This is a genomic window from Alistipes indistinctus YIT 12060 (assembly GCF_025144995.1).
Taxonomy (GTDB): Bacteria; Bacteroidota; Bacteroidia; order Bacteroidales; family Rikenellaceae; genus Alistipes_A; species Alistipes_A indistinctus.
In genome coordinates, this window is the sequence record NZ_CP102250.1 from 2,302,827 (window position 1) to 2,418,169 (window position 115,343).

Sequence of the window (115,343 nt, forward strand, 5' to 3'; positions counted from 1 at the left end):
TGTGGGAAACATCGCCAGCATACGGCCCGCCAGCAGGCCGTACAGGATATTGACCTTCTCATCGGCCTTGAGCAGCTCTTTGTCCCGCTTGTCGCGTGCCCCGGGAGCTTTTGCATAGGCCTTTTCGACTGCACCTGCGAGCCGGTACCCGCCCTGCGGATCGAAAAAATCATGCAGTGCGGCGTATTTGCCTGCGGCGGGCTGCGATGTCCGGCCCGTGGCAGATCCCGGGTCCAGGTGAGCCCCGTCCGTTCGGGGGGCTTGTGCCCCGGCAAGCAGCGTGCGGACGCTTTTATCCGGCAGGTAGATGAACGGTTCGCGGCTCCAGCGGTCCGGATCGGCGAGCACCCCGAGCAGCCACTCCGTAGCCGTCAGCCGTCCGTAGTGATCGCGGTGGTGCAGCTTGCGGAGCAATTCGGAGGCATATGTGTCTACCGGTTCGATACGTCCCTGCGGCGTTTGGACCAGCAGTCGCCCGAAGCACGAAACTTCGCCGTCGGAAATGGCCGTGTTCTCCCCGCCAGGCAGGCGGTTTGCGGGACCATCCGTGCTGTTTATCCGGGGAATGGCTGTGTCTGCAAGATTTTCCGGGTTCGGGGCGTTTTGTGCCGTGTGCTGTGCCGCACCCTGAAATACAGTACAAAGGGAGAGTATCAATCCTGTTAACAGGCAACGGACCGCGGACGAGAACCCCGGGACGAACCGGCGTTTGAATCCGGCTTCGGAGGCTGGTCCGGATCCCGTGCCGGACGCTGTTCGAGGGGCGGATACGGGTTTGGAGGCGGTGGCGGAAACAGGCTGCGGATCGGGTTTCATGGGCGCGTATGGCATGCAGGGCACGGGTGTCGGGTCCGGTGGTCGGGGTTGGATTCGGATATGCAGTCCGGAAGATACAACGTTCCGCAACGGGGAGACGTGACCGGATGATGTAAAAATAATGAAAATAATGGTCTCCGCAAAAGGGTCTGGGCCAATAGACGGTACGTTGTAATGGAGCCGGTGCGGTCGTGGCAGAACGTGCCGAAGTATAGTTGTCATAAAAAAGGCCGGAACCATTCGATTCCGGCCTTTTTTATCGGCGCAGGTCAGGCCGCCAGCACGCTGCGGCCTTTCCGCGTAAGGCGTTTCGTTATTTCTTGATGTCGGTCGATTGGAAGACGACGATCTCGTTTTTCTTCTTATCCGGGTCGTTGATCGTTACGTTCTCCAGGTCGCCGCCGTGTACGTCGTCGAGCACGATCGCCGGACGGTAGTCGGGTTTCTCGGCCGTGAGGGTCACGTTATCGAAGGTGATGCCTTTCGCGTGGCGGATATAGAAGCCCCATGCGGGCAGCTCCTTGAACTGGGAGAATTCCGGATAGGCTTTCGGCATTTCGGGGATCGCATTCAGCGATTTCGCGTCGGTGCCCACTTTCGCGTAGTTGGGGTTGCCGCCGCCCGGATAGACGATCGTGATGTTTTTCAGCGTCACGTTGGTTACGTACTGTCCCGGAAGGCCGGTGATGCTGGCCGGGGAGATGTTGCGCGGCAGGTCTTCCACCGGGCCTTCGTACTCGTAACCCGCATCGGGTTTGCCGGCGGGAACTTCGGCATACACGTTCGAGATAGTCACGTTGTTGAGTTTAGCCTTCTCTCCTTCGTAGCGCTCGCCGATACGCAGGAAGATCACGTTGGCCGTGTTGTAGGAGTGCAGGCTGTCGATGGTGATGTTCTCGACCAGGCCTCCGTCTACGGCCTGGATCGCGATGGCCGAACGGTACGTGTCATAAACCTTGATGTTGGTCATCTTGATGTTGCGGAATCCGCCGCGCGATGCGGTGCCGAATTTGATACCGCTCGCGCTCGAACGGGCCACGCAGTTGCTCACCTCGATGTTCTGGCAGATGCTTTTCGGATCGTGCGACTTGAGGCAGATCGCGTCGTCGGTCGCATCGAAGAACGAGTTGGTCAGCTTCACGCCGTTGCAGTCGACGATGTCGATGCCGTCGTTGTTCCAGAAAGCTTTGCTGTCCACGGTGATGCGGTCGATGTTGAGGTTCTCGCACTGGTCGTAGATCTGCACCCAGAAGGCCGAGTTTTTCCACGTTACGTTGTTGATCTCCACGTTTTTGCACTCGCGCAGGAAGATCAGCGTCGGACGCGAAGCGGGACGGTCGTATTTCAGCTCGTCCTTGATCACGCCTTTCTGGATCTGGTCGATGTAGTTGTACGAGGTTTCTCGGCCCTGGCCGTCGATCACGCCCCGGCCCGTAACGCCGATGTTCTCGGCTTTGTTGGCGAGGATCAGGCCCAGCCATGTGCCGGGAATTTGGCGGTAGTCGTACGGGTTGGTCGAGCCCAGCAGCACGGCGCCTTCGTTGAGGTGGATCGTCACGTTGCTTTTCAGTTCGATCGAACCGGTCAGGTAACGGCCCACGTAGAAGACGAGGCGGCCGCCGCCCTGTTCGTGGATGTAGTCGATCGCTTTCTGGATCGCGGTGGTGTTCATCGTCGTACCGTTCGATTTGATGCCGAACAGCGACGCATTGTAGTCCTTGGCCTGGGCTCCGCCGAAGCATACGAGCAGCAGGAGCGAGAGAATCAGGGCTTTTGTTTTTTTCATGTCGATAGTCGTTTTATTTGTAAGTGTTTTGTTAAGCATTATGTGTTTGGAAAAGTGTAGCTTGCAGCGGGGACGGCCGGTCGGCGCTCCGGGGCTTTTTCGGGCCCGGGCCGGAGTCTGCTTCTCGGCTCTTTTTCGGAACTTTCCGCCGGAAAAGTTTCCGGGGCAACCGCTCCGTGCGCGATCGCCGGGGTATTATTCCCGGTACAGGGTTACCGGGCCCGCCATGCCCATCGACTGAACCGGCTGCGGGCGGCCGGGACGGTTCGTCCATTGCTGCGCGAGCTTGTTGTCGGTCCAGGTCTGCAGGTAGTTGCCCATCGTCGTGGTGACGGTCACCTCGATCCGGTTCCAGCCTTTGTGCAGCACATCCGAGAGGTCGTAGATGCGCCGTCCGTACCAGCTGACACCCAGGTCACGGCCGTTCACCTTCACCTCGGCGATGCCGTACACCTTGCCCAGGTTGAGGATCATGCCCTGCGGATCGTCCACTTCCACGTCGTTGCGGTACACCACCCGTCCCGTGAAGGCTTTCCACTCGGTATCCTTCAGGTCCCTCAGCGTATCCATCGTCGCGGTTTTGATCCAGTGCTGGAGACTGTGGTGGAATTCGACGCCCCAATTCGTCAGCGTGCGGCTGTCGGTACCGGTCGTGGGCAGCGGACTCCACACCGGAGCCTTCTTGTTGTTGTCGTGGTCGAAGACGATCATGCGCGAGTCGGCCGGACCGAGGTCGAGCACGAAAGCACCCTCTTTGTCCAGCGGCAGGCGGTAACGTTCGCCGTTGTCGAGATCCCACACCCACGCATTCTTGCGGGTCGCCTCCTTCGGGAAAACCAGCCGCGTCGAATGGCTGTTGTGCAGGTGCGCATTGGTGAAGAAGTAGATCTCCGAACCGTCGTCACGCGTGAAGAGGTTGGCCATTACGAACGGATCGGGGCTTTCGATCTGTACCGACGGGGTGAGGCCGTACTGCTTCTGGATCGCGGGATACCACGCCATGAAATTGTCGTCGGCGGGTTTTTCCAGGTGGATGAAGTTGTCGGGCATCGCCTCGAGTTTCTTTACCCACTCCTGCACCTCGGCGTCGCGCTGTTCGTGGTTGTTCCAGCCGAGCGATTTGCAGGGTACCGTCTCGATGCAGAAGATGCGGCCGCCCTGCCGGGCGAAGTCGTACAGTTTCGCGAGCGTTGCGGGTTCCATGCGCTCGACGCCCACCAGGAAGAGATCCTTGTAGCTGCGTTTGCCGTAGCACAGTTGGCCGCTGCGGATCTCCGCGTCGCGGATGATCGGTTCGGAAACGTAGTCGGTGCCGTTGCCGTTCTTGTTCAGCGCCTCCCAGACGAGGGTCTGGTACGGGCGGTTGATCGACGAGGGGAACGGTTCGTTCTGCATGCCCATGGTCGTCCACATGTCGGCCACCGGCATCAGGATCGCGATGTCGGCGTACATGTCGGCGTTCTGCAACTGGGACGAAACGCGTGCGCGGTACGTGTTCAGGTAGTTGAAATAGGGCCACCAGTTGTTCTTTTCGTTGTAGAACGACCCGTAGCGCACCCAGCCGGGGAACTCCGTTTCGGCGGGCGAGTAGTTGAAGCCGTGCCATACCGAATGCGTCACGCCCACCTGGGCATTCTGGTCGCAGCCGATCTTGAGGAACTCGGGCGTCGCGTTGAAGACGCGGTAGGTGTTGGTCATCTCTTCGGCACTGATCAGGCGTTTGCCGGTAAGGTGGGCAGCCGAAGTGATGTACTTGTTGATCATCGTGTAGGCGCGTCCGGCACGATACTCGTCGTTGCGCATCTCTTCGCCGATGCGGTGCTGGAGCCAGTTGGTCGTCCACGACTCGCCCTCGGGAATGTCGTAGTACATGCCGCTCTCCAGCGGGAAGAAGCCGCGGCCGTAGGCCTGTGCGCGCGACAGCACGCCGAGCTTCTTGCACCATTCGGTGTAGGGGATCGTGAAACGGTCGCGGAACATTTCGGCTTTCGTCAGCTCGACGTCGTAGCGCATGCGGTCGATCATCTCCTTGAACTCGGGGGTCATCTCCGCGGCGTAGTTGTAGTCGGTGACGTTGCCCATGCCGCCGGTCTTGAACATCGTGTACTGCAGGTAGGGCATGATGTCGTAGCCGCGCCGCTTTTTGAATTCGGCGGCGAAATCGCCCGTCCAGTTCGCACCCTCGAGTTCCATCGAGTCGGTGAACAGCGAACGGATGTAGTTGCGCAGCGGGCCGAGCTGATCCTGGATCGCATCGGACATGTGGTTCAGGTACTTTTCGACGGCCGCCTGGTCGAGGTGGTTCAGCGTCGGCCCCTGTGCGCCGGGGGCGCCGCAGATCACCGCGCCGAACGAGTCGATGCGCACCAGCGAGTAGAGTGCGTATTTGCCTTTGGGGATATCGATCGTGAAGGCCCCCTTTTCGTCGATCTTGTCGCTCAGGTCGATCACCTGGTCGAGGCTGCCGAGCGGTTCGGGAACCAGTTGCAGCGAGAGCAGGTGCGGCACGCGTCCTTTATAGGCCTTGCTGATGGCCGGGTCGGCCTCCTTGAGCAGCGAGAAGACCGATGTGGTGTACTCTTGCGGTCCTTCGAGCTTTTCGACGCCGACGACCATCACCTGGCCGCGTTCGTCTCCTTTGAGGAACTCGCCGCCGAAAGGCCAGCCCGAGCCTACGATCAGGTCGCAGGTCATGTCGAGTTTCTCGGCCTGGTCGAAAGCCACGGCGAGCATGTCGATCCACTCCTTGCTCAGCCACGACAGCGGCTTCGCCCCGAGGTCGTCGGCTCCGCGCGGGAACTCGACGGGGTTGATCTCCACGCCGCCGATACCGGCATCCTTGAGCAGGTACAGCTCGCGGCGCAGCTCGTCGGCGTTCACCTTGTCGCCGTTCCACCACCACCGCACGAAGGGGCGGTACTTGGGATCGGGATTGCGGAACTGCTGGTAGTAAGCGTTGCCGTTTGCGCCGCCCGTATCGCTTTTGGCCGCTGCAGCCGGAGCCGCCTGTAGGGTGGCTGCCGCTGCGAACAGGCCTGCCAGGGAGAGCAGCATGTTGCGTATGGGTCTGTTTGTGAGGTTCATCGCTATGGGGATTCAGGTTGTCGGATTACTGGTTGACGGTCACTTCGGTCGACTGGTACGGGAAGAGCTGTTGCTTCTTCTCTGCGCCCGGTTCCGTGTAGGTCACGTTGTCGAATTTGATCCCGTGTACGTCGTCGAGCACGATCGCCGGGCGGTAGTCGGGTTTCTGTGCGATCAGCTGCACGTTGTCCATCGTGATGTTCTTCGCGTGGCGGATGTAGAAGCCCCAGGCCGGCAGTTCGCGGAACTGCGAGAATTCGGGATAGCTTTTCCTCGCTTCGGGAATGCTGTCCAGCTCGGCGGGAGTCAGGCCGCGGTAGGCGAAGAACGGATTTCCGCCGCCCGGGTAGATGATCTTGATATTGCGGAGCGTTACGTTCGTGATGTCGTGGTCGGAGAGGCCGACGATGCCGCAAGGCGAAATGTTGCGCGGCATATGGTGCTGCGGACCCTCGTAGTCGTAGCCTTTGTCGGGCTTGCCGGCCGGAACTTCGGCGTATACGTTCTGGATCGTAATGTTGCTCATCGAGGGCTGCCTGCCGCTGCTCCAGCGGTCGCCGATCCGCAGGTAGATCACGTTGCCGGTATGGATCGCATAGAGCGAATCGACGAAGATGTTGTCGACCTTGGCGCCGTCGACGGCCTGGATCGTAATGGCCGAACGGTAGGTGTCGTATACTTTGTTGTTAATGATTCTGATGTCTTTGAATCCCCCGGCCGATACGGTGCCGAACTTGATGCCGCTGGCTCCCGAGCGCGCCACGTTGTCGCGGATCAGGATATTCCGGCACATATGGGCGCCGCTGTGCGATTTGAGGCAGATCGCGTCGTCCGAAGCGTCGAAATAGGAGTTCGTCACGGTGACGTTCTCGCAGTCGACGATGTCGAGGCCGTCGTTGTTCCAGTAGGCATTGCTCTCGACGTTGATGCGGTCGATCTTGAGGTTTTTGCACTGATCGTAGGTCTGCACCCAGCTGGCCGAGTTTTTCAGGCTGATGCCTTCGACCGTTACGCCGTCGCATTCGCGGAAGTAGAAGATCATCGGGCGGATGCTTTCGTTCGGGCGGTCGAGTCCCAGCCGGTCGTCGACCAGTCCGCGGTGGATCAGGTCCACGAGGTTATAGGCGGTCTGGCGGCCGCGGCAGTCGATCAGCCCTTCGCCCGTCACGCCGATGTTTTTCTGACCCCTGGCCAGCAGGAACGCGGTGTTCAGTCCCGGTTCGCGGTCGTAGTCGTAGGGGTTGTTCGAGCCGAGCAGCACGGCGCCGCTCTCCAGGTGCAACGTTACGCCCGAGAGCAGGTGCAGCGTCCCGGAGACGTAGCGGCCCAGCGGGAAAATCAGCTTGCCGCCTCCTTCTTCATGGATGACGTCAATCGCACGTTGGAGCGCACGCGTGTTGAGGGTGGTTCCGTCGGCCACGGCCCCGAAGTCCGAAACCCGGTAATCTTTGGCCCACAATTGTACGGAACTGAGCAGGGAGAGCGTCAGCGTGAGGATTGTTGTTTTTCTCATCATTTTGTCTGTTTTGCTATGTTGTTTGGTCGTAAATGCGTTGTTTCATTTTCTGTGTTCCGTTCGTGCCGCACCGGGTCCCGTCCGGCACTTCTTGCGGCAGTCGTTTCCGGGGGCGGCCTGTTCCCGGGCCGCACGCCGGATTATGCCCGGTTGCGGTAGACCGTTACCGGACCCAGCAGGCCCATCGACTGCTGCGGCTGTTCCTTGCTTTTGCGGTTCGTCCACTTTTGCGCGATCTTATTGTCGGTGAGCGTCTTCATGTAATTGCCCATCGTCGTGGTCACGCGCACTTCGAGTTCGTTTTCACCCGGTTCCAAGGCCCCCGATAGGTCGTACAGGCGCCGTCCGTACCACTGTACCCCCAGCTCCTTGCCGTTGAGGCGCACGTCCGACACCCCGGCCACTTCGCCGAGGTTCAGTACGGTGCCCCGCAACTCGTCCGCGTCGAACCTCTTGCGGTAAACGGCCGTGCCCATGAAACTCGTGAATTCCGTGTCGCGCAGGTCGAGCAAGGTCTGCATGCGCGTGGATTTGGTCCATCCCTCGCGGCCGTGGCGCAGTTCCACGTCCCAGCCTTCGAGCCGCTGGGCATTCGCTCCGGCGGCGGGCAGCGGCCGCCACGGTTCGCCGTTTTTCTGCTTGTCGAACACCACGACATACGAGTCGCACGGGCCGAATTCCAGCGTGAAAGTGCCACCCTCTGAAGGAATGCGCCAACGCTCGCCGCTCTGCGTGTCGAGCAGCCACGGGTAGCGGCCTCCCGCCACTTCCGGCCCGACGCGCACTTCGGTCCGGTGCGGTTCGCGGCGGTTCGCATAGGCGAAGAAAAGTATTTCGGTGCCGTCGTCGGTGCGGTAACGGTTTTGCATCAGGTAACGGTCGGGCGACGAGAAGCCGAGGTAGTGCGGGATGCGGTACTTTTCGCACATGGCCGGATACCATGCGTAGAAATCGTCGCCTTCGGGCCGTTCAAGCAGGATGAAACGCTCCGGGTAGCCTTTGAGCTTTTCGACCCAGTCGCGCACCTCCCTGTCGCGCCGTTCGTAATCGACGAAGCCGAGCGATTTGGACGGGTAACGTTCGATGCAGAAGATGCGGCCGCCCTGCTGTACGAACGTATGGAGCTTTTCGAGCGTAGCCGGCTCGATGCCTTCGATACCCACCAGGAAGAGGGTGCCGTACTGTTTCGGGCCGTAGCACAGCTTGCCGTTTTCGACCGTCGAGCCGGCGATCACGCGTTCCGACGTGTAATCGCATCCGCCGCCGTGTTTATGGATCGCTTCCCACACCAGCGAGGTGTAGGGCACCGCCAGCGGTCCGGGGCCGGGGAACGGTTCGGTCTGTACGCCGTAGCGCGTCCACAGGTCGGGAATCGGCGTGAGCAGCGCGATGTCGGTGTACATGTCCGCGTTTTGCAACAACGTGGCCAGGCGCGCCTTGTAGGTGTTGAAGTATTTGAAGTACGGCCACCACGGGTTGTTCTCGTTGTAGTAGGAGCCGTAGCGGATCCAGCCGGGGAACGGAGCCGCGGGCGGCGAGTAGTTGAAACCGTGGTAGATCGACTGCGTGATGCCGGAGATGATGCTCTGGTCCGAACCTACTTTCAGCAGTTCGAGCGTTGCGTTGAAGACGTGGTAGGTGTTGGTCATCTCCTCGCAGCTCACGACCCGTTTGCCGGTCAGGTGCGCCGCCGAAGAGACGTATTTGTTGATCATCACGTAGCCGCGGCCCCGGCGGTAGTCGTCGTTGGGCATCTCTTCGCCGAGGCGGTGCTTGAGGTAGTTGGTCGTCCAGGCCTCCCCCTCGGGAATGTCGTAGTGCAGGCTGCTCTCGAGCGGGAAGAAGCCGCGGCCGTAGGCCTGGCCTTTCGATTTCGCTCCCTGGTCGTTGCACCATTTGCAGTAGGTCTGCGTGTAGCACTCGTCGAGCATTTCGGCCTTCAGCGTCTCGAAATCGTAGCGCACGCGGTCGATCGCCTCCTGCAGCTCGGGCGATTTCTGTGCCCCGTAGCTGTACTCCCACACGTCGCCGAGGCGGTGGGTCTTCCACAGCATCAGCGGCAGGTAGGGCATCAGGTCGTATCCGTAACGCTCCTTGAACCGGTCGGCCATAGAATCCGTCCAGTTCGACCCTTCGAGCTCCATCGAATCGGTGAGGAACGAACGGATGCGGCCCGCGAGCGGCCCGATCCGTTTTTGGATCGTGTCGGACATGTGGTCGAGGTATTTCTGCACCACATCTTTTTTCATGTGGTCGATGAACGGGCCGTCGCCTCCCGGGGCGCCGTTGATCACCCCGGCGAAATCGTGCACCTTGACCAACGCATAGAAATAGTGGTCGCCTGCTGGAACGTCGACGCGGATCAGGTCGTTGTCTTTTTGGCCGGAGAGGTCCCTGACCCGGTCGAGCGAGGAGAGCGGGTCGGGGACCAGCGAGAGCGACAGCAACTCGAACGTGCGGCTGTCGGCGGGCGTCGTCGCTTCCGGGTCGGCTCGTTTGAAAATGCTGTAGGCCGAGGTTTCGTACACGGTGGGGCCGGTGAGTTTCACCGCATCGACCACCACCACCTGCGCCCGGTCTTCGTGCGGCACGAAATCGCCGCCGTAGGGCCAGCCGGTGCCGACCATCAGATCGCAGGTCATGCCGAGCCGGTCCGCTTCGTCGAGGGTCACCTTCACCATGTCGATCCACTCGTCGCTGAGCCACTTGAGCGTCGGGATACCCGCGTCGTCGGTATCCTCCGGAAGCCCGACGGGGTAGATCTCCACGCCGCCGATGTTCGCCTCTTTCAACAGACGCAGTTCGCGCACCAGCTCGTGCGCTTCCACCTTGTTGCCGTTCCACCACCACCGTGCGAAGGGGCGGTAGCGGATGTCCGGGTTGCGGAACTGGCTGTAGATGTCGCTGTCGAAGCTGAACTGACCGCCGGCCGCCTTTGCGGCCCCGGCTGCCGCAGCCGCCTTCGCGGCGGTTTCGGCCAACGCCGGCGAGGCCGCGGAGACGAAGCCTCCGGCGGCCAGCAAGGCACTGCGTATTAAAAAGTCGCGTCTGTTCATCGGGAGAGAGGTTCGGTTGGGGTGGTTAGGTAGTGGTTTGGTTCGTATGGTTTGTGCGTCAGTTTTGGTTTCGGTGTGTCCGGTGTGTTTTCCTTGTTATTTTTCCGGACTTCCCGTTGGTATTTTTGGCGTTCGCATCCGGAAGTCCGTGCAGTCCGTGTGCGGGCGGGTAAAGGCCTGTGCGCCTATTCCGGAATGCGCACAGGCTCGGTACCTATTTTCCGGCGGAGTATAACGTCACCGGACCCTGCAGGCCCATCGACTGGGTCGGCTGTTCCTTGTTCTTGCGGTTCGTCCACTTCTGGGCCGTCGGGTTGTCGGTGAGCGTCTTCATGTAGTTGCCCATCGTGGTGACCACCTTCACTTCGATCTCGTTCTCACCCGGTTGCAGGGCGTCGGAGAGGTCGTAGACGCGGCGGCCATACCAGCGTACGCCCTGATCCTTGCCGTTGACCTTCAGTTCGGCCACGCCATACACTTTGCCCAGGTTCAGCAGCATCTTGCCGGGTTTGCTGCCCGCGTCGACGGTGGTGCGGTAGGTGACCGTGCCGGTAAAGTCCACCCACGGCGTATCTTTCAGGTCGGTCGGCTGCTCCATGCGGTCGGTCTTGGTCCATCCTTCGCGGCTGTGGTGCAACTCCACGTCCCAGCCCGTGAGCGTCCGGCTTTGCGGGCCTTCGTAGGGCAGCGGGTTCCACGCCGGCCCTTTCTTGTTCTTGTCGAAGACGATTACCAGCGAGTCGGCCGGACCCATGTCGAGCGTGTAGCCGCCCTCCTTGTCCAGTTCGATGCGCCAGCGCTTGCCGTTTTCCATGTCCCACACCCACGGGTAGCGCCCGGCGGTGATCTCGTCGGTGAAGACGATCCGGCCGCGGTAGGGATTGTGCAGGTGCGAGTTGGCCAGGAAGAAGAGCTCTTCGCCGTTGTCGCCCTGGTAGCGGTTCTGCGTGAAGAAGGGATCGGGGTTTTCGACCTTCACGTAGGGTTCGATGCCGTACTGCCGTTGTACGTCGGCGTACCATTTGATGAAATCGTTGTCGGCCGGTTTTTCGAGCAATACGAAGCGGTCGGGGAACTGTTTCAGCTTACCGATCCACTCCTGAACCTTCGCGTCGTTCTGTTTGTAGTCGTGGTAACCGAGCGACTGGTGCGGAATTTTCTCGATGCAGAAGACGCGTCCTCCCTGGCTTACGAAATCATAAAGCTTCGCGAGCGTTTCGGGCCGGATGCTGTCCAGTCCCAGCAGGAAGAGTGTGCCGTACTGTTTCGGACCGTAGCACAGCTTGCCGTTTTTGACGGTCGAGTCGCCGAGCACGATCTCCGAGGTGTAGTCGCATCCGCCGCCGTTCTTGTGGATCGCCTCCCAGACGAGGGTCATGTAGGGCACGTTCAGCCGGTCGGGGAACGGCTCGGTCTTGACGCCCACTTCGCTCCACATGTCGGGATAAGCCGGCAGCAGCGCGATGTCGGTGTACATGTCGGTGTTTTGCAGCGCTGCCGAAACGCGGGCCCGGTAGCCGGTGAAGTAGGGCATGTAGGGCCACCAGTTGTTGTGCTCGCTGAAGTAGGCGCCGTAACGCACCCAACCCGGGAACGGAATGTCGGGAGGGGAGACGTTCACGCCGATCAGCACCGAGTGGGTGATACCCGAGAGGATGCTCATGTCGGATCCCAGTTTCAGAAACTCGAGCGTCGCATTGAATACCTGGTAGGTATTGGTCATCTCTTCGCAGCTCACGACCCGTTTGCCGGTCAGGTGCGCCGCCGAAGAGACGAATTTGTTGATCATCGTATAGCCCCGGCCCCGGCGGTAGTCCTCGTTACCCATCTCTTCGCCGAGACGGTGTTTGAGCCAGTTGGTCGTCCACGACTCGCCCTCGGGAATGTCGTATCCGATGCTGCTTTCCAGCGGGAAAAAGCCGCGGCCGTAAGCCTGCGCACGCGAAAGCACGCCGAGTTCTTTGCACCAGTCGAGGTAGGTGCGGTTAAAGCGTTCGCGCAGCAATTCGGCTTTGGTCAGTTCGAAGTCGTAGCGCATCCGGCGGATTTCTGCGGCGAATTCGGGGGTTTTGGCGGCGCCGTAATTGTAGTCCGAAACGTCGCCCAGGCGGCCCACCTTGAACATCATGAAGGGCAGGTAGGGGAAGATGTCGTACCCGCGCCGCTTTTTGAACTCTTCGAGGATATCGGTGGCCCAGTTGCATCCTTCGAGCTCCATCGAGTCGGTGAACATCGAGCGGATGTGCGCGCTCAACGGCCCGGTTTTCGCCTGGATCGTGTCGGACATGTGGTGCAGGTATTTGTTCACGGCCTGCTTGTCCATGTGGTTGAGGATCGGTCCTGCGGCGCCGGGTGCGCCGTTGATCACGCTCGCGAAGGCATTGACCTTCACCAGTGCGTAGAATACGTATTTTCCGTCGGGAACATTTACCGAGATTACCTCGTTGCCGAGTTGGTCGGACAGGTCGATCACCCCTTCGAGGCCGTCCATCGGGTCGGGTACCAGCTTGAGGGCCAGCAGTTCGAACGTGCGGCCCGGGAAGGGCACCGTGACGCCCGGATCGACCGTGCTGAAGATCGCGAAGCGCGAGATTTCGAACGTGGTCGGGCCTTCGAGCTTCTGCGCGTCGATCAGTACCACCTGCGCTCGCTCGTCCCCTTTGAGGAATTCGCCGCCGAAGGGCCAGCCCGAACCGACGATCAGGTCGCAGGTCATGTCGAGTTTCTTCGCTTCGTCGAAAGTGGCTTCCAGCGCTTCGATCCACTCGTCGCTGAGCCATGTGAGCGAACGCTTGCCCATGTCGTTGTCCACCTCGGCGATACCGATCGGGTTGATCTCGACGCCGCCGATACCGGCGGCTTTCATGACGCGCAGCTCGCGGCGCAACTCTTCGGGTTCGACTTTGTCGCCGTTCCACCACCAGCGTACGAACGGACGGTAGACTGAATCGGGGTTGGCGAAGCGGTGGTAGAGTTCGGCGTCGAAACGTAACGAGCCGTCACCGGCCGCTTTTGCGGCCGCTTCGGCCATTTCGGCGGCTTCGGTGACACCCGGCAGCATCGTGACGGCGAGGCCGCCTGCTGCGAGCATGGCACTGCGGATAAGGAAAGTTCTGCGATCCATGGAAGTTTTAGATTGGGAAAATATCGGTTGGTTAGGTTTTTATTTCTGAGTCGGAGTTGCTGTCTGTATCTGTATTGGGAGTACCGGTTGTCCTATTTTATACCTGTATCTGTTTTAATATTTGTATCTGTCCGGGGCGTGCCGAGAGCTATCCGCTTGACCGGTCCGTCGGTTTTTCGGGCGGTTCCGTTTGTTTCCCGCGTCGGAACTCGGGGGCGGGAAAACGGAACGGTTGCCGGGACGGACTGTAGCCGGTTTCGGTACGGTTCCCCGATTAGGACCCTGCGTCCGGGTCAGCGGACGCAGGGCAAAGGTTCGCTTATTTGCGCGGCGAGATTTTTTTGCCGTTGGGGGTGATGCTGTTGGTTACCGAAACGCCTTTCGACGCGGCGCCTTTGGTCTGCAATGCAGCGGCGGGTACGTCGATGAACGATTCATTCAGCTTCACGTTCGTGCAGCCCTCCAACACGACGCCGGCCGTGGCGGGGTTCAGCTTGCTGTCGACGGTGATGCCGGTAACGGTCACGTCGGTGCAGTTGTTGAAAATGGCCACGTCCTCGGCCGAGTTGTTCAGCAGGATACCTTCGACGGTCACGCCGGTGCAACCGTTCATGTAGATCAGCGCGGGCACCGTGTTCTTACCGGCGGCGAGGTTGCCCTGGGCTGCCTGCGTGTTGTAGTGGCCGGTTACGAGGGTTCCCTGTCCGTCGATCAGGCCTTTGCCGGTGATGCCGATGTTTTTGGCTGTATCGGCGACGATCAGTGCGGCGGTGCCGTTCACATAGTCGTAGTCATAAGGCGACGTGGAAGCCATCAGTGCGGCGCCTTCCTTGATGACGATCGTCACGTTGCTCTTGAGGTGGATCGTGCCGGTCAGGTAGCGGCCTACGTAGAACGCCAGCTCGCCGCCGCCGTTTTCGCTGATGAAGTCTACCGCCTTCTGGATCGAGCGCGTGTTGTTGGTCGTACCGTCCGATTTCACGCCGAAGAGCGCGGCCTTATACTCCTTGGCCGAAACGGGGCTCACGGCCGTGCCGATCAGCAAGAGGGCGAGTGCGAGGAATTTCGTTTTGATCATGGTCTCTGTTTTTAAGTTGAGATTATTAATTTGTTTGCGGTTATTCCTTTACGATGCCGGTGGTCTTGTAGGTGAACACCTGTTCCTTGCCGTTGGCACCGGGTTCTTCGAATTCGACCTTGCGCAGGGTGAGGCCCTGCACGTCGTCGGTCACCAGGCCCGGACGGTAGTCGCCGGGCTTCTCGGCAATGAATTTCACGTTGTCGAAGGTGATACCCTTGGCGTGGCGAATGTAGAAACCCCAGGCCGGCAGCTCTTTGAACTGCGAGAATTCGGGATAGGTATCGCGCATTTCGGGAATACCGTCCAGTTCGGCGGGGGTCAGGCCGCGGTAAGCGAAGAGTTTATTGCCGCCGCCGGGGTAGACCATCGTGATGTTCTTGAGGGTGATGTTCTCGATCGGGTAGTCGGGCAGGCCGACGATGCTCGCGGGCGAGATGTTGCGCGGCATGTCTTCGATCGGGCCTTCGTAGTTGTAGCCGGCGTCGGGTTTGCGCAGCGGCACTTCGGCATAGACGTTCTGGATCGTCACGTTTTTCATCGACGGCTGTTTGCCTTTGCCCCAGCGGTCGCCGATGCGCAGGAAGATCACGTTGCCGGTATTGATCGAGCGCACGCCGTCCACGAGGATGTTGTCGATCAGGCCGCCGTCCACGGCTGCAAAGGTGATGGCCGAACGGTAGGTGTCGTAGATGGTGATGTTCGTCACCTTGAAATTGCGGAATCCGCCTCTCGATACGGTGCCGAATTTGAGTCCGTTGGCGCCCGAGCGTCCCACGCAGTTGTCGACTACGACATTCTGGCAGATGCTGTTCGCGTCGTGCGATTTGAAGCAGAGCACGTCGTCGGCGGCATTGAAGAACGAGTTTTTGATCACCACGCCGTCGCAGTCGACGATGTCGATGCCGTCGTTGTTCCAGTAAGAGTTCGCCTCCACGTAGATGTCGTCCACATAGACGTTCTTGCATTGGTCGTAGGTCTGGTTCCAGCTGGCCGGGTCACGCAGCGTGATGCCGGTGATCGTGACGTTCGTGCACTCGCGGAAGTAGATGTTTTCCGGGCGGTTCGTCTCGTTGGGGCGGTCCAGTTTCAGCGGGTCTTCATAAATGCCGCGCTGGATGTACTGTACCATGTTGTTGGCGGTTTTGAAACCCTGGCCGTCGATGGTACCCTTGCCGGTGATGCCGATGTTCTCCTGTTTCATGGCGAACACCATGGCCATCCAGCGTACATACGGGTCTTTCACGTAGTCGAACGGGTTGGTCGAGCCGAGCAGCACGGCGCCGCGCTCGAGGTGCAGCGTCACGTTGCTTTTCAGGTAGATCGAGCCGGTGAGGTACTTGCCGGGGCCGAAGACGAGGCGTCCGCCGCCGCGTTCGTTCACCGCGTCGATCGCGCGCTGGATCGCACCCGTGTTCAGGGTGATGCCGTCGGCCTTGGCGCCGAAGTCCGAAACCTGGTAGTCCTTGGCCGAGAGTTGCGTGGCGCCGCACAGCAAGGCGATGGCTAATGCGAGAAATTTGAGCTTAGTCATGGTTTGTTATTTATTGATTTGAATGTTAGTCGTTTGGTAAGTATGGATCTGTTTTTTCTTTGCTCCCGGTTCTTCGAAGGTGACATCTGCGAGGCTCAGGCCCTTCACGTCGTCGGTGACGATCGCCGGGCGGTAGTCACGGTTTTTGGCAATGAACTTCACGTTGTCGAAAGCGATATCCTTCGCGTGGCGGATGTAGAAGCCCCATGCGGGCAGCTCCTTGAATTGCGAAAATTCGGGATAACGGTCGGCCATCTCGGGGATCGCGTCGAGCTCCTTCGCGCTGGTGCCCACCTTCGCGTAGTAGGGATTGCCGCCGCCCGGGGTGACGATCGTGATGTTTTCGAGTTTCACGTTCCGGATGTCGTACCCTTTCAGGCCGACGATGCTTGCGGGCGAGATGTTGCGCGGCAGGTCTTCCACCGGGCCTTCGTATTCGTAACCCGCGTCGGGCTTGCCGTCCGAGAGTTCGCAGTACATGTTCCGGATCGTGACTCCGTCGATCGAACCCACCGAACCTTTGGTCCAGCGGTTGCCGATACGCAGGAAGATCGCGTTGCCCACGTTGTATGCGTAAAGGCTGTCGACGAGGATATTCTCGACGACGCCTCCGTCCGGCGTGGCGATCGTGAAGGCCGAGCGGAAGGTGTCGTATACCTTATTGTTGATGATGCGGATATTCTTGTAGCCGCCGGCGCTTACCGTGCCGAACTTGATGCCGCTCGCGCTCGAGCGGGCTACGCAGTTGCGGATTTCGATGTTCTCGCACATGTGCTCGTGGCTGTGCGATTTGAGGCAGATACCGTCGTCGGTCGCGTCGATGAACGAATTGGTGACGGTGGTGTTGCGGCAGTCGACGATGTCGAGCCCGTCGTTGTTCCAGTAGGCCTTGCTGTCGACGGTGATGCCGTTGATCTTCAGCCGATCGCACTGGTCGTAAGTCTGCACCCAGTCGCCCGAGTTCTTCAGCGTGATGCCGTCGATGGTGACGTCTTTGCATTCGCGGAAATAGAGCGTCCGTGCGCGGCGCGATCCATCGGGCCGGTCGTATTTGGCCGGGTCGTTGATGATCCCTTTCTGGATCTGGTCGAGCAGGTTATACGACGCCTCGCGGCCCTGGCCGTCGATGACCCCCTTGCCGGTAATCGCGACATTGTCGACCTTAACCGCCCGCACCAATGCGCAGTAGGAACTGTCGATCGGGTAGTCGTACGGGTTCGTCGAACCGAGCAGTACGGCGCCTTCGTTGAGCTGGATCGTGACGTTCGAGCGCAGGTTGATGCTGCCGGTCAGGTAACGGCCCACGTAGAAGACGAGGCGTCCGCCACCCTCGGAGTGGATGTAGTCTATCGCCTTCTGGATCGAGGAGGTGTTCAGCGTCGTACCGTTGGATTTGATGCCGAAGAGCGAGGCGTTGTAATCCTTCGCCCCCAGTTGCATCGCACACAGGACGGCCAGTGCTGAGAGAATAAACTTTTTCATGAATCGTTGTTGGTTTGAGAGAGTTTTTTGAAAAATTGAAGTTTATTGGCAGTAGTCCGGGGCAGCCTGTCCGCTGCCCCTGTGAATTATCTCTGCAGCTTGTTTAGACAATTTTATTTGTATAGCGTTACCGGTCCGAGGATGCCCAGCGACAGGGTCGGCCACTCTTTCCTGCCGGCGGTGAACTTCTGGGCAGTGGCGTTGTCGGTGAGCGTATGCATGTAGTTGCCCAGGACGGTGACCACGCGCACCTCGATCTCGTTGCTGCCGGTGTGTAGCTGATCGGCGATGTCGTAAATGCGGTTGCCGTACCATTTCACGCCGCAGTCCACGCCGTTGACGAGCACCTGCGAGATGCCGTAGACTTTGCCCAGATTCAGGACGGTGTCCCCGGCGTTCGAGCTGTTCACGTCGAACTTCGTGCGGTACACGACCGTTCCGGCGAAATCTTTCCATTCGGTCTCCTTCAGGTCGGTGGGCGTCTCCATCTGCGTGGTTTTGACCCATCCTTCACGGGCATGGTGCAGTTCGACCTGCCAGTTTTTAAGCGTCAGCGCGTTCGGGGCGCTGACGGGCAGCGGTTTCCACGGCTCGCCCTTAGACACCTTGTCGAAGACGATGAAGAGGGTTTCGGCCGGGCCGAGTTCCAGTTCGAAGCTGCCGTCGGTGAGCGTGATGCGGTAACGCTTGCCGGTATCGGGATCCCAAATCCACGGGTAACGGCCCCGCGTAATCTCCGGCGAGAAGGTGATCTTGCTCTTGTAGGGGTTGTGCATGTGCACGTTGGCCAGGAAGAAGAAGGTGTTGCCGTCGCCGCCGTTCCAACGTGTCTGCAGGAAGAAGCGGTCGGGGTTCTCGACGGTCATGTAGTGCGGCAGGTTGTACTGGCCGATCAGCTCCCGGTACCATTCGAGGAACTTGTTGTCCTCGGGTTTTTTGACGAGGATAAAGCGGTCGGGGTAGGCCTGCAGTTTCTTGATCCACGCCTGTACCTCGGCGTCGCGCTTTTTGTAATCTTTGAAGCCGAGCGACTTGGACGGGTATTTTTCGATGCAGAAAACGCGGCCGCCCTGGGAAACGAACTCGTGAATCTTCGCGAGCGTCGAGGGGGCGGTGCTGGTCACTTCGGGTAGGAAGAGCGTGCCGTACTGTTTGGGACCGTAGCAGAGCTTGCCGTTCTTAACCGTCGAGGCGTTCAGTACGATCTCCGAGGTGTAGTCGGCGGCGCCGCCGTTCTTGCAGATCGCTTCCCATATTAAAGAGGTGTAAAGGACGTTCAGCGTGCCGGGGAACGGGTCGGTCTGCACGCCGATCTCGCCCCACATGTCGTAGTTGGGCGGCAGGATGATCATGTCGGTGTACATGTCCGCGTTCTGGAACTGCGACGAGAGGCGCCCCTTGTAAGCGTTCAGGTACTTGAAGTAAGGCCACCAGGTGTTGTTCTCGTTGTAGTAGGAACCGTATTGCACCCAGCCGGGGAACGGCGCGTCGGCCGGCGAGTAGTTGAAGCCGTGCCATACCGAGTGCGTGATGCCGGAGACGGCGCTCATGTCCGAGCCGATTTTGATCAGCTCGAGCGTTGCGCGGAAGGCGAGGTAGGTATTGGTCATCTCCTCGGCGCTGACGATGCGCTTGCCGGTAAGGTGCGCGGCCGAAGAGACGTATTTGTTGATCATCGTGTAGCCCCGGCCTGCGCGGTATTCGTCGTCGCGCATCTCTTCGCCGAGGCGGTGCTTGAGCCAGTTGGTCGTCCACGATTCGCCCTCGGGGATCGAATAGCCCATGCTGCTCTCGAGCGGGAAGAAGCCGCGGCCGTAGGCCTGCGCGCGCGAGAGCACCCCGAGGTCCTTGCACCAGCCGGTGTAGGTGTCGGTGAAGCGTTCCTTGAGCAGTTCGGCCTTCGTCAGTTCGAAATCGAAGCGCACGCGCTGCAGCTCGGCTTTGAACTCGGGCGTCTTTTCCGCTCCGTAATTGTAGTCGAGCACGTCGCCCAGGCGGCCCACCTTGAACATCATGAAAGGAAGGTAAGGCATCAGGTCGTAACCGCGGCGCAGGCGGAACTGCTCGGCGAAGTCGCCCGTCCAGTTCGATCCCTCGAGCTCCATCGAGTCGGTGAACATCGCGCGGACGTAGTTCTTCAGCGGGCCGATCCGGTTCTGGATCGTGTCGGCCATGTGGTCGAGGTACTTGCGCACGGCCTTTTTGTCCATGTGGTTGAGGATCGAACCGGCGGCTCCCGGCGCGCCGTTGATCACGCAGGCGAACGAATTGACCTTCACCAATGCGTAAAATACGTATTTCCCTTCGGGTACGTCGACCGAAATCACCTCTTTGCCGATCTGGTCCGAGAGGTCGATCGCCTGGTCTATGCCGCTCATCGGGTTGGGAACCAGCTTCAGCGACATGATTTCGAACGTGCGCAGCGGATTGACGTCCGTCACGCCCGGATCGACGGTTTTGAATATCGTGAACTTCGAGATTTCGAACGTGGTCGGTCCCTCGATCTTCTCGGCGTCAACCAATACGACCTGTGCGCGCTCCTCGGGGGTGAGGTCTTCTGAGCCGAAAGGCCAGCCCGAACCTACGAGCAGGTCGCAGGTCATGCCGATTTTCTTCGCTTCGTCGAACGTGACCTTCAGTGCGTCGATCCACTCGTCGCTGAGCCAGCGCAGCGACTTTTTGCCCAGGTCGTCGCCCGTGGTGGGGAATGCGATGGGGTTGATCTCAACGCCCGCGATGCCGGCTTCCTTGAGCAGGTGCAGTTCGCGGACCAGTTCCGCAGCTTCGACCTTATCGCCGTTCCACCACCAGCGTACGTAGGGGTGGTATTTGAACTCGGAATTCTTGAAACGTTTGTAAGCTTCGGAATCGAAACTCAGCGAGCCGGTTTCGGCGGCTTTGGCTGCGGCCTCGGCCAGGGTGGGGGAAAGTGCGGCTACGAGGGTGCCTGTTGCCAGCATGGCGCTCCGGAGAAGGAAGGTTCTTCTGTCCATGATAGGTTGTGTGAGGAGATTTAAGTTATGTTGTAGTATAATGTTTTGTCGATACCTGGCTGCCGGACCCTGTGGCCGTGCGGTCGAAGCGTCTCGCGGCACCGCCCGTCGTCCTGCTGTTTCCGTTCCGGGTTGCCTGCCGCGTGTGTTGCCTCCGGTCGGGCGACTCGGTCTGTCCCTGCAACGGTTCGTTCTGGTCTGCCGCGCTGCCGCGCCGTGATTTGCGTTTGTTCCCCGTCTGCCTCCGCCTCCTGGACCGTCCGCGTTTTCAGAACAGAACGCCCCGAAAATACCGAACGGCGTTCCGGACGTGATCCGCTCCCGGGAGTGCCTCCTGTGCCCGTTCCGCAGCGAAAAACGCCGGTGGGAAACGGAGAAAATCATCCGCTTGGGCGGGTGATTTTGAGGATTTTGACACTCCGGAAGCGCCTTACGGCACGGCCGAAACTCCACGAAGTTAGCGATAATTTACGGGTTTTCATAGCCTTTGCATGCATTATTAACATATTTCAGGAATTTTGTTCGATCCTCGAACCGGCTTCAGAGGGGCCCTGAAGGCCGAAATATCCTGATTCTGACCGGAGACCGAGCCTTCGTCCGGTCATCTCCCGGAACGGGTTTCCGGTCCCTGTCGTTCTTCGCCCGCGGTATTCCGCGGAACGGCCGCGCGGGATTGTGAAATATCGGCCGGATTTTGTAAATTTGTGCTCTCCGGTTCCTTCTCCCCCGCCTGTCCCGGAACGGCAGTTGCCGCAAACCCTCAAAAAACGTAACGCATGAACGCTACCCCGAAAGTGACCTTCGCCCTGTTGTCCCTGGCCGCTGCGCTGTCGTCGGCGCCCCTGTCGGCGCAGGATAAATTCGCCGATATCGCCACCGCCCGCTACCAGCTGCGCAGTACGTTGGTCGAACCGGCGCCGCCGGAACTCCCGCAAAAGTTCCTGCCCGTGGAGAACGATCCGCAGGCTGCTTTCCGGCCGATGCATACCCTCTCGACCGGGGCTGAGTTGAAGGCCGAATTGGCGAAGCTGCGGGAACAGTACGCCCCTTATATGAAAGACGTGGCCCCGGCGCTGCCGGTTTCCCGCGCGAGCGTGCCGCTCGACGTGTTCGACTGGCGGATCGGGACGGAAGCCGATGCCGGTGATTTCGCCGCGGTCGAGCGCGGCGAAGGCGAATGGACCGCAGTGAAGATTCCGCACTACGGAGCGCCGCTGGGCCGTGCGGTGACCTACTACCGCAAGGTGGTCGACCTTTCGCCCGCGATGTTCCGCGCGGGGGCGCTGTTCATCTGTTTCAAAGGGGTGGATTACAAGGCCGAAGTCTACGTGAACGGCACGCTGGCCGGTACGCATACCGGCTTCTTCGCGCCATTCGAGTTCAACATCGCGAAACTGGCCCGTCCGGGCAAAAACACGATTCTCGTGAAGGTCAGCAACGACTATACGACGACCGGCAATTCGTTGGGCGGCGAGAACGTGCGCGGTGACAAAATCTATGCGGCTACGGGTCCCGGTTACGACGAACCGGTGCAGGGATGGCACCACTGTCCCGCCGGTATGGGCATCTACCAGACCTGCCGCATCGAGGCCCGTAACCCGATGCACGTAAACGACCTGTTCGTGCGTCCGCTGCCCGAAGAGAACCGGGCCGAGGCGTGGGTGGAAATAAATAATTTCAACGAAACGCAAGAAAACGTGAAGCTGGTCGTCTCGGTATACGGACAGAACTTCGAACAGACGATCCTCAAAGAGATGGAATACATTCCGTCTTCGACCTTTATCCCCGGCGTGGGCGACCTTGCCAAACCGACCGACAACCAGGCGGTGCGGCTCAAGATGGGGCACGGGGTCAACTACCTGCGCATCCCCCTCGACATGACCGGTTTCCGCTGGTGGAATCCGGACACGCCGTGGCTCTACCAGTTGCAGGTGACCGTACAGGACGAGCAGGGCAACGAACTCGACGCGGCCAAGCAGCAGTTCGGCATGCGCAGTTTTACGATGGACACCGTTTCGGTGCCGCGCGGGCGCATGTACCTGAACGGAGAGCAGATCCGCCTGCGGGGAGCCAACACGATGGGGTACCTGCAGCAGTGTGTAATCAGGGGCGACACGGCCCAGCTCATCGACGACATCCTGCTGGCGAAGCTCTGCAACATGAACTACCTGCGCCTCACGCAGCGGCCCGTCCAGCCCGAAATTTACGAATGGTTCGACAAACTGGGATTGCTCAACCAGACCGACCTGCCGTTGTTCGGCAGCCTGAGGCGAAACCTGTTCTCCGAAGCGGTGAAGCAGGCCGAAGAGATGGAGCGCCTCGTGCGCAAGCATCCCAGCACGATCATGGTGAGTTATATCAACGAACGTTTCCCGAATGCCGAGGGGCAGCCGCAGCGCAGTTTCGGCGAGTTGGCCGAATACGAACGGCTCTTCACGGCGCTCGACCAGGCGGTGCTGATCACCAACCCCGACCGCGTGATCAAGGCGGGCGACGGCGATTACGATCCGCCCTCGCCGGGCCTGCCCGACAGCCATTGCTATAACGGCTGGTACAACGGCCACGGCCTCGGCCTGGGCAAGATGCACCGCGGTTACTGGCAGTCCGTCAAACCGGGGTGGCTCTATGCGTGCGGCGAGTTCGGTTCCGAAGGACTCGACCCCGAGGAGGTGATGTACAAATACTATCCGAAAGGGTGGCTGCCCGTGAAGGGGGACGAAAAGAGCTGGACGGCGAACCTGATCCCGCAGGCGCAGACGCACCGTTTCCATTATATGTGGTACAACACGCAGGACAACCTGCACGATTGGGTGCGGGCGAGCTGGGACCACCAGGAGTGGGTGACCAAGTTCACGACCGAGGCCTTCCGCCGCGACGGGCGGATGGTTTCGTTCGCGATCCACCTCTTTATCGACGCGTTTCCGTCGGGCTGGATGAAGACGATCATGGATGTCGACCGGGGGCCGAAACCGGCTTACTTCGCTTACCGCAACGCGCTCGCGCCGCTGATGACTTCGCTGCGTACCGACCGCTGGACGTTTTTTCCCGGCGAGCGGGTGAATGTCGAAGCGTGGGTCTGCAACGACCGCAACGATGCGCCGCAGGACTATACGCTGCACTACCAGCTCGAAAAAGAGGGCCGGGTGGTGTGGGCCCACAGCGTGCGTGCCGACATTCCCCGGAACGATTCCCGTTTCCAGGGATTTATCGACTTTGAGGCCCCGAAGGTGGGTAAACGCACTGCATATCAGCTCCGCATCTCGCTGAACGATGCTGCGGGCAATCCCGTGCACCAGAACGTCGAGACGATCGAGGTTTTCCCGGCGCTGAAAAAGAGCGCGGCGAAGGTCTGTGCCGTGGGCGACAAGGCGGCGGAGCTGGCCGCCGCAGCGGGCGCGGTTACGGTGCCGTCGCTCTCCGGGGCGCAGGTGATGCTTTGCGACGATATCGCGGCGTACAACAAGGACAAGGAGGCGATCGACGCATGGGTGGCTGCAGGCGGCAAACTGGTGCTGCTGGAGCTTCCTGCGGGCGACTACCGCATCGGCGCCGGTGACGTGAAGGTCGAGCGTACGACCATGGGCGAATACTATTTCGCCTCGCCCGAAGTGCCGCATCCGCTGATGAAGGCTTTCAAGCCGATGGATTTCAAGATGTGGTACGATCCCGCTGCGGGCTATGTACAGCCGTTGCTGGGCCACACCGTGTCGGCTCCCGGCTGGACGCCGCTGCTGCTGAGCGGCAATTCGAGCTGGGTCGAGGACCGGGGCCCCGTGATGGCGGCCTGCGAGCTGCGCCACGGCAAGGGACTGTTCCGCATCAGCGAGGTGAAGCTCGCCGGGCGTACGGTCAATCCGGTGGCAGGTTATTTTGCCGATATTTTGATTAACAGGTAAAAAATCGAATTTACCCTGTCCGTTCCGGATGGACTGTGCGTTTTAAGTGTGTGCGGGTTGTTTGCGGCCGGTTCCAGGTGCTGCAGGGCCGTAGTTTCCGTAGCGGCGGCCTTTCCTGGGTGGACGTATTCGTGTCCGTTTTGGTGTTAGGGATGTTAGGATATCCCGGTGTAATGTTCGATTTGTCGTTTTTGGGCGTAAAAAACATCTCTCCGGGATAACAAACCGGATGGGATGTCGTTAATAATTATTAGTTTTGCACGGTGTTTCGTAAAGTTTCAAACGATTATAATCAATTTGTTGGTAAGCATATGGAAAAAATGAAGAAAAGGAAAGCCATCGGGGCTTTCGTGAAAGGCGCAGCGTACTCGCTGACCGCTTTGCTGGCGTTCTCCTGCGGAAATTCGCAACAGGGAGGCATGCCCGCGCTCTCTTTGGCTGTAATGACTGTTGAACCTACGAGTCAGGAGCTCAACAGCGCGTATCCCGCTACGATCAAAGGGCAACAGGATATCGAGATCCGTGCGCGCGTGAGCGGTTACATCACCAAACTTTGCGTGGACGAAGGAGCAGTGGTACACAAGGGACAACCGTTGTTCCTGATCGACGCCGTGCCGTACCAGAAGGCGGTACAGGCCGCCGAGGCCGCCGAGGCCGCCGTGGAGGTAGCCAAAGCCAATGTGGCCACTACCCAGTTGACCGTCGACAGCAAGACCGAACTGCACGCACAGAATATTATCAGCGATTACGACCTGCAGACCGCCAAAAACTCTCTGGCATCGGCCAAAGCCGCGCTGGCACAGGCCGAAGCCCAGTTGGCAAGCGCCCACAACGACCTTTCCTATACGACGATCACCAGTCCTTCGGACGGAGTGGTCGGCACGATCCCGTTCCGTGTGGGCAGCCTGGTGGGCACCACCACGCAGGAGCCGCTGACCGTCGTTTCCGACATCAACAAGATGTTCGTCTATTTCTCGATGAACGAGAAGCAGTTGTTGGCGCTGACCCGCCAGAAGGACGGTTCGGTGAACAGCATGATCGGTGCGATGCCCGAGGTGCAGCTGCAACTGGCCGACGGAACGATGTATCCTGCCAAAGGCAAGATCGAAACCCTCAGCGGCGTGATCGACCTTTCGACCGGCGCCGTGCAGATGCGCGCCACCTTCCCCAACGCACAGCGCCTGCTGCGCAGCGGCGGTACGGGTACGGTGCTGATTCCGAGCGTTCTCGATTCTGCCCTGCTGATCCCGCAGAGCGCCACTTATGAAGTGCAGGATAAGAAATTCGTTTATGTACTGGGCGACAGCTCGAAGGTGAAGAATACCGAAATCACGGTGTTCCCGCTCGATAACGGCAAGCAGTACGTGGTGACGTCCGGTCTGAAACCGGGTGAACAGGTGGTTGTCGAAGGTGTGGCGACGTTGCGTGACGGCATGCCGATCCAGCCGATCACTCCCGAGCAGTCCGCAGCCAAAGTGCAGGCGATGACCCAGCAGATGCAACAGGCAGCCGCCGCACAGAAATGATCCGATAAAACGAAGAAAACCTTATGAAATTAGATAGATTTATCAACCGCCCGGTGCTGTCGACGGTGATTTCGATCCTCATCGTCATCCTGGGCTTGCTGGGGCTGATGTCGCTGCCGGTGGAGCAGTATCCCAATATCGCCCCCCCGACGATCCGGGTGAATACCACCTATACCGGTGCGAACGCCCAGACTGTGCTGAACAGCGTGATCGCTCCGCTGGAGGAGCAGATCAACGGTGTGGAGAACATGGATTACATGACCTCCACCGCCACCAATACCGGTGATGCGACGATCACCGTCTACTTCAAGCAGGGTGTCGACCCCGACATGGCGGCCGTCAACGTGCAGAACCGTGTGGCCAAGGCGCAGGGTTTCCTGCCTGCCGAGGTAACGCAGGTCGGTGTCATCGCCGAGAAGCGACAGACCAGTATGCTGCTGATCTTCTCGCTTTACAGTTCCGACAACCGGTACGACCAGCAGTTCCTCGAAAACTATGCGAACATCAACGTCGTGCCCGAGGTTAAGCGTATTCCCGGTGTGGGCGATGCGATGGTGATGGGTGCCGACTACTCGATGCGTATCTGGCTCAAGCCCGATGTGATGGCCGAGTACAAACTGATGCCGTCCGACGTGTCGGCGGCGCTGGCCGAACAGAATATCGAGGCTGCGCCCGGCCAGTTCGGCGAGCTGGGCGACCAGTCGTTCCAGTATGTGATGCGCTATAAGGGGCGCCTGCAGACCGAGCAGGAGTTCGAGGATATCGTGATCCGAGCCAATGCCGACGGCGAAGTGTTGCGGCTCAAGGATATCGCCAATATTGAGTTGGGCCGTCTGACTTACGGATTCAGTAATAATGTGAATGGGCATCCGGGTGTGTCGGTGATTATCTTCCAGACCGCCGGTTCGAATGCTACGGCCATTATCCAGAACGTCGAGAAATACCTCAAGAGCATCGAAAATACGCTTCCTCCCGGTGTCGAGGAAGAGGTGCTGATGAGTGCGAACGATTTCCTCTTCGCATCGATCGAAGAGGTGATCAAAACGCTGCTGGAGGCCTTCCTGCTCGTGGTGATCGTCGTGTACGTCTTCCTGCAGGATTTCCGCTCGACATTGATCCCGATGATTGCCATCCCGGTGGCGTTGATCGGTACCTTCTTTATGCTTTACCTGATCGGGTTCAGTGTGAACCTGCTGACCCTCTGCGCGATGGTGCTGGCTATTGCGATTGTGGTCGACGATGCGATCGTCGTCGTCGAGGGTGTCCATGCCAAGTTGGACCAGGGGTATAAATCGGCTAAGAAAGCCTCTATCGATGCGATGAGCGAGCTTGGCGGCGCGATCGTTTCGATTACGCTGGTGATGATGGCCGTGTTCATTCCGGTGAGCTTCATGACCGGTACGTCGGGTACTTTCTACCGCCAGTTCGGTTTGACGATGGCTATCGCTATCGGTTTGTCGGCTATCAATGCCCTGACGCTGAGCCCTGCGCTTTGCGCACTGTTCCTCAAACCTCACGATCCGGATAAGGAGAAAAAGAGCACTTTCGTAAGCCGTTTCCATGCCGGATTCAATACGGCATACGCTACGCTGCTTCAGAAATATAAGAAGAGCGTGCTCTTCTTCGTGCACCACCGTTGGATGACTTTCGGCATTATCGGCGCGGGTATCGTGCTGCTGGTGTTCCTGATGAAAATCACCCCGACCGGTTTGGTGCCTAACGAGGATACCGGTACCGTCTTCGCGGTAGTCGATACGCCTCCGGGCACCTCCCAGGAGCGTACCGAAGAGTTGCTGATGAAGGTCGATAGTCTGATCGCGGCGAATCCGGCCGTCAAATCGCGTTCGATGATCACCGGCTACAGTTTCATTGCCGGACAGGGCAACACCTACGGAACGATTATCGTCAAATTGAAAGACTGGGGTGAGCGCGACGGCAAAAAGGGACAGGACCTGAATTCGGTGATCGGCTCGCTTTACGTACAGTCGAAAATGGGTGTTTCCGATGCGAACGTATTGATCTTTGCCCCGCCGATGATTCCGGGATACAGTGCTACCAACGGTTTCGAGCTGAACCTGCAGGACAAGACCGGCGGTGACCTGGATAAATTTTTCGGCATCGCCCAGCAGTTCCTTGCGAAGCTGAACCAGCGTCCCGAGATCGCGGCTGCACGCACGTCGTTCAACCCGACGTTCCCGCAGTACATGATCGATATCGATGCGGCCAAGTGTAAGAAGGCCGGTATCAGTCCGCGCGATATCCTGACGGCGTTGCAGGGTTATTACGGCGGCCTGTACGCATCGAACTTCAACCGTTTCGGTAAGCTGTACCGCGTGATGATCCAGGCCGATCCGAAGTACCGGATCAGTCCCGAGACACTGAACCAGGTGAAAATCCGGAATGGCAGCGAGATGGCGCCGATCACGCAGTTCCTGACGCTGAAAAAAGTGTACGGACCGGATAACATCAACCGTTTCAACATGTATACTTCGATGAGCGTCAACGGTTCTCCGAATGCCGGGTACAGTTCCGGAGAGGCGATCCAGGCGATCAAAGAGGTGGCAGCCGAGACGCTGCCGCAGGGTTACGGCTTCGAATTTTCGGGTATGACCCGTGAGGAGTCGTCGACCGGTACCAGCACCACGGCATTGATTTTCGTGCTTTGTCTGGTATTCGTTTACCTGTTGCTGAGTGCGCAGTACGAAAGTTACATCCTGCCGTTGGCCGTGCTCTTCTCGATTCCGTTCGGTCTGGCCGGTTCGTTTATCTTCGCGCAGTTCATGCATGTGGATAACAACATCTACCTGCAGATCGCACTGATCATGCTGATCGGCCTGCTGGCCAAGAATGCGATCCTGATCGTAGAGTTCGCACTCGACCGGCGTAGACAGGGCATGAGTATCCTCTGGTCGGCGATCGCCGGTTCGGCTGCGCGTCTGCGCCCGATCCTGATGACTTCGCTCGCACTGGTGATCGGCCTGCTGCCGATGATGTTCGCGTCGGGTGTCGGCGCCAACGGCAACAGTACGATCGGTACGGGCGCCATTGGCGGTATGTTGATCGGTATGTTGACTCAGATCTTCATCGTGCCGGTGCTCTTCGTAGCTTTCCAGTCGCTGCAGGAGCGGTTTACGCCGATGGAGGTAGAGCCGGAGCCCGAAGAGATCGAGGCTGAGATCGAAAAGCTCGTTTAGTGGGAGTGATTGTGAAATTTTAAGTAAATGACCGTTATGAAAATCCAATACAGAATCTTGTTGGCGGGGCTTTCGGCAGCGATGTTGCTGAGCAGTTGCAACATTTATCGCAACTACAGCCGTCCCGACGAGGTGACTACCGCGGGTATGTACCGCGACACGCTCTCGGCGGCCGACACGCTGCGCGGGGATACGACCTCGATGGGCAACCTGCCCTGGCAGGAGGTGTTCCGCGATCCTTACCTGCAGAGCTTGATCGCGCAGGGCCTCGAGCACAACCTCGACCTGCAGACCGCACGGCTCCGGGTCCAGGAGGCCGAAGCCAGCCTGCAGGCCGCACGGCTCTCTTACGTGCCGTCGTTCAACCTCAATCCGAACGGTGCGCTTTCGTGGTATGAGAACGGCCGCCGCCAGTGGACCTACCAGGTTCCGGCCGCTGCGAGCTGGGAGGTCGACCTGTTCGGCCGCCTGCTGAACTCCAAACGCGGCGCACGTGCCGCGTTGATGCAGAGTGAAGCTTACGCACAGGCTGTCCGCACGCAGGTGATCGCGTCGATCGCGAATACCTATTATACGCTGCAGATGCTGAACCAGCAACTGGCGATCAGCGAACAGACCGTGATCTCGTGGCGCAAGAGCGTCGAGACGATGAAGGCCCTCAAACTGGCCGGAAGCGTCAATGAAGCGGCTGTGGTACAGAGCCAGGCGAACTGCTATGCGATCGAGGCTTCCTTGCCCGATCTGCGGCAGAATGTCCGTGAGGTCGAAAACACGCTGTCGAACCTGCTGGGTGTCGCTCCGCAGTCGATTGAGTGTCCCGGAGTGTTGGCCGACCAGTCGATTCCGTCGACCCTTTCGGCCGGCGTACCCGTGCAAATGCTGAGCAACCGTCCCGACATCCAGTCGGCCGAAGCCGCGTTGATGGCCGCCTACGCCGCGACGAACGTGGCCCGTTCGGCGTTCTATCCGAGCCTGACGATCAGCGGGGCCGCCGGATGGACCAACTCGCTGGGCAATATGGTCATCAATCCGGGTAAGGCGATCGCCAATGCCGCAGGCTCGCTGCTTATCCCGATCTTCAACCAGGGGAAGAACCGTGCGCAACTGCGTATAGCGAAAGCCCAGCAGCAGGAGGCGCTCAACGCGTTCCAGCAGAGTATCCTCTCAGCCGGCAGCGAAGTGAGCAATGCGCTTTACCAGTATAAAGCCGCCGGAGACAAAAGTGCTTCGCGCAAAGAGCAGATCCATTCGCTGGAGCTGTCGGTGAACTACACGCAGCAGTTGTTGCAGTTGGGCACTTCGACCTACCTCGAGGTGCTGACCGCCCAGCAGTCGTTGCTGAACGCCCAGCTGACGCAGGTGTCGGACGACTTCCAGAAGATGCAGGCCGTGGTGAACCTTTACCAGGCTTTGGGCGGCGGCCGTGACATGAGCGTAAAGATCGGCTCGAAAGCCGCTGAAAAAGCGGTGAAGGCAGAAGGCAAGAAGTTTCGCAAGGAGTTCCGCCAGAACAACAAATAGTCCTTGTAGTGTCTGGACCGGCTGAAGGTCGGACGGTTGAATACGATTGTTTTCGGCGTCCCGGTTGATTCGGGCCGCGAGAATGAAAATAAAAAGCTCCGGTATGCACCGGAGCTTTTTATTTATAACAGAAGGTATCGGCTTGTCGGCTGAATTAGACGATTGATTGATTGATTGATTGATTGATTGATTGATTGATGGATGGATGGATGGATGGATGGATGGATGGATGGATGGATGGATGGATGGATGGATGGATGGATGGGCAAACCTGAAAACAGGGATAGCTGTCCTGTCCCGGAAGGAGGACATGGCCATATATATGCTATTATCTGCGGATTAAGGATCACTGTAAATCGAAATCAGCGGGGGCGTAATTTACGCCCCCGCTGATGGGTGTCTGTGAATCAACCGGTTTGCCGGTCGTCGTACGGATTAATTCGCAGCCGTCTCGCCGCCCATCATGTCGAGCAGTTCGTTGGTGATCGCCTGCTGGCGCGACTTGTTGTACTGGATTTTCAGCTCCTGAAGCAGCGCTGTCGCATTGTCGGTCGCCATCTGCATCGCGATTGTGCGGGCCGCATGTTCCGCAGCTGAAGAATCGAGCAGGATCGTGAAGATCTTAAGGCTCAGTACCTGCGGAACCAGTGTCTGCACCACTTCCGCCGCGCTCGGTTCGACGATGTAGTCGGGCCGGTATTGGTCGGGGGCCTGCTGCGGTTCTTCCGGCATTTCGACGGGCAGGTACTGTTCGTCGGTCATCACCTGTACGGCCGTGCTTTTGAAATGGTTGTAGATCAACTCCACGCGGTCGACTTCGCCCTTTTCAAACATCTCCATCAACTGTTCCGCCAATTCGGCAGCGGCCTGGTAGTCCGGTTTGTCGATCATCGACTGGTAGCTGCCTTGAGGTTCGTAGCCCTCTTTTCTGACTGCTTTCTCCACTTTTTTGCCGATGGGGTAGATCAGGATGTTCTCGCGGCCCAGCGACTGGTAATCTTCGAGCCGGGCATTGAGCTTTTTGATCACATTCGCGTTGAAAGCGCCGCAGAGCGACGTGTTCGACGAGACGGCCACCAACGCCACGCGCTGTACTTCGCGCTCGCGGGCCAGCGTCGAGTCGACCTGTACGCCCGAGGTAAGGAACCCCGCGAGCATGCTGTTGAGTTTCTTCTCATAGGGCAGCATGCTCTCGATGGCCGCCTGCGCCCGGTGCAGCTTGGCCGAGGCCACCATCTTCATCGCCGAAGTAATCTTCAGCGTGCTGTTGACCGATGCGATTCTTGCTTTGACCTCCTTGAGCGATGCCATGGCCTATGCGGTTTTGAGCGATGCGGCTACCAACGCGGCCACTTCGTCGAGTTTTGCGGTGATCTTATCGTCGATAACACCTTTTTGCAGCGTTTCGAGTACATCCGTACCCTGCAGGTTATTGATCAGGGCTTTTTCGAAGTCGTGCACTTTGTCCAGGGGGACGTCTTTCAGCAAGCCGTGGACACCGCAGTAGAGGATTGCGATCTGCTCCCCGACAGGCATCGGCGAGTATTGCGGTTGCACGAGCAGCTGCGTATTCTTCTGTCCCTTGTCGATCGTCTGTGCGGTAACCGGGTCCATATCGCCGCCGAATTGCGTGAAGGCCTCCAGTTCGCGGTATTGCGCCTGGTCGATCTTCAGCGTTCCGGCCACTTTCTTCATCGCTTTGACCTGTGCGTTGCCGCCCACGCGGGATACCGAGATGCCGACGTTGATCGCCGGGCGGATACCCTGGTTGAAAAGGTCGGTTTCGAGGAAGATCTGGCCGTCGGTGATCGAGATCACATTCGTCGGAATGTAGGCCGACACGTCGCCCGCCTGCGTCTCGATGATCGGCAGTGCGGTGAGCGAACCGCCGCCCTTGACTTTCCCTTTGAGGCTTTCGGGCAGGTCGTTCATCTGTTCGGCCACCTCCTGCTGGTTGATGATCTTCGCCGCACGCTCCAGCAGGCGCGAGTGCAGGTAGAAGATGTCGCCCGGGTAGGCCTCGCGGCCCGACGGACGGCGCAGGATCAGCGACACCTCGCGGTAGGCGACGGCCTGTTTCGACAAGTCGTCGTAAACGACCAGCGCATCGCGGCCCGTGTCGCGGAAATATTCGCCGATCGCGGCGCCCGCGAACGGCGCAAAATATTGCAGTGCGGCAGGGTCGGCGGCCGTGGCGGCTACGACGATCGTGTAGTCCATGGCGCCTTTCTCCCGCAGGGTGTTGACCAGCGCGGCTACCGTAGAGCCCTTCTGGCCGATGGCCACATAGATGCAGTAAACCGGTTTGCCCGCGTCGAAGTTCGTTTTCTGGTTCAGGATCGTGTCGATCGCGATCGAGGTTTTTCCGGTCTGGCGGTCGCCGATGATCAGTTCGCGCTGTCCGCGGCCGATCGGAATCATCGCGTCGATCGCCTTGAGTCCGGTTTGCAGCGGCTGGTTCACCGGTTGGCGGAAGATGACGCCGGGGGCCTTGCGTTCGAGCGGCATTTCGGTCGTTTCGCCGCCGATCAGCCCGAATCCGTCGAGCGTCTCGCCCAGCGGGTTGATGACGCGGCCGAGCATTCCTTCGCCCACCTGGATCGAGGCGATGCGGCCCGTACGTTTGACGGTGTCGCCCTCCTTGATGCGGTCGGTGGGGCCCAGCAGCACGACGCCGACGTTGTCCTCCTCGAGGTTCATCACCACGGCTTTGATGCCGTTGTCGAACTCGAGCAGTTCGTTGGCCTCGGCGTTCTCCAGTCCGTAGATGCGGGCCACGCCGTCGCTCACTTCGAGCACGGTACCCACTTCGTCGAACCGCAGGTCGGTATCGATCCCCTCGAGCTGCATCCGCAGTACGTCCGATACTTCGCTTGGTTTGATATTTTCAGACATAGTCGATCTTAATTATGGGCCTGCCGGGGCAGGCATTGATACATTTAGACAATCCGCTTGTTGCGGTCGATGAACTGCTCGCGGATTTCCCGCAGCTGCGTCGCGACGCTCGCGTCCAGGCGCATCGAGTTCATCTCGAAGATAAACCCGCCGAGAATGTCGGGGCGCACCAGTGTCCGCAGTTCGACGGTCCCGTGCGTGCGCGAGACGATCCACTCCTTGAGCCGCTGCTCGGTGGTTTCGTCCACCGCCACGGCGGTCTGCAACTCGCCGGTGCTGATGTTGTGCGCCCGGCGGTAGAGGGCCATGTAGTCAAGCGCCATGCGGTGCAGCAACTGCATGCGTTTGTGGCTCAGCACCAGTTCCACGAACCGTTTCAGCTCGTCGCTCGGGTCTCCGCCCGCGGCGTTGTAAACCAACCCGCTCTTTTGTTCCGGCGTGAGGACGGGATTGTCCAGCGCGCGGCGCAAGGCGGGCTCTGCCGCGAAACTGCCGGCGAGCCGTTGCATCTCGCCGTAGACACGTTCGGTAGCCGATTTTTCTCCGGCGTACTCGTACAGAGCCTTGGCGTAGCGCGAGGGAATCATTCCTGTGTTCATCTGCTCGGTGCTTTACTGGATGTTATTCTGTCCTGCCTTCATGACGGGCGCTTCGTCCAACAGGCGGTCGATCATGCTCATCTGCGCCGCCGACGTGTCGAGTTTCTCGCGGATGACCTTCCCGGCGATGTCCACGGCCAGCAGTGCGATCTGGCTGCGGGCTGCGCGGACGGCGGCCTCCTGTTCGAGGCGGATCTGCCGCTTCGCATCGTCGATCTGGCGCTGTGTTTCGGCCTGTGCCTTGGCTTTCGCTTCGGCGACGATCTGGTCGCGTGTGGCTGACGCTTCGTTCAGGATCTTCATCTGCTGTTCACGCGCGCTTTGGAGCAGCGCTTCACTTTGGGCCTTGACCTGCGCGAGCTGGTCGTTGGCCTCTTGGGCCGCCTGCAGGGACTGCTCCACGTATGCCCGGCGCTCCTCCACCATCCGCGTGATGACGGGGAAGCCGTACTTGGCCAGCACGGCAAAAACCACTCCGAAGGAGAGGAGCATCCAGAACAGAAGGCCCGATTCGGGTAATAAGAGTCCCATGATCGTTCTTTTTTAACGGTTTACAGCGCGAGGAAGCAGACTACCACGGCGAACAGAGCAACGCCTTCGACCAGCGCCGCGATGATGATCATGTTCGTACGGATGTCGTTGACCGACTCGGGCTGGCGTGCGATGGCCTCCATGGCCGATCCGCCGATCTTGCCGATGCCGATGCCGGCGCCGATGGCGGCCAGTCCTGCGCCCAGGGCTGCGCCCAGTTTCCCAATGCTTAATCCGGCTGCTGCCTGCAGTAAAATGGAAAGTAACATAATCGTTTGGTTTTATTGGTTTTTTATTGTGCCTGTATTGGTTTAAATCAGTGTAGTGCGTGAGCCGTGCGGCATGGATGGGCCCCGGCAGTTTATATTTCCTGTTCTTCTTTCTTGTGGTGCGGTTCCACGCGCGCCAGTCCGATAAACACCGCCGAGAGCATCGTGAAGACGTAGGCCTGGATGAAGGCTACCAGCAATTCGAGCAGGTTCATGAAAATGCAGAAGATCACCGACACCACGGTCATCGAACCGTTCACCACCGGGCCCATGCTCACTGTCACGAACACGAGGCAGGTGAGGCTGAGGATCACCGCGTGTCCCGCCATCATGTTGGCGAACAGACGGATCATCAGTGCGAAGGGTTTGGTCAGGATACCGACGAACTCGATGGCCGGCATCATCGGCACCGGGCATTTGAGCCAGGTGGGCACTTCGGGCCAGAAAATCTCTTTCCAGTATTCGCGTGTTCCGAATACGTTGGTCATGATGAACGTCGCGATGGCCAACAGCAGGGTGATCGCGATGTTACCGGTGACGTTCGCCCCGCCGGGGAAGATCGGAACCAACCCCATCAGGTTGTTTATCAGGATGAAAAAGAACACCGTCAGCAGATAGGGGGCGAAGCGTTTGTAGTCTTTGCCCACGCAGCTCTTGATCAGGTCGTCGTGGATCATCATCACGGCCGCCTCCATCAGTCCGACGAAACCGCCCGGGGCCGATGTGCGCACGGGATGGCGTTTGTACCAGCGTGCGGCGCCCAGTACGATCAGCATCAGCAGCGCGGAGTTGAACAGCAGGGCGAAGGCCGTTTTCGTCAGCGACAGGTCGATCGGGCGCACCTCTTCGCCTGCGGCGTTGCGCTCGACGATTTTACCGTCGTAGTCGCCGCCCTGTGCGATGTAGAAGCCCTCGTAACTCTGGCCGTGGGCCACGCGCGACGACGAGAAGAGGTGCCACCGCCCGTTCTCCCCGCGCACGATTACCGGCAGCGGTACGGTGATGTGGGTTTTGCCCCATGTGGTGATGTGCCAGTCGTAGGAGTCGCCGATGTGCCCGAAGACGATGCCTTTTACGTCGACCGCCTCTTCGGCTTTGTTCTCGGCGGCTACCTCTTCGGCGGCCGTCGCGTCCGCGTTGCCGATCACCCCTGCGTCCGGCGCTTCGGCGGCGGGTACGGTGTCGTGGTGTTCCCATCCCTCGCCCCTGGCCTGGGGCACGAAGGCGAAGAGCGTCAGCAGCAGGCCCGTTACGAGCAGGATATGTCTGTAAGCTTTCATCTTAAGCCTTTCCTCCTTTACGGCTCTTCTCATACAGCCAGAAGAACCGGGTTTCGAAAATCAGATAGACCAGGTACCAGAACAAGAACAGCAGGATAAACGGATGCTTGGGCTGGTCGCTCAGTGCGATGAATGCGCCCACGACGCCCACGCTTGCCACGAGCTTCGCGACCTTGAAATACATGAAGCCCTGTGTCGATAGCCTGCCGTCGCGTACCGGCCGGTTCAGCATCCATGCGAATCCCAGCGCCCACACGTAGAAATAGAGCATGATGTAGGGATACAGCGGCGTGTAGTACTGCGGCAGCCAGCCGTAGAGCGGCAGCGCCACGGCCCAGCCTCCCGCGACGGTGATCGCCGTGAGCCAGAGGATGTACCGCTGCGAGAGCCTCCGTTTGGTGTATGTGTCTATCTCGTTTGCCATGTGTCGTTTTTGTTTGCGGCCCGCACTCCGTGTCCGGCCGTACAACCGGTTCCGGTTATGCTCCGTTTTTGCGTTCAGGCCGGTGGAGCCGGGATATCCCTGTTCCTGTGCCGTTTATTGCTGGATGCAGACCGAAACCTCGTCCTTTTTAACCTCCACGAAGCCGCCTTTCACCGCGAAGCTCTGCTCGCCGCCGCCTTTTTGCCGGAACCGCACCTCGCCCGCAGTGAGTGACGAGATGAGCGGCGCATGGTGGCGCAGCACGGTGAATTCGCCGAGGGTGCCCGGCAGGGTCACGCTCTCCACTTCACCGCTGAACAGCGTGCGTTCGGGGGACAGGATTTCTAAGGTCATACGGCAGCCTGTGCTAGAATTTTCTTACCCTTTTCGATGGCTTCCTCGATCGTGCCGACGTTCAGGAACGCCTGCTCGGGCAGGTAGTCCACCTCGCCGTCGAGGATCATCTTGAAACCTTTGATCGTATCTTCGATGGAGACCATCACGCCCGCTACGCCGGTAAACTGCTCGGCTACCGTGAACGGCTGCGACAGGAAACGCTGCACGCGGCGCGCGCGGTTCACCGTCTGGCGGTCTTCGTCCGAGAGCTCCTCCATGCCGAGGATCGAAATGATGTCCTGGAGCTCCTTGTTGCGTTGCAGGATCTGTTTCACGCGCTGCGCGGTCTGGTAATGCTCTTCGCCTACCACCAGCGGGTCGAGGATGCGCGAGGTCGATTCGAGCGGATCGACGGCCGGGTAGATACCCAGTTCGGTGATCTTACGGCTCAGCACGGTGGTTGCGTCGAGGTGCGTGAAGGTGGTCGCCGGAGCCGGGTCGGTCAGGTCGTCGGCCGGTACGTAGACCGCCTGGATCGAGGTGATCGAGCCCTTTTTCGTCGAGGTGATGCGTTCCTGCATCGCGCCCATTTCGGTCGCCAGCGTCGGCTGGTAACCTACGGCCGAGGGCATACGCCCCAGCAGCGCCGACACCTCGGAACCCGCCTGTGTGAAACGGAAGATGTTGTCGATGAAGAAAAGGATATCTTTCGTGCCGGTGCCTTCGTCGCGGAACGACTCGGCCACGGTCAGCCCCGACAGGGCCACCGACGCACGGGCTCCCGGCGGTTCGTTCATCTGGCCGAACACCAGTGTCGCCTGCGATTTTTCGACTTCGTTGAAGTCCACTTTCGACAGGTCCCATTCGCCTTTTTCGAGTCCTTCCATGAACTCTTTGCCGTAACGGATAACGCCCGATTCGAGCATTTCGCGCAGCAGGTCGTTACCCTCGCGGGTACGTTCGCCTACGCCGGCGAACACCGAGAAGCCGTTGTGTTTTTTGGCGATGTTGTTGATCATCTCCATGATCAGCACGGTTTTGCCCACGCCGGCGCCGCCGAACAGGCCGATTTTGCCGCCTTTCGAGTAGGGTTCCAGCAGGTCGATCACCTTGATGCCGGTGTAGAGTACTTCCTGCGAGGTGGTCAGCTCGTCGAATTTCGGCGGATCGCGGTGGATCGGGTAGGCGCCTTCGTTCATGTCGGGTTGTTTGAGCCCGTCGATGGCGTCGCCCACCACGTTCAGCAGGCGTCCCTTGACCTGTTCGCCGATGGGCACCGTGATCGGGTGCAGGTAGGAGACGGCCTTCATGCCGCGGTGCAGTCCGTCGGTGGAGTCCATCGCCACCGTGCGCACCGTGTTTTCCCCGATATGCTGCTGCACCTCGATGATCAGCTTGCGGCCGTCGTCGCGGACGATGGTCATCGCGTCGTGGATGCGCGGCAGGGTCACTTCGTTTTCGGCGCCTTCGAAATAGACGTCCACCACCGGTCCGATGATCTGCGAGACGCGGCCCGTTACCTCTTTGGCCTGACGAACGCCCGATGTAGTTTCCGCTTCCATATGCTAAAGATGTAGTTATTTCAAAATTTTAGAATTAATCAAAGGTACGCATTTACACGAAACTGAAAAGTCCTGATCGCTCTTTTTGATGTTCTAAATCTCGCTTTTCTGAGATTTTTAACTTTTTTTATAAACAATGTGCGTTTTTATCCATTGTTTCGGAAGGCACGTAATACCTTGTGGAGCGTGTTTCGCAGCGGTTTTCCCGCCGGGTGTGCCGGATTGGGAAGCTGATGCCGCATTGTTCGATTTGTCCGGAGCAAAGCGTTTTCCCGCTGAACAATCCGCAAAATAGCGAATAAATATGAAATGTGTACGCTCCGGGTCTGAAAATTTACGAAGAATTCATCCGAAGGCCCGTTTAGGTGCGGCCGCGTGCGATTGCCGTCCCGTTCCGGGCGTGGGAATCCCGTCGAATTGTTTATCTTTGTCGGGATACCTTGCCGGGCAGCGCTTTAGTCATCGGGACTGTTGCCGGCGGCGCCCCGATAGGCGGTGCGGTTGGTTTACAAACCCGGCGGTGGCGTTGCCGGCAAGGGGTCGCAATGGACAGGAGCGAATCCCAAATTAAATAAATCACCTAAACGAATATGAAAAGACTTTTTTTGTATGTGATTGCCGCATTGCTGGCGGTGCAAGGAGCGTGGGCGGCCGCACCCGCGCGGTATGAGCTGAAGCTCCGCAGCGGACAGAAGATGCGTATCGACGTGTGCAGCGACCGGATTTTCCGGGTTCGCGTGACGCCTGCCGACACCTTTGCCGAGTCGCTGCTGGAGCGTTACGGATTGTTGAAAACCGACTGGGAGCCGGTGCAGGTGACCCAGCGCAATGAGGGCGGTGTCGTGGTGCTCGGTACTCCGGCCTGCCGCATACGCATCGATAGGAAGGACGGGCGCATCAGCGTGACCGACCTGAAGGGAAACGCCATCCTGCGCGAGGCCTCGTACCTCGCCCCGGGCGCTCCGCTCATCACGGCGCTCGGGCAGTCGCTCAACGAGAAGTTCCAGAAGCCGCGCCGCGACGAGGCGATTATCGGCGATACGACCAAAAACGGGGCTCAGCAGCAGCAGCAGACCGAAGTGGGCGATATGAGCCGCAACAGCATCCTGAGCTTTACCCTGGCCGATGACGAGCGTTTTTACGGCGGCGGCAGCACGAGCCGTGACCATATCCAGCACCGCGGCGAGGTGTTGCGCATGTGGGCCAGCTACCAGATCGCCGAGGCACCGATTCCGTTCATGATGAGCTCGGCGGGGTGGGGCGTTTTCGACAATACCACGGTGCGCAGCTATTTCGACGTAGCCCGTTACGACAAGGAGCGTCTCCTTATTTATAATACGGCTCCCGGCGCTGACTTTTACGTGATGGTGGGCGGTTCCATGCCGCAGACCCTCGGCCTCTACACGTCGCTTACCGGCCGCGCCTACGTGCTGCCGCGCTGGATGTACGGCCTTTCGTTCGGCGGTCATATGCAGGAGAACCAGTTCGAGATGATGGACGACGCGGTGCGTTTCCGCACCGAAAAGGTGCCGTGTGACGTGATGTGGATCGAACCGCAGTGGATGTCGAAATATTACGACTTCTCGACCGAAAAGAGCTGGAATTACAAACTCTTCCCGCCCGAAGGCTACTGGGTCGAGAAACAGTTCCCGAAGCACGAATGGAAAACCAGCTTCGTCGGCCGCCTGCACGGGCTGGGCTATAAGTTGGGCCTGTGGCTCTGCATCGACCACGACCAGAGCATTGTCGAAGAGGATATTATCGCAGCGCGCGAAGGCCGCCCGCAGTCGGGCAAGGAGCACTGGTTCGACCACCTGACCAATTTTATGGACCAGGGCGTCGACGGCTTCAAGCTCGATCCGGCGCGCACGCTCGACGAGCATCCCGACCGGGAGTATTACAACGGATTCACCGACAAAGAGATGCATAACCTGAACCAGGTGCTGATGCCGCGCCAGATGAACCGTGTGTTCCGCGACCACAAGGGCATCCGTCCGTGGCAGCACTACTGCGGTGGATTTGCCGGGACGCAGCGCTGGACGGCCAACCAGAGCGGCGACAACGGCGGCGAGCGTACCGCGCTGTTCGACCAGCTGAACCTCGGTTCGAGCGGGTTGATGAACACTTCCTGCGACGTGATGTCGGCCAAGGACGAAATGGCCGCGCTGCACATGGGCGTTTTCCTGCCGTGGATCCAGATCAACAGCTGGTTCGGCCTGCTGCACCCGTGGTACTTCCCCGACAAGGAGAAGGCGATGTACCGCGATTATATCCAGCTCAGACACGACCTCTTTCCTTATATCTATTCTGCGGCGCTGAACGGCCACCTGACCGGTATGCCGATCCTGCGCTCGATGCCTCTGGTATATCCCGACGACCGCAACGTGGACGACATGGTTTTCCAGTATATGTTCGGCGACAACCTGCTGATCGGCGTCTTCAGCGACTCGATCTACCTGCCCAAGGGCGACTGGATCGATTTTTGGACCGGCGAACAGCTGCGCGGCGAAGGAAAGGAGATTCGGCACGCGATTCCCGACAACCGGGCCGGGCTGGCCTTTGTGAAAGCCGGTGCGATCCTGCCGATGCAGAAGCCGGTGCAGTATATCGGCGAACGTCCGCTCGACACGCTGATCCTGAAGGTGTACCCGTCGGGCAACAGTTCTTATACGCTCTATGAGGACGACGGCGTTACTTTCGATTACGAGCAGGGTAAGATCGCCAAAACGGTCTTCGATTGCAGGCAGTCCGGCGGCCGCACCGAATTGGTAGTGAACCCGGCCGAGGGCGATTACAACGGCATGTATCCCGCACGCGTGTACGAAGTCGAGATGAGGCTCGCTTCGCGTCCCGGTTCGGTGACCGTCGACGGCGTGAAAACGGATGCGTGGAGTTACGGCGACGGTTTGCTGAAAGTGGCGGTAACCCAGCCCGATGTGCGTAAAAAGAGCGTGCTCGTGGCGGAATAGGCGTTAGCGTCCGGAAAATGCGTTGAAATGTGAACGGATGTTTCCGGAATGCGGCCGAGTGATTATATTTGCATCGCGGGGTGCGGCAGGTTCCGGTCCGGGCTTGCCGCACCTGTGTTTCACCGGCTGTCTCCGTGCCGTTGCGTCTGCCGTTCAGCTGCGTTTTGCGATATTGGCGGAAGATTCGTCGGCGGTCCGGAATCTTCCCCGACCGGCAAGAAATGAAACCTGATAACCTGAAATAAACCTTGACACAGGGGTGCTTCCCCCGGATTCGTTATGGACAGAAGAACTTTCCTGATCCGCTGTGCTGCGCTCTCCGCAGGAGGCGTGCTCGCAGCCACCCTGCCTTCGTGGGCGCAGCGCGCCCTCGAAGAGAAAACCCTTCGTTTCGACAGCGACCTTTACCGCCGCTTTACCGATCCGGCGAGCACCGACCGTCCTTTCGTGCGGTGGTGGTGGAACGGCGACCGCGTAAAGGCCGACGAGCTGGTGCGCGAGTTGAGGCTGCTGCACGCCGCGGGCGTGGGCGGCGTCGAAATCAACCCGGTAAAATTCCCCGAAGAGGCCGATCCGCTCGATACGCATCCGTTGCGCTGGCTTTCGCCCGAATGGATCGATATGCTCAAAGCGGCTTTCGACGAAGCGAAGCGCCTCGGGATGACCTGCGATTTGATCGTCGGTTCGGGCTGGCCTTTCGGCGCCGAGTATCTCGAGGGAGACGAGCGCGGGCAGGTAATGGTGGTCGCCGTCAAAAAACTCGAAGGTCCCGCGACGGTCGTCTACTCGCCGTTCGAACTCTTTCTGGAGGCCGATCCGCAGGTCAATAACCCCTATCCGGGCCGTACGATGGAGCTGGTTTCGCTGCAACTGGTGCCCGATCCGCTCGACGACCTGGCACAGATTACCGATCTTTCGGAACAAAAGGATCTTGACCGGATTACGGTCGAGGTACCGGCGGGCTCGCACGCGCTTTATGCTTTGGTCAAGGTGCACGGCTTCATGCAGGTGATCAACGGCGTTCCGGGCGCGAACGGACCGACGCTCAACCACTTCAATGCGCAGGCGGTGCGCAAGTACCTTACGCGGATGTCCGGTGCGATCGAAAGCCGCATCGGGCCGCTCAGGGACCACATCCGCGCGCTTTTCATCGACGGGCTCGAATTGGAAGGCGCCAATTGGAGCGACGATATGCGCGAAGAATTCATCCGCCGCCGGGGGTACGACCCGATGGAACTGCTGCCGCTGACGATGTACAAGACCGGCGGCATGGGGAATGTGATCGACTACCGTTACGGCGTGGAGATGGGCGATGCGGTGCGCGGGCGGATCGACCGTGTGCGCTACGACTTTTGCCGCACGCAGGCCGAACTGATCGACGAACGTTTCTTCGTACCGTACAGCGAATGGTGTCGTTCGCTGGGCGTGCTCTCGCGCGTACAGGCTTACGGGCGCGGCGTCCATCCGCTGGGTAGCAGCCTGCACTGCGATATTCCCGAAGGGGAGTCGTGGACGACCAACTGGCTCAAGCACCGCCTCGGCGAGGAGATGGGTAACGAGGATTACCGCCGCGGACGGGGCTACACGATGATCAACAAATACATGTCTTCGGGAGGCCACCTCGCCGGCCGCCGCACGATCAGCGCCGAGGATATGACCAACACCTACCTCGTCTTCACCGCGACGCTCGAATTCCTGAAGCTGGGCTCCGACCACAGCGTCTTTTCGGGCATTACGCACTCGGTGTTCCACGGGTTCAACTATTCGCCGCCCGAAGCGCCGTTCCCGGGTTGGATCCGTTACGGGGCCTATTACAATGAGAATAACACCTGGTGGCCTTACCTGCGCCATTTCATGGATTACAAAGGGCGGCTGTCGGCCGTGCTGCAGCAGGCGGATATGTACACCGACATCGGCGTGCTGCCGCCATTGTCCGATATGTGGAGCACGATGGGGATGCAGAACGAGCCGTTTCCCGAACGTACCAACGTGCCGTGGTTCACGCTGGTGTGGGAGGCGATCCACAAACACGGGAACGGCTGCGATTACCTTTCCGACGAAATCATCCGCGATGCGGCCGTCCGCGGCGGTAAGCTCTGCTACGGCCCGAAAGCCTATGGGACGGTTTTCCTCGTCGCGGTCGAACGGATGCACCCCGAGGGGCTCGAGAGGTTGCTGGAATTCGTGCGGCAGGGCGGCCGCCTCTTCTGTGTCGACAGGCAGCCGTGCCTTTCGCTGGGCTGGAACGGACATGAAGCCGCCGACCGGCGGGTGCGGGAGCTTGTTCGGCAACTGCGCGGGTACCCCGACCGTTTCATCGTGCTCGAGAAGCCTGCCGACAACGATTTCATGGGTTGGTATGCCGGGGTACAGCGGCAATATGCCCTCACGCCCTATTTGACGTTCTCCGATCCCGATCCTTTCCTGATCCAGAATCGCTATACGGCCGACGGAGGCGAAGAGGTGTTCTTCATCGCCAACACGCGCCTGTACGAACCGCACCGCACGCGGGTCACCTTCTCCGGGGAGCTTTTGCGGGGCAAATATCCGTGGTATTGGGACCTGATGAGCGGGGAGCGCTACCGGATGGAACTGGACCGCGACGGAGGGATCGACCTCGATCTGGGGCCCGCCGAATCGATGCTGATCGTTTTCGACCGCAACCGCAAGGGGCCGAGGTGGAACCCGCTGCCGGACACCGGCGGGAATACGCTCGTGCTGAAAGGCTGGGATGTCGGGCTGCACCATGCCCGCGAGGGCTGGACGCGGACGATGCGGATGGAGGAGCCGGCGGACCTGCGCGGGACCGAATACGTGAATTTCGCTGGCGATGTCGTTTATCGCACGCGGTTCGCCGTGGAGGAGCTGCCTGCGCGTCCGGTGCTGAACCTGGGGCGCGTGGCCGGAATCGCCGAGGTGGCGCTGAACGGCCGTCCCTGCGGTGTGCGTTGGTGCGGACGGCGGCTCTACGACCTGACGGGATTGCTGCACGCCGGGGAGAATACCCTCGAAGTGAAGGTAACCACCACATTGGGCAATTATATGCGGACATTGACGGATAATCCTACCGCTCAGAAGTGGACGGCGGGACGCAAAACCCAACCCGAACAGTCGATGGGACTGATCGGACCGGTGACGCTTTATGCGGGGTAGTTCTTATGCCGTGCAGTTCGCTTTGCTCATGATTTTTTCGCACGATCTATAAGCTTTTTCTCCATCAGGCACACCTCGAACGGCGGGTTTTATTGTGTACAGCCGACGGGAAATCCCTTTTGTCTTTATATTCGGCTATACATTAGTTGCTTATAATTCACTTTTCAAGTTTCAGCATCAGGTGTCAGTAGTGGTATGGCGGCCGTTTCGTGCGAATGAAAGGCATGTATCGTTTCCGGAACTTAACCGTTCAATCATTTTGTCGGCACTCTTCTTAAAATCCCATGGCTTTTTTTATGACTTCCATTTCTTTTTCGGAGGTCAGCATTTTTAATAATTCAAATGCGACTTTCGGAGCTGTCTCAGGACAATAGGACGTGATAATATTCCCATCAACGACTACAGGTTCGTTCACAACGTTCACTCCAAGTTCTTTCAGCTTGTTTTGCCAATAGCCGTTTTTTAAGTGGTAAGTTGTTCCTTTCCTATTTTGCAGGACTCCGCTTTTCGCTACCGGGAATGCCCCGGAGCAAACTGCCGCAATGATTTTACCTTGTGCATTAAATTCCTTTATTAATTTTAGGAATCTTTCGTCATAGGCTTCTTCATAAAAACCAAATTCACCAAATCCGCCAGGTATTGCTAAAGCATCATATTCGTCAACGTTTATTTCTTCAATGGTCCTGTCTACTATTACGGGGACATTAAAAGTGCTGATAACTTTTTCAGTAAAACCACAAGTATCAACGATTATATTATGTCCATAATCAACTCTGGCCCAGCCCAGGACATCTATAAAAGTGCAAAATTCCATCGTCTCGAACGCCTTGGCCAGAAACACCACTACTTTCTTGTTTTCCATACTTTTCAAAGTTATCAGATTGGTTAATAGTTCTCTTCGTTTTGTGGTTCCCGCCGTACAGCTAAGGTGTTCTTTTTGCTCATAAGCCTGTAGTTGCCGGATAAGCCAGTGCGCTTGTCTCCCGGTGCCTTTGTCGTTGTCCTTTTCAGATTTGAGGCTGGCGCTTTGATCGTAATTTGTTGTAGGCTTTATTTCCAGATATTTCGGCTTGAACCTGTCGGAGAATATGCTGCCCGATTGTGTTCAGGCGAATCTAATTTGCCTGTAAAAGGTACAGATTTGTCAGCGAACAACTTTTTAATGAAACTTGAAGTTGTACAAATCTTTATCGATTACCAGGTAGGCGAGAAGAAAAAGAAACACCCGATTTTACTTTTTTGCAAAATCGGGTAATTAATCTGTACTTAGTTGATTATTAGTACTTATTTGTACTCTGTAAGGGAATCGAACCCTTATTTACAGACTGAGAATCTGTCGTCCTAACCGTTAGACGAACAGAGCATCGGGCGGTTTTTGTGGTGCAAAGATAAACAAAATTTTTTTCGCTCCAAATACCTGCCGCAACTTTTGATCCGCTTTTCGGAGTGAATACGCAGGGTCGTCTTCCTTCCTGTTTTCGTCCCATACCTGCCGGTGTTGCCGTTCGGGCGCATGGAGCGTGCATGCGGGGAGTCGTATGTGCCTGTATATGGAGTATGAATACTAAAAGGGAGCCGTTCAAAACGTTTCGGCTCCCTTTATCTTTGTTTTTGTGTGACCATTTTTGCGGCACGCCGGATTTTGCAGTGTTCCGGCCATTCGTCGTTCCGGGGGTTAGCGGGCGGCGAGCGCCTGTGCGATGTCGGCGATGATGTCCCCCGCGTCTTCGATGCCGACCGACAGGCGGATCAGGTCGGGCGCTACGCCTGCGGCCGCCAGCTGCTCGTCGGTGAGCTGGCGGTGCGTGTGGCTCGCGGGATGAAGTACCGAAGTGCGCGCGTCGGCTACGTGCGTGACGATCGCGCACAGTTTGAGCGCGTCCATGAAGCGGATCGACTCTTCGCGGCCTCCCTTGAGCCCGAACGCGATCACGCCGCACGAACCTTTCGGCAGGTACTTCTGTCCCAATTCGTAATATTTGTCACCTTGCAGTCCCGGATAGTGCACCCACGCCACCTGGTCGTTCGAACGCAGGTATTCGGCCACCTGCTGTGCGTTTTTGCAATGGCGCTCCATCCGCAGGTCGAGCGTCTCGAGCCCGAGGTTGAGCAGGAACGCGTTCTGCGGCGCCTGGATCGAACCCAGGTCGCGCATCAGCTGCACGGTCGCTTTGGTGATGTAGGCGCCCTTGCCGAAGGCGGTGCTGTAGGTCAGGCCGTGGTACGACGGGTCGGGCTGCGTAAGTCCTGGGAATTTATCCGCGTGCGCTTCCCAGTCGAAATTGCCGCTGTCGACGATCGCGCCGCCGACCGCCGTGGCGTGGCCGTCCATGTATTTTGTGGTCGAATGCGTCACGATGTCGGCGCCCCACTCGAACGGGCGGCAGTTGATCGGCGTGGCGAAGGTGTTGTCGACGATCAGCGGTACGCCGTGGTTGTGTGCTATGCGTGCGAATTTCTCGATGTCGAGCACCTCTACGCCGGGGTTCGTGATCGTTTCGCCGAACAGCAGTTTCGTGTTGGGGCGGAAAGCTGCGGCGATCTCCTCCTCGGAAGCATCCTGGTCGATAAAGGTTACTTCGATACCCATCTTGGCCATCGTGACGGCGAAAAGGTTGAACGTGCCGCCGTACACGGTCGCTGCGCTGACAAAATGGTCTCCCGCCGAACAGAGGTTCAGGACGGCGTAAAAGTTCGCTGCCTGTCCCGACGAGGTGAGCATCGCGGCGACACCTCCTTCGAGCGCGGCGATTTTGGCCGCTACCGCATCGTTGGTCGGATTCTGCAAACGTGTATAGAAGTAGCCGCTTTCTTCGAGGTCGAACAGGCGGGCCATCTGGTCGCTCGTTTCGTATTTGAACGTGGTGCTCTGGTAGATCGGAAGCACGCGCGGCTCCCCTTTTTTCGGCGTCCAGCCCGCTTGTACGCACAGCGTGGCCGGTTTCAGTTTTTCGTTCATCTCTCTCTTTTCGTTTTATAGATACTTGGTGGATCGGGTTTGTCGGGCCGGAGGGCGGGAGTGTCGCAGCCCTTGTCGATACAGGCCGGAACTGCGGCTCAAGTTACAGCTATTTTTGTAAAACAGGTTCCGTTGTGGTGAAATTTCCGGCGAAAATCCGTTGAAAACAGGCGGAACCGGGTCTGGTCGGTTTGCTGATCCGCGAAAAAAACTATCTTTGTCTGCGGCATGAAAGCCGTTCGGAGGGGCGTATTCCGCTGTAGGAGGCGCGGGGCCTCGCCGTACCTTTCGGGGCTGTCCGACGGCTGTTCCCGGGGTTCCGGCAGGTTATGCGCCGGGTTGCGCAGTCCCGTTCCCGGAAAATCTGAATCGGGATCCCCGCAAACGACACGGGAGGACCGGTGTGCTGCAATAACCCGCATCCCGTTCCGGTCCGAACCTCATATTGTAAGCTGAACCTGTTTGATGAAAACTATCTCCCTGAAATTCCGGTTGCCGTTGTTCGTGGCGGTCGTTTGTTGTTTGAGTGTTCCGGTGCGTGCGACCGCCGCTGTTATGGCCGGCACGGGGGCCGGTATCTGTTCGGAATTCGTAACCGGAGGGGGTGAAAAAAACGAATCCCGTCCTTCGGGCCGGGAAGGTGCTGTGCGTCCCGACCGGATGCGGTGCGAGTACCTTGAAAATCCCGAGGCGGTCGATGTCCCCTCGCCGCGGCTGTCGTGGATCGTTCGTACTGACAGCACGGTCTATGGCCAGTGCCAGAGCGGCTGGCAGGTGCAGGTCGCCTCGTCGGAGGAGCTGCTGCGTCGGGGCCGTGCCGACCGTTGGGACAGCGGCCGCGTGGGGGGTGATTCGATGCGGGTGCGTTACGGCGGGAAACCGCTCCGCAGCAGGGATGCCTGCTGGTGGCGCGTGCGCGTTTGGGATGCCGGCGGACGCCCCTCGGCATGGAGTGCCCCCGCCCATTGGCACATGGGGCTGCTCGGTGAAGCCGACTGGCAGGCGCAGTGGATCGGTGCGCCGGGGCAGGACGACGGGCCGCTTTCCCCCGATGGAACCGAACCGCCCCTTCCTGCCCCGCTGTTGCGCAAGAGTTTCGGGGTGGCACCCGGCCGCAAGGTGGTTTCGGCCCGTGTGTACGTCACCGGGCTCGGTTATTTCGAACTTTACCTGAACGGGGAGAAGGTGGGCCGCGACGTGCTCGCCCCGAACCAGACCAACTACGACAAACGTCCGGGGTTGGCGGATTGCGGCATTCCGGTCGAAGATAATTTCCGGGAGTACACGGTGCCTTACTTGGCTTACGATGTGACGGAGCGGCTCCGCAGCGGCGAAAACGTGATCGGCGCGATGCTCGGAAACGGTTTTTACAACGTGCGGGGCCGGTGGACGATGGCCTACGGCTCGCCGCGGCTGATCGCGCAGTTGGAGATTGTTTACGACGACGGTTCGCAGGAGCGGGTGGTTTCCGACCCGACCTGGAAGGTGGCCGAAGGCCCTGTGCGGATGGATCAGATTTATGCGGGCGAAGAGTACGACGCCCGCTGCGAGCAACCGGGTTGGTGCGCACCCGGTTTCGACGACTCGGCCTGGCAAAATGCCGTCCCGCGCCGGGCTCCTTACGGTCGGCTGCGGGCGCAGAACGGGCCGGCCGACCGCGTGATGGAGGTGCTGAAGCCGGTGAAGGTCGAAAAACTCGGCGGGGGACGCTATCGGGTCGATTTCGGTGAGACCGTCTCGGGCTGGGTGCGGCTGCACGGTGTGCGGGGCGAGGCCGGGCGGCGCATCGAAATCAAATACCTGAGCGAGTCGCCGAACGGCTCGAACGCTTATACGATGAAGGGGGAGGGTCCGGAAGACTATGCGACGCGCTTTACGTGGTACGTTTTCCGCGAGGTCGAACTCAGCGGCTGGCCCGGCGAGCTCCATCCCGGACAACTTACCGCCGAGGCGGTCTATTCCGATGTGGAAACGACCGGCGGGTTCGCCTGCTCGAATCCGTTGCTGAACCGGATCGACCGCATCTGGTGGCGTACGCAGCTTGACAATATGCACGGGGCGGTCGCGAGCGACTGCCCGCACCGCGAACGTTCGGCCTATACCGGCGACGGGCAGACGGTCTGCGCGACGGTGATGCACCGCTTCGATGCGGCGGCATTCTACAGCAAATGGATCGGAGATATCCTCGCTGCGCAGAACCCGGATACGGGTTACGTGCCCAACGGCGCGCCGTGGCAGCCCGGCTGCGGGGGCGGTGTGGCCTGGGGGGCGGCGATCTGCATCATGCCGTGGGAGTTTTACCTGCATTACGGCGACCGCGACATGCTCGCGCGCAACCTCGACGGCATGAAAGGTTATGTCGATTACCTGGACGGCTGGGCCGATGCGGACGGCGTGATCTATGCCCGGGCGCCGCACGGCCGCGAACCGGTTTACTGGATGAACCTGGGTGACTGGTGTCCTCCGGGAAAACTGCCCTCCGATACGCTCGTGCATACGTTCTATTACTGGCGTTGCGCCGACATCGCGGCCCGCACGGCCCGCGTGCTCGGGGATTCGGCCGGGGCGCAGCGTTACGGCGCATTGGCGGAGCGTGTCCGCAGGGCGTTTCACGGGCGCTTTTACGATCCGGGCACAGGGAGTTACGGTCCCTTCGGAGGCGACGTTTTCGCGTTGTACATGGGCGTGCCCCCGGAGCGGTATCCCCGCGTCTACGCCGCACTGCGCGACAACATCCGGCGTAACGGAGGCCACCTCGATACCGGCATTTACGGCACCCAGTTCCTGCTGGAGGTGCTCTGCGACAACGGGATGAACGATCTCGCTTACGGCATTATGACCAAGCGCACGTTCCCGAGTTTCGGACATTGGATCGAACAGGGGGCCACGACGATGTGGGAGCAATGGGACGGTGGCAATTCGCACTGCCACCCGATGTTCGGGGCCTGCCTTACGTGGCTCTACCGCCGGGTGGCGGGCATGGAATCCGATCCGGAACGTCCGGGTTACCGCCATATCGTATTCCGTCCCCGGCCCGTGGGCGACCTGACGTGGGCGCGGTATGCGCAACTCACCTCCCGGGGCGAGGCATCGGTTCGCTGGGAGCGCACTGCGGGAGGGTTTATGCTCGAGGCCGACATCCCGGCCGGCTCCACGGCGACGGTCTGGGTGCCGTTGGGCGATGGCCAGACCCGGGCCGATGTACGGCTTTCGCATCCCGCCGGAGTTTCTTTCGTCCGTGTGGATGAAACCGCTGAGGTCCGGCCCGGAAACGGCGGGATATCCGGAGACAGGTTTCACCGCTACGCGGTTTACGAGGTGAAAGGTTCGGGCCGGTACCGTTTTACGAGCGGTGCCGGAATCACGGATTGAATTCCGGTTTGCGGGCGACGGCCCGCTGTTCGCTGTGTTTCCCGCAACCCCGCCTTACTATTTTCCGATCCTGATGCTTTTTGCCGTACGAGGTTACATTTCCCGTCCTTCGTTCAGGCGTGACCCCGCACTATTCCCGCACTGTTCCGTGTGGAAGGGCCTGACTTTTCGTTTCGGGATGCTGGAACGGTAATTGCATCCGTCCTGAAGGGCAAATACCGGAAATGGGGATGCTCCCGGGACGATTTCCCTACAAATGGGGATTTCATCGCCCGGTACGGATATTTACCTTTGTCAAAAATCAGAAACCATGAAAACAGGAATCTTTTTCGGAAGCACGCTCGGCACGACCGAGAATATTGCCGGGCAGATCGCCACGGCGCTGCGCATTTCCCCGGACGACATCCACAATGTGGCAGATACCGATCCTTCGGCCGTCCAGGGGTACGACTGCCTGTTGCTGGGCTCTTCGACCTGGGGGGCCGGCGACCTGCAGGACGACTGGTACGATTTTATCGGAAAATTGAAAAATGAAAACCTTTCGGGTAAGCTCGTGGGGTTGTTCGGTTGCGGCGATTCGGGTTCTTATCCCGATACCTTTTGCGATGCGATGGGACACCTCTACGACGACCTTTCGGGCACCGGCTGCCGTTTTATCGGCGCATGCGATACCGCAGGCTATTCGTTCGACAGTTCCGAGGCGGTGCGCGACGGCAAGTTCGTCGGGCTGGCCCTCGACGAGACCAACGAGGACGACCGTACTGCGGAGCGCATCGCAGCCTGGGTGGAAACCTTGAAAAAAGAGGGGCTGTGAACAGCCAGGATTTTGTCCGCTTCGGCGAGATGAAGATGTTCATGCACCACATCTATGAATATAAAAAGGGGGTGCGTGACCTGATCCTCTGCACGATGTGCCGCACCTGCGCCGAATTGGTGACCGAACGGCTTCGGCGGCAGCAGATCGAGTACCTCGCGCAGGATATAGACGGACAGCGGGTGAACCTCTATTTCGGCAAACGGGCCTGCCTCGATGCGGTGCGCATGTTCATCGACAAACCGCTGAACCGCCTGACCCCGGAGGAGGATTTTATGCTCGGTACGATGCTCGGCTACGATATTCCGATGCAGTGCGAGCGGTTCTGCAACCGCAAGCGTACGCTTGCCGCCGGATAAGAAGAGAAAAACAGGAGACCGGAATTACTACGGACTATTGTTGATTTGTGTTAATGTGTTGGTTGGACCGGCGTTCCCGTGGGGACGCCGGTTCCTTTTTTCGGCGGCGGTGCAAAAAAGAGTTGTCTCGGTCGCGCTCTGCGGCACCGGTTTTGAAAGCAAAGGCATGGAGAGGATACTAATAGATCACAACGAGATACAGTGCCCGTCGGCTTATTTCGGGCCCTTTCCGTTCGCACTGCGCGAACAGGCAGTGAATAGGTATGAACCGGTCCGGCCCTGAACTTGCGGTATACGGACTGTTTGCCGGGATTGCGTTCGGCGGTATTTGACTGCTCGGGACGGACTGCACCGGAGCTGGACGGCGGAAAGCGAGGGGGAGGGGAAGAACCGCCTGAAACGAACAAAGCGTATGACGCGAACGACACGAACGAAACGTTAAACCGTACGGCGATGAAAATAGCGATCAGCGGAGCATCGGGATTTATCGGCTCGCACCTGGCGGGATACCTTACTGCGCAGGGACATCAGGTGGTGTCGCTGGGGCGCGGTTATTTTTCGGGTTTTCCCGCTCCGGGACCGGGGGTGATCGGCGATCGGGCCTGGGACGGGGCCATGGGCCGTCTCGTTGCTGCGCTCGAAGGGTGCGGCGCCGTGGTTAACCTTGCCGGAGCCCCGATCGACCGTCGTTGGAGCGATACCTATAAAGAGGAGCTTTATGCGAGCCGTATCGGCCCGACGCGTCGGCTGGTAGAGGCGATCGGTGCGCTCGAAACCCCGCCGGGCGTGTTGGTGTCGGCTTCCGCCGTCGGCTATTATCCCGCCGAAGGCTGTTATAAGGAAACCGATGCGCGCAAAGGAACCGGGTTCCTGTCGGATCTTTGCGCGGCCTGGGAACAGGAGGCGCAGCGCGTCCCGCCCGGCGTACGGCTCGTCGTTACCCGTTTCGGCGTGGTGTTTTCACCCGGCGGGGGAGCGTTCCCGCGGCTCGCACGCCCGTTCCGTATGGGCGTCGCGGCACGGCTCGGCGACGGGAGCCAAAACGTCTCGTGGATCGCGCTCGAGGATCTGGTGCGCGCGATCGGTTTCGTGCTGGAGGACGCTGCGGTGCGCGGTACGGTGAACATGGTTGCCCCGCAACACCTGACCAATGCGGAACTGACCGGTGCGCTTGCGCGCCATTATCGTGTTTCGCTGCGGGTCGGCGTGCCGGGTTGGATCGTGCGGGCGATTTACGGCGAGGCCGCGCAGGTTCTGCTGTCGGGCCAGTGTGCGGTGCCCGAAAAGTTGACAGCGGCCGGTTTTACGTTCGATGCAGAAAATATCGAACGGTTTCTGGAACGGTCGGCACCGCTCGGAAAGTGATCCGGACGTTTTTTTTCGCAGTCGTTTCCGGACTTCGGTTTGCGGAGTTTCCGGATCGGTTTGTGACGGGATACTGGTTTTGAAAGAAATGTTAAAAATAAAAATTATGTCAGGATGTTGTTGCGGGTGCAACCGGCGCAAGGTGTCGGTCGAACCGATGGAAAATTTCGATGTGAACCGTTATCTGGGCCGCTGGCACGAGATCGCGCGGCTCGATCACCGTTTCGAGCGGGGGCTCGAACGGATTACGGCGACCTATACGCTGCGGCCCGACGGTAAGGTCGGCGTCGTCAACCGGGGGTACGATCTCGCGAAAAAGCGCTGGAGCGATGCGAAAGCCTATGCGGTGCAGACCCGGGTAAAGAACTACCTGAAGGTTTATTTTTTTCCGCTGGTCCCGGGTAGGTACCGCATCGCTTACCTCGACGACGACTATTCGCTGGCGGTGGTTTCGGGCGGAAGCCTGCGCTACCTGTGGCTGCTGGCGCGGACGCCGGAGGTCACCCCGCAACAGCGTGCGCGGATGCTCGGCGTAGCCCGCGGGCTGGGGTACGACACCTCGAAGCTGATCTGGCCGGAACCGGACGAGCCGTCCGGAGATTAAGTTTGCTTCGGCGGCGCCTTGGCATACCTGAAAATATGCGGTTTGGCTGAACCTGTGCATAAAACAGCAAACGCAGGAAAATCGTCCTGCGTTCGCTGTTTGTGCTGTGTGGAACTCGTTTGATTTCCGGGATTGTTCCGGATTCGGGTTTTTCGATTTTTTTCCGCTTTTTCCGTCGAACCTTATGCGGCTACATCCGGAACGTATCGGGATCGGAGCCCGATCCTTCGCACCGGATTCGGTCGATGAGTTTCATGTCTTCGGGACTCAGCGAGAAATCGAACAGCTCCGCGTTCGAGACGATCCGTTCCCGGGTGACCGACTTGGGCAGCGGCAGGATGCCCCGCTGAAGGATCCAGCGCAGCGCGATCTGTGCGATGTTTTTGCCGTAGCGGTCGGCGATCGCCTGCATTTCGGCGTTGCCGAAGATTTTGCCCTGTGCGAGCGGCCCCCACGCTTCGACGAGGATATGCTGCTCTTTGCAGTAGGAGACCGTTTCGTCCTGATTCAGTCCGGGGTGCAGTTCGATTTGGTTGACCATCGGAACGATGTCGGCCTGTTCGATCAGGCGCGTCAGGTGCCGCACCTTGAAGTTGCTCACGCCGATGGAACGGATGCGCCCTTCGAGGCAGAGCCGTTCCATCGCGCGCCAGGTTTCGCGGTTCATCTTATCCCAGTCCCCGTCGTGCCCTTTGGCGATCGGCCAATGGATCAGGTACAGGTCGAGGTAGTCGGTCCCGAGCGCCTGCATCGTTTTGTCGAACGCGCGCAGCGTCGAATCGAAGCCCTGGTCGCTGTTCCACAGTTTGCTGGTGATGAAAATATCCTTGCGGTCGATGCCGCTTTCGCGTACCGCGGCGCCGACGCTCCGTTCGTTGCCGTAAACGGCGGCGGTGTCGATGTGGCGGTAGCCTGCGGCGATGGCCTCTTTGACCGCGCGGACGGCCACTTCGCCGTCCGGGGTGCGGAACGTGCCGAAACCGACGCACGGAATTTCGACGCCGTTACTCAGTTTGAAAGTATCCTGAAGTGATTTCATGGTAAGATGATTTTGATTTGCCTGCGGGGAAGCGTGCGAATATTGTGCCGTTGTTTTTTTGCTCCGCTGTCCGCGTGTGTCCCCATAAAGGTAATGTTTCCCGGCCGGAATTGCAATGTCGTCCCCGGAAATCTTCCCCGGAAGTACCGTGGATACCGCCTCCCGCGCACGAAGCCGCGGGCCTCGGACGCCCGGGGCCGCTTACGGGGGCTGGCCGCCGGATTTGGCTCCGGATTATTTGAACAGGTCATTGAGCGCTTCGCTCATGCTCGGATGGGTAAAAATCATGTCGCGCAGCAGGGACGCTTTGTTCCCGTTTTTCATCGCAAGGGCGACCGTGTTGATCACCTCGCTGGATTCGGGTGCGAAGAGCGTGCAGCCGAGAATTTCGTCCGTCCTGGCATCGATTACGGCCTTGAGCACTCCTTCGGTTTCCCCGATCGTGTGCATGCGCGGGATCGATGCGACGGGGATCGAATTGACGCGGATGTCCAGACCCTTGCGGCGCGCCTCCTCTTCGTTGATTCCGATGCGCGAAAGCGGCGGGTCGGTAAATACCGCGTAGGCTACCGGCAGTCGGTCCTGCGTTTTGCGTTCGCCGGTGCCGAACAGCTCGTCGCGAACGATCCGGTAGTCGTCGAGTGAAATGTAAGTGAATTGCAGGCCGCCCTTCACATCGCCCAGCGCCCATACTTTCGGGTTGGTCGTCTGCAGGCGGTCGTCCACCATGACGGAACCGCGCGGGTCGGTACGGATGCCTGCCGCTTCGAGGTTCAGTCCCGCGGTGTTCGGCTTCCGTCCCGTAGCGAGCAGTACGGCTTCCGCTTCGAGCACCTGGCGGCTGCCGTCGGTGCCGCTGCCGGTCGGGTTGTTTGTATTGCGGTTGCCTGTGCTCCCGGCACCGTTGCCACTGTCGCGGACGGTCACGTAGGCGCATGTCTTGCCGTCTTGGACCGATTCCACCTGCGTGTTGAGGCGGAACGTCACCCCGCGCTTCTCGAGCGTTGCGCGGACGCTGGCCGCGATGTCGCGGTCTTCGCGCGGGATCAGCTCGGGATAACTCTCCAGCACGGTCACCTGCGAACCGAATTCGGCGTACATCGACGCGAACTCCAGCCCGATGTAACCGCCGCCCACGATCACCAACCGTTTCGGCAGCTCTTCCAGCTCCATGATCGACGTGCTGGTATAGACCCGGTCGCTTTCGCGCACCCCTGCAATGGGCGGGATAACCGTCTCCGCACCGGTATTGATGAAGATGCGGTCCGCTTTCAGGCGCAGCTTTTCGCCTTTGGTGTATCCGCCAGCAGCGGTTCCGGCCGGGATTTTTGCCGTTGCCGTGCCGCTCGTAGCGTTTGTACTGCCGGCAGTCCCCGGATCCGTTCCGGCGTCCCGGCGGTCCGGATAGTCGGCCGTAAACGTCACATCCACCTCGTCCGGCCCGGCGAACGAGCCGGTGCCGGTATAGACGGTAATATTCGGTTTGTCTGCGAGGTTGCGGTAGTTTTTGTCCCGCAGCAACGCCGTGACCTCCTCTTTTCGCCGGATCGCGCGGCGGTAGTGTTCGCTCCGCTGTCCGAAAGTCGGTTCCGGACGGTAGGTGGCCAACTTGGCCTGGTGCACGAGGGTTTTGGTCGGAATGCACCCCACGTTGATGCAGGTTCCCCCGTACATTTGGTCGGATTGTTCGATAACGGCTACCTGCCAGCCGCGTGCCCCGAGGTCGGCTGCGAGCGTTTTGCCGCCCTTGCCGAAACCGATGATGATTGCGTCGTAGGTTTTCATAGTGTATTGCGGTTTGATGGTTTTATCGGTGTAATCAGCTTTCCTGTCGGCCGCTCCGCCTATTTGTACGTTAGCAGGGGATCTGTCGTACTTGGCTTCGATCTCCTCGATGAAGTACATATACAGTACCGTGCATTTCCGGATATCATACTCTTTCGGATCGCCGGTTCGTTACGCGGGGCGCGGGGTATCGTGCCGGGCGCTCTTTCCGGGTTAACGGTTTTGTATCCCGTCTGCGTTCCTTTTCCGCAGGATGCGCCGGGCCGAATCCGAAAGAGCGACGAGTGCCCCGGCGAGGATAACCGTGTCCTTGACCACGAGCCGTCCGGCTCCCGACAACAACGGGAAGCCCGCTTCGCCGCTGCCCAGGTCGGGAACCCACACTTCGGGTGTCGTGACGAGGAACGAGAGTGTGCCGACGGTCATAATCACAGCAAGGATCGCGCCTGCCAGGCCGATGCGCGCACTGAAAATGCCCAGGAAGACCAACACGCCGATCGCCATGATCAGGATGCCGAGCCCGTGCGAAAAACCGTAGGTGTTGTTCCGGACGTGCCATTCGTGTTTGGCGGCGTCGAATTCCCCCTCTTTGAGTTTGTAGTTTTTGTACTCGGGTGCTTTTTGCGTGTAGAAAAAACTCATGAAGGGACTGTTGGCGACGAACGGGACAATTCCTTCGGCTTCGTAATTTTGGAACTTGAGTCCGCCGATCCAGACGAAGACGATCAGGATCGCCACACGGATCAGGTTGATGCCCAGGGTTTGCGAGGAGGCTGCCAGTTGCAGCAGGTTGTCGTACAGGCGGGAAATATTTGCATTCATGGTCGTAAGTTTTACGGGTTTTCCAACGATGCAAAGTTGGGGCTTCCGGTCCGGGCGGTCAATGGCGATTCTGCCGGAAGAGTTGGCGATTATTCCCGTTGGCGGGAAAGGATCCGTTTGCCTTTCCTGTCTGCCTCAGTCCTGTTTTTCCTCTCCGGGTTCTTATCGGGCTTGGGATGTGGGTGCCGCATGTTTGTTCTTCCTGCGGTAACCGGTGATGCTTTCGCCCGCTGTCTTTTTGAAAAAACGGCTGAATGCGGCGGTATCCTCGAATCCGAGCAACGCGGCGATCTCCTTTGCACTTTTGGAGGTGTAGAGCAGCAGCCGTTGGGCTTCGGCGCCGGTCCGTTCGTGGATCACCCGCAGCGGCGAGGGGAGTCCGTAGGCGGCGAAGAGGTTGGACAGCGTTTTCGGGGAGCGGTTTAGCAGGTCGGCGTACTCCTGCACCTGCTTCTTTTCGCGGAAATGTTCGTCCACCAGCACATAGTACTGCCGCACGATGTCGAAAGCCTTCTCCTTTCCGGGCGCTACGGCGAACCGTTCCCGCGCCAGCCGGGTGCAGGTGATGATGAAGCGCTTGAGCAGGATGCGCAGCATCTCTTCGCGCAGGCTGTCTTCGATCGCGTACTCGCCTGCCAGCTTGTCTGCGATTTCGTACAGTGCGGCCGTTCGCGCCGCATCGGGCCGCAGCCGTACCGTTTCCGGGCCGCCGTTGAAAAGCAGCCCGTTGCAGGATACTTCGTCGTCGTGGCCGTAAATGCAATAGAAATTGCTGTTGAACAGCAGCGTCAGGTAGTCGCCCGCGACCTCGCGTACCGCGATGCGGTGCAGCGGTGTGAGCGGAACCACTTCCCCGGCTTCGAGCGTCGTCTCTACATGGTCGATCTCCAGGCGCAGCGTGCCGCTGCGCACCCAGATGAATTTGTAAAGGCTGCGGTCCCGCCCGAGGGCCGGGTCGGCATGGAAAGCGTCGGTCAGCACGATTGCGCCTTTGAGCCGGGTATGTAGTGCGTAATTGATCATAATGCGGATGCATTCCGAATCCTGGCATGGCCGGCCTGTCGTAGCGGGAAAGCCGGCTCGGGGACGGATTATTTCAAATTTAACATTTTATTTTGGAAAGCGGGTGCCGATCCCGGTGGAAGCTTCCGTTCGATCTGGCGTGCTTGCTTGTGGAACCGCAAGATATTTCTGGTTTGCTCCGCCCTTGTAAAACGTTATCTTTGCAGCGTATGGCAAATGTTGTGATTATGCAGGATATAATAAACGGGCGCTGCGGTTGGTGCGGAACCGACCGGCTGTATGTGGAATACCATGACCGGGAGTGGGGAAAATTGGTGACCGACGACAAGACGCTGTTCGAGTTTCTTGTGCTGGAGAGCGCCCAGGCCGGGCTGAGTTGGATCACTATCCTCAGGAAGCGTGAGGGATACCGCAAAGCCTTTTGTGATTTCGATGCCGGGCGGGTGGCGCAAATGACCGACGAGGATGTCGAACGGTTGATGCAGTTCGATGGCATTGTGAAAAACCGCCTGAAAATCAGATCAACGATCGCGAATGCAAGGCTGTTCCTCGCCGTGCAGAAGGAGTTCGGTAGTTTTTATGACTACACGCTGTCGTTCTTTCCCGACGGAAAGCCGATTGTCAACACGTTTAAATCTTTGGCCGAGATTCCGGCATCGTCCCCCGAATCCGATGCGATGAGCAAGGATATGAAAAAACGGGGATTTAAATTCTTCGGAACTACGATTTGTTACGCCCACTTGCAGGCTGCGGGGTTTATCGACGATCATCTGGCGGACTGCATTTGCCGGAAAAGGTGAATAACGGCGGTACGGCGGGATCGCCGCATTGGAGGTCCCGTGCATAGAATATAGAAGGAGTCCCGCACTGACAGCAGGAGTATCGTAATTGGGAAAACAAATTGGAAAAACAGGAACATACCGGTTCGCGCCGGGGATTGTTTGCCGACCGGCCCCGGCGCTGGCGCTACCTGTCGGCGATGGCGGTGGTCGTGCTGATGGTCGGTGTGGCCGAACGGACGGGCGAGCGCGAGGTGATCTTCCCCGAGATGGCGGCCCTGGCCATCGGCATGTGGATCGCGCCGAAACGCGTGTGGAATGTCACCCGGCTGCAGTTGGTGCTGCTGATGGGTGCCGGGGCCGTGGCGGGCGTCTGTATCGTGCGCTGGTCGCCGTGGCCGTTGGCGGCTAACCTCGCGCTGGCTTTCGCGTTTGCCGCGGGGTGCCTGTCGCTGTCGCGCACGACGCTGGTACCGCTCGTGTCGGCCTGTATGTTGCCCGTGCTGTTGCACACCGAAAGCTGGGTCTATCCCGCGGCGGTGACGGCGATGTCGCTGATCGTCGTTGCCGGGCAGCGGGCGATGGAGCGCGGCGGCCTGCGCCCCGAGGTGTACTACGACCGGCTGGAGTGGAGCTGGCGTCGCGACGGCGTGCGGTGGGTGTGGCTGTTGCTGGCGGTACTGGCCGTTGCGGCGCTGCCGCTTTCGGCCGGATACCGGTATTGCATTCTGCCCCCGTTGGTCGTTACGTTCGTTGAGTTTGCGAATTCCAAATCCGGGTTTCGCAACCGTCCCGTGCAGGTGTGGCTGATGCTGGTGGCCGGGGCTTCGGCGGGAACCCTTTTGGAGTGGGCGTGCCATGTGCGGCTCGGATGGCCCGAAAGTGTCGTTGCGCTGGCGGTGTGTGCCTGTTTGTTCGTGATGTTCGAACGGGTCGGCCGTTATTTCGCGCCTGTCGGAGCGGTCGCACTGATCCCGATGATTGTACCGCCGCAGGATTTGTTCCGGCTGCCGGTCCAGATCGCCTGCGGGGCGGCTGTCTTCATCGCCGTAGCACTGTTGCTGTTCCAGCGCTGTTACGAATGGAACCGGGGGCAATTCGTCTATTGTGTCGTGCCTTCTCCGTTGCGGCGCTATATTTCCCGGCCGAACAGGGGCGTGCAGGAATGACAGGAGAGCAGGGAACGGAGTAAGTGTGAGTGTGGGAACATAAGGGCCGGAATAAAATCGAAAGGCAGGCCTCAAACGCCTGCCTTCGTCTTTTTACGGTCGTAAGCTTTTTTCGAGCGGTGTACCCGGCTCTGTCCCACCGGACGGCCGTGCCGTGCGATCTCCTCTTCCCGGCTCGCCTTGCGGTGAGCTTTGAGGTAGTCCTGTTCGGTGATGCGTTTTTTCATCTTTCGGTCGGTTTGAGGCGGCAAAGGTAGTAAAATCCCTGGCATCGGCCCGCCTATTCCATTTCGGTCAGCACCAAGTCCGGCAGCGACTGAATGAAGGTGAACAAAGCCTGTTCTTCCCGCTGTTCCTTGATTTTGACCACGAGCGACACCCGGTACGAACACAGTTCCCCGTGTTTCTCTTCGGCGGCTTTGTAGCTGACGACGCGGTAACGGCGCTGGTGCACCTGGTCGAGGATACGTACCAGGTTTTCCTGCCGCGTGGTGGTGAAATGGACGAGCATCGTGCGCAGGCCCAGGTTTTTGAACAGCACGGTCAGCAGTTCGAGTCCTGCGAGCGTCAGCACGGTGGCCGACACGCCCAGCCAGTACATCCCGCCGCCGACGGCCATGCCGATTCCTGCGGTGGCCCACATGCCTGCGGCGGTAGTCAGGCCGCGTACGAACTGTTTCTGGAAAATGATCGTTCCGGCGCCGAGGAAGCCGATGCCGCTGACGATCTGCGCCGCGACGCGGCTCGGGTCGAGTCCCACGCCGGCCTCTCCGAGCACCCCGGCGAAGCCGTATTGCGAAACGATCATGAACAGCGCGCTGCCCAGCGAGACGAGGAAGTGCGTGCGGAAGCCCGCCTCTTTGGCCCGGTACTCGCGGTCGAGCCCGATGACCGCCCCCAGCACCCCGGCCAGCAGCAGTCGCAATGTAAATTCCCAGAACATTTTTATTGACTTAAATTAGTGCGGACTTTTCCTTCTTTCCGGGCGTGTCCTTTGCGGTCACTGAATCTCATTTGCAGGTTGAGACTCATTTTGTTTCCGAAACTTATTGTACCCCCGGAACCGGTTGCGCAGGAGGCCGTTTATTGTTCAGCTTGCGGCCGTCCCGGCTCCGGCAGTTTTTCCGGCGGCAGGATGACCGGATGCACCGTTTCGACGCAGGCGGCTTCCACGTCCGCCGTTCCGGAAAGCCGGATATCGGCCGACGAAGCGCCGACGCGGAACGTATAGGTTCCCCCTTCCGTCCGCCAGCTACTCGAAGCCTCGTCGAACGATGCGAGCGATGCGGCAGGAACACGCAGCGTCACCGTTTCGTCCGCTCCCGGCTGGAGCAATCCCGTGCGGGCGAAGGCACGGAGCTCCTTGGCCGGTTTGGGCATATCCTTGCCCGGCGCCGAGACGTAGAGTTGCACCACTTCGCGGCCTGCCCTGGCGCCCGTATTGCGGATCGTGCAGGTAATCCTGTAGTCGTCGCCGTCGCGGGCGATGTCCAGTCCCCCGTAGCCGAAGGTCGTGTAGCCGAGTCCGTAGCCGAAGGGGTAGGAGACCTCCTTGCCGGAAGTGTCGAAGTAGCGGTAGCCGACGAACACCCCCTCGTCGTAGATCGTGTAGTCGAGGTTCTTGCTACCGGTGTCGGGCAGCGTGTGGTTCGTCGACATCGATTCGTGCAGCGTGACGGTGTCGTAATCCTCGCGGTGCGGGAAGTTCGGCGCGGTGGGATCGTCCTCGTAGCGCATCGCGAAACTCATCGGCAGCTTGCCCGAGGGACTAACCTTGCCCGTGAGCACGTCCGCGACGGCGTGTCCCCCCTCTTGTCCCGGCAGCCACGCGACGAGGATCGCATCGGGCCGGGCTTTCCACGAAGCCGTTTCGACCGGGCCGCAGACGTTCAGCACGACGACCGTCTTTTTGCCGGCTTTGTGGAAGGCGTTGCAAACGCGTTCGATCAGCCGGTGTTCCGCCTCCGAAAGGTTGTAGTCGGTGGAAACGATGCGGTCGAGCAGTTCGCCGGAGATGCGGCCGATCGTGATGACGGCCGCATCCTGCGTGCGGGCCAACCGGGCGATTTCGGCGTCCGAAACCTCCATTTGCGACACCTGCGGACGCAGTTGCTTCGCCCACCAGCGCTTCGGCGCGGGACGCGCGGCCTTTTCGGCTGCGATATGGCTTTCGTAAGCCAGCTGCAGTTTCTTGTCCGGTTTGATTCCCGCTGCGGCGAGCCCCTGTGCGAGCGAGACGGTGTAGGCGCTGTTCACGGTGCCGCTGCCGGTTCCTCCCGGTATAAAGTCGTATGAGGTGACGCCGAAAAGAGCCGCTTTGCGAGCCTGTGCGGGTAGGGGAAGCGCCGTGCCGTCGTTTTTGAGCAGTACCATGCCCTCGGCGGCCGATTCCCGTGCCACGGCGGCCGACGCTTTCAGGTCGGGCGTGTTCGAGAAGGTATATTTCGCATAGTGCGGCGAACGCAGGATCAGCTCCAGCACGCGCTGTACGTTGCGGTCCACGTCGTGCAGCGACAGCGTGCCCAGGCGGATCGCCTTCAGGATCGAGTCGCGCTGTTTGGCCAGTCCCGGCATCAGCAGGTCGTTGCCCGCCTGCACGCTCCAGACCGGGTTCACGCCGCCGAGCCAGTCCGAAGTGACGAGCCCTTTGAAGCCCCACTCGTCGCGCAGTACGGTCGTGAGCAGGTCGGCGCGTTCCGCGGTGTAGGTGCCGTTGAGTTTGTTGTACGAGGTCATGATCGTCCACGGCTGCGCCTCCTTTACGACGATTTCGAACGGACGGAGGTACATCTCGCGCAGTGCGCGGGTCGGGACGATCGTATTGTTGTTGAGACGGTTGGTCTCCTGGTTGTTCGCGACGAAGTGTTTTACCGAGGTGCCTACGCCCTGTTGCTGGATGCCGTTTACGATCGCTGCGGCAATTTTTCCTGTCAGCAGCGGGTCTTCCGAGAAGTATTCGAAATTGCGGCCGTTCAGCGGGTTGCGCTGCAGGTTCATGCCGGGGCCGAGCAGTACGTCCGCACCGTATTCGTGCACCTCTTCCCCCATCGCGTTGCCCACGCGGCGGACAAGGACCGTATCCCATGTCGCGGCCAGCAGCGTGCCGATCGGAAACTGCGTGGCGTAAAAGGTTTGTGCGGTACTGTCGCGTGTGGCCGAAATGCGGATCCCCGCCGGGCCGTCCGCGAAGACGATTGCCGGCACGCCGAGACGCTCGATCGGGAAGGTGGTCCCGGCGGCGCCCGGCACCAGTTTGCGGGTCTGGCCGATGATCGCGGCCTCGAGGTCTGTCGCGCTGGTGCCCGCGCCCACGAGCAGGTGGACCTTCTCCTCGATGGTCATCGCGTCGATAACCTCCCGGATCGGGTCTTTTCCCAGTTGTGGGAGTTTTTTCGCCGTTTCCCGGCAGGCAGCGGCGCTATTCTGTCCGGGCGAAGGCGCCTGCTGTTGTCCGGCAGCATCCTGTTGCCGTGTTGGGTCCGCAGCCCGGAGCGTCCCGGTAACGGCGGTCGTCAGCGCCAGTATCAGTGCGCAATGCATCCATGCGTTTCGTCTCATATCCAATCAAAAAGGTAAAATCGTTGCGGGTTGCAGGGGTGCGGGTGTTCGTGCGGCGTTTTGCCGTATAGCGGGCCTCACCGGTTTTCCATCATCACTCTTCACAATTCCGGTTGTGGCACCTGATTCCGTCGGGCACCGTTTCGGGGAGCGACTCGCCGCCGGATGTCGGTTGTCCGGACGCTGTGATCTGCCTGGACTTCCGGCGTTTTCTGCGGCTTGCGGTGTCCCTTTTGTGATTTCCTGCGACCTTTGCGGTCTTTCGAATCATTAAATGGTGCGCCGGAACGGGCTTCTGTGGCGTCTCCGAGTAGTCGCTAAGACCGGCTTACCGGGATTCGCGCTAATTATCGCCTGGCTTCGGCCCCGGGGAACCCTGCGGGCCCTTCGGCCCCCGGAAGCGGCGCCGGTTGTTGCGGCGGTTTTTTTGTCCGTCGGTCCGCTCTTTCGCACCCTGCGGCTGTGTTCCTTCAGGCGTTGCCCCCTGGTTCTGCGGGGCCTGTGCGGAGGATTGCGCCTGGGCGCCCTGCTCCGGATTCTTCCTGCCGCTGCGGTTGCGCCCGTTGCGTCCCCCGCGGCCGCCGGCACCGCTTTGTCCGTCACGCCGGTTGCCTCCCCGTCCGTGGCCTCCGCGGCCCGAAAAGCGGCGGTCGCTTTCGTCGGGATTGTATACGGGGCCTTTGCCCAGATGCTCGGGGATCGGCAATTTTTCCACATCCCGCTCCATGAAAGTTTCGATGCGGTGGAACTTGCCCTGCTCCTTTTCGCTGACGAAGGTGATCGCGCGGCCAGTTGCGCTCGCGCGCGCCGTGCGTCCGATGCGGTGGATGTAGTCCTCCGGGTCGTGCGGTACGTCGTAGTTGACCACCGTGCCGATATCTTCGATGTCGATCCCGCGCGCGACGATGTCCGTCGCTACGAGCAGGTCGATTTTGCCGTTTTTGAAATCCAGCATCACCTCTTCGCGCTGCTCCTGTTCCAGGTCGGAGTGCATCGCCGCAGCGTTGAGCTTCATGCGTTTGAGCGTGTAGGCGAGCTCCTTGACCTTTTGCTTCGACGACGAGAAGATAATCGTCTTGGTGCCGGTAGGTTCGCCGAACAGTGCGCGAACGATCTCCATCTTCTGGTTTTCGTAGCAGACGTAGATGCCCTGCTGGATCGCTTCATTGGGTTTCGATACGGCGATGTTCACTTCGGCCGGATTGCGCAGGATTTGTTTGGCCATCTGCCGGATTTTCGGCGGCAGCGTAGCCGAGAACATGATCGTTTGCCGTTCGGTGGGCAGCTCCTTGATGATCTTCATGATGTCGTCGAAGAAGCCCATGTCGAGCATCCGGTCGGCTTCGTCGAGCACGAAATAGCTCACGTGCGAGAGGTCGATTCCGCTGTTGGCGATGTGGGCCAGCAGGCGTCCCGGCGTCGCCACGACGATGTCCGAGCCCCGCAGCATGCCCTGCTTCTGCTGTTCCCAGCCGATGCCGTCGCCGCCGCCGTAAACCACCGTCGTGGAGAGGGGCAGGAAGTAGGAGAATCCCTGGAACTGTACGTCGATTTGTTGGGCCAGTTCGCGCGTGGGCACGACGATCAGCGATTTGACCACGTTGTCGGGGTTGCCTTCGCGCAGCAGTTTGTCCAGCAGCGGCAGCGTGTACGCGGCCGTTTTACCTGTCCCGGTCTGCGCGCAGCCGATCAGGTCTTTGTTTTCCAATATGATGGGGATGGTGTGTTCCTGTACCGGCGTCATCTCTTCGAAGTTCATCGCTTCGAGGCTCCGCAGGATATCGGCGTCCAGGCCGAGTTCGTCGAATCTCATACAATTTGCGTGTTTTCTCTGTGTCGTTTGTCTGTGTTAGGGACAAATATACGGAAACAATCCGGTTTCGCCGCGCGGAGCCGTAAGGAAAAAATACCGGGACCCGGAAAGCGCCCCGAGGCCTGCGGGAGCCGGAATGGAAAACCGGAGTGGAAAACGAAAGGATTGTGGCCTGTTTTCGCTGTGGATTTAGATTGTTGTTTAAATGGTTGTTAATGAGTGTGTTATTTGGCTAGTTTCGATATTCGAAACAAATTTCGGACGAAACATCTTCCGTGGAAACCGATCTTGGACTGTTTTTTGACGGGATGGATACAAAACGGTTGCGGACGGAGGGCCGCCGACCGTAGGAAATATACCATTGAATAGGTTATCGAATAAAATTATGATTATGAAAAAACTTCTCTTTTTAACCGGTTTTCTGGCGCTGGCCGCCGGAGGGGCTTCGGCACAGCCGGTCTACTCGGTCCGGGATGTCGGAATGAGTAACGTGGATGATTCGGTGCATATCCGTTTTGTGGTCGTGCCCGGGGAAAAGAACATCATGCCCCGCGGGACGCTGATCCTGACTCCCGTGATCCGTGGGACGGGACAGGTTCTGCCGCTGGAGCCGCTGGTTTACCGCGGCAGGCTGGCCGAAAAGATACACTCCCGCAACGAAGTGTTCAGCCGCCGCAGGCCCAGCCTGCCCGATACGAACAGTGACCTCGAAGGACTCACTTACTACCATGCGGTTGTTCCGTTCCGCGATTGGATGCGCGGTGGCGGCTTGGTGCTGAACAGCCAGTGGTACGGCTGCAAGAAGGATATGGTGGCCGAGCAGAATACGCTGCTGGCCGAGCCGGTTCCCGCTCCGCCCGCACCCCCGGTGGTCGTGGTGGTCGAGAAACCCGTTCCGGCCAAACCGCTCGTGTTTGAGGTGAAGAAGGTGACCGGTAACGCTTACCTCGATTTCCCGGTGGGCAAGTCGGCGATCCAGCCCGATTTCCGCAACAATGCGGCCGAACTGGCCAAGATCCGAGGCACGCTCGATTCGCTGATTCAGGCCAAGAATGTACGCGTCCGTGGAATTACCCTGGTAGGTTATGCTTCACCCGAGGGTAGCACTCAACTCAACGACCGTCTCTCTGCGGAACGTGCCGATGCTTTGAAAGCTTACCTGTTGCAGAACTATAAAAAAGGCGATCCGGGGCTGATTTCGGCCCGGTCGGGCGGCGAGGACTGGAATGGCCTGCGTTCGCTGGTCGCCGCTTCTTCGATCCGCGGCAAAGAGGCTCTGCTGAAGATACTCGATTCCGATGCTTCGGATGCGGCCAAGAAGGCGAGCATCAAAGCGCTCAACGGCGGAGCGACCTATGCGACGTTGCTGAAAGACTATTACCCGCGCCTGCGCAAGGTCGAGTACACGATCGATTACGAACTGGTGCAGCAGCAACCGAGGTAGCGGGAACGGTGGAACGGCAGTTGTAACAGCCATTGGTGCCGAAACAACAACGACCGCAAGTACGAGCGGTCCGGCCGCAACGCTCCGCTTCCATTGGACTGAGATTAATCTGTCCGGCGACCCTTTTCGGGCCGCCGGATTTTTTATGCGTTCCCGTTGTTGTTCCCGTTCCCCATTGTTGTTATTGTTGTTATTGTTGTTGTTGTTGTTGTTGTTGTTGTTGTTGTTGTTGTTGTTGTTGTTGTTGTTGTTGTTGTGCGCAGAGGTCTCTTCCTTGCCCCGACCGTTGTGTGTTTCGGTTACCTATTCCGCCGCTGCTGGCAGTCTCTGTTTATCATCTCTTCTCCTTCCTTTTCTTTTTCTCTTGCTTTGTTTTTCTTTTTCTTCCGGGGCGGGGATGTTGTCCGCTTTCGCGAAAAATGGTATCTTAGCCGTCCGGGCTCGCCCCGTCGTTCGTACAGGTATTGGAACCTGCCCGAATATTGAACCTGCCCGGGGTTTATACCGAAATTTTACGAATCTCGTTTAAAAACCGACACATGAAACGTCTGACCCTGACTTCCGTTTTCGCACTTTTGTTTACAGGCCTGTCGATCCTTTCGCTGCGCGGCGCCGAGCCGGAGCTGGACCTTGCGCCCGCTCGCTGGATTTGGTATCCGTCGCAGCGCACCCTCTCCAACACGATGCTGATGCTGCGCAAGGAGTTTACGCTCGATTCGGTGCCCGAAAAGGTCTCCGGGTGGATTCTCGCCGACAGCCGCTACCGACTCTGGGTCAACGGGCAGCGTGTACAATGGGGGCCCGCACCTGCCGATCCGCGCTGGCCCGAGGCCGATCCGCTCGACATTCGGTCCTACCTGCAGAAAGGAAAGAACGTACTGGCGGCGGAGGTGCTCTACTTCGGCCTCGGCGACGGTACGTCGCCCATCGGCAAGCCCGGTTTCATCTGCAAACTGGAGGTCGGGAACCGCCTGGTAGCGAGCGACAGCACCTGGCTCGTGAGCGTGGCCCGCAGCTGGCCCGCCGGGCAGTATAAGCGCCATTACGTGCGCGCTTTCCAGGAGGAGTTCGATGCGAACCGTTATCCCGACGGTTGGCGGCAGGCGGATTATACCCCCGGCAGCGAGTGGGTCTCTGCGATGGAGCTCGGGGGGCGTGCCGACCGGTCGCAGTTGGCGACCGATTATCCGGAGTACCTGCAGGACTACTGGGCCAGCAACCGCGATGTGTCGCGGATTCGACCGCGCAGCATCCCGCTGATGCGCGAATACTGGGTTCCCGTGTCGAAACTCGCCGAGAGTATGTGGCTGACATGGGACCAGGACCCCCGGACCTATTTCGAGATGAATACGCCGCACAGCTACCGGGCCGACCGCACGCCGTGCGCCGTACAGGAGAACGACAGCACCTGGAGCGTCGTCGCTTCGGACGGCCGCGCTGCGGTGCTGACCTTCGAGCTCGGCGAACAGGTGGTCGGCTTCCCGGCTTTCACGATCGACGCCCCGGCGGGGACGGTAGTCGAACTGCTTACGCACGAGGCGCACGAGGTGGGGGGACCCGAACTGCTCAATACGCATTTCAACGCGTGGAGCCGCTGGACCTGCCGGGAGGGCCGCAACCGTTTCGAGGCGTTCGACTTCGAGAGTGCGCGCTGGCTGCAGCTGCACATTCGCAACTTTACCGGTAAAGTGACCGTCAGCGGGGTCGGCTTGCGCCGCCGCATCTTCCCGTGGCCGCACGATCCGGCGATCCGTATCGGCGACCCTGCGATCCAGCGGGTAATGGATGCGACGGTCAATACGCTGAACAATTCGGCACAGGACCTGATCGTCGACGGCATGGGCCGTGAGCGGCAGCAGTACAGCGGAGATTGCGGCCACCAGCTGCACGCCGTTATGGGGACCTTCGGCGAAACCCGCTTGCCACGCCGCTTCCTGATCACCTATTCGCAGGGACTTAGTTCCGAGGGTTATTTCCTCGACTGCTGGCCGGCTTACGACCGCCTCGCCCGCGTGATGCAGAAGCAACTCGGTCTTTCTAACTGGGGACCGCTGCTCGACCACGGGGTCGGTTTCGTATTCGACAATTATTACTACTATTGCCAGACCGGCGACACGACCCACCTGGCCGAGACGCTGCCGCGCCTGCTTCGTTCGTTCGATTACCTCACCACGTTGATGAATCCCGCAGACAGCCTGCTCCCGGTCGAGAATCTCGGCATCCCGTCGGTCTGGATCGATCATCACGGTTATAAGAAATCCCGGCACAAGATACTGGCCTTTAATCTGTATGTCTCGGCGATGTGCCAATATGCGCTCGCGCCGTTGTGCGAACTGACAGGACGCACGGCCGATGCTGTCCGCGCGAGGGCGTTCGGCGAGGCGCTGCAGCAGGCGTGCGTGCGCCGGTTCTGGTCGCCGGAGCGCCAGGTGTTCGTCTGCAACCTGCCCTGGGAGCGGGAAGAGGGTGAAACGCGCTACCACGACCGCGACCTGGCCACGGCGGTGCTTTTCGACATGTGTCCCGGCGGCAAGACGGCCCGTTCGGTCGAACTGCTTGCCGAAGAACCTGCCGAGATGGGATTTTCCTATCCGGCCAACGCGGTCTGGCGCCTCTGGGCGCTGATCAAGGCGAACCGCATCGACGTGGTGCTGAACGATCTGCGCACCCGTTGGGCGGGTATGGAGTCGGTTTCGCTGAACAATACGCTGCAGGAGGGTTGGCATGCGAAGCCCGACAACCGGGAACAGTGGAGCCACTGTCCGATTGCACCGCTGATCGTGCTGCAACAGGGTATTGCGGGTATCCGCCCGCTGGAGCCGGGTTACGGCCGGTTCGAGATAGCGCCGCAGCCGGGTGACCTCACCGATGCGGCCTTTACCGTGCAGACTGTCAAAGGACCGATCGACTTCGCCGTCAGCGGCAAGCGGGGCAACCGCCGTCTCTCGTTCACCGTTCCGGCTGGTACTACCGCCGAACTGGTGCTTCCGGCTGGGGAGAAGGTGCCGTTTCCGCCGGTTGCGTCCGAAGGGGGTGACGGGCTGCAAAACGGATTGCAGGACGGAGTAGGGCGAGGCTTGAGCGATCTGTTGCACGACGGGCAGTCGGGCGCATGCCGCTACAGGATCGACGGTGGCCGCAAGGTGGAACTGCGCCTGCGGCATTTGTAAAATCCGGTCTGTTGTCAATTCCCTGATTGCCGGCGGTTGTAGAACCTATGTCCCGGAGCGTGTGCCAATGTTCCGGAACGTTCGCAAACACTGTTTCCCGGCGGCAGGTCTCGCATCGGTAAATTTTGTGCCTGCTTTTCCGGCCTACTATCGTTACAAGGCCCGATACCGCATCCCGGACTTTCGGGCGTATGTTTATTTTTCATAATTACGACGAATTGTTGTATTTTTTACTAACTTGAGGGTGCGTTCTCCCGGAGTCGAGCCCTTTTAATCGTTGTGGTTATGAAAAAAATCCTGATCCTTGCAGCCGGTCTGGCGATCCTTTCGGACTGCACCCGTGACGCTTCCTTCCCCGGCGAAGGTGAAAATCCTCAGGCTTCCAAGGCCGCGGCAAGCGTCGTTACGTACAGCATTACCGGTCGCATCTCTTTCAGTCAGGGATGGAAAGTGGAGGACGTTGTGTTGCCCACCGGTCAGACCGGGGTTCCGCCTGGACCCAGTGATACGGTAACGGTCATCGAGTCGACCGGCTATACGGCGCATGTGGAGCTCAGTTGCGATCCCTGGCCCGGTTACGGCGAGATTTACCTCCCGTATTCGAACGGTCAGCAGGCGGTCATCCTAAGCGATTACCAGCAGTGGAATTTCCCGTGTTCGTCACCCAGCCTCAAACCGACCCTTTCCGGGATGTGGATCAACGGCTACGATCCATATGGGGAAGTCGCTCAGTTCCGTGTCAATTACACGGGTTACGACCAGTTCGGCAACCTGTCAGACACCTATTCGGCCGTGTTGCCGACGCGCCAGCCCACCAGCGGGGTAAGCCTGCCCGACAACCCCGTTTCGCTGCATTGGTCTTACAGCCGGCAGCAATGGCTGCTCATCACGGCCTTTCCGGTGCGGTCCGATCTGACCGTATCGGTCAACGGCACGCAGTTGGTTGCCACCATCCCGGCCGGAGCCAAGGGTATCCTGACCGGCAACGGCAACCCCACGCTCTTCTCTGTCACTCCCGGCATGAGCTTCTCTCCGGTGCGCGACGGCTACTACACCTATACGAAGGGTGATTTCAGCTCGGGACCCGGTTCCGCGGTATCTAACGAAATCCGGATTACGCTGACCCGTTCCGGCAACGAATGGATCATCGAGGCGACGCAGAACGTTCCCGACCGGGATGTGGTCGTCACCTGCGACGGATGGGACGTGCTCGGCGCCACTTACGTGATTCCGCAGGGACAGACTTCGGTACGTACCGGTCCGGCCGATGCGGGGTATGTCATCACCGATGTCTATTCGTACGGCTCTAAATATACTTTCGTCTGGTAGGATGATCTCGGTATGGGCAACGTTCGGTGAATCCCGGCTATTTCAATAGTCGGGATTTTTATTGGTGGGTTTCCTGTTCTTGTTCCTGCGCCTGTTCTTGTACCTGTTGCAGTGGGATTCTGTTTTTTAGGGATACGGGAGGGCACGTATTACCCCATAATTCCGCCGAGCCGGAACATGGGCAGGTACATCGAAATGAGGATGACGGCGACGAGCAGGCCGACGAGCAAGATCAGGATTGGCTCGAGCATACCTCCGAGCGAGCGGAGGCGGTGTTCGAGCTCTCCTGTGAGCACATCCCCTTCACGGCGCAGCATCTCAGGGAGACGTCCGGTTTGCTCGCCGACGCGTAGCAGCACGACGAGCCGGCGATCGTAAATCCTCCCGAAACGCTCCATTGCGTCGGACAGGCAGGAGCCTTGCTCCAATTCGCGGACTATTTCGGCGAAGGAGGTCCGGTAGGGATGGAATGTGATGATTCCCCGGAGCATATCGATGCCTTGCAGCAGCGGAACGCCTGACGAGGCGAGCAGGCAAAGCAGTTTGCAGAAACGGGCCTGCATGTTTTTACGCAGCGTGTCGCCCAACAAGGGCATCCGCAGCAGCAGATTGCCAGCCATACGCTGCACTCCTGGTCGTCCACCGAAAGTCCTCCACCAAAACCATCCTCCGAGCGCCATGAATACTGTGACGGCCAGGTACGCCGGAAACGCTTTTGACAGCGAAATGATCCATCGGGTCATGGCCGGGAGTTCGCCTCCCATGCGCGAGTAGACCTGTTCGAACATCGGTACGATGACCAGTACCATGAAAATCACGACGACAACGGCCGTGAAAAGGATGATCAGCGGATAGCTGACCGCGCCGCTGACCATGCGTCGCTGTGCGATCCGTTTGCCGTAATAGTCGGCAAGGAATGCCAGTGCTTCGTCGAGCCGTCCGGTCTCCTCGCCGATCCGAAGCACGCCGCAGTCGAGTGGGGCGAAGCGTTCGCTCCGCTCGAACGCGCGGCCCAACGATTCTCCGCGTACGACGGAGCGATACAGCTCTGTGAGCAAAGCCCGGCCGGCAGCATTCCGTTCGCCCTCGATCAAAAGTGAAAACGATCGGCTGAAATCGAGTCCCGAGGAGAGTAGCGAGTGCAGTTCGGCGAACATCGCCTCCTTGCGGGCATCCTGCAGGGGTTGTTTTGTTTGTTTCCGTGACGTGAAAAAATCGGTTAATTCCATAAGTAGGCCAGATTGTATCGGGAGAATTTGTATCAATTCAGTTCGATTCGTCATACCGATATTTCCCCTCCGCCTCAGAGAGTTTTCTGAGCAGCGGATCGGAACGGTGCCGCGGTGCGAACCCGATGCACCGCAACGAATCTTGCGCCGTTCGCAGTTCGACGACGAGCGTGTCGACAGGCCGATCTCGCGGGATTTCTGGAATCGTGCGCAGTCCGGCGACTTTCCGCAGCAGGGTATCGGTCCGTTCTCCTTGATGTACGATCAGTGCCGAATCGATTCGCTCGATCCGGCCATAAATCTCTCCCCCTCGATACAGAGCCAGCGCTCCGTTGTCCTCGGCAAGCAGGCTGTCCGACATGCCGGCCAGATCGGCCGTCCGAAAATATCTGGCGTACTGTTCCGTGCGTCCTGCGATTTGTAGCGATGTCCGGTCGAGGAACCGGCGCAGCAGTCCGAAGCCGTCCATTACTGACAAAAAGACGATGCCGCCGAGGATCATCAGGATCAGTACCTCGACCAGCGTAGATGCGGGTAATCGTTTTGTCGGATTCATCGTCATTTCCTCAGGTTTAAGGTTCGGCTGGCGTCCGTTTGGCGCCGGAGTTTACGGGATCGATCAGGTGTTTGTATTCCATCTTTTTGTGCTCTCCCGGAATTTCCATCGTCAGTGTCACACTCCACAGCTCCGGGCACGGATCGTAGGATTCGATACGAATCGTCAGCGAACCCCAGCCGAAGGTCAGCTGGGTCGTACCTTCACCGTAAGTTCCTTCCCGTACTTTTCCCAGTACGTGAGCTGCCCGGTAGTCGGCTTCGGCGCAGGCGATGCTGCCGGAGTCCCCGGCGGTGAGCCGGACGACGGTTTCAAGGCTTACGGCGAACACGACCATCAGTACGACCGATGCGACGATCGCCTCGAGCAGCGATGCCGCCGGCAGCCGGTATCCCGCTTGCAAACTTAACCCGTGCTGTGTCCGCGCTTCGTTTGCCGGTTCACTGCCGAAGTGAGTCAGGGTACCCATGCAGCCTCCTTTCTCCGGTAGCGCGTCGTGCCCCATAGCGGGTAGGCCGCCGCAGGATTTTCGAGCAATGTCATATCGTACAGCATATCTTCGTAATAACCCTCCGGGGTGTAGTACGCAAGCTGGTTCGCGACGAGGCAGCCCGATACGATGCCCTGCACCTGCGCCGCGCCGTCCGCCCACAGCAGGCCCCGCACAACGGCCGTGCGTTCCTGTCGGTAATTCGTGCGTCGTACCTCCGGGCGGCCGTCCCCGTCTACGATTACGTATCCTTCGACGCGGCTCTTCGGGCCGATCTCTGCATAGCGGCCTGGATTTTCACGGGCGACGAACACCCCCGACGGATAACCGAGCGTGACTTGCCGGCCGATCAGCACCGTATCCGTTGCGAACAACTGGGCCGTTCCCCGGAACCCGTCGCCTATATGGACCGTCCTTCCGACGACCAGTATGTTTTGCAGACGGCAAGTGCTGTCGATCACCACTTCGTCGCCGACCAGCACGATCATTCCCGCTAAATGGGTACCTTGTGCCAGATCGGCAGCATTCAGCAGCCGGGGAAACACAGTTCCGAAACCGGCCTCCAGGCTGTCGGGTGCCGTTTCCCGTGTAGTCGGGCTCTCCAGGAGATGCAGCAGGTTGTCTGTTGCCTGCCGCACACCGGGCCTGAGTGCGGGCAGCTCTTTCCCGGCGTAGCTAGCCCGTTGGCCCTCGATTCGCTCGCCGTTGAAAAAGACCGACCGGATTTGTCCGTACTGCACACCGTGCCGGGGCAGCCGGAGCTGTCCGTGCAGTACGGTACGGCCTGCCAGTGTCAGTGAAGGGGCTTCGGTCGCATACCAGAAATTGCACTCCTGCGGGAACGGATTCTCCGTTCCGAATAACCGGACCGCGACGGTCCGGGGATCGGCGGATTCGACCCGCACCGCCTCGTACAGTCCCCAGGGCCAGGCTGTAATCCGCACGCGGCTGTCCGGCAGGTTGTCGAATAGCTGTATGTTGCCGTCTGTACCGTTCCGTCCGGCGAGCGTACTGTCGGCGGCATAGAGTACGAAGGCCGATTCGAGATACGTCCGCTGGCGGGAGAGGTACCCCGCCCGCGCAAAGAACACGAAGTCGGCGTCCCACAGCGTCAATACACCCAGTACCGAGAGCAGCATCAGCGCCGAGACGACCAGTACGGTCGCCAGTACGCTGGCAGGTATGCGTTCGGAACAGCTCATACGGGAGTCAGGTTTATGGTATGCATGCGGCTGCAATTTTTTACGGTATTTGAACAAAATAGATTTTTCCATAGCGGAACAAACCGATGGAATCTCCCCGCAGCAGTTGCAGTGTAAAGCCTTCGGCCGACTCTCCCCGGCCGAGCAGGTGTACGCGCCCGTCGAACGAAACGAGGTAACGGTCCGTTCCTTTGCTGCGGATACGTCCGTTGCAGGCAAGGTTTACTACCGGTTCCGGTTTTCCAGCGGCAGGCACTGTCTTTTTTACCGTGCGGGATATGGCCCCGGGCGCAGGTTGAGGGACAGCGGCACGTAAAAACGGGTCGGGGTAGTCGAGCTGCAGCGTATCGCCGTTGGCCGGTTTCTTCTGCCGGGTGACAAGGGCTGCCGGGGCAGCGGGAGTCACTTCCGGTTTGGAAAAGAACAGCTTCCAGACTACGACGCTCCATACGCCGAGCACCACGACCAACAACAGGTATGTCAGCCCGTTCGATTTCATGGCCGGGTCCCTGCGTCAGTGCCGGACGCATCGTGTTTATCGTGAATGGTTGCCGGGACGTTCGAGCCTACCCGGACATCCGGTGTCGCCTGAACGGCCTGAATGATTTGGGCAATCGTTGCCGTCGGATTTTTCGATTTGGCCTGAATGGCCGTTTCTTCGGAACCAGACTCCCTATCCGTCTCTTCCGTCTCTGACGGTTGATCGGGTTTTGGCAGTTCCGACGGTTCGTCCGCTTGCGGCGGATCGACCGTCAGCGTATAGACCTGTTCCTTGTTTCGGAAAGCTCCGTTGGCAGCCTGCAAGCTCCATTGGTAGTTTCCTGTATCGAGTGTTGCCGTAAAACGGTCGGCCCTGTGGGCTGAGTCTGCCAGCAATGTCGTGTCGGCGACCAGGCGCGAAGCCCCGGCGAATGTCGGTGAGACGATCGTCAGGCGGTAGCTCCGGGCACCGTCGAGGGGGCGCCACAGGAAAGTGACCGTTCCTGCTTCGGTGCGGGTATTGTTCTTCGGGGCGATCACCTCAATCGACGCATCTTCGATATCCTGTTCGAAAATATCCTCACAACCGGACAAAAGCAGGAAGACGAGCAAGAAAATACAGATTGGTTTCATATCGTAGCGGTTAAGGTTTGTCGGTCAGTTGTTGGACTAGAATCGTCAGTTGCAGGGAGCTCTGCCGTCCCCGGCGTACGGTTTTGAATTCGGTGGACAGGAAACGGCCGTCCGGCAGGCTTCGCTCAAGCCGGTCAAGTGTTTTTAGTAGCGGAGAAAACGTGCCTGAGAGCACGATCTCGGCTGTACGCAGTGCGAAGTCATTGCCGTCGCGGGTCAGGTATGGCGTATAGCGGACGACCGCAATCTTCCCGTCTGCCTGAAAACGCCCCAGCGAGTCGAGCAATCCGCCTCCAGCGATCCGGTCCGTCGTATCGGGCACGATGGAATGGACGGTCCCGGCTGCGGAGAGTGATACGCTGTCCGTACGCGATTCGGCAATCCGCCGCTCGCTGCGGCATACCTCGATCCACAGGCCGACCGTGCTGCGGAGCGACAGTTGGTACACGGCGATCGGAAGAACGATCAATAACAGGAAGAGCCGTACGATTCCCTCGTATTTGCCCAGCTTTTTCATAATGCGATGGTAATTTTGAATTCAGTCGATCCGCTTTCGCGGTTCTGTTCCAGTTGCTCGAGCTTCGCCTTACGGAAAGGCGGATCGGACTTTAGACCGGCAATCAGGCGGGACACGGCTGCCGCGTCGTCCGTGCGGCCCCGGACCGAGAGCGTTTCGGAAGCGAATACGGGATCCTTCGCGTCTTCCAACCTTTTGACGAGCGGCTGCACCGCCAGAGAGGTCAGCGTGATTTCCCGAGGCACATGCGAGGCCGTCCGGTCCAAAAGCCATGCATGTCTATAGGCCAACCGCTGCGAGAATTCGGTCACCGCTGCCCGTCGTTGTTCGGATCGGGCCTGAGACACTCCCCGTGTCTTTTCTCGCGCCGCTAATACGGTTCGCTGTTCCGCCCGGCGGTCTTCCAGGGAGGCGGAGGCCAGGGCATTCACTACGAGCAGGAGTAGCATAAGGCCGAGCACGGGCAGGCGTAGACGTCGGGCGAGCGCTTTGCAAAGCATGTTGCCCCAGGGTGTGGGACGGACCGCAGTACGCCATTTCAGCCGGGCCCGGTAGAAATACAGGGCTTCCCGGCTCGCTTCCGGTTCCGGTTCTTCGCCCGGAGTGTCGTACCGCATTCCGGCCGTGGGAATGCCGCTTTCTGCGAGTTGTAGCAGGAGCGGTTCTACCTGCCCGCGGCGGACGAAGGTGATCGATCGGGTTTGAACGTCAGGGCCGGAAGGGAGATCGTCGTTCGAAAAACTCCATGCAAACGTTTCGGGATCGGCCTTCACTTTTTCGACAAGCGGGGACCCGTCCGCCGGTTTGGTAATGATGCCGTGCCCGGCCACCGATACCAGTACGGGCCGGGCCGCGCACTCTCTTTTCAGGACTGCGGCATCCGGTTCGTCTTCCCGGTGCAGTACCCGTATCTGTTCCCCGGTGCAGTCCAGCACAAAAAGGGACATCGAGTAGTTGGCCGTATCGGTAAAGCGGATGCGAAGCACGGTTACCGGGCCCGTCAGTCGTTGCAGCAGACTTCTTTTCATGTTCGTTTTTATGCGGTCGTTTTTTCTTTAACTAGAGGTTTCGTTCGGTGCTCTCCGGCCGGCATATAGCGCATGGGGGCGTCGCCGCACTCTTTATTCGATCACGGCCGGTTTAATGAATACATTGAGCCGGCGCTCCTGGCGATTGTTCTTGTGCGTGCCGAAAATCCATTTCAGTACGGGGATGCGGGCGATAAAAGGCAGACCTTTGGAACTCTTTTCATGCGACTGGCGGTCGATACCGCCCAACAGTACCATCTCTTCGTTGTGTACCCGTACCATCGATTTGAAGCTGCGCGTGGTGGTTCCCGGCGGAGCCTCCTTCTCGGTGCGTTCGGTGAATTCGCTCTGCGAGAGGTCGATCGTCATCGTGATATGTCCATCCTCGCTGACGTAAGGCGTGATCGTGAGCGTCATGTTCGCCTCGACGCTTTTCCATACGTAAGAAGTCGACTGCACCGGGTTCTGTGTCCCCATGTAGGTATTGTTCGTCTCTTTGTAATATTGCATCTCGCCGCTGGTGAGCACGGCCTCGTGACCGTTCAGGGTCGAGAGGCGGGGCGTCGAGCGCAGCTCGATCGTGCCGCTCTGCTCCATCGCCTTCAGGTTCGCATAGAAGTTGGGCGTTACCTTGCCGAGCTTTACGAGACCTATCTTATTTGCCAGACTGTTGACGGCCTTCGCCCCGAGCGTCATGTCGAGGCCCGGGGAGAGCGTACCGCTCGTCTGTATGGGTTTCGTGCCCACCCCGAGTCCGAGTCCCGCCTCCAGCAGCACGTCTTTCGACGCGTCGACGATCATCACCTCGATGGTAATCAGCGGTACGGTCTTGTCGATCGAACGCAAAAACTGCTCGACCCGCGCCACCTGGCGTTGGTCGCCGCTGGCGATGATGCTGTTCAGGTCGCCGAAAGCGGCTATCTGCACCCCCTTTTTCAGGTTGTCGGGGATCACCTCCGGGAGCTTGTCCACCGTGCGGTAGCGCATCGGGACGATCCGCGTTGAGAACAATCCCTCGTGTTTCGCCTCACCGAACATATACACGCTCCCTTCCTCGTAATAGGTGTAGGCCGTGCCCGTCAGCAGCAGATCGAACAGCGTCTTTACGTCGGTGTTTTTTAGGTAGATGCTCGTTTGCGCATTGACCGGCGTGATGAAGAAATAGTCGAGCTTCAGCTGTTCGCATACGTCGAGGATAATGTCGTAGACGTTACCCCGGTCGATCATCGCCGTAATGCGTCCCGTGCTGTCGACTGAGAGCTGGGAGGGAGCGAACTGCCGGCGGCGGACATAGTTCGGTGCGGGAGCCTGTGCGCCTCCGCCGAGGGGAACCGCCTCGGCGAACATCCATGCCCCGCTGCCTTTCACGGGAGTAATTTCCAGTTTGTTGATCCCGGCCAGCGAACCGAGCGCCTCCGCGAAAGGCATCGCCGCGATGTAGCCCGATATCGGTCGGTCATATAGCGCCTGCGGGACGATCAGGTTAATACCGGTGCTGTCGGTGATGCGCCGGGCTACTTCCCGCAGTGGTACGGCGATCAGGTCGTAACTGAGCGTCGAGTCGGCGCGGTCGAACCGGATCGACGGCTCGGGCGGCGGGGCGACAGGTGCCTGGAAAGGAAACACCGATACGATATTCCCGATTACCCGGATGTCCAGTCCGTACTGTTCGCACAGGAACAGCAGCAGTTCGTCGATCCGGGCGCGGGAGAAATTGCAGCTGACCGTCAGATTCGCCCCGTCGCGGACACTCAGGTTTACGCCTCCCGCCTGGGCGACCGAGCGAAGCAGTTCCGGCAGCGGGGCTTGGCCTACCGACAGGTCGACTTCGCCTAGGTAAGCCGGGTCGCGTACTGTCAGCGTATCGAGCCGGGCACGGATCGCGGGGATACGGTCGACCTTGTCCGGAATGGTCGGCTGCCCGGCATACGACAGGAATGGACCTGTCAGCACGAACGGCAGTATATGTAGTAGGAAAAACAGGTACAGTTGTTTCATCGGCAGTGATTTGAAGTGTGCATCTCTCTTGTCTGGTTCTCCAGCGCGGTTTAGAAGCTGTTCGGGTACTGTGCAGCCGGTTTGGAATTTATTTTCGTGTCTGTATTCGTTCTCAGTGATCATTCCCGTAGCAGTGGTAAAAGCTCTTCGAGTGAAGTCAGTCCTGCGCGGAACAGTTCGAGGGCCGAGTCCCGCAGTGTGGTAATGCCCCGCTCCCTGAGCAATGGCCCGATGTCCGGACGGCTCTCGCGTATCGCCTCGGACAGCGTTTCGTCGATCGGGACCACTTCGTAAATCGCCGTACGTCCCCGGTAGCCCGTGTAGTAGCACCTTTCACAGCCGACAGGGCGGTAGTGTGTTTGGCGAAAGGTTCCGGCACAATCATCCGCGTTGTCTTCCGAGGCCGACGCTTCCGCAGTGTATCCGCCGGTATCGCATCCGACTTTTCTCGCTGCAGGGAGCTCTTCCTGTACGCCATACACCTGCTCCCGTTCCGGCCCGGTCAATTCAGTCTCTTTTTTACAGTCGGGACACAGCAGGCGGACGAGTCGTTGCGCTGCACAAAGGATCAGCGTCCCCGACAGCAGGTATGGGTGCACGCCCATATCCCGCAGGCGTGAAACACTGCCCCAAGCACTGTTCGTGTGGATCGTCGAGAATACGAGATGTCCCGTCAGCGAGCTGCGGATCGCCATGGTGGCCGTATCGGCGTCGCGGATTTCCCCCAGCATGATGATATCGGGGTCCTGACGCAAAAAAGTCCGCAGTGCGGCGCCGAACGTCAGCCCGATCTCCTCCTTGAGCTGCACTTGGTTCACGCCCTCGAGCGTATACTCGACCGGGTCCTCAATCGTCAGGATATTTCCCGATTCACGGTTCAACCTCCTGAGTGTGGCGTAGAGTGTCGTACTTTTGCCTGAACCGGTCGGCCCCGTAATCAACGCCATTCCGTGCGGACGGGCGATAGCCGCCGTATAGTCCGCCAGTTGACGCGGAGAGAAGCCGAGGTTTGCCAGTTCCAGCAGTTCGGCATGCCGGGTCAGCAGACGCAGTACGACTTTCTCTCCGTAAATCGTCGGGAGCGACGAGACGCGCAGGTCGAACTTACGTTCGCCGCGGTGATAGAGGATACGCCCGTCCTGCGGCAGCCTGCGTTCCGAGATGTCGAGACCTGCCATGATCTTGACCTGATTGACCAGCGAGGCGTAGTTGTTCCGGTCGAGCACGTACTTTTCGATCAACCGGCCATCGATGCGCAACCGGATGCGGCAACGCTCCTCGTAAGGTTCGAAATGAATGTCGCTCGCATATTCGTCGAACGCCTTGCTGATCAGCTCCGTCAGGAATCCCTGCCCGCTGCCGATCCGGCTCAGGTCCGCCGATTGGGCCGTCGCGGCACGGGTCGCCTCTTTGCGGTAGTACCGGTTCAGCTGTCGGACCAGTTCTTCAGGTTCGACCGGTTCGATCTTCACTGCAAAGCCCGACAGCACCTCGATCTCCTGTTTTGCCGACTCGTAATCCCGCTCCCGCTCGCCGGCACACACCACGGTGTTTCCCTTCCGGTCATAAGGCACGAGCAGGTAACTCCAAGCCTCGGCGGAGGTGAACAACTGGACGATTTCGGTCGGGATGCGTTCGGGAAGATTCATCTTATCAGGCGGTATAGTGTACAAACAATAAAAGCGAGGCTGAAGAATGTAACCAGCGGAATCGTTGCCGAATACCGCACGGCTATCCGAACCCCAATCCAGTATGCCAATCCGCCCATGCATCCCCCCAACAGCAGCAACAGATATTGCGGCAACGGAGCGAACGGTGTCAGCAGCAATGCGAATACCAGATCGCCGGAACCGACATATTGCCGGAAGAGGTTTCCTGGCCGTCGGCAGCGTAGCTTCAGGTATATCCACACTCCGCCGAAGACCCAGCCCAGCAGCAACGTGTTCGTCAGTATGTTGTACAGTATCGTTCCTGCAGACGACAAAAACACGGACGGCAGCGGTACACACAAGCCGAATGCGACGAGCCAGTTCATCGGAATAGTCCGGTGGCGAAGATCGGCGACGGCCAGTACGGTCGCGGGAACGACCGGAAGCAGATATAGGATTTGCGGCCACGTCATAAGGGATGCAGGGAAGATTCGGTTTGACCGGGGGCCGGGATCACTCCCGGCCGCTGTGGTCTCTGATTATAAAAAAAGGTTGATGCAGGATTGTTCGCCGGGTCAGTCCTTGACCGTTTCGCGCAGGTTTTTGTCCTGGTCGATCTCCCAAACGTTGTATTCGCCGTCGCCGTCGAAATCGACTACGGCAGTTGCCGTCGCGCGAAAGCCTTTCTCACTCGCTTCGATGATCTCGATGCGGTAGTTGGCGTGCCCGCCGTCGGTCACGAGCGGCTGTTGCTCGAAGCCGAGCTCCTCGACCGAAGAGGAGTATTTCGAGTAGGTGTAGAAGTTGTTTTTTTGCAGTGTGTGCAGGAATACGAGCTGCTGCTGCGCTTCGGTGCTTTTCGCCCGCGAGATGAGCGGCATCAGGTTCGGCAGTGCGATCAGCACCAGAATTCCGATGATGACCAGCACGACGAGCAGTTCGGGCAGCGAAAAAGCCGGGAGGCGTTTGGCGGATTGAGTTTCCATAGTCGATAACCTTAACGGGTGAGTTGAATCTGCGTGTTATCAAAAATCGGTATCAGCAATGGAAAAGGCGGATAGGTTATCGGTAGGTTGCCTGCCTGTTCCCTCTGGCTGCGCTTCGAAGCATGCGAGATCCGGGTATTGAGTTTGGCTGTACTACCGTTTTCATCCGTTCCTGCCGTTTTCCGCCTATTTCGCCCGATAACGGAAGTAATTAGGCCCGATGACCTGCCACGAAGGTGCCGGGAACTACCGGCATCTTCGAATCATCTCGGAAAACCATCCACGTATACGACCGGCCGGCCGCAATTCAGGCCTCATTCAGAGATGATTCGGGGCTGATTCGGGCTCCCGGACATCCTTTCCTTTCAATATCGCTCGTTCCTGCATTTTTTTGTCTGATACGCCTGGAAGGTCCGTTTATGGCCTGATGCGGCCCGAATACATTGATTCCCGGCGGAATCCCTGAACCCGTTTCGTCATTTGTCCCGTGGCAACCGTTGCTTGCAGGGGGTGAAACCCGGATTCCGTCCGGGAAGGAGAAAGATAGGAGATGTGTTACCGGTAACCTATCCATCTCTTTGATTGGCTCTTCCGATCTTTAAGATACTTCGAGTAACCTACTTTGAGCATACTTGCCGAATCACGCTGTCCCCGCAATGTTTGGTGTTGCTGCTACTCATTACCGCATATTCTTCTGTCTCGTCTAACCTAACTAAAACAACCGATTATGAAACGATTTCGCCCCGAACTGCTTTGCCTGGCGTTATTTGCCGGAATGGCTGTACCGGGATACAGTCAGCAAAATTTTATTCCGCCGTCACCCGAGGTTGCGGCACAGATTCGCAACATCAACATCCCGGTCAGTCATTATACCGGGACGGCCAATATCAGCGTCCCTTTATATACGATCCAGACGAGGGATTTCCAGATACCTGTCCAACTCGATTACCAGGCATCCGGGATTAAAGTGCAGGATTGCGCGACATGGGTGGGCCTAGGGTGGAGATTATCCGTGCCGGGCTCCATTACCCGGGTGGTACGGTCCGGATATGATGAATACGGTTTCGGGGCGGGGCACGGAGCTCTGGTTCGCGACGGAGAGTGGAATGAAGCGCTGTTCGATGCGAAAATCGACAATTGCGACAGCGAAGCCGATCTGTTTTATTTCGATATACCCGGCAAATCCGGTTTGATGGTATGCAGTCCCGAGAAAAAATTTTACACCGTTCCCTATCAAAACCTGAAAATAGATTACAACTCCTCACCTACGGCCCCCTTTTATCAGTTTGTCCTGACGGATGAACAGGGGAACCGGTATGTATTTGACATGACCGAATTTACATACCTGGATACATACACCTCGATGGTTACCGCATGGAGTCTCAGTCAAATCGTCAGTCCGCAGGGAGACTGGATCAAATTCGATTACATATCCGGACTCGACCTCAAATACAGCTATATGGCTTACAACCGGTGCGCTACCTATGAGGTAACCCTGTCTCCGTTCTCCCGTATACTGAAAGAGGAAGATAATGTCTCTTTCAGCCAGGATATCAGTATTTCTCCGAGGTATCTTCGGAGTATCCAATGGCCGTCAGGCAAACTGGAATTTATTTCCGACGACCAACGGGCCGCCCTGGATATCCGTACGCGCCGGCTGACGGAAATCAAGTTGTATGCCGAACCTGACCGTTATGTCAAATCTTTCAAGCTGACTTACAATACCTTTCTTAATTCCGCCCTGCAACTTTGGAAGGTCGAGGAAACCAATGAGGAGCAGGGCGCCAGCGAACTCATCTGCCATTTCAATTACAATACAGAGCAGAACCTGCCGTACCGCAACTCCCTGGATATGGATCATTGGGGGTATTACAACGGGCCCAATACGGGCAATGGGAAAATGTTCCCGGCCCATACGGTTCGGGGACATGCTATCGAAGGAGCGGACAGATCGCCCCGCTGGCCTTATATGATCGCCAATATGCTGACTTCGATTACATATAAGGGAGGCGGTAAAAAAGAGTTCGAATATGAACAGAACCAGTTGCCGTCGGGAAAAATCGTAGGAGGTGTCCGCATTAAAAAGATTAAAGAATATGCATCCGAATCTTCCGTTCCGTCTGTCATACGATACGAATACCTGGAAGGTGAAGTATACGATTCGGTGCCCTATTACACTTCGGTCGATACCGAAAGTCCCTATCTGGCCAATACATTCACTTACAAGATTAACGGCATGAGTTTTAATACGCTGTTCGACATGAACGGTTCCTCTGTCGTCTATCCGTTGGTCAAAGAGATTTTACCCGACGGATCGTATACCCTTTATCGCTACACCTCTTTTTCCCAATATCCGGACAGCCTGCCCGAAATCTATACGCCGTACGTGGCGGGCATGATGCACGAACCGTCGTCATATACTTCCCGGACCTATTTACCCCGCAGCTCTTTCGCTTGGCAGCGTGGGCTGCTGTTGCAACAAAGCGTTTATTCGGCCGACGGTACTTTGCAAACACGCCAAACCAACCGTTACGACATGGATGCTCCGGCCAAAGCCAGTTTCCTGTGCGCAACGATGGAGAAGAGCCAGTATCCTATTTTCGGTACGCCTACCAAGCGTTTCGCAACTTACAAATGGATTTCCAAACCCATCTATCTGGATAGTGTGATTGTCGAGCAGGGGCCTTTCTTGTTGCCGTCGGTAACGTCCTATAAGTACGACACGACCTATCTCCATGTGAAAGAAGAGTATGTCAGGGATGCCCGGAACGATCTCTACAAGACGACTTTCAAATATCCCTGCGATTATGATACGACATCTCGTTCTGGCAATATGTTCCTGATGTTGTTGGGTATGCTGGATGCCCATATGACGGACAGATCTCTGGAAGTGCTGTATTACAAAAACGACCAGATCGTCGGAGGTCGAATGGCTGTTTATAAAGTCAAAGGCAACATATTCTCGGGCAGGCTATTCCGCAAGCAATTCGACTGCGCCTTGAAGCTGCCCCGTCCGATTCCCGACAATGAATTCGTCCATTCCAATCACGGGGAAGGTCTGGACATGGATAGCCGTTATGACACGCTGATGACCGTTCTCGCGTTTGACGATGCGTTGAATCCCGTCTGTACGACCGATAAGCGGGGAGGCGAATCGGCATACATCTACGGTTACGATCAGAGCTTGCCGATAGCCGTGGTCCGCAATGCAATGACTTATGAAACCCCGGAGGATTATACCCCGTCGATTCGGCAAGAGATTTTTTATACCAGTTTCGAAGAGGACACGGCCTCGCAGGTGAAAATCCTGCCTCTGGCCAAAACCGGCAGGAAGGCTTATCAAGGTGTGTACACACTGCCGTATCAAGGTATTTACCAAACAGATTTTCACCTCAGTTATTGGATCAGCCGGGATGAAGGCCGGACCTGGAACAAAGTGGATCAGATCCGGAATCTTTGGGGTCAGGTCACGTTGGGCGAGGAGGGCGCTTATATCGACGAGGTGAGGGTGTGCCCGCCGGATGCCCGGATGACGACCTATACCCATCTGCCGGGCATCGGCATGACCTCTCAGACCGATCCCAACGGCAATACCACTTACTACGAATACGATGCGCTCGGCCGCCTCTCGGCCATCCGCGACAACGAGCGCCGGTTGCTTAGGACGTATCAGTACCAATAATCCCAACTTAACATGCTACGGATATGAAAAAAGATATATTATCCCTGTTACTTCTGTTCTGCGGCCTGTCCCTGTATGGTCAGCAGTACGTTTCAGTCAGTCCTAGTTCGATTTCCGTCCCGCTCGGAGGCGGTACATATACCTGCTCGGTAGACTATACTATATCTCCCGATTCGCTTATGTCGTGGGATCTTGCGCGCTATACTTCCACCTCTTCCCAGGTCGCCTCCCTGACGGGCGGCTGGAACAAACAATTTACAGTCACCTTCAAAGCGAACACGGGCTATACCCCGGTATCGGGCACCGTCACGGTCTACTATCCGGATCCGGCGAACTGGAACAACCAGGTCTGGGGTACGCTTTCATTTACCCAGCCGGCCGCGACGCCCGATTATACGCTTTCGATAGCGCCGTCCAACATCTCGGTCGACCCGTATGGAGGTACGCAGAAACTGAAAGTCTCCTATGTGTACATGCAGGAGGCGGTCAATCTGACCTATCTGGGAGCGACGGGATTGCCTGCCGGGTGTACGCTCTCGGCCGGCACGAACGGGGAGCTGACGCTTCGGTGCGACAAAAATGCGTCGGGCACGGACCGTAACGCGACAGTAACGGTCCGGTACCAAAATCCCCGGGACGCTGCGAAGCCCGTTACGGCAAGTTTCAGAATGTACCAGGCGACCGTTCCCTCATGGATTGCCATTACGCCGGAAAGCGTGACCGTCATGGGGGCGGGAGAGGAAAAATCATTTAATCTCCAGTATGCGGTGGATTCTACCGTTACCTACGAGTGTCTGGGTTACAGCGGGGGACAGGGACAGATCCGATCTTACCGTATCGCCAACAATCAACTGTATGTCGATTTCAAAAAGAACCAAACCAACTCGACTATTTCCGGGAATATTACATTCAATTTCAAAGATCCTGCGAATTCGGCTCTGACGCTTTCCGATGCGGTGTCTTTCTCACAGGCTCCTGCCAGTTATGCGATCAGGTTGTCGGAGAACAGCCTTGCGATGCCCGCGGCAGGCACGACTAAAACTTTAACCGCATCTTATGTCGAACGGGATAACCCCGTCACGCTGACCTATAAAAGCAGTTCCGGACTTCCCCCGTGGTGTACGCTGACCCCCGGGGCCAACGGCTCCCTTTCTCTTGTTTGTCCGGCCAATACAGGCAATGCCGCGCGAAGTGCGACTGTAACGGTTTCGTATAACAATCCGCTGAATGCTTCCCAGCCGGTTACAGCTTCGTTCTCTCTCTCCCAGCAGCCGCTGAGTTATAACATCACCATTCCGGGGAACAGCCTGAGCGTAACAGCCAAAGGGGAAACCAAAACGCTTTCTCTGGCGTATGTCGACCGTACCGGCACGGTGAATCTGACCTACAAAGGCTGTACGGGTTTACCCTCCGGCGCAACGGTAACGGCTAACAGCAACGGCACGTTCTCTGTGGCGTTTCCCGGCAATACGACCTCAGCGGTACGCAGCGGCACTGCAACGGTCTCTTACAACAATCCGCTCAACAGCAGCCAGCCGGTTTCGGCTACGTTTACCTATAGCCAGCAGCCGCTGAGCTATAACATCACCATTCCGGGGAACAGCCTGAGCGTAACAGCCAAAGGGGAAACCAAAACGCTTTCTTTGGCGTATGTCGACCGTACCGGCACGGTGAATCTGACCTACAAAGGCTGTACGGGTTTACCCTCTGGCGCGACGGTAACGGCTAACAGCAACGGCACGTTCTCTGTGGCGTTTCCCGGCAATACGACCTCAGCGGTACGCAGCGGCACTGCAACGGTCTCTTACAACAATCCGCTCAACAGCAGCCAGCCGGTTTCGGCTACGTTTACCTACAGCCAGCAGCCGCTGAGCTATAACATCACTATTCCGGGGAACAGCCTGAGCATGGCGGCCAAAGGCGAGACGAAAACCCTTATCGCAGCTTATACGGAGCGGACGGGCCCCGTGACACTTACTTATAAAAGTTGTACCGGGCTTCCCGCATGGTGTACGCTGACGCCCGGGGCCAACGGGACCCTGTCGGTCGTTTGCCAGTCTAACACGGGGAACGCTGTGCGCAGCGCTTCGGTGACGGTTTCCTATGTCAATCCGCTCAATGCCTCCCAGCCGGTTACAGCTTCGTTCTCGCTTTCGCAGCAACCGCTGAGTTATGCCGTTCATGCTTCGTCCGGTTCATACGCTATTGCAGCCGAAGGCGGTAATGTTTCGGTGTCCGTTGTGTATACGGAGCGTTCCGGGAGTATGGATTTGGAATATCGGGGCTGTACCGGTGTCCCCGATTGGTGTACGTTTACGCACGGCGGCGGAGGCAGGCTGACTTTGGCCGCGACCAGGAACATCACCGGGTATACCCGCTACGCCGATTTGGTCGTCAGCTATGCCAATCCGCTGAACAGCGCCCAACCGGTTACCGCCGCTTTCAGCCTCTCCCAGGAGTCGCTGAGTTCGTGGATCACCCTGACGCCTAAAAGCATTGACGTGGGCGGAGGCGGTGAAACCAAAACGCTGGATATCGGCTATTCGATAGATTCGCTCGTGGGTTTCGAGTGTACCGGCTACAGCGGCGATCAGGGGCAGGTGCAATCTTACTATGTAAGTGACAACAGGCTGACCGTTACATTTAAACGGAATACGGCCAATTCGGCAGTATCGGGTAATATTACGTTTACATTCAAAGATCCGGTTAATGCCGCCAAACGCATTTCCGATGTTGTGGCGTTTTCACAAGCACCGGCCAGTTATGCTGTGAAATTTTCGGAAAACAGTCTGACCGTGCCTGCTGCGGGGAGAACCTCGACCTTGGCGGTTTCTTACGTGGAACGCCCGGGTCCGGTTGCATTGGGTTATCAAAAATGCACGGGCCTTCCCGCGTGGTGTAAATTGACGCCTGGAGCAAACGGTAGCATTGCATTGGAGTTTTCACCCAATGAGGAAGTCTCCGAGCGTTCCGGCACCGTAACCGTGTATTACGATAACCCGTTGAATGCCTTCCAGCCCGTTACGGCTACGGTTTCCTTTACCCAGCCTCCGTTGGGTTACGACATCGTGTTGCCTTTGCAGGAGATTGTCGTAGAGCCCGGAGGCGGGGATGCCGAAGTTGCGGTAAGTTATGCCCACCGGACCGGCCCCGTGAAGATGACGTTTATGTTTGCGTCTTTCCCGGGTGGGGTTTCCTTGCCTCAGCAGTGGTCGGTTACCCCCAAGGAAAACTATAACCTGAATCTGCATATGGATGTCAACAATACATGGGAAAAACGTACGGGCACTATCCAAGTTGCTTATCACAATCCGCTTGATCCCAATTATTCGGTTCAGGGTACTTTCACTTACAGCCAGCAACCGGCGGATTACAGCATTCGTTTCATCTCCCCCGTACAGCTCAATGCCGTGGCGGAAAGCAAAACCTATACGCTCCAGCTCGGCTATACCTCCTTCAGCGGCAGTATAGAGTCCTCGCAGATCATTTATCATAAGACGGAAGGCTTACCCGAAGGCAGTCGCGTCACGGCGGGTCAGCAAGGGCAGTTGCAAGTGACGCTGCCGGGCAATGATTCCGGAGCGGAACGTACCGGTACGATGGTCGTGACCTATGTCGATCCGAACAACAGCGCGCATGCGGTTACCGCTTCCCTGCATTATGTGCAGCCCGCTCTGGATTATTCGTTGCAGATTGATTCGCCTGATTTTGAGATGGCTGCTGCCGGGGGTGATCGAGAGCTTACCGTTTCGTTTTCCAACCAGACGGCCGGTATGCAGCTGGTGTATGCCGGTAGTTCGGGCTTGCCGGAGGGATGTACTCTTTCGGCTGGAGCCGGAGGCGCATTGACGTTGCATGTCGGAGCCAATACCACTTGGGCCCAGCGTCGTTTTACAGGCCGTGTCTCTTATTATACTCCTTATGACCAGACGGTTCAGGTATCGGTTACCTTTACGGTTACGCAGGCGCCGTTGGATTACAGCATTGCCGTGTCGCCGCAGAGTATTACGGTAGCTCCCGGCGGTGAGAGTCAAAACCTGCAGGTAGCCTACACCGCCCAAAGTGGTCCGGTCACCTTGTCTTATAAAGAGTGTACCGGATTGCCGCAGTGGGCTTCCATGACCGCCCATGCTGGCACGCCGGGCCTGCTGACGGTTTCGTTTTCACCCAACGGGACTGGACGTACCCTGAACGGACGTGCGACGATCACATACACCGACGGTACCGATGAGCATGCGGTACAGGCCTATTTCGACTATTTGCAGGAGTCGACGCCGTATATGTTGAGCCTGACGCCCAGTTCTCTCACCGTATCGGCGTCGGGGGGAGAGTATATGATCAGTGCCGAGTTGAATTTGGATACGGCTTACACGTTGACTTACAAAAGGGTTTCGGACCTTCCCCCCGGAGCTGAGGCTCAGGCCGCAGGCTCGCGGGTCAACGTCACTTTCCCGGCCAACAATACCGGCACTACGCTGCAGGGTACTTTCGTCCTTACTTATGCCGATCCGCTGGATGCCGGCAAGGAGCTTACGGGTACCGTTACCTACGTCCAGCCCTCCTACACGATGCCCGCTGCAATACCGGGCACGGTGACCGAGCGCAGTTACCTCAATGCCGACGGCAGTAGTTACAACACTTCGGTCACCTATATGGACGGCCTGGGCCGTCCGGTACAGACTGTCCGGGCGGGCGCTTCTCCTGTGGGCGGCGACCTGATCGGCTTCGTTACGTACGATTGTATGGGCCGCTCCGACTCGGTGAGTTATCTGCCTTACGCTCGCACCTCGTCCGGCAGCGTGAATAGTGATCCTGACCCCTTCGGCTCCCAGCAGGCATTCTATTCCGGTCGATTCGGCGCGGCTGTTTCTCCCTACGCCCAAAGCCGTACGGTATATGCCACGGGCCTGGGGCTAGCGGCCGCCCGGACCGCACCCGGCGAGAATCACCGCCTCGGGGACGGTTATTACACGCGCTACGAGTACAGGCTGAATACCGCTGCCGATGCTATTGTCCGCTATTGTGTCCTGCCCGACGGTTCCCTGCTCTCCCTGGGGACGTTCCCCGCCGGACAGCTCTCCGTCCGCCGTACGGTCAACGCGAAGGACGGTACCGACGCCCAACGCCGCGAAGTGCTCGAGTATACCGATCCGCAAGGGCGTACTCTGGCGAGCGAAGTGCGCGTTTCGGCTACCGACCGTCGGATCACGTATTATGTCTATGACGATTTCGGCCGCCAGCGTTACATCCTTCCTCCGCTGGGCGACACCTTCGACTGTTCGAGTCCGAAAACGGCGCAGGAACTCAACGCGTACTGCTATTACAGCGAGTACGACGAGCACGGTCTCGTAACGCGCAGCCAGAGTCCGGGTGCGGACTACACGCTTTCGGTTTACGACCGCCGGGGGCGCCTTGCGATGAGCCAGAGCGGCACCCAGCGCTTGTCGAACCAGTGGAGTTTCACGAAGTACGACGTTTTCGACCGTCCTGTGCTATCAGGCGTTACCACGGGGGGTACCTACTCTTCTCACAAGGCGGCCCTGGACACCGTTGCGGTTTTCAGTGAACGGCGGGGTTCCTCCGTCCACGGCTATACGAACGACTGCTACCCGTTTGTCTCGGACGCGAACAGCTACCTGAGCGTGACCTATTACGACGATTACGACTGGTTGGCCGCGAATGATCCGCACGCCTTCTCCGAAGCCGATGCTCTCGGCCAGGTGCGCGTTGCTGCGGCGCAGGGGCTTGCCACGGGCAGCCGGGTGAAGGTGCTGGGCTCCGGTACGGACCAGTGGCTGACTACGGCGACCTACTACGACAGGGACTACCGGACGATTCAGTCCGTGTCCGACCTCTATCCGTCGGGTGTGGAGATCACCTCTAACGTATACAGTTTTACGGGTGCGGTTACGCAGGCCAAGGTGAAGCAGCGGGTCGGGGAGACCGAGTACGAGTACAACAAGTGGTTTGCGTACGATAATTTCGGACGTCTGCTCTCTATTCGCCAGCAGATTACCGGCGATGCAGCCAACGGTGCGGTGACGCTCGCCTCGTACACGTACGACGCGCTGGGGAATCCGGCGACGAAGTCGATCCATAACGGCGCCGAAACCGAAACCTACGCTTATGACCTCACGGGACGGGTTACCGGCTCGAGCTCTCCGTCGTTCAGCTACGCGCTCGATTACGAGCAGAGCGACCTTCCGGGTGCGACACCCCGTCTCGACGGCAACATCTCCGCCTTGCGCTGGGGCAGCGGGCAGGCCCCGGACCGGGCTTATGCCTACACCTACGACCCGGTCGGCCAGCTTGCGTCTGCGTCCTACCGGACCGCGTCGTCCGGCGTATGGACGGCTTCGGAGGCCTACGCGGAGCAGAACCTGAGCTACGACCGTCACGGCAACCTGAAAAGCTTGCAGCGTACGGATGCTTCGGGTGCCGTGCTGCACACGCTGTCGGATATGACCTACGACGGCAACCGCCTGCAATCGCTGAAGCTGAACGGCTCCGCAGCCGTGAGCTACGGCTACGACCGGAATGGCAACATGACTTCGGACGGCCGCCGCGGCGTTACGATCGATTACAATCTATTGAATTTTCCGGAGCAAATCGTTGCAGGAAGTCAAAAAGTTACTTACATTTATAGTGCATCGGGCGAAAAACTCGCGACGAACGCGAACGGTTCTTTGACTTATTACCGCAGTGTGATGGTCTACGGCAATGACAATAAATTATTGTACATCCTCACTCCTGAAGGAACCGTAACGCGTAACGAGGGATCCTCCGGTACTACTTACACCTACAATTATTTCAAGCGGGATCAGGTGGGAAGTACGCGGGCTGTCTTATCGGCAGTCGGCACTACCTTGCAAAATGTTCAGTCCACGGACTATTATCCTTTCGGTCTTGCTCACTCGACGAATAACCTGAACAAGAACAAATATTTGTTCAGCGGGAAGGAATTGCAGGACGGCACAGTGAACAATCAAATGCTTGGACTGTACGATTTCGGGATGCGCCAGTACGACGCAATTATCGGCAGGTGGACGACGCTCGACCTCTATGCGCTCAAGTATCCGGGAGTTTCGCCTTACAACTATTGCTTGAACAATCCGATGAACCTGATCGATCCGTTTGGCTTGGAGCCGACCAAGGATTCGATGTCGGATGGAAATGGCGGCTGGATTTATTATTACACTTTGGATGAGGTCACTGTTACGGGAACTACTTCAGGGGGTGATAAACCTAGTCCTGGTTATCAGCCCTATACGCCGACATGGCCTGGTTCCATCCCTACTGGCATGGGTGATGATGGAGGGCCGGGTTATCCCGGACCCGTTGGCGGAGGGGGAGGTGGAAATGGAAACTCGACATCAAAAAAGAAATCATCCAATAAAGTCAAAATTCCATATCGAGCTAAACCTGTAACGACCAACATAACAGTCGTTAATAATAAACAAATGGCATCTATTCTTTTATGGTTGCGTTCCTTTTACAATAATCAGCCATTTTTGGAAAACAGTGCATGGCGATTGAAAAATGGGCAAACTATTATTTTGCCTAATAGTCTAAATACCACACATAGCGCTCAAATCGAAGGTTTGAATTTTCCTTCGATTGGACGAGATGAACGAGGAAATGTTGTGGTTAATTATAGTGGAACTTGGGAACAAGTTGAGGCTTTTATTCATACGCATCCTAGTATGCAGATTTATGGTATTGGAGTGAGTGCTGCAGATATTAATTTAATGAATCAATTGGACGGGATACGATTTGAAACTATTTATAACTCAACAATCTATCAGGTATGGAAAAACGGAGCGTACGACAGTATTGGCCATGTTCAAAAATAATTTTCAACATTTTGACTGTGGTTTTATTAGTGGGATGCTGTAAAAATCAACAAACCCAATATTCATCTCCCAAGATTAATAATGATACCGAGTTATCAGTATTACCTTTGACGTTTGATAATAAAGTGTTACATGAGAATATTTTGGACTATGCTCATCACATGAAATATCAAGATATTGAAAATACTGACTATAAAAATTTAATCAGGTTGACTTTTGCTATGAATGGGGACACCGTTAATTATGCAATATGGCCTATCCGTGAACTTTTTTATTTGCTTGCTAATGAAAATCTATTTGTGGTAAATATAGACAGTATTTATGTAGTTGGCGCATCTTCTCAATCTTTGGGAGTTGGCATGCCACCTGAGAATGTAGTCAAAATTTTAATAAATCAATACCCGCAAATAGGGATTGATTATAAAAAAATCATTGATAAACAAAAACAAGATACCGGAAAGGTGAAATCTATTTTTTTACCACATTCTCTTTATGATGATGAAGAATGGCACTTGCAATTTGTGCATGATTCATTAGTTAGTAAAAGAATTATTAATAAATTTTAATCATACTAACTTATATTGAGGGAAAGTAGGTTAGGTTAATGTAGTTGGGGAAAAGGAATACTATGGAATTTCTTTTCCCCAATTATTTTATCGTTGCAGGAAGTCAAAAAGTTACTTACATTTATAGTGCGTCGGGCGAAAAACTCGCGACGAACGCGAACGGTTCTTTGACTTATTACCGCAGTGTGATGGTCTACGGCAATGACAATAAGTTATTGTACATCCTCACTCCAGAAGGAACCGTAACGCGTAACGAGGGATCCTCCGGCACTATTTACACCTACAATTATTTCAAGCGGGATCAGGTGGGAAGTACGCGGGCTGTCTTATCGGCAGTCGGCACTACCTTGCAAAATGTTCAGTCCACGGACTATTATCCTTTCGGTCTTGCTCACTCGACGAATAACCTGAACAAGAACAAATATTTGTTCAGCGGGAAGGAATTGCAGGACGGCACAGTGAACAATCAAATGCTTGGACTGTACGATTTCGGGATGCGCCAGTACGACGCGATTATCGGCAGGTGGACGACGCTCGACCTCTATGCGCTCAAGTATCCGGGAGTTTCGCCTTACAACTATTGCTTGAACAATCCGATGAACCTGATCGATCCGTTTGGCTTGGAGCCGACCAAGGATTCGATGTCGGATGGAAATGGCGGCTGGATTTATTATTACACTTTGGATGAGGTCACTGTTACGGGAACTACTTCAGGGGGTGATAAACCTAGTCCTGGTTATCAGCCCTATACGCCGACATGGCCTGGTTCCATCCCTACTGGCATGGGTGATGATGGAGGGCCGGGTTATCCCGGACCCGTTGGCGGAGGGGGAGGTGGAAATGGCAATAATAATGGGAAACCGTCGAATTATGTTGAAAAGTCATCCCAGAATCCCAAACGATCCATGAAAGATAAAATTGGGAAAAAGGGATATCGTTTTAACAAACCATTTACATTGACCGATCCGAAGGATGTAGCCGAATTTTTATGGTACAACTCTTTTCAAAATGGTAAGCCGTTCACTGAAAATGCCGCTCTATTGCTTAATAATGGATTATATTGGATATTACCGAATAACAATGCAACACTTCATAACTTTCCATTTACTATTACAGGTAGAGATAGCAAAGCTTATTATAATAATCAAATGGTTGTCGAGGTAATTCATACACATCCAGGTAGTTATACAATAGATAGGCTAAGTGATGGAGATATTCGATTTATGAACCAGTATCCAACGACGATTTTTACAATTATTATTAACTCAACAATTTATGATGTATGGCCAACAGGAAAATATGTGCCAACAGGAGTAGTACGATGATATTACTTCTGATGATAGTCCTTTTTTATAGCTGTCATCCTTATAAATCTGGAAATTTTGTGTTGCTAAATAATGATTCTCTTGCACAACAAATTGTGGATTTTAGTGATCATGCAAATATCTCAAATATAAAAAATCGGAAATTAGTAATGCTTTCGGTCGATTTTGCTAATAGCAATACAGTCCGATACAAAATAACGAGTGTTCCGGATTTATTTTATTTGTTTGCACAGCAGACTTCATTTGTTACTAAATTAAATGATGTTTATGTGATTGTCAGTTTGAGTACATTACCTGATTTTAAATTATCTGAAAATACTTTAATTGAATTGTTGCGAGATGATTTTCCTTGGTTGTACGATGACTACAAAAAAATTAAGAAAGCGCAAATTTCAGACCCCAAGATACAAGTTGCGCCTCACATGCTTGTTGATGATGAATACTGGGAAGTGACGTTTATCAATGATTCATTAGTTTTGAAGGAAAAGTTTTTCTTTGATTAATTGGATTAAAAAGAATAAGCCAGAAAATGTAATTTCATTCTGGCTTATTCTTTTATGATAGTTTTTGATGACTAAAAATCGTTGTAGGAACTCAAAAAATTACTTACATTTATAGTGCGTCGGGCGAAAAACTCGCGACGAACGCGAACGGTTCTTTGACTTATTACCGCAGTGTGATGGTCTACGGCAATGACAATAAATTATTGTACATCCTCACTCCAGAAGGAACCGTAACCCGTAACGAGGGATCTTCCGGCACTACTTACACCTACAATTACTTCAAGCGGGATCAGATTGGAAATACGCCAGTAATGTTTCGGCTCGATGACCTATTTTCGATGAACATCTTTCCGGTTGCCGTTTACGATGATTCTCCTAAAGATAGGCGCTTTGCCGGACCGGTTGAGCCTCGCCCTGTGGACGTAAAACAGGACGTTGGGTGTCGTTCTTTTCATTTTGCACATGGTTTGAGGGGGTAAATATGTTTTAAAGTACGAAAAGTCAACATGTAAAACGCTGCTTTGCAATGCGTTGGTTGTTTATTTGGTGGCGAAAAGCCGATAGGGGAAGTGCCACCGGATAGTACACCGCGAAACCGCATTTTTTCGCGTGATTACATTCAATGTCGCCACTGCAAATTGCGACGACCACCTGCAAATCCTCGGTTTTCTATTTACGCCGCAGGTTGGCTGTTGTTATCGGCTTACAGACGAATCGGCACTGGGTTGGAATTCAATAGTTCGGAGAACGACAATTCATTGGATTTCGACCTGGTTTTTAGCTTTACGCTGTATTGCAGACTGGAGTCGCCCCAGGGAGAAGCGATATTCGCAGAGGGCAAGCATACCGTTTCCGGCTGGAGAAAACTTGCTGCGAAATACAGTATTCCCAAATCAGAACAAGATGTTATGGTAAGGGCGTTCATGTATTGACAATCAACAGGGATTCATTTATTCAGGACCACTCCGCGTACCAAACTCTTTATTTCATCTGCTTCATATGTCCGTTGAGTAATGACAGCCGGCTGAGAGATTGTATAGGTAATTTGTATAATTCTGCTGAGTAGTGTTGTCGGGGAGATATTCAGAATCCGTGCTGTATTTCGAATCCCGACTCCCTCTTTGGTCAATGTCAAGATCTTGTCGTTAATCCCTTTTTAGTAGGCATTGTAACTGTATAATGCCTGTTGTTTTCGATGGCACGATTTGCATATGTAGCGCTGCTTGCCGTTGCTCTGCGTTCCGTCTTTAACGCACATGCCTCCGCAATACTTGCATTCCATTTTTGCAATCTCCTAATTTCAAACACTACCCGTTTCTCCATCTTTGTAAAATCGGTTGTACCGGAATATTGTCGGAATTCGACCGTCCGGTGCCGGGAATAGGCTTCCGGATTCAACTTGTCCTATCGCTCATTTTTGAAAGCTTTCAGAAGCCCGTAGATCGTATTGGCGCTCCTGTCATATTTTCAAATCGAATCTAATTCCATTTTTTATCTATAGAAACGGCATCGTTGTTTACCAGGTTTTTAGCCCGGAAATAACTGCGGTAATTACTGAATCCGGCATGGATAACAATCTCCAGCGAAGATACTTTTTGTTTTTTTTGCACGGCCTCCGACCGTAATCTTTCCACTTCTTTCAGCCGGTAATTATTGATGAAACGGTTGAAATTCACGCCATATTCCCGGTTGATGAATGCCGATATATAAGTCCTGTTGGAAAAAAGGTCCCTGGCCATATCGGTTATTTTGAATTCCGGATTTAGATAAGGTTTCTTATTCTCTAAATACTTCTCGACCCGCTGCCGCCCCAGTTGCGCATAATTTCCCGACGCGGTTATTTCCTTTTCTTTGGCGGTAACAGGTTCGATAATCACATAATTCTCCGAAAGGATATTCAGGCACAGTACGATATGGGTAAAAACCGCCGGCAATATGGTAAATGCCCAGATAAACCCCAATTTATTGAACAGCCCGATGCCCAGTACCAATCCGGCTATCGGCAAGATTTGCAGCACGACCCTGAACAGGATGATAAAGGAGAGCCAATCCAGCGACATCCGGTAAATATCGGCGGAATAATCGGTTACCTGACGTTTATACGACTTTATGCGGAGCAGGCTTAGCCCGGAGTATAAGATGTTCAGCAAAATACAGACGATAAACGTGGTGTCGACGATCGCACTGGTCAGGCTTACTCCGTTGTCGTAAATAGCGCTCCATCGTTGCCGGAACGGGACTATAAAGGCAATCATACAAATCGTTACGGTTAAACACAGCGGAAGGACGAAATGGTATGCCGGGAAACGTTCCCGTTCGCCTGTTCCTGTAATAATATAGGTGATCAGGTACAGGAATACGGGAATAAAACTGAACGAGGAAAAGGAAACAGGCAGGTATGCTATGAAAGCGTCGCGGTCGACGGAATGCATAACCTGTCCGCTCCAGTACAGCATCATCAGACAGTATACCGTGATTATGCTGTAATGTATCTTCCGGTTGACCGTATTGGAAGAGCGGGTTGTGTCGAGCGAAATCATGATCAGGCTGACCGCAGCGCTTACCACGGGTATTGAGAAAACTATTGCACGTCCGATATCTTGATTCATGCCTTCTTTTTTATTTGTGGCCCCTTGTGAGACTGTTCTTTATAGGTATTTTCTAATTGAATCGCACGCTGGAAATGTCTGGAGTCCTTAAACCCAGCCATAACCATTACCTGATACGGATTTTTACGTTCGTTCGAAGGACGCTTGATCAGAGTCTGGTACTCCCTGATCCGCCATAGGTTCAGGTAACGCTTGAAATTCATGCTGTAAGTTTGATTGATAAAATTAGACATGACAGTACGGTTCACACCCATCGTCTCGGCCAAGTCTGTCAGTTTGAAATCAGGATTGAGATATGGTTTTTGTCGAGAAAAATAGTTTTCGAACGCCCTCCTGTTCAACTGCCCACGCGTGTTGTCCGGCGCATGACGCTGTTTGGCGGTCAAGCTGTTGTTCCCGGCTTTCTTTTCGTTGTCCGGAAACAAATAGGAGGTTTTGTAGGAGAGATATTGTCTGCGGATAACCTGGTAGGTAAGCAATATTTCCTGAGCCATAATGCATAACGCGTTCAGCCAGATAAGCCATTGGCTTGCGCCGACCAACGAAGGTAAAAACGCGATCAGCAATATAGCGATGGAAAGCATGAAGAACACGATGAGCCAACGCGATGATTTTATACTGAGATATTTCCGATCCGTGTCGGCCTTTTGACGTACCGTCTGTTTATAATACCGCGACAACAATAGGCCGGTCGGAACGATATAGGCTACCGCTGTGATAAACCGCAGTAAAAGGCCGGATATGAAAAGCTCCGTATATCGCTCGAGCGGCGACAACCCGGTAAAAATTCCTTCTTTGGGAGGCGATATCCAAGTTGTCGCTATCAGGATGATTACCAACGTGGGTACCGGCCAAAGGTAATTCAGTACGGGAAAGTTTCTTTTGTCCCCTAAATAGGTCAGGTAATAAACGATGTTGTAAAACAATATGGGAATATAGATATACGACAGGGCAAAAGGAATATCGACCGGGAGGAATACCGGATCGTCAGCGCGCGCGTGCCATAAAAAGGATGACCACCATACGGCTATCAGGATACAATAAATGCTCACGACCCGCCTTAATTTTCTTTCGGCAAGATTGCGATAATTCCATATCAAGAAAAAGGTAAAGACCGAACATATGGCCGAGCAAATGATCGGTAAAATATAGGTCATCAAGTTGCTGTATGTGGCAAATACTCCCATGTCAATCGAATTCAAATTATTCTTCTCGAGAGCGTATGTATGCAGGCTTTGCCCGGTGCGCTAAACTTGCGTAGGTAGACAGTCATAGACTCTCTGACATTTATAATATACAAAGATAACGCCCCTCCTCCGACAATCACGATGTTCAGCCGTGGACTCACTGGCATTATGGCATACAAATATAGTCCCGTTTACTGTATTTATCTGTATTACAGTTGATGATAATGGTTTCGTACACTTCAAAAATGAGTCCAGCTTTGATGTTTTGACATACTCGTTACAAAATTGCAGTTTGAGTAGATTGGTCATTACGATTTTGCGGATATGATTTATACGTTTTGGCATTATGCGATAACAAAGACGCCGTTTCTTTGTGCAGGGCAGAAAATAAAAGACAGCCCGGGTACCGCAGCTGACTTCTTGAAATTGTCTCGGTCAGGACAGACTGTAAAATTTGCAACGTAATAATTGACTATAGCTATAAAGTATGAACAATGGAATTATAAAACGGATGTGCGTTCTGCTGGCAATTGCCTTCGCCGGCATGACGCAGGGTGTCCAAGCCCAGAGCGTGGCTGTCAAGAGTAATGTTCTGGCGGATGCTTTCCTGAATCCGAATTTGGGAATAGAGGTCGGACTTGCACCCAAGTGGACTTTGGACGTTACGGGACAGTTCAACGCGTGGATGCTCTCGCACGATCGGCACTGGAAACACTGGGTTGTTCAACCCGAAGCCAGATACTGGTTCTGCGACCGCTTCTCAGGTCACTTCGTGGGTGCTCACGTTCACGGCGGACAGTATAACATCGGAGGTTTCGACGGGAAAATCAATTTCCTCGGTACGGATACCCGCAAACTGAAGGATACCCGTTACCAGGGCTGGTTCGTCGGCGCAGGCATCGCTTATGGTTATGCGTGGATACTGGGGCAGCATTGGAACCTGGAGGCGGAAATCGGCTTCGGCTATTCCTATACACGCTATGACCGCTTCCAGTGTGCCGGGTGCGGCAGGAGGATCGAAACGGACAAGCCGCACCACTACGTGGGGCCGACCAAAGCGGCAATCAACCTTGTTTATGTGTTTTAATCGTGTGCAAGATGAAAAAGAGATTATATATCCTATCAGCCCTTCTGGGCATGGTTGCGGCAGCGGAAGCGCAGACCGCAACCGACCTGCGGAAACAGGACATCGTGGACGGTGTTTCCGTGGAGAATCTCAGCATGGAACGGAACGGCGGATACATCGCCATAGACATGCTTTGGGACTTGTTAGGGCTGGACGTGGACGCTAATCGTGCCGTGCTTCTTACGCCATGGTTAGTCAATGGCAACGACTCGCTCGGCCTGCAATCGGTAGGGGTTTACGGCAGGCGACGCTATTACTTCTATGTGCGCAACGGCGAGAGCATGCTGTCGGGCAAGGATGAAACGAGCTATAAGGCTTCGGAGAAGCCCGATGCCATCGAATACCGCAACCTGGTGCCATATGCCGAATGGATGAACGGTTCCGTGCTGTCGCTTCATCGCAGCGACTACGGGTGTTGCAATACTTTGTTGGCGGAGCAGAATGGTCTGCTCGGACAATACACCGAGGCGTTTTTTCCCGAACTGGTATATGTGCATCCGCAAGGGCAGATCGAAAAAAGGGATTCGCTCGAAGGCTCGGCGTTCATCGACTTTCCGGTGGACCAAACGGTGATTTATCCGGGCTATCGGCGCAACACTGCCGAACTTGGGAAAATACAGTCGTCGATCGACTCCGTGCGAAGCGACACGGATATAACCATCACCTCGGTATGGCTGAAAGGTTACGCTTCGCCCGAAAGTCCTTATGTGCATAACCAAGAGTTGGCCATCGGGCGTACCGCCGCATTGAAGAAACACATACAGCAACTCTACCGGTTTGAAGGCGATGTCATAACGACCGACTACGAACCGGAGGATTGGGCGGGATTGCGCCGCTACGTGGAACGGTCGAACCTCGGGCATCGCGAGGAAATCATCGCTCTGATAGACGGCGATTTGGAACCGGATGCCAGAGAGTGGAAAATAAAAAGTACCTATCCGGAGGAATACCGCTTCCTGTTACAGAACTGTTATCCGGCGTTGCGCCGCACCGACTACCGCATAGCCTACACCATCCGCAATTACAGCGACGTGGAGGAGATAAAACGAATCATGCGTGAGCGGCCGCAAAAGCTGAGCCTGAACGAGTTCTACCTCGTTGCACAGGAGTATGAACCCGGTACGGACGAGTTCGCCGAAGTATTCGAGACCGCAGTACGCATGTTCCCGGACGACACCGTCGCCAACCTGAACGCTGCCAACGCCGCCATGCGCCGCGGCGACCTCACAGGTGCGGAGCGTTACCTGGCCAAGACGGGCGATTCGCCCGAGGCCGTTTATGCCCGAGGCGCACTGGCCATCCGGCAAAAGGATTACGACGGTGCCCGACGCTACCTGAACGAGGCGAAATCGCTCGGATTGGAGCAGGCCGCCATCACGCTCGAACAACTTGGGAAAAACGACATTAACGAATATAAATATCATTAATCAAATTAATTATACACGTTTATGAAGATGAATAAATTATTAGGCCTGCTCGTGTGTACCGCATTGTGTGCATGCTCGAACGACGAATCGGGAATCATTCCGAATGATACTCCGAATGTTTTCACCGGAGACAAAGCGTATATCAAGGTCCGCCTCGCTGATGCAGGTACCCTTACCAGGGCGCAAGAAGGTGATTTTGAGTACGGAACAAACGAACAGTCCATAAAAAATGCCAGCTTTTACTTCTATGACGCAGACGGTGTATTCGTGACACAGGGTGATGTTTGGACGGATGGCAGCGCCTCGACGACAACCCCTGCCGGAAACATCGAATTTGCGAGCAACAATATTGTTGTGTTGAAAGGGTTGGACAAGAAGAGCTATCCTAGGTATATGGTAACAGTGCTCAACAAACCGACCGGCTTCGTGCATGGAAAAACGCTCGATGAAATGCAAACGGTGCTTGCGGACAATAATGCGGAAGGCATTTACTATCCGGCAACAACCAATAACGTCACGACCAATTACTTTACCATGAGTACCACAAGCTACACCGAAACCAATCGGGAAAAGCATTTCGTAACGGAAGTCAATGAGGGAAACATCTCTCTTGAACCGATGACGGATGCGAGTGCCATTGCTAATACGGTGACCGTATATGTGGAGCGTTTGGCTGCCAAAGTAACTCTGAAAGTGTCCGATAACCTTCCCAAAGATGCAAACGGGCGTTATCCGATAAAAGTCACCGTGGCAGGCGAAAACAACTCAGCCGGAAGCGGCGATATCGCTTCGGAAGACCTCTACGTGGAACTGCTCGGATGGAAATTGAATGCTACGGCAAAGAAGTCGTTCATGGTCAAGAATATAGATGCAGCTTGGATGGATAATGACTTGGGCTTTACCTGGAACCGACCGACCGACCGCCGCAGCCATTGGGGCAAGTCGTTCAATTACGGCTTTTCCGGCTATCCTGAAAATGCAGCGGGAGTTCCCGCCAATTCCGAATATCTGAACTATGTCGATCTGGAAAACGGCTTAACAGCATTGGAAAATCCTGCCTATTGCGCTGAGAACACCAATACAAACACCATCGTTACCGCCAACTTCCCTACGGGCGTTACGAGCATCCTGCTCAAAGCCAAGGTTTGCGATGCAAACGGCAATGCGCTCGACCTCGTGCGTTACAACGGCCTGCTTTTCAAACAAGACTCCTTCCTCGAATACGTGCTCAACGTATTGCAGACGAGAAACCAGTTGGACGTGTGGTATGCAAACGGCACGGATGAGGAAGGGAATGCGAGATATACCCAGATCGGCAAAGAGTATGTGAAGTTGGAGCATGTGGGCGACGGAAAAGTAAAAGTGGTATTTACGAATGAGCATGGAACTTCATTGTATGCAGAGGACGGCTCCAACTGCTCGGATCAAACCATCACCGCTCTCAACGATGATTTGGCCTCCGCTTCCGCGGACGCCATCGCGTACAACGGCGGATTGATGTACTACAACATTCCTGTCGAACACCTCAATAATGGCGATGTCGCGGAAAACGGAACGATTCCGGAAGCCAAATACGGCGTGGTGCGCAATCACCATTACGTAGTCACCATTGACAAATTGGAAAAGATAGGCAGGGGAATCTTTGACGGAAACGAAAAAATCGTTCCCGGTGACGATCCGGACGCTTATTACGTAGGCGCGAAAATCAACATCCTCTCCTGGAAAATTGTCAGCCAGAATGTGGAACTTTAATGTTTCTTGAAGCAATCTTATTTTATAAACAACCATTCCATGAGGGGGGCCTCATGGAATGGTTTTAGAAAAGCGCTTCCGCTCCGGCGCAAAGCGAGGACGAAACCGGAAAGGGCGCGTCTGCCATTGCTCTCCGGAAATGAAAATTTCCTGCTGCATTTTCCGCGGCATATATAGAATAAAACAATATAAGTCAAATGGATATACGGCCTTACATAAAAAAAGCAAGCGGAAAGTTGCTGGCGGCCATCGCTGGAGCTTTGATGCTATATGCCTGTGACGGCTTAATCTATGACGGTGAAGGCGACTGCTCGGTGAGCTACCGTGTGAAGTTCCGTTACGATTACAACATGAAGTTTGCCGATGCTTTTGCCCATGAGGTGGACGTAGTGACACTTTACCTGCTTGATGCCGACGGCAGGGTGGTCTGGCAACGTACGGAACAGGGAGAAGCCCTTGCGGCCGATGGCTATGCCATGACTGTAGATGTAGAACCGGGTGAATACGGCCTGCTTGCTTGGTGCGGTACTACCGACAAAGGCTCTTTCTCGATACCCGCAACAACCGTCGGCAAACAATTGACCTGCACGCTTGACAGGCAACACGATGCCGGGAATAAGGCATTCGTCACCGAAGATCTCGACCGCTTGTTCCACGGATGGCTGCCTGAACAGACGTTCGGTAAAACCGAAGGTACGTACACTTATACCGTACCGTTGGTGAAGAACACCAATAACGTGCGAGTGGTGTTGCAACACATCTCGGGAGAGGCTGTGGACAAAGACAGGTTCGTTTTCACCATCACCGGCACTAACGGAAGCATGGATTGGGACAACACGCTGCTGCCCGACGAGCCGGTGACTTTTTACGCATGGCATACCGATGCCGGGGAAGCGGGTATGGACCCCGGGATCGAGGCAATGCCGATCGTATCTCGCGCCGTCTTCAGCGCGGCCATAGCCGAACTGACCGTGCCGCGCCTTGTGAAAGGTCAGGAGCTGCGGCTTACCGTAACCGACAAGGAAACGGGAAGAACGGTGTTCTCCATTCCCCTTATCGACTATGCTTTGCTGGTGAAAGGTTTCTATAACCGGGATATGGACGATCAGGAGTATCTCGACAGGCAGGATGTGTACGACATGGTGTTCTTCCTCGACGAAAGCGACCGTTGGCTAGATGCCTATATTTACGTCAACTCTTGGAAAGTGGTGCTGCACAACAGCGCATTGTAATAGGAGGAATGCAAATGAAGAATGTGGTACGACATATCGTCACGGGAACTATGATGCTCCTTGTGTTGTGGTGTACCTCGTGCAGCCATGACACGGAGACCTTCGGCATATCCGATCCAGAAACAGCTCTCAGCATCGGTCTCAGAGTGCCTGCAAAAAGCCCGAAGACCGGTGAAGGCTATGCGATCGGCGAAACCTATGAAAACTACATAGACGTAGAAAACAACAACTACAGGATATATTTCTTCACCTCGGACAATAAGTTCATCGCCCGTTTTGAGCCGGAAGGTTTCGTGGTGACGGAAGGAAGCGATTACAGGGATTACGGTGTGCTCGGCAAGGCACCCGCCGCTTTGGCCGATCACAAAAACTTCAAGATGGTCGTGCTCGCCAACTGGACGCAATATGGCGACGATGCGATGAAGGCAGGAGAAACGTTGCTCGCGGATATCTGCAATGCCGGATGGGGGCAGTTCGATCGTTTTTCCTCTTTCGAGTTGGGACCGGAACGACTGATTCCTTTCTACGGTGTCCATGAATACAATAACATAGAGTTGAAGCCCGGAGTGGCCACATGGCTGCCCGAGCCCGTTACCCTGTTGCGGGCCGTGGCCAAGGTGGAGGTGGTACTCGAGACGGACGGCCATTTCGACTTGTCGTTCAGCGAGGTGAAGATTCGTCGCTATAATAAAGCGGGGTATTGTGCCCCGAAAGACGTTTTCTCACAGAACGACTACGACCACGGCGGCGAGTGGAACAGCGATTACGTCAGCGGCTTGCACCTGGTGGGAAACGGCAACGACACGGAGGAGAAAACACAAGATTTCCGTTTCGTAAGCCGATGGACGGGGACCGACGGAAACAAATACGAGAAATGGATCGCTTACCTGCCCGAATACCGGAACATCGACGCAGGCGACCAATATTCGAGCATTGAAATGAGGCTCGATGCACAGACCGGAGAGGATGAACCGCATACCATCCATTTCGCCAATTACGACGAGAGCGGAAAGACGGATAATAACGACAACGCCAGGCGTTTCGACATCTCCCGCAACAACCTCTACCGTTTCACCGTCACCGTCCGAGACCACAGGCTCGCGGTGAACGTGCAGGAATGGAAATATGCTTATGACAACGAATACACTTTTGACTGATATGAAACGTTACACCTTATTCACGCTTCTATGGGCGGCCCTCGCCATGGGTGGCTGCACGAAAGATCTGACTCCGGAGGCAAATGGAACGAATAACGCCATCCTCGATGAGGGCGAACTGACGGAAGCCGTATTGAATTTGTCCGTCAATACATTTGCCGTTGAAGCACAGGCAAAGACACGGGCGTCTATACCGAGCAGCACACCTGAAATGGAGACTGCTCAGGAAAAAGAGGTGCACAACATCTGGGTATTCCAGTACGATGCGGCTACGAAAGAACTGCTGATAAAGCCGCGTTACTATACCATCACCGACCAGGCCATGTTGCAAGAGCTACCCGTATACCTGAAAGCCGGAGTGCCGTCCCTCGTATATGCCGTAACCAACACGGGCTATGATAATTGGGCCAATGACGGTACGGACGCTTCATGGCAAAAGTTTAAGGATTTGGAACAATTGAAGAAGCAGACCTTGCCGACCGCTTTCCCGTTACGGTCGATAGACAAGGTGTCGATACCTATGGCCGGAGCGAGCGGGCAGGTGGAGGTAACGACAGGCATTACGGTCACGGTACCGGTTACACGTATGTATGCCAAACTCAAAGTAAAGGTGGAGATGCTGAACGCAGAGATGGAACTGAACAACGTCAACGTAAGGCAAATTCCGAATATTTGCCGGGTAGAGACATTGGCTGGTGATGGAAACGGAGAGCCGATGAATGCGGTTCCGTTTCCTGGTGGAACGACATTCAGTTCCATAGCTTTTGCCGCTTCGGATTTGGAAAAGAGCGAAGATAAAGAATGGGCTGTTTTCTATGTTCCCGAAAACCTGCAAGGGGAAACAGAAATTCAGGGCGGGAACAAGTCTGATGTGGCTCCCTCCAATGCGCTTGTGGTGGATGTAACCACCGAAATAGGTGGTGAAAAATATCTCTATGTAGCTTATCCTGGAGGAAACTCACTCAATAATTTTAATATACAGCGTAACCAAGTTTACCGCATGACGTTGACTGTCACAGGAGAGAAAGGCCAAAACAATCCATCGTCCAACTGTTTTGTCGTGAAACCGGACGGGTTCCTCTCTTTTGAGCCCTATTACCGTGTAGAGACAGGGGGCGGATATAATTTTGCAGACTATTTGAATCCTCATGACGGGAATCTGAAAATAGCCCGTGTCGGCATTATCTGGCAAACCAAAGACTGCATCGGCGATAATACGAACGGAACGCTGGTACAGCTCGGGGAGAACACGGGCGACATTCATCAGAAAATTTATGTTAAAACGCAAAAGAAAGGGAATGCCTTGATCGGTGCCTACAACAGCAAGGGAGATATTATATGGTCTTGGCACATCTGGGTTACAGACCATGAGCCGGACAATCTCGGCAGAGCCGTTACTTATTATACATACGACTGGGACCAGAACGGCATATATCCCGAGAAGCCGCGCATTCAGGGCTATGCCGTCATGTCATGCAACCTCGGTGCATTGGCCGAGAATCAGCAAGGTATAGGAAGTGGTCTCCATCGGTATCCGGATGAAATGACGCAGGCTTTCGGCATGTTGTATCAATGGGGACGAAAAGACCCGTTCCCTCCTTTACGCAACATTGCAAACGAACATCAGGACTATAACGACGAACATACGGACCTGCATTATGACAACTCCAACCAGGCTGAAGTTCATAAGACATCCGCGACCGATGAAAACAAGCTGTTCCATTCGGTGATTGGAAGCGCCCTGACCGGAGCTGTCAGACACGCCATCGCCAATCCCACGGTTTTTATCTGTGGAACGAACGAAGCCAACCGAAATGAAAGTTATGTACAAACAAAAAGTAACTATTTCAATAATGGAGACTGGTGTCCCGTAGGAGAAAGCGACAACAAACTTTGGGGAGGACTGGAACCGGCCTCCGAGGGAATGAAGGCCTACACGATTAACCAGAACAACAATGTCCATTTATACGATAATTACGGAACGGAAAAATCCATTTTCGATCCCTGTCCCACGGGCTGGAGGGTTGCCTCGGGTGAATTGTGGCTCGAATTTACGAATACGGGGCTCAATCCGGGAAGCATGAGTGACATCAATTATGACGACAAGTTTCCGAACGGATATGGAATGAATATGTATATGCAGCAATGGAAAGAGGGGCCGACGTCTTATTTCCCGATGCAGGGAACGCGTGTGGGCGATGGAGGGGGTATTCGTACGAGCAGTTGTGGGAACTACCACAATGCGACCACGGACACGGACAACCGAGTGAACATTTTGCATATCCATATGAATCAAGGCCTGTTCCATATATTCGAATACCAATTCTATTTTTATTATGTAAAGTCGGTGGCGGGACCGGTCCGGTGCGTGCGCGATTCGAAATGAAACCGTGTACTATCCTTCATAGTATTTGGCAGGAAGGGTACTTTTTTGTGCCTGTGCCTCAAGAGGCAGGCAAATATTGATGACGGCAATTCTTACGGTGGAAGATTCATGCACTGATTCTGTAATGCCGAAAAAGTTGCCGTTGCCTGAAATGCCGCTATTTTGCCCACACCGAAAAATAGGGGTCGTACCTATTGAGTCGCTTGGGGAACGAAATGGATTTTCGTGACACGGTGTGCAGTCGTAAACACGCCTTTATAAGTGCAAAATTATTACTTGTAGGTCGTTCTTGGATATACAAAACACCGGTAGCCAGCGATCAATAATTCGATGTATTTCTTTTCGATGCAGTCTCTTCCGCTTCTCGAGAACTCGGGTGTATTTGCGTTCAGAGTAGACCTTGAGCCTTGTAAATCTGCATGTTGGAAGCTGCCTGAAATCCTCTTGATGTTCAAGCGAAGTAACGGGATAGTAACGTGACTTTGGTTTTAATTGGCTTTTTGAGGGTTGCACCTGGCTTTGCTTTTTTGTTTAGTTATCACCTACGCCGGTTATATACACTCCTCTTTTAGTCTTCTGCTCTCAATTTCCTTTTTTCTTTTTGCTGCAGATGATTTAATGCTATGATATGAAACTATATAGTGCCTGTTGTTTTCGATGACATGATTTGCACTTGTAGCGCTGCCTGCCGTTGCTCTGCGTTCCGTCTTTTACGCATGTGCCTCCGCAATATTTGCTATCCATTTTTGCTATCCCCTAATTTGAAACATGAAGGTTGAATATCCGTTTTGAAAACTCGTTTTCGAAGGATTTAAGGGCACAAAAATACAAAAGGCGACTGTAATAGCCGCCTTTGTTTTACCTATGAAAGGAAAATTTGTATTGAAAGTCAGTGTTTTAATCTTTGAATTGGAGTCATCCCCTAATTTGAAACATGAAGATCGAATATCCGTTTTGAAAACTCGTTTTCGAAGGATTTAAGGGCACAAAAATACAAAAGGCGGCTGTAATAGCCGCCTTTGTTTCACCTGTGAAAGGAGAATTTGTATTGAAAACCAGTGTTTTAATCGTTGAATTTAAGCCGTCCCCTAATTTAAAACACTACCCCAACTTAGCGGAGAGGACGGGATTCGAACCCGTGGTACCGGTTACCCAGTACGTCAGTTTAGCAAACTGGTGGTTTCAGCCACTCACCCACCTCTCCTGACCTTGTTAGCTGAATTGCGGCGGGAGCGCCGCAAGGCTCTCCAACCGGGCTACAAAGCTAAGCTATTTTTGGTTAATTCCAAAAAAATAGCGCTAAAATATGAAGCGCGAGCTGATCTCTTTGTAGTTGTGCACGCGCTCGATCACGTCGGAGAAGATGTCGGCGACGGTCAGCACGGTGAACTTCGACAGGTCTTCGCTCTGCTTGAGCGGAATCGTATCGGTCACGATCACTTCCGACAGCGCGCTTTTGTTGATGCGGTCGTAGGCCGGGCCCGACAGCAGCGGGTGTGTTACGGCCGCGCGTACGCTGCGCGCGCCCCGTTCCATGAACATGTCGGCGGCTTTGGTGATCGTGCCGGCCGTATCGATCATGTCGTCGACGATGATGATGTTGCGGTCGGAGATGTCGCCGATAGCGGTCATCTGGCCCACGACGTTGGGTTTCTCACGCTGCTTGTGGCTGATGATCATCGGCGCGTTGAGGTGTTGCGAATAGGCGTTCGCACGCTTGGCGCCGCCCATGTCGGGCGCTGCGATCGAAAGGTTCTCCATCTGGAGCCCTTTCATATAGGGAACGAAAATGCCGCTCGCATAGAGGTGGTCCACCGGGATGTCGAAGAATCCCTGGATCTGGTCGGCGTGCAGGTCCATCGTCATGATGCGGTCCACGCCCGCCGCACGCAGCAGGTTGGCTACCAGTTTCGCGCCTATCGAAACGCGGGGACGGTCCTTGCGGTCCTGGCGCGCCCAACCGAAGTAGGGCATCACGGCGATCACACGGTGTGCCGAAGCGCGGTGTGCGGCGTCGATCATCAGCAGCAGTTCCATCAGGTTGTCTGCGGGCGGGAAGGTCGATTGCACGATAAAGACGGTGCATCCGCGGATGCTCTCGTTGTACGCGGGCTGGAATTCGCCGTCGCTGAACTCCAGCACGGTCGAGTCTCCCAGTTCGCTGCCGAAGCTTTTGGCTATCTTCTCGGCGAGGTAGCGGGACTCGCGGCAGGCAAAAAATTTGAGTTTGTGAATCGCCATGGCGGGATGAATTTTGCGTTTAGCTCTGCAAAAGTACGTTTTTTCTACCAAAAAGCGGGTTGAAATCCGGAACTTTTTTCCGGGACGGGTAAGATTTCGTGAATAGCACCTGCGGATGGGCCGCGGCGGCCGGTGAACCCGGAGCATTCGGAAAGCAGCGGGCGGTTACTGACGGCGCAATGGCTACCCGGGCACGGCGGCGTATGGTCCTCCGGATATGGATTTCTCTACTTTCAGGATGGAGGTCTCCTGCCGGGTAGGAGTATTTTCCGGGAAGGGGTGCGGACGTTAGGCTTTATGTCCGTCTTTTGCGGGTGGGGCCGGAGGTTCCGGCGCATCGGCGAGGCATGTCCCGATAAAATCGAGGATCGGCTCGCGGCCCTGCCGCTTTTCGGACGAGGTGCGGAATATCGGCGGGAGCTCCTCCCAACTCTCCAGCAGCGTGCGGCGGTAGCGTGCGATGTTCGATTCGGTCTGGTTCGCGGAGAGCTTGTCGCATTTGGTGAAGACGATCCCGAACGGAATGCCGTGTTCGCCGAGCAGGCTCATGAAGTCGAGGTCGATCTTCTGTGGTTCGAGGCGCGAATCGACCAGCACGAAGAGGAAATACATCTGCTCGCGCTTGAGGATGTAGTCGAGGATCAGCTTCGAGAACTCTTTGCGCTGCCCTTTAGAGACGCGCGCGTAACCGTAGCCGGGCAGGTCGACCAGGTACCAGCAGCCGTTGATCAGGAAATGGTTGATCAGCCGTGTTTTGCCGGGAGTGGCCGAGACTTTGGCCAACGCCGGAGAGTCGGTCAGCATGTTGATAAGCGACGACTTGCCGACGTTCGAACGGCCGATAAAGGCGAACTCCCAGCGGTTGTCTGCGGGGCATTGCGAGAGCTTCTGGCTGCTGCAGCGGAAGACGGCGGAGGTGATGTTCATGCCGGTGACGGTTTTATAAAGGGTTCTCCGCAAAGATAGCTTTTTTGTGCGGATCGGCCATGTGTGGGCCGGTGTTCCGTGCGGATAACCTACCGGTGTCGGCGTGCGGAGACCTTTCTTGCGGCCCGGGGCGCCGTGAGTGCCTGTGTAAGATTATATATTGGTATATAATCTTGCCCCGGTAACGAATGTGTATTGTTTTCGTATCCGGTCGCGCTGTACACGGAGCGTATTGTATCGGGTTTGAATGGCGGGGAAGGCGATAGGTAGACATATCCGGATGGGAGAATTAAAAAAACAGTGCGGTAACCGGAAAATATCCGTAAAAAATTTGGAGAACCGATACGCTTTACTACTTTTGTGGTATACTAGTGTACTAGTTAACTAGTACACTAGTATACTGGGTGAATGTCTTCGTTAGCTGTCTGTGTCCATGATACCTGGTGTTTGATATTTGATGATGCCAGGTGTCTGGGATTTAAGCTCAGGGCTCTGGTGTTTGATATCCGTATCTGATATTCGATACCGGGTGTCGGGTCTTGGGGCTTGTGGTCTGGGTGCCGGAACCAAGGACCCCTGTCAGTGGCTTGCAGGCTGTCTGTTGACAGAGGCCAAACCGTAGACTGCAGACCGCAACCGCAGCGAAAATGGCATACCATCCGCGACGAGCCGTATTATTTACTTAATTTTTTATAATCAGAGGCTATGATTCGATTGGAAAAGATTGTTTTTGGTTACGGGAGTATGCACAAGCTGTTTGACGGCCTGTCGCTGACCCTCCTGCCCGGGCATATACACGGGTTGCTCGGTGTGAACGGCACCGGCAAAACGACGCTGCTCAAGCTCGCATCGGGACTGCTGTTTCCGTCGCAGGGAACGGTGCGGGTCGGGGGACTCGACGCCGCGCACCGGGAAGCGGCATTTTACCGTGAGCTGTTTTTCGTCCCGGAAGAGTTCGCCCTGCCGGCGATCACCCTGCGACGTTACGGGGAGGTGAACGCGCCGTTTTATCCTGACTTTTCGTTCAGGCAGTTCGGGGAGTACCTGCAGGAGTTTTCGCTGGAGTGCAACCTGCGGCTCGACCGCCTTTCGATGGGCCAGCGCAAACGAGTGCAGCTCGCGTTCGCACTGGCCTGCAATACGCCTGTGCTGCTGTTGGACGAACCGACCAACGGCCTGGACATTCCTTCGAAGCGGGTACTCCGCAAATTGCTGGCGGGATATGCCGACGAGCGGCGGACGGTGGTCGTCTCGACGCACCAGGTGCGCGACATCGAGGGGATGATCGACAACGTCGTGATCCTCGACAGCCGGGGCGTGGTGCTGAACCGGACGGTCGAGGAGATCTCCGGGCGGATGTGGTTCGGTCCGGTGGAAGCCTCCGATCATGCGATTTATGCCGAAGAGGGGATTGATGGTTTACGCGGGATACTGGAGAACCCCGCCGGGAGTGACAGCCGTCCCGACCTCGAGATGCTGTTCAATGCCGCGGTAAGCGAACGCGAAGCCGTGCGCCAACTGTTCGACCGTTAAAATTTACCGTTAAAAACTTACTGAGATGAACGATACTTTTAATATGTCCCGTTTGGGATGCCTGATCGACCGGCATTATGCCATGTACCGGCGCCACTACCTGACTGCGCTGCTGATTCCGGCGGTGCTGCCGTGGCTGTTGGTCGGATTTATGCTGCTGGGCTCCGCCCGGGTCGAACCGTCGTGGGTAATGGCGCTGCTTTGTTGTATCTTTGCATTTACCGCCGTGATTGTCAGGCTGACCCTGCGGGCTTACGTCATGCCGGGAGTGACTGTCGCCGAGATGACGCTCCCGGTGTCGGGTGCCGAACGGAAACTCTTTGCCTGGGGGAATTCGCTGTTCTGGACGCTGATCGCCGCAGTTATCATGTGGGTCGAGATCCAGCTCGCGTCATTGACCGGCTGGGCGCCGGCCGTGCATTTGGGCATGCTTTATCGGTCGCTATCGGTGCTGGGGGCGCTGACGGTGGGATTATTGGGCATTCATGCGATGATTTTGTGCTGCTATGCAGTTTTCACGAAGCGCCTCTATATCGGCATCCTGCTGATGGTGTTGCTGGTGATGCTTTTCGAACGCGCGCCGTTGCTGGGCATTACGTCGTTGGGGATGCAGTTGGCGGTCTCCGGCGTGCTGACGCTGGCGCTGTGGGCCGTCGCGCTTTACCGGGTCGTCAGGTTCCAGTTTCGGTAGTCCGGCGCGGGTGCCGCCAACAAAGATATTAAGAACAGAAAGAAAATATGAATGAGATGAAGCGAACGGCAAACTTCGGGGATAACCGTCCGATCTACCTGCAAATCAGCGGCTGGATCTGCGAGAAGATTCTGCGCGGCGAGTGGGTCGCCGACCAGCGGATTCCGTCGCTCAGGGAGCTGGGCGTGTTGCTGGAGGTGAATCCGAATACCGTGGTGCGGACGTGCGAATACCTGCTTTCGCAGGGCGTTATTTACAACCGACGCGGGCTCGGCTACTTTGTCAGCGCGGATGCCGGCGAACGGATCCGCACCGAGGCGCGCCGCGTGTTTTACGAACAGGACCTCGCG

Annotated in this window: 79 protein-coding genes, 2 tRNA genes and 1 pseudogene (2 of these 82 cut by a window edge); 32 read left to right on the forward strand and 50 right to left on the reverse strand. The window is 56.9% G+C overall.

Features of this window, described 5'->3' with window-relative positions:
- The 10 genes from NQ495_RS09580 to NQ495_RS09625 all read right to left on the reverse strand — a co-directional run.
- A protein-coding gene (locus tag NQ495_RS09580) for a cytochrome c biogenesis protein (RefSeq protein WP_187118310.1) crosses the window boundary here: on the reverse strand, window positions 1–657 show its 5' portion. Its footprint begins 1,146 nt before the window's first position; 657 of the gene's 1,803 nt are visible here — the first part of the coding sequence; the start codon lies at window positions 655–657; the stop codon falls past the left edge of the window.
- Window positions 658–1,129: 472 nt separating this feature from the next.
- Window positions 1,130–2,602: a glycoside hydrolase family 28 protein gene (locus tag NQ495_RS09585; RefSeq protein WP_009133027.1), complete on the reverse strand. Its 1,473-nt coding sequence runs from the start codon at window positions 2,600–2,602 to the stop codon at window positions 1,130–1,132.
- Between the two features lie 195 nt (window positions 2,603–2,797).
- Window positions 2,798–5,686, reverse strand: coding sequence for a glycosyl hydrolase (locus NQ495_RS09590; RefSeq protein WP_009133028.1), 2,889 nt, complete (start codon window positions 5,684–5,686; stop codon window positions 2,798–2,800).
- A 25-nt stretch (window positions 5,687–5,711) separates the two neighbouring features.
- Entirely contained in the window at window positions 5,712–7,199 is a 1,488-nt protein-coding gene (locus NQ495_RS09595; protein WP_009133029.1) for a glycoside hydrolase family 28 protein, read from the reverse strand.
- A 143-nt stretch (window positions 7,200–7,342) separates the two neighbouring features.
- On the reverse strand, window positions 7,343–10,258 hold the full coding sequence (locus NQ495_RS09600; protein ID WP_009133030.1) for a glycosyl hydrolase: 2,916 nt from the start codon (window positions 10,256–10,258) through the stop codon (window positions 7,343–7,345).
- 214 nt (window positions 10,259–10,472) lie between these two features.
- The gene (locus tag NQ495_RS09605) at window positions 10,473–13,382 is read right to left on the reverse strand and encodes a glycosyl hydrolase (RefSeq protein WP_009133031.1); all 2,910 of its coding nucleotides are present in this window, start codon (window positions 13,380–13,382) and stop codon (window positions 10,473–10,475) included.
- 319 nt (window positions 13,383–13,701) lie between these two features.
- Window positions 13,702–14,460 carry a glycoside hydrolase family 28 protein gene (locus NQ495_RS09610; RefSeq protein WP_009133032.1) on the reverse strand — a complete coding sequence of 253 codons (759 nt, stop codon included), beginning with the start codon at window positions 14,458–14,460 and terminating at the stop codon, window positions 13,702–13,704.
- A 40-nt stretch (window positions 14,461–14,500) separates the two neighbouring features.
- On the reverse strand, window positions 14,501–15,994 hold the full coding sequence (locus tag NQ495_RS09615) for a glycoside hydrolase family 28 protein (protein ID WP_009133033.1): 1,494 nt from the start codon (window positions 15,992–15,994) through the stop codon (window positions 14,501–14,503).
- Window positions 15,995–16,000: 6 nt separating this feature from the next.
- On the reverse strand, window positions 16,001–17,476 hold the full coding sequence (locus tag NQ495_RS09620; RefSeq protein ID WP_009133034.1) for a glycoside hydrolase family 28 protein: 1,476 nt from the start codon (window positions 17,474–17,476) through the stop codon (window positions 16,001–16,003).
- 113 nt (window positions 17,477–17,589) lie between these two features.
- On the reverse strand, window positions 17,590–20,469 hold the full coding sequence (locus NQ495_RS09625; RefSeq protein ID WP_118060871.1) for a glycosyl hydrolase: 2,880 nt from the start codon (window positions 20,467–20,469) through the stop codon (window positions 17,590–17,592).
- Between the two features lie 776 nt (window positions 20,470–21,245).
- Between NQ495_RS09625 and NQ495_RS09630 the strand changes: the two genes are divergently transcribed.
- The 4 genes from NQ495_RS09630 (at window position 21,246) to NQ495_RS09645 (ending at window position 30,606) form a co-directional block, all read left to right on the forward strand.
- On the forward strand, window positions 21,246–24,365 hold the full coding sequence (locus tag NQ495_RS09630; protein ID WP_009133038.1) for a glycoside hydrolase family 2: 3,120 nt from the start codon (window positions 21,246–21,248) through the stop codon (window positions 24,363–24,365).
- A gap of 311 nt (window positions 24,366–24,676) precedes the next feature.
- Window positions 24,677–25,891, forward strand: a complete 1,215-nt coding sequence (locus NQ495_RS09635; protein ID WP_009133039.1) for an efflux RND transporter periplasmic adaptor subunit — start codon at window positions 24,677–24,679, stop codon at window positions 25,889–25,891.
- Window positions 25,892–25,914: 23 nt separating this feature from the next.
- A complete protein-coding gene (locus tag NQ495_RS09640) occupies window positions 25,915–29,085 on the forward strand; it encodes an efflux RND transporter permease subunit (protein WP_009133040.1) in 3,171 nt (1,056 codons plus the stop codon).
- A 36-nt stretch (window positions 29,086–29,121) separates the two neighbouring features.
- Entirely contained in the window at window positions 29,122–30,606 is a 1,485-nt protein-coding gene (locus NQ495_RS09645) for a TolC family protein (RefSeq protein ID WP_009133041.1), read from the forward strand.
- A gap of 435 nt (window positions 30,607–31,041) precedes the next feature.
- Here the strand turns inward: NQ495_RS09645 and NQ495_RS09650 are convergent, their stop codons facing one another.
- The 9 genes from NQ495_RS09650 to atpD form a co-directional block, all read right to left on the reverse strand.
- Window positions 31,042–31,917 carry a F0F1 ATP synthase subunit gamma gene (locus tag NQ495_RS09650; protein ID WP_009133042.1) on the reverse strand — a complete coding sequence of 292 codons (876 nt, stop codon included), beginning with the start codon at window positions 31,915–31,917 and terminating at the stop codon, window positions 31,042–31,044.
- Window positions 31,918–31,920: 3 nt separating this feature from the next.
- Window positions 31,921–33,501: a F0F1 ATP synthase subunit alpha gene (gene atpA, locus NQ495_RS09655; RefSeq protein ID WP_009133043.1), complete on the reverse strand. Its 1,581-nt coding sequence runs from the start codon at window positions 33,499–33,501 to the stop codon at window positions 31,921–31,923.
- Between the two features lie 44 nt (window positions 33,502–33,545).
- The gene (locus NQ495_RS09660; protein WP_009133044.1) at window positions 33,546–34,100 is read right to left on the reverse strand and encodes a F0F1 ATP synthase subunit delta; all 555 of its coding nucleotides are present in this window, start codon (window positions 34,098–34,100) and stop codon (window positions 33,546–33,548) included.
- 12 nt (window positions 34,101–34,112) lie between these two features.
- Window positions 34,113–34,631, reverse strand: coding sequence for a F0F1 ATP synthase subunit B (gene atpF / locus NQ495_RS09665; RefSeq protein WP_009133045.1), 519 nt, complete (start codon window positions 34,629–34,631; stop codon window positions 34,113–34,115).
- Window positions 34,632–34,651: 20 nt separating this feature from the next.
- Window positions 34,652–34,900 (reverse strand): ATP synthase F0 subunit C, encoded by a 249-nt coding sequence (gene atpE, locus NQ495_RS09670; protein ID WP_009133046.1) that lies wholly within the window; start codon window positions 34,898–34,900, stop codon window positions 34,652–34,654.
- A 92-nt stretch (window positions 34,901–34,992) separates the two neighbouring features.
- Window positions 34,993–36,180, reverse strand: a complete 1,188-nt coding sequence (gene atpB, locus NQ495_RS09675; protein ID WP_009133047.1) for a F0F1 ATP synthase subunit A — start codon at window positions 36,178–36,180, stop codon at window positions 34,993–34,995.
- Window position 36,181: 1 nt separating this feature from the next.
- The gene (locus tag NQ495_RS09680; RefSeq protein WP_009133048.1) at window positions 36,182–36,604 is read right to left on the reverse strand and encodes a hypothetical protein; all 423 of its coding nucleotides are present in this window, start codon (window positions 36,602–36,604) and stop codon (window positions 36,182–36,184) included.
- A 114-nt stretch (window positions 36,605–36,718) separates the two neighbouring features.
- Window positions 36,719–36,958: an ATP synthase F1 subunit epsilon gene (atpC, locus tag NQ495_RS09685; protein ID WP_009133049.1), complete on the reverse strand. Its 240-nt coding sequence runs from the start codon at window positions 36,956–36,958 to the stop codon at window positions 36,719–36,721.
- A complete protein-coding gene (gene atpD, locus NQ495_RS09690) occupies window positions 36,955–38,502 on the reverse strand; it encodes a F0F1 ATP synthase subunit beta (protein WP_009133050.1) in 1,548 nt (515 codons plus the stop codon). The genes atpC and atpD overlap by 4 nt, the downstream gene beginning before the upstream one ends.
- 590 nt (window positions 38,503–39,092) lie before the next feature.
- Between atpD and NQ495_RS09695 the strand changes: the two genes are divergently transcribed.
- A complete protein-coding gene (locus NQ495_RS09695) occupies window positions 39,093–41,471 on the forward strand; it encodes a glycoside hydrolase family 31 protein (protein ID WP_009133051.1) in 2,379 nt (792 codons plus the stop codon).
- 279 nt (window positions 41,472–41,750) lie between these two features.
- Complete coding sequence (locus tag NQ495_RS09700) at window positions 41,751–44,624, forward strand: glycosyl hydrolase (RefSeq protein WP_009133052.1); 2,874 nt, start codon at window positions 41,751–41,753, stop codon at window positions 44,622–44,624.
- Window positions 44,625–44,898: 274 nt separating this feature from the next.
- On the opposite strand, the gene NQ495_RS09705 is transcribed toward NQ495_RS09700, so the two are convergent.
- The 3 genes from NQ495_RS09705 to NQ495_RS09715 form a co-directional block, all read right to left on the reverse strand.
- Window positions 44,899–45,486 (reverse strand): DJ-1/PfpI family protein, encoded by a 588-nt coding sequence (locus NQ495_RS09705; protein ID WP_009133053.1) that lies wholly within the window; start codon window positions 45,484–45,486, stop codon window positions 44,899–44,901.
- A gap of 429 nt (window positions 45,487–45,915) precedes the next feature.
- A tRNA-Glu gene (locus NQ495_RS09710) sits at window positions 45,916–45,987 on the reverse strand.
- 312 nt (window positions 45,988–46,299) lie between these two features.
- Window positions 46,300–47,583 carry an O-acetylhomoserine aminocarboxypropyltransferase/cysteine synthase family protein gene (locus tag NQ495_RS09715; protein WP_009133055.1) on the reverse strand — a complete coding sequence of 428 codons (1,284 nt, stop codon included), beginning with the start codon at window positions 47,581–47,583 and terminating at the stop codon, window positions 46,300–46,302.
- A 465-nt stretch (window positions 47,584–48,048) separates the two neighbouring features.
- On the opposite strand from NQ495_RS09715, the gene NQ495_RS09720 reads away from it, so the two are divergent.
- The 5 genes from NQ495_RS09720 to NQ495_RS09740 all read left to right on the forward strand — a co-directional run bounded on the left by NQ495_RS09720 (window position 48,049) and on the right by NQ495_RS09740 (window position 54,097).
- Window positions 48,049–50,955: a family 78 glycoside hydrolase catalytic domain gene (locus tag NQ495_RS09720; protein ID WP_009133056.1), complete on the forward strand. Its 2,907-nt coding sequence runs from the start codon at window positions 48,049–48,051 to the stop codon at window positions 50,953–50,955.
- Between the two features lie 310 nt (window positions 50,956–51,265).
- Window positions 51,266–51,769, forward strand: a complete 504-nt coding sequence (locus NQ495_RS09725; RefSeq protein ID WP_009133057.1) for a flavodoxin — start codon at window positions 51,266–51,268, stop codon at window positions 51,767–51,769.
- Entirely contained in the window at window positions 51,766–52,128 is a 363-nt protein-coding gene (locus NQ495_RS09730) for a DUF2023 family protein (RefSeq protein WP_009133058.1), read from the forward strand. The genes NQ495_RS09725 and NQ495_RS09730 overlap by 4 nt, the downstream gene beginning before the upstream one ends.
- A 453-nt stretch (window positions 52,129–52,581) precedes the next feature.
- A complete protein-coding gene (locus tag NQ495_RS09735; protein WP_009133059.1) occupies window positions 52,582–53,493 on the forward strand; it encodes a TIGR01777 family oxidoreductase in 912 nt (303 codons plus the stop codon).
- Between the two features lie 106 nt (window positions 53,494–53,599).
- Window positions 53,600–54,097 (forward strand): lipocalin family protein, encoded by a 498-nt coding sequence (locus NQ495_RS09740; RefSeq protein WP_009133060.1) that lies wholly within the window; start codon window positions 53,600–53,602, stop codon window positions 54,095–54,097.
- A gap of 190 nt (window positions 54,098–54,287) precedes the next feature.
- Here NQ495_RS09740 and NQ495_RS09745 read toward each other — a convergent pair whose 3' ends face one another.
- The 4 genes from NQ495_RS09745 to NQ495_RS09760 form a co-directional block, all read right to left on the reverse strand.
- The gene (locus NQ495_RS09745) at window positions 54,288–55,136 is read right to left on the reverse strand and encodes an aldo/keto reductase (RefSeq protein WP_009133061.1); all 849 of its coding nucleotides are present in this window, start codon (window positions 55,134–55,136) and stop codon (window positions 54,288–54,290) included.
- A 234-nt stretch (window positions 55,137–55,370) separates the two neighbouring features.
- Complete coding sequence (locus NQ495_RS09750) at window positions 55,371–56,921, reverse strand: FAD-dependent oxidoreductase (RefSeq protein WP_040294288.1); 1,551 nt, start codon at window positions 56,919–56,921, stop codon at window positions 55,371–55,373.
- Window positions 56,922–57,134: 213 nt separating this feature from the next.
- A complete protein-coding gene (locus tag NQ495_RS09755) occupies window positions 57,135–57,743 on the reverse strand; it encodes a DUF417 family protein (RefSeq protein WP_009133063.1) in 609 nt (202 codons plus the stop codon).
- Window positions 57,744–57,905: 162 nt separating this feature from the next.
- Window positions 57,906–58,763, reverse strand: a complete 858-nt coding sequence (locus NQ495_RS09760) for an AraC family transcriptional regulator (RefSeq protein WP_040294289.1) — start codon at window positions 58,761–58,763, stop codon at window positions 57,906–57,908.
- Window positions 58,764–58,993: 230 nt separating this feature from the next.
- Here NQ495_RS09760 and NQ495_RS09765 point away from each other — a divergent pair, with 230 nt between their 5' ends.
- Complete coding sequence (locus NQ495_RS09765; protein WP_040294290.1) at window positions 58,994–59,566, forward strand: DNA-3-methyladenine glycosylase I; 573 nt, start codon at window positions 58,994–58,996, stop codon at window positions 59,564–59,566.
- A gap of 179 nt (window positions 59,567–59,745) precedes the next feature.
- Window positions 59,746–60,714, forward strand: a complete 969-nt coding sequence (locus NQ495_RS09770) for a hypothetical protein (protein ID WP_050807983.1) — start codon at window positions 59,746–59,748, stop codon at window positions 60,712–60,714.
- Between the two features lie 71 nt (window positions 60,715–60,785).
- Here the strand turns inward: NQ495_RS09770 and NQ495_RS09775 are convergent, their stop codons facing one another.
- The 4 genes from NQ495_RS09775 to NQ495_RS09790 form a co-directional block, all read right to left on the reverse strand.
- Complete coding sequence (locus NQ495_RS09775) at window positions 60,786–60,941, reverse strand: hypothetical protein (RefSeq protein WP_009133067.1); 156 nt, start codon at window positions 60,939–60,941, stop codon at window positions 60,786–60,788.
- A 53-nt stretch (window positions 60,942–60,994) separates the two neighbouring features.
- Window positions 60,995–61,657 (reverse strand): MgtC/SapB family protein, encoded by a 663-nt coding sequence (locus tag NQ495_RS09780; protein ID WP_009133068.1) that lies wholly within the window; start codon window positions 61,655–61,657, stop codon window positions 60,995–60,997.
- 140 nt (window positions 61,658–61,797) lie between these two features.
- Window positions 61,798–64,272: a beta-glucosidase gene (locus tag NQ495_RS09785; RefSeq protein ID WP_232208877.1), complete on the reverse strand. Its 2,475-nt coding sequence runs from the start codon at window positions 64,270–64,272 to the stop codon at window positions 61,798–61,800.
- Between the two features lie 343 nt (window positions 64,273–64,615).
- Window positions 64,616–66,085, reverse strand: coding sequence for a DEAD/DEAH box helicase (locus tag NQ495_RS09790; protein WP_009133070.1), 1,470 nt, complete (start codon window positions 66,083–66,085; stop codon window positions 64,616–64,618).
- Between the two features lie 391 nt (window positions 66,086–66,476).
- Between NQ495_RS09790 and NQ495_RS09795 the strand changes: the two genes are divergently transcribed.
- The 5 genes from NQ495_RS09795 to NQ495_RS09810 all read left to right on the forward strand — a co-directional run bounded on the left by NQ495_RS09795 (window position 66,477) and on the right by NQ495_RS09810 (window position 72,028).
- Window positions 66,477–67,529: an OmpA family protein gene (locus NQ495_RS09795; protein ID WP_161988856.1), complete on the forward strand. Its 1,053-nt coding sequence runs from the start codon at window positions 66,477–66,479 to the stop codon at window positions 67,527–67,529.
- 156 nt (window positions 67,530–67,685) lie between these two features.
- A complete protein-coding gene (locus tag NQ495_RS09800; RefSeq protein WP_259801179.1) occupies window positions 67,686–68,015 on the forward strand; it encodes a hypothetical protein in 330 nt (109 codons plus the stop codon).
- A 53-nt stretch (window positions 68,016–68,068) separates the two neighbouring features.
- Window positions 68,069–70,699 (forward strand): alpha-L-rhamnosidase C-terminal domain-containing protein, encoded by a 2,631-nt coding sequence (locus NQ495_RS09805; protein WP_009133072.1) that lies wholly within the window; start codon window positions 68,069–68,071, stop codon window positions 70,697–70,699.
- Window positions 70,700–70,746: 47 nt separating this feature from the next.
- A complete protein-coding gene (locus NQ495_RS11870) occupies window positions 70,747–70,821 on the forward strand; it encodes a hypothetical protein (protein WP_418172241.1) in 75 nt (24 codons plus the stop codon).
- 163 nt (window positions 70,822–70,984) lie between these two features.
- Window positions 70,985–72,028, forward strand: coding sequence for a hypothetical protein (locus NQ495_RS09810; RefSeq protein ID WP_009133073.1), 1,044 nt, complete (start codon window positions 70,985–70,987; stop codon window positions 72,026–72,028).
- A gap of 149 nt (window positions 72,029–72,177) precedes the next feature.
- Here NQ495_RS09810 and NQ495_RS09815 read toward each other — a convergent pair whose 3' ends face one another.
- From NQ495_RS09815 to NQ495_RS09870, 12 genes are all read right to left on the reverse strand, one after another.
- A complete protein-coding gene (locus NQ495_RS09815) occupies window positions 72,178–73,257 on the reverse strand; it encodes a type II secretion system F family protein (protein WP_009133074.1) in 1,080 nt (359 codons plus the stop codon).
- Window positions 73,258–73,294: 37 nt separating this feature from the next.
- On the reverse strand, window positions 73,295–73,813 hold the full coding sequence (locus NQ495_RS09820; RefSeq protein ID WP_009133075.1) for a hypothetical protein: 519 nt from the start codon (window positions 73,811–73,813) through the stop codon (window positions 73,295–73,297).
- 16 nt (window positions 73,814–73,829) lie between these two features.
- Window positions 73,830–74,282 (reverse strand): hypothetical protein, encoded by a 453-nt coding sequence (locus NQ495_RS09825; RefSeq protein ID WP_040294114.1) that lies wholly within the window; start codon window positions 74,280–74,282, stop codon window positions 73,830–73,832.
- On the reverse strand, window positions 74,270–75,505 hold the full coding sequence (locus NQ495_RS09830) for a hypothetical protein (protein ID WP_009133077.1): 1,236 nt from the start codon (window positions 75,503–75,505) through the stop codon (window positions 74,270–74,272). Before NQ495_RS09830 ends, NQ495_RS09825 begins: the two co-directional genes overlap by 13 nt.
- A 40-nt stretch (window positions 75,506–75,545) precedes the next feature.
- A complete protein-coding gene (locus NQ495_RS09835; protein ID WP_009133078.1) occupies window positions 75,546–76,004 on the reverse strand; it encodes a hypothetical protein in 459 nt (152 codons plus the stop codon).
- Complete coding sequence (locus NQ495_RS09840) at window positions 76,001–76,618, reverse strand: hypothetical protein (protein WP_009133079.1); 618 nt, start codon at window positions 76,616–76,618, stop codon at window positions 76,001–76,003. The genes NQ495_RS09835 and NQ495_RS09840 overlap by 4 nt, the downstream gene beginning before the upstream one ends.
- Window positions 76,619–76,628: 10 nt before the next feature.
- Window positions 76,629–77,135: a hypothetical protein gene (locus NQ495_RS09845; protein WP_009133080.1), complete on the reverse strand. Its 507-nt coding sequence runs from the start codon at window positions 77,133–77,135 to the stop codon at window positions 76,629–76,631.
- A complete protein-coding gene (locus NQ495_RS09850) occupies window positions 77,132–78,163 on the reverse strand; it encodes a PilN domain-containing protein (RefSeq protein ID WP_009133081.1) in 1,032 nt (343 codons plus the stop codon). Before NQ495_RS09850 ends, NQ495_RS09845 begins: the two co-directional genes overlap by 4 nt.
- A 93-nt stretch (window positions 78,164–78,256) precedes the next feature.
- Window positions 78,257–80,161 carry a type II secretion system protein GspD gene (locus tag NQ495_RS09855; RefSeq protein ID WP_009133082.1) on the reverse strand — a complete coding sequence of 635 codons (1,905 nt, stop codon included), beginning with the start codon at window positions 80,159–80,161 and terminating at the stop codon, window positions 78,257–78,259.
- 119 nt (window positions 80,162–80,280) lie between these two features.
- Window positions 80,281–81,810 carry a GspE/PulE family protein gene (locus NQ495_RS09860; RefSeq protein ID WP_009133083.1) on the reverse strand — a complete coding sequence of 510 codons (1,530 nt, stop codon included), beginning with the start codon at window positions 81,808–81,810 and terminating at the stop codon, window positions 80,281–80,283.
- A complete protein-coding gene (locus NQ495_RS09865; protein ID WP_009133084.1) occupies window positions 81,807–82,283 on the reverse strand; it encodes a hypothetical protein in 477 nt (158 codons plus the stop codon). The genes NQ495_RS09860 and NQ495_RS09865 overlap by 4 nt, the downstream gene beginning before the upstream one ends.
- 102 nt (window positions 82,284–82,385) lie before the next feature.
- The gene (locus NQ495_RS09870) at window positions 82,386–82,796 is read right to left on the reverse strand and encodes a type IV pilin protein (protein ID WP_009133085.1); all 411 of its coding nucleotides are present in this window, start codon (window positions 82,794–82,796) and stop codon (window positions 82,386–82,388) included.
- A 727-nt stretch (window positions 82,797–83,523) separates the two neighbouring features.
- Here NQ495_RS09870 and NQ495_RS09875 point away from each other — a divergent pair.
- The 5 genes from NQ495_RS09875 to NQ495_RS09895 all read left to right on the forward strand — a co-directional run bounded on the left by NQ495_RS09875 (window position 83,524) and on the right by NQ495_RS09895 (window position 96,725).
- The gene (locus NQ495_RS09875; RefSeq protein ID WP_009133086.1) at window positions 83,524–86,478 is read left to right on the forward strand and encodes an RHS repeat domain-containing protein; all 2,955 of its coding nucleotides are present in this window, start codon (window positions 83,524–83,526) and stop codon (window positions 86,476–86,478) included.
- Between the two features lie 179 nt (window positions 86,479–86,657).
- The gene (locus NQ495_RS09880) at window positions 86,658–94,331 is read left to right on the forward strand and encodes a BACON domain-containing protein (RefSeq protein ID WP_259801184.1); all 7,674 of its coding nucleotides are present in this window, start codon (window positions 86,658–86,660) and stop codon (window positions 94,329–94,331) included.
- Window positions 94,332–94,348: 17 nt separating this feature from the next.
- Window positions 94,349–94,897, forward strand: coding sequence for a hypothetical protein (locus NQ495_RS09885; RefSeq protein WP_147513012.1), 549 nt, complete (start codon window positions 94,349–94,351; stop codon window positions 94,895–94,897).
- Window positions 94,898–94,959: 62 nt separating this feature from the next.
- Complete coding sequence (locus NQ495_RS09890; RefSeq protein ID WP_009133090.1) at window positions 94,960–96,222, forward strand: RHS repeat-associated core domain-containing protein; 1,263 nt, start codon at window positions 94,960–94,962, stop codon at window positions 96,220–96,222.
- Window positions 96,219–96,725 (forward strand): hypothetical protein, encoded by a 507-nt coding sequence (locus NQ495_RS09895; protein WP_040294118.1) that lies wholly within the window; start codon window positions 96,219–96,221, stop codon window positions 96,723–96,725. The genes NQ495_RS09890 and NQ495_RS09895 overlap by 4 nt, the downstream gene beginning before the upstream one ends.
- 1,156 nt (window positions 96,726–97,881) lie before the next feature.
- On the opposite strand, the gene NQ495_RS11875 is transcribed toward NQ495_RS09895, so the two are convergent.
- From NQ495_RS11875 to NQ495_RS09910, 4 genes and pseudogenes are all read right to left on the reverse strand, one after another.
- Window positions 97,882–98,007, reverse strand: coding sequence for a transposase-like zinc-binding domain-containing protein (locus tag NQ495_RS11875; RefSeq protein WP_418209094.1), 126 nt, complete (start codon window positions 98,005–98,007; stop codon window positions 97,882–97,884).
- Between the two features lie 20 nt (window positions 98,008–98,027).
- Window positions 98,028–98,126: pseudogene (locus NQ495_RS11880) on the reverse strand (amidoligase family protein); the annotation flags it as partial.
- A 77-nt stretch (window positions 98,127–98,203) separates the two neighbouring features.
- A complete protein-coding gene (locus tag NQ495_RS09905; protein WP_009133092.1) occupies window positions 98,204–99,334 on the reverse strand; it encodes a helix-turn-helix domain-containing protein in 1,131 nt (376 codons plus the stop codon).
- Entirely contained in the window at window positions 99,331–100,521 is a 1,191-nt protein-coding gene (locus tag NQ495_RS09910) for a helix-turn-helix domain-containing protein (protein ID WP_009133093.1), read from the reverse strand. Before NQ495_RS09910 ends, NQ495_RS09905 begins: the two co-directional genes overlap by 4 nt.
- Before the next feature lie 511 nt (window positions 100,522–101,032).
- Between NQ495_RS09910 and NQ495_RS09915 the strand changes: the two genes are divergently transcribed.
- From NQ495_RS09915 to NQ495_RS09940, 6 genes are all read left to right on the forward strand, one after another.
- Window positions 101,033–101,608: a DUF3575 domain-containing protein gene (locus NQ495_RS09915; RefSeq protein WP_009133094.1), complete on the forward strand. Its 576-nt coding sequence runs from the start codon at window positions 101,033–101,035 to the stop codon at window positions 101,606–101,608.
- 11 nt (window positions 101,609–101,619) lie between these two features.
- On the forward strand, window positions 101,620–103,074 hold the full coding sequence (locus NQ495_RS09920; RefSeq protein WP_187118311.1) for a DUF3868 domain-containing protein: 1,455 nt from the start codon (window positions 101,620–101,622) through the stop codon (window positions 103,072–103,074).
- Between the two features lie 21 nt (window positions 103,075–103,095).
- Entirely contained in the window at window positions 103,096–104,826 is a 1,731-nt protein-coding gene (locus NQ495_RS09925; protein WP_009133096.1) for an Mfa1 family fimbria major subunit, read from the forward strand.
- Window positions 104,827–105,023: 197 nt separating this feature from the next.
- Complete coding sequence (locus NQ495_RS09930) at window positions 105,024–106,058, forward strand: FimB/Mfa2 family fimbrial subunit (RefSeq protein WP_009133097.1); 1,035 nt, start codon at window positions 105,024–105,026, stop codon at window positions 106,056–106,058.
- A gap of 14 nt (window positions 106,059–106,072) precedes the next feature.
- A complete protein-coding gene (locus NQ495_RS09935; protein ID WP_040294122.1) occupies window positions 106,073–107,215 on the forward strand; it encodes a hypothetical protein in 1,143 nt (380 codons plus the stop codon).
- A gap of 1 nt (window position 107,216) precedes the next feature.
- Complete coding sequence (locus tag NQ495_RS09940; protein WP_009133099.1) at window positions 107,217–109,601, forward strand: DUF4906 domain-containing protein; 2,385 nt, start codon at window positions 107,217–107,219, stop codon at window positions 109,599–109,601.
- A gap of 621 nt (window positions 109,602–110,222) precedes the next feature.
- On the opposite strand, the gene NQ495_RS11885 is transcribed toward NQ495_RS09940, so the two are convergent.
- The 4 genes from NQ495_RS11885 to yihA form a co-directional block, all read right to left on the reverse strand.
- Entirely contained in the window at window positions 110,223–110,345 is a 123-nt protein-coding gene (locus NQ495_RS11885) for an IS1/IS1595 family N-terminal zinc-binding domain-containing protein (RefSeq protein WP_418677701.1), read from the reverse strand.
- Between the two features lie 371 nt (window positions 110,346–110,716).
- A tRNA-Ser gene (locus tag NQ495_RS09945) sits at window positions 110,717–110,805 on the reverse strand.
- Window positions 110,806–110,900: 95 nt separating this feature from the next.
- Window positions 110,901–111,842, reverse strand: a complete 942-nt coding sequence (locus NQ495_RS09950) for a ribose-phosphate diphosphokinase (protein WP_009133100.1) — start codon at window positions 111,840–111,842, stop codon at window positions 110,901–110,903.
- A 288-nt stretch (window positions 111,843–112,130) separates the two neighbouring features.
- Window positions 112,131–112,769 carry a ribosome biogenesis GTP-binding protein YihA/YsxC gene (gene yihA / locus NQ495_RS09955; protein ID WP_009133101.1) on the reverse strand — a complete coding sequence of 213 codons (639 nt, stop codon included), beginning with the start codon at window positions 112,767–112,769 and terminating at the stop codon, window positions 112,131–112,133.
- Between the two features lie 705 nt (window positions 112,770–113,474).
- On the opposite strand from yihA, the gene NQ495_RS09960 reads away from it, so the two are divergent.
- The 3 genes in view from NQ495_RS09960 to NQ495_RS09970 are tightly spaced (at most 56 nt apart) and all read left to right on the forward strand, a layout consistent with a single transcriptional unit that may run on beyond the window.
- Window positions 113,475–114,302: an ABC transporter ATP-binding protein gene (locus NQ495_RS09960; RefSeq protein ID WP_009133103.1), complete on the forward strand. Its 828-nt coding sequence runs from the start codon at window positions 113,475–113,477 to the stop codon at window positions 114,300–114,302.
- A gap of 25 nt (window positions 114,303–114,327) precedes the next feature.
- The gene (locus NQ495_RS09965; protein ID WP_009133104.1) at window positions 114,328–114,993 is read left to right on the forward strand and encodes a hypothetical protein; all 666 of its coding nucleotides are present in this window, start codon (window positions 114,328–114,330) and stop codon (window positions 114,991–114,993) included.
- A 56-nt stretch (window positions 114,994–115,049) separates the two neighbouring features.
- Window positions 115,050–115,343, forward strand: partial view of a GntR family transcriptional regulator gene (locus tag NQ495_RS09970; protein ID WP_009133105.1) — the 5' portion only. 108 nt of this gene lie beyond the right edge of the window; the window shows 294 of its 402 coding nt (coding positions 1–294); its start codon is at window positions 115,050–115,052; its stop codon lies off the right edge, out of view.

Excerpts from the sequence above, each read along its gene's own strand:
- NQ495_RS09585 (WP_009133027.1), bottom strand. The coding sequence starts at position 2,602 with ATGAAAAAAACAAAAGCCCTGATTCTCTCGCTCCTGCTGCTCGTATGC.
- NQ495_RS09590 (WP_009133028.1), bottom strand. The coding sequence starts at position 5,686 with ATGAACCTCACAAACAGACCCATACGCAACATGCTGCTCTCCCTGGCA.
- NQ495_RS09595 (WP_009133029.1), bottom strand. The coding sequence starts at position 7,199 with ATGAGAAAAACAACAATCCTCACGCTGACGCTCTCCCTGCTCAGTTCC.
- NQ495_RS09600 (WP_009133030.1), bottom strand. The coding sequence starts at position 10,258 with ATGAACAGACGCGACTTTTTAATACGCAGTGCCTTGCTGGCCGCCGGA.
- NQ495_RS09605 (WP_009133031.1), bottom strand. The coding sequence starts at position 13,382 with ATGGATCGCAGAACTTTCCTTATCCGCAGTGCCATGCTCGCAGCAGGC.
- NQ495_RS09610 (WP_009133032.1), bottom strand. The coding sequence starts at position 14,460 with ATGATCAAAACGAAATTCCTCGCACTCGCCCTCTTGCTGATCGGCACG.
- NQ495_RS09615 (WP_009133033.1), bottom strand. The coding sequence starts at position 15,994 with ATGACTAAGCTCAAATTTCTCGCATTAGCCATCGCCTTGCTGTGCGGC.
- NQ495_RS09620 (WP_009133034.1), bottom strand. The coding sequence starts at position 17,476 with ATGAAAAAGTTTATTCTCTCAGCACTGGCCGTCCTGTGTGCGATGCAA.
- NQ495_RS09625 (WP_118060871.1), bottom strand. The coding sequence starts at position 20,469 with ATGGACAGAAGAACCTTCCTTCTCCGGAGCGCCATGCTGGCAACAGGC.
- NQ495_RS09630 (WP_009133038.1), top strand. The coding sequence starts at position 21,246 with ATGAACGCTACCCCGAAAGTGACCTTCGCCCTGTTGTCCCTGGCCGCT.
- NQ495_RS09635 (WP_009133039.1), top strand. The coding sequence starts at position 24,677 with ATGGAAAAAATGAAGAAAAGGAAAGCCATCGGGGCTTTCGTGAAAGGC.
- NQ495_RS09640 (WP_009133040.1), top strand. The coding sequence starts at position 25,915 with ATGAAATTAGATAGATTTATCAACCGCCCGGTGCTGTCGACGGTGATT.
- NQ495_RS09645 (WP_009133041.1), top strand. The coding sequence starts at position 29,122 with ATGAAAATCCAATACAGAATCTTGTTGGCGGGGCTTTCGGCAGCGATG.
- NQ495_RS09650 (WP_009133042.1), bottom strand. The coding sequence starts at position 31,917 with ATGGCATCGCTCAAGGAGGTCAAAGCAAGAATCGCATCGGTCAACAGC.
- atpA (WP_009133043.1), bottom strand. The coding sequence starts at position 33,501 with ATGTCTGAAAATATCAAACCAAGCGAAGTATCGGACGTACTGCGGATG.
- NQ495_RS09660 (WP_009133044.1), bottom strand. The coding sequence starts at position 34,100 with ATGAACACAGGAATGATTCCCTCGCGCTACGCCAAGGCTCTGTACGAG.
- atpF (WP_009133045.1), bottom strand. The coding sequence starts at position 34,631 with ATGGGACTCTTATTACCCGAATCGGGCCTTCTGTTCTGGATGCTCCTC.
- atpE (WP_009133046.1), bottom strand. The coding sequence starts at position 34,900 with ATGTTACTTTCCATTTTACTGCAGGCAGCAGCCGGATTAAGCATTGGG.
- atpB (WP_009133047.1), bottom strand. The coding sequence starts at position 36,180 with ATGAAAGCTTACAGACATATCCTGCTCGTAACGGGCCTGCTGCTGACG.
- NQ495_RS09680 (WP_009133048.1), bottom strand. The coding sequence starts at position 36,604 with ATGGCAAACGAGATAGACACATACACCAAACGGAGGCTCTCGCAGCGG.
- atpC (WP_009133049.1), bottom strand. The coding sequence starts at position 36,958 with ATGACCTTAGAAATCCTGTCCCCCGAACGCACGCTGTTCAGCGGTGAA.
- atpD (WP_009133050.1), bottom strand. The coding sequence starts at position 38,502 with ATGGAAGCGGAAACTACATCGGGCGTTCGTCAGGCCAAAGAGGTAACG.
- NQ495_RS09695 (WP_009133051.1), top strand. The coding sequence starts at position 39,093 with ATGAAAAGACTTTTTTTGTATGTGATTGCCGCATTGCTGGCGGTGCAA.
- NQ495_RS09700 (WP_009133052.1), top strand. The coding sequence starts at position 41,751 with ATGGACAGAAGAACTTTCCTGATCCGCTGTGCTGCGCTCTCCGCAGGA.
- NQ495_RS09705 (WP_009133053.1), bottom strand. The coding sequence starts at position 45,486 with ATGGAAAACAAGAAAGTAGTGGTGTTTCTGGCCAAGGCGTTCGAGACG.
- NQ495_RS09715 (WP_009133055.1), bottom strand. The coding sequence starts at position 47,583 with ATGAACGAAAAACTGAAACCGGCCACGCTGTGCGTACAAGCGGGCTGG.
- NQ495_RS09720 (WP_009133056.1), top strand. The coding sequence starts at position 48,049 with ATGAAAACTATCTCCCTGAAATTCCGGTTGCCGTTGTTCGTGGCGGTC.
- NQ495_RS09725 (WP_009133057.1), top strand. The coding sequence starts at position 51,266 with ATGAAAACAGGAATCTTTTTCGGAAGCACGCTCGGCACGACCGAGAAT.
- NQ495_RS09735 (WP_009133059.1), top strand. The coding sequence starts at position 52,582 with ATGAAAATAGCGATCAGCGGAGCATCGGGATTTATCGGCTCGCACCTG.
- NQ495_RS09740 (WP_009133060.1), top strand. The coding sequence starts at position 53,600 with ATGTCAGGATGTTGTTGCGGGTGCAACCGGCGCAAGGTGTCGGTCGAA.
- NQ495_RS09745 (WP_009133061.1), bottom strand. The coding sequence starts at position 55,136 with ATGAAATCACTTCAGGATACTTTCAAACTGAGTAACGGCGTCGAAATT.
- NQ495_RS09750 (WP_040294288.1), bottom strand. The coding sequence starts at position 56,921 with ATGAAAACCTACGACGCAATCATCATCGGTTTCGGCAAGGGCGGCAAA.
- NQ495_RS09755 (WP_009133063.1), bottom strand. The coding sequence starts at position 57,743 with ATGAATGCAAATATTTCCCGCCTGTACGACAACCTGCTGCAACTGGCA.
- NQ495_RS09765 (WP_040294290.1), top strand. The coding sequence starts at position 58,994 with ATGCAGGATATAATAAACGGGCGCTGCGGTTGGTGCGGAACCGACCGG.
- NQ495_RS09770 (WP_050807983.1), top strand. The coding sequence starts at position 59,746 with ATGGCGGTGGTCGTGCTGATGGTCGGTGTGGCCGAACGGACGGGCGAG.
- NQ495_RS09775 (WP_009133067.1), bottom strand. The coding sequence starts at position 60,941 with ATGAAAAAACGCATCACCGAACAGGACTACCTCAAAGCTCACCGCAAG.
- NQ495_RS09780 (WP_009133068.1), bottom strand. The coding sequence starts at position 61,657 with ATGTTCTGGGAATTTACATTGCGACTGCTGCTGGCCGGGGTGCTGGGG.
- NQ495_RS09785 (WP_232208877.1), bottom strand. The coding sequence starts at position 64,272 with ATGAGACGAAACGCATGGATGCATTGCGCACTGATACTGGCGCTGACG.
- NQ495_RS09790 (WP_009133070.1), bottom strand. The coding sequence starts at position 66,085 with ATGAGATTCGACGAACTCGGCCTGGACGCCGATATCCTGCGGAGCCTC.
- NQ495_RS09795 (WP_161988856.1), top strand. The coding sequence starts at position 66,477 with ATGAAAAAACTTCTCTTTTTAACCGGTTTTCTGGCGCTGGCCGCCGGA.
- NQ495_RS09805 (WP_009133072.1), top strand. The coding sequence starts at position 68,069 with ATGAAACGTCTGACCCTGACTTCCGTTTTCGCACTTTTGTTTACAGGC.
- NQ495_RS09810 (WP_009133073.1), top strand. The coding sequence starts at position 70,985 with ATGAAAAAAATCCTGATCCTTGCAGCCGGTCTGGCGATCCTTTCGGAC.
- NQ495_RS09815 (WP_009133074.1), bottom strand. The coding sequence starts at position 73,257 with ATGGAATTAACCGATTTTTTCACGTCACGGAAACAAACAAAACAACCC.
- NQ495_RS09820 (WP_009133075.1), bottom strand. The coding sequence starts at position 73,813 with ATGAATCCGACAAAACGATTACCCGCATCTACGCTGGTCGAGGTACTG.
- NQ495_RS09825 (WP_040294114.1), bottom strand. The coding sequence starts at position 74,282 with ATGGGTACCCTGACTCACTTCGGCAGTGAACCGGCAAACGAAGCGCGG.
- NQ495_RS09830 (WP_009133077.1), bottom strand. The coding sequence starts at position 75,505 with ATGAGCTGTTCCGAACGCATACCTGCCAGCGTACTGGCGACCGTACTG.
- NQ495_RS09835 (WP_009133078.1), bottom strand. The coding sequence starts at position 76,004 with ATGAAATCGAACGGGCTGACATACCTGTTGTTGGTCGTGGTGCTCGGC.
- NQ495_RS09840 (WP_009133079.1), bottom strand. The coding sequence starts at position 76,618 with ATGAAACCAATCTGTATTTTCTTGCTCGTCTTCCTGCTTTTGTCCGGT.
- NQ495_RS09845 (WP_009133080.1), bottom strand. The coding sequence starts at position 77,135 with ATGAAAAAGCTGGGCAAATACGAGGGAATCGTACGGCTCTTCCTGTTA.
- NQ495_RS09850 (WP_009133081.1), bottom strand. The coding sequence starts at position 78,163 with ATGAAAAGAAGTCTGCTGCAACGACTGACGGGCCCGGTAACCGTGCTT.
- NQ495_RS09855 (WP_009133082.1), bottom strand. The coding sequence starts at position 80,161 with ATGAAACAACTGTACCTGTTTTTCCTACTACATATACTGCCGTTCGTG.
- NQ495_RS09860 (WP_009133083.1), bottom strand. The coding sequence starts at position 81,810 with ATGAATCTTCCCGAACGCATCCCGACCGAAATCGTCCAGTTGTTCACC.
- NQ495_RS09865 (WP_009133084.1), bottom strand. The coding sequence starts at position 82,283 with ATGACGTGGCCGCAAATCCTATATCTGCTTCCGGTCGTTCCCGCGACC.
- NQ495_RS09870 (WP_009133085.1), bottom strand. The coding sequence starts at position 82,796 with ATGGAAACTCAATCCGCCAAACGCCTCCCGGCTTTTTCGCTGCCCGAA.
- NQ495_RS09875 (WP_009133086.1), top strand. The coding sequence starts at position 83,524 with ATGAAACGATTTCGCCCCGAACTGCTTTGCCTGGCGTTATTTGCCGGA.
- NQ495_RS09880 (WP_259801184.1), top strand. The coding sequence starts at position 86,658 with ATGTCGTGGGATCTTGCGCGCTATACTTCCACCTCTTCCCAGGTCGCC.
- NQ495_RS09890 (WP_009133090.1), top strand. The coding sequence starts at position 94,960 with ATGGAATTTCTTTTCCCCAATTATTTTATCGTTGCAGGAAGTCAAAAA.
- NQ495_RS09895 (WP_040294118.1), top strand. The coding sequence starts at position 96,219 with ATGATATTACTTCTGATGATAGTCCTTTTTTATAGCTGTCATCCTTAT.
- NQ495_RS11875 (WP_418209094.1), bottom strand. The coding sequence starts at position 98,007 with ATGGAATGCAAGTATTGCGGAGGCATGTGCGTTAAAGACGGAACGCAG.
- NQ495_RS09905 (WP_009133092.1), bottom strand. The coding sequence starts at position 99,334 with ATGAATCAAGATATCGGACGTGCAATAGTTTTCTCAATACCCGTGGTA.
- NQ495_RS09910 (WP_009133093.1), bottom strand. The coding sequence starts at position 100,521 with ATGGGAGTATTTGCCACATACAGCAACTTGATGACCTATATTTTACCG.
- NQ495_RS09915 (WP_009133094.1), top strand. The coding sequence starts at position 101,033 with ATGTGCGTTCTGCTGGCAATTGCCTTCGCCGGCATGACGCAGGGTGTC.
- NQ495_RS09920 (WP_187118311.1), top strand. The coding sequence starts at position 101,620 with ATGAAAAAGAGATTATATATCCTATCAGCCCTTCTGGGCATGGTTGCG.
- NQ495_RS09925 (WP_009133096.1), top strand. The coding sequence starts at position 103,096 with ATGAAGATGAATAAATTATTAGGCCTGCTCGTGTGTACCGCATTGTGT.
- NQ495_RS09930 (WP_009133097.1), top strand. The coding sequence starts at position 105,024 with ATGGATATACGGCCTTACATAAAAAAAGCAAGCGGAAAGTTGCTGGCG.
- NQ495_RS09935 (WP_040294122.1), top strand. The coding sequence starts at position 106,073 with ATGAAGAATGTGGTACGACATATCGTCACGGGAACTATGATGCTCCTT.
- NQ495_RS09940 (WP_009133099.1), top strand. The coding sequence starts at position 107,217 with ATGAAACGTTACACCTTATTCACGCTTCTATGGGCGGCCCTCGCCATG.
- NQ495_RS11885 (WP_418677701.1), bottom strand. The coding sequence starts at position 110,345 with ATGGATAGCAAATATTGCGGAGGCACATGCGTAAAAGACGGAACGCAG.
- NQ495_RS09950 (WP_009133100.1), bottom strand. The coding sequence starts at position 111,842 with ATGGCGATTCACAAACTCAAATTTTTTGCCTGCCGCGAGTCCCGCTAC.
- yihA (WP_009133101.1), bottom strand. The coding sequence starts at position 112,769 with ATGAACATCACCTCCGCCGTCTTCCGCTGCAGCAGCCAGAAGCTCTCG.
- NQ495_RS09960 (WP_009133103.1), top strand. The coding sequence starts at position 113,475 with ATGATTCGATTGGAAAAGATTGTTTTTGGTTACGGGAGTATGCACAAG.
- NQ495_RS09965 (WP_009133104.1), top strand. The coding sequence starts at position 114,328 with ATGAACGATACTTTTAATATGTCCCGTTTGGGATGCCTGATCGACCGG.